The sequence below is a fragment of the Phytopseudomonas punonensis genome, from assembly GCF_900142655.1.
Taxonomy (GTDB): Bacteria; Pseudomonadota; Gammaproteobacteria; order Pseudomonadales; family Pseudomonadaceae; genus Aquipseudomonas; species Aquipseudomonas punonensis.
Map to the genome: position 1 here is coordinate 53,572 of NZ_FRBQ01000008.1, position 114,030 is coordinate 167,601.

The 114,030-nt window shown below is 61.3% G+C and carries 107 protein-coding genes (2 of these 107 cut by a window edge); 35 read left to right on the top strand and 72 right to left on the bottom strand.

Annotated features, from left to right (window positions below; all coding sequences use genetic code 11):
• Positions 1-1,224: the 3' portion of an ABC-F family ATPase gene (locus BUC40_RS17725; RefSeq protein WP_073267502.1), read on the top strand. The gene continues 363 nt to the left of window position 1, outside the view; the window shows 1,224 of its 1,587 coding nt (coding positions 364-1,587); its start codon lies beyond the left edge, outside the window; the stop codon is at positions 1,222-1,224.
• Positions 1,225-1,527: 303 nt separating this feature from the next.
• Here the strand turns inward: BUC40_RS17725 and htpG are convergent, their stop codons facing one another.
• The 3 genes from htpG to BUC40_RS22785 form a co-directional block, all read right to left on the bottom strand.
• Complete coding sequence (htpG, locus tag BUC40_RS17730; RefSeq protein WP_073267627.1) at positions 1,528-3,432, bottom strand: molecular chaperone HtpG; 1,905 nt, start codon at positions 3,430-3,432, stop codon at positions 1,528-1,530.
• Positions 3,433-3,513: 81 nt separating this feature from the next.
• Positions 3,514-4,758, bottom strand: coding sequence for an MFS transporter (locus tag BUC40_RS17735; RefSeq protein ID WP_073267503.1), 1,245 nt, complete (start codon positions 4,756-4,758; stop codon positions 3,514-3,516).
• 14 nt (positions 4,759-4,772) lie between these two features.
• Positions 4,773-5,009 (bottom strand): hypothetical protein, encoded by a 237-nt coding sequence (locus BUC40_RS22785; RefSeq protein ID WP_139272207.1) that lies wholly within the window; start codon positions 5,007-5,009, stop codon positions 4,773-4,775.
• Between the two features lie 15 nt (positions 5,010-5,024).
• Here BUC40_RS22785 and BUC40_RS17740 point away from each other — a divergent pair, with 15 nt between their 5' ends.
• Positions 5,025-5,318: a hypothetical protein gene (locus tag BUC40_RS17740; protein WP_073267504.1), complete on the top strand. Its 294-nt coding sequence runs from the start codon at positions 5,025-5,027 to the stop codon at positions 5,316-5,318.
• Between the two features lie 60 nt (positions 5,319-5,378).
• Here the strand turns inward: BUC40_RS17740 and BUC40_RS17745 are convergent, their stop codons facing one another.
• The 12 genes from BUC40_RS17745 to sdhC form a co-directional block, all read right to left on the bottom strand.
• The gene (locus BUC40_RS17745; protein WP_073267505.1) at positions 5,379-5,771 is read right to left on the bottom strand and encodes an MAPEG family protein; all 393 of its coding nucleotides are present in this window, start codon (positions 5,769-5,771) and stop codon (positions 5,379-5,381) included.
• Positions 5,768-6,502, bottom strand: a complete 735-nt coding sequence (locus tag BUC40_RS17750; protein ID WP_073267506.1) for a DUF599 domain-containing protein — start codon at positions 6,500-6,502, stop codon at positions 5,768-5,770. The genes BUC40_RS17745 and BUC40_RS17750 overlap by 4 nt, the downstream gene beginning before the upstream one ends.
• A 90-nt stretch (positions 6,503-6,592) precedes the next feature.
• Positions 6,593-7,906, bottom strand: a complete 1,314-nt coding sequence (brnQ, locus tag BUC40_RS17755; RefSeq protein ID WP_073267507.1) for a branched-chain amino acid transport system II carrier protein — start codon at positions 7,904-7,906, stop codon at positions 6,593-6,595.
• Between the two features lie 262 nt (positions 7,907-8,168).
• A complete protein-coding gene (gene sucD / locus BUC40_RS17760) occupies positions 8,169-9,056 on the bottom strand; it encodes a succinate--CoA ligase subunit alpha (protein ID WP_073267508.1) in 888 nt (295 codons plus the stop codon).
• Entirely contained in the window at positions 9,056-10,222 is a 1,167-nt protein-coding gene (gene sucC, locus BUC40_RS17765) for an ADP-forming succinate--CoA ligase subunit beta (protein ID WP_073267509.1), read from the bottom strand. Before sucC ends, sucD begins: the two co-directional genes overlap by 1 nt.
• Positions 10,223-10,421: 199 nt before the next feature.
• Positions 10,422-11,858 carry a dihydrolipoyl dehydrogenase gene (lpdA, locus tag BUC40_RS17770; protein ID WP_073267510.1) on the bottom strand — a complete coding sequence of 479 codons (1,437 nt, stop codon included), beginning with the start codon at positions 11,856-11,858 and terminating at the stop codon, positions 10,422-10,424.
• Between the two features lie 85 nt (positions 11,859-11,943).
• Positions 11,944-13,176 (bottom strand): 2-oxoglutarate dehydrogenase complex dihydrolipoyllysine-residue succinyltransferase, encoded by a 1,233-nt coding sequence (gene odhB / locus BUC40_RS17775; protein WP_073267511.1) that lies wholly within the window; start codon positions 13,174-13,176, stop codon positions 11,944-11,946.
• 68 nt (positions 13,177-13,244) lie between these two features.
• The gene (locus tag BUC40_RS17780) at positions 13,245-16,076 is read right to left on the bottom strand and encodes a 2-oxoglutarate dehydrogenase E1 component (protein WP_073267512.1); all 2,832 of its coding nucleotides are present in this window, start codon (positions 16,074-16,076) and stop codon (positions 13,245-13,247) included.
• 249 nt (positions 16,077-16,325) lie between these two features.
• Positions 16,326-17,045: a succinate dehydrogenase iron-sulfur subunit gene (locus tag BUC40_RS17785; RefSeq protein ID WP_073267513.1), complete on the bottom strand. Its 720-nt coding sequence runs from the start codon at positions 17,043-17,045 to the stop codon at positions 16,326-16,328.
• An 11-nt stretch (positions 17,046-17,056) separates the two neighbouring features.
• Entirely contained in the window at positions 17,057-18,829 is a 1,773-nt protein-coding gene (sdhA, locus tag BUC40_RS17790) for a succinate dehydrogenase flavoprotein subunit (RefSeq protein WP_073267514.1), read from the bottom strand.
• A 3-nt stretch (positions 18,830-18,832) separates the two neighbouring features.
• Positions 18,833-19,201: a succinate dehydrogenase, hydrophobic membrane anchor protein gene (gene sdhD / locus BUC40_RS17795; protein ID WP_073267515.1), complete on the bottom strand. Its 369-nt coding sequence runs from the start codon at positions 19,199-19,201 to the stop codon at positions 18,833-18,835.
• A complete protein-coding gene (sdhC, locus tag BUC40_RS17800; RefSeq protein ID WP_070883123.1) occupies positions 19,195-19,569 on the bottom strand; it encodes a succinate dehydrogenase, cytochrome b556 subunit in 375 nt (124 codons plus the stop codon). Before sdhC ends, sdhD begins: the two co-directional genes overlap by 7 nt.
• A 363-nt stretch (positions 19,570-19,932) precedes the next feature.
• On the opposite strand from sdhC, the gene gltA reads away from it, so the two are divergent.
• The 7 genes from gltA (at position 19,933) to BUC40_RS17835 (ending at position 24,768) form a co-directional block, all read left to right on the top strand.
• The gene (gltA, locus tag BUC40_RS17805) at positions 19,933-21,204 is read left to right on the top strand and encodes a citrate synthase (protein WP_073267516.1); all 1,272 of its coding nucleotides are present in this window, start codon (positions 19,933-19,935) and stop codon (positions 21,202-21,204) included.
• 120 nt (positions 21,205-21,324) lie between these two features.
• Positions 21,325-21,717 (top strand): sulfurtransferase complex subunit TusD, encoded by a 393-nt coding sequence (gene tusD / locus BUC40_RS17810; RefSeq protein ID WP_073267517.1) that lies wholly within the window; start codon positions 21,325-21,327, stop codon positions 21,715-21,717.
• A gap of 1 nt (position 21,718) precedes the next feature.
• Positions 21,719-22,072 carry a sulfurtransferase complex subunit TusC gene (gene tusC, locus BUC40_RS17815; RefSeq protein ID WP_073267518.1) on the top strand — a complete coding sequence of 118 codons (354 nt, stop codon included), beginning with the start codon at positions 21,719-21,721 and terminating at the stop codon, positions 22,070-22,072.
• A complete protein-coding gene (gene tusB, locus BUC40_RS17820) occupies positions 22,072-22,368 on the top strand; it encodes a sulfurtransferase complex subunit TusB (RefSeq protein WP_073267519.1) in 297 nt (98 codons plus the stop codon). The genes tusC and tusB overlap by 1 nt, the downstream gene beginning before the upstream one ends.
• Positions 22,365-22,700, top strand: coding sequence for a TusE/DsrC/DsvC family sulfur relay protein (locus BUC40_RS17825; protein WP_073267520.1), 336 nt, complete (start codon positions 22,365-22,367; stop codon positions 22,698-22,700). The genes tusB and BUC40_RS17825 overlap by 4 nt, the downstream gene beginning before the upstream one ends.
• On the top strand, positions 22,697-23,692 hold the full coding sequence (locus tag BUC40_RS17830; protein WP_073267521.1) for a glycosyl transferase family protein: 996 nt from the start codon (positions 22,697-22,699) through the stop codon (positions 23,690-23,692). Before BUC40_RS17825 ends, BUC40_RS17830 begins: the two co-directional genes overlap by 4 nt.
• Positions 23,693-23,766: 74 nt before the next feature.
• Complete coding sequence (locus BUC40_RS17835) at positions 23,767-24,768, top strand: glutathione S-transferase family protein (RefSeq protein WP_073267522.1); 1,002 nt, start codon at positions 23,767-23,769, stop codon at positions 24,766-24,768.
• Positions 24,769-25,065: 297 nt separating this feature from the next.
• On the opposite strand, the gene BUC40_RS17840 is transcribed toward BUC40_RS17835, so the two are convergent.
• The 11 genes from BUC40_RS17840 to chvE form a co-directional block, all read right to left on the bottom strand.
• Positions 25,066-26,535, bottom strand: a complete 1,470-nt coding sequence (locus BUC40_RS17840) for an efflux transporter outer membrane subunit (protein WP_073267523.1) — start codon at positions 26,533-26,535, stop codon at positions 25,066-25,068.
• Entirely contained in the window at positions 26,532-29,633 is a 3,102-nt protein-coding gene (locus BUC40_RS17845; RefSeq protein ID WP_073267524.1) for an efflux RND transporter permease subunit, read from the bottom strand. Before BUC40_RS17845 ends, BUC40_RS17840 begins: the two co-directional genes overlap by 4 nt.
• Complete coding sequence (locus tag BUC40_RS17850) at positions 29,630-32,725, bottom strand: MdtB/MuxB family multidrug efflux RND transporter permease subunit (RefSeq protein ID WP_073267525.1); 3,096 nt, start codon at positions 32,723-32,725, stop codon at positions 29,630-29,632. The genes BUC40_RS17845 and BUC40_RS17850 overlap by 4 nt, the downstream gene beginning before the upstream one ends.
• On the bottom strand, positions 32,722-33,936 hold the full coding sequence (locus BUC40_RS17855) for an MdtA/MuxA family multidrug efflux RND transporter periplasmic adaptor subunit (protein WP_073267526.1): 1,215 nt from the start codon (positions 33,934-33,936) through the stop codon (positions 32,722-32,724). The genes BUC40_RS17850 and BUC40_RS17855 overlap by 4 nt, the downstream gene beginning before the upstream one ends.
• 414 nt (positions 33,937-34,350) lie before the next feature.
• Positions 34,351-35,238 (bottom strand): SMP-30/gluconolactonase/LRE family protein, encoded by an 888-nt coding sequence (locus tag BUC40_RS17860; protein ID WP_073267527.1) that lies wholly within the window; start codon positions 35,236-35,238, stop codon positions 34,351-34,353.
• A gap of 2 nt (positions 35,239-35,240) precedes the next feature.
• Positions 35,241-36,146 (bottom strand): 2-dehydro-3-deoxygalactonokinase, encoded by a 906-nt coding sequence (locus BUC40_RS17865; protein ID WP_073267528.1) that lies wholly within the window; start codon positions 36,144-36,146, stop codon positions 35,241-35,243.
• A gap of 19 nt (positions 36,147-36,165) precedes the next feature.
• Positions 36,166-37,911: an L-arabinonate dehydratase gene (araD, locus tag BUC40_RS17870; RefSeq protein ID WP_073267529.1), complete on the bottom strand. Its 1,746-nt coding sequence runs from the start codon at positions 37,909-37,911 to the stop codon at positions 36,166-36,168.
• On the bottom strand, positions 37,908-38,690 hold the full coding sequence (locus BUC40_RS17875; RefSeq protein ID WP_073267530.1) for an SDR family NAD(P)-dependent oxidoreductase: 783 nt from the start codon (positions 38,688-38,690) through the stop codon (positions 37,908-37,910). The genes araD and BUC40_RS17875 overlap by 4 nt, the downstream gene beginning before the upstream one ends.
• An 82-nt stretch (positions 38,691-38,772) precedes the next feature.
• Positions 38,773-39,978, bottom strand: coding sequence for a multiple monosaccharide ABC transporter permease (mmsB, locus tag BUC40_RS17880; protein ID WP_073267531.1), 1,206 nt, complete (start codon positions 39,976-39,978; stop codon positions 38,773-38,775).
• Between the two features lie 14 nt (positions 39,979-39,992).
• Positions 39,993-41,519, bottom strand: coding sequence for a multiple monosaccharide ABC transporter ATP-binding protein (gene mmsA, locus BUC40_RS17885; protein WP_073267628.1), 1,527 nt, complete (start codon positions 41,517-41,519; stop codon positions 39,993-39,995).
• Positions 41,520-41,625: 106 nt separating this feature from the next.
• Positions 41,626-42,690, bottom strand: coding sequence for a multiple monosaccharide ABC transporter substrate-binding protein (chvE, locus tag BUC40_RS17890; protein WP_073267532.1), 1,065 nt, complete (start codon positions 42,688-42,690; stop codon positions 41,626-41,628).
• 224 nt (positions 42,691-42,914) lie between these two features.
• Between chvE and BUC40_RS17895 the strand changes: the two genes are divergently transcribed.
• Entirely contained in the window at positions 42,915-43,850 is a 936-nt protein-coding gene (locus BUC40_RS17895; protein ID WP_073267533.1) for a LysR family transcriptional regulator, read from the top strand.
• Positions 43,851-43,869: 19 nt separating this feature from the next.
• Here BUC40_RS17895 and BUC40_RS17900 read toward each other — a convergent pair whose 3' ends face one another.
• Positions 43,870-44,781, bottom strand: a complete 912-nt coding sequence (locus BUC40_RS17900) for a LysR family transcriptional regulator (protein ID WP_073267534.1) — start codon at positions 44,779-44,781, stop codon at positions 43,870-43,872.
• A gap of 106 nt (positions 44,782-44,887) precedes the next feature.
• Here BUC40_RS17900 and BUC40_RS17905 point away from each other — a divergent pair, with 106 nt between their 5' ends.
• Positions 44,888-45,883: an aldo/keto reductase gene (locus tag BUC40_RS17905; RefSeq protein WP_073267535.1), complete on the top strand. Its 996-nt coding sequence runs from the start codon at positions 44,888-44,890 to the stop codon at positions 45,881-45,883.
• Positions 45,884-45,932: 49 nt separating this feature from the next.
• On the opposite strand, the gene tpx is transcribed toward BUC40_RS17905, so the two are convergent.
• The 4 genes from tpx to BUC40_RS17925 all read right to left on the bottom strand — a co-directional run bounded on the left by tpx (position 45,933) and on the right by BUC40_RS17925 (position 52,414).
• Entirely contained in the window at positions 45,933-46,433 is a 501-nt protein-coding gene (gene tpx / locus BUC40_RS17910) for a thiol peroxidase (RefSeq protein WP_073267536.1), read from the bottom strand.
• A gap of 248 nt (positions 46,434-46,681) precedes the next feature.
• On the bottom strand, positions 46,682-46,915 hold the full coding sequence (locus tag BUC40_RS17915) for a hypothetical protein (RefSeq protein ID WP_073267537.1): 234 nt from the start codon (positions 46,913-46,915) through the stop codon (positions 46,682-46,684).
• A 97-nt stretch (positions 46,916-47,012) separates the two neighbouring features.
• Positions 47,013-50,684, bottom strand: a complete 3,672-nt coding sequence (locus BUC40_RS17920; protein ID WP_073267538.1) for a translocation/assembly module TamB domain-containing protein — start codon at positions 50,682-50,684, stop codon at positions 47,013-47,015.
• The gene (locus BUC40_RS17925) at positions 50,681-52,414 is read right to left on the bottom strand and encodes a BamA/TamA family outer membrane protein (RefSeq protein ID WP_083593614.1); all 1,734 of its coding nucleotides are present in this window, start codon (positions 52,412-52,414) and stop codon (positions 50,681-50,683) included. Before BUC40_RS17925 ends, BUC40_RS17920 begins: the two co-directional genes overlap by 4 nt.
• 137 nt (positions 52,415-52,551) lie before the next feature.
• On the opposite strand from BUC40_RS17925, the gene xthA reads away from it, so the two are divergent.
• From xthA to BUC40_RS17945, 4 genes are all read left to right on the top strand, one after another.
• Complete coding sequence (xthA, locus tag BUC40_RS17930) at positions 52,552-53,364, top strand: exodeoxyribonuclease III (RefSeq protein WP_073267540.1); 813 nt, start codon at positions 52,552-52,554, stop codon at positions 53,362-53,364.
• A 76-nt stretch (positions 53,365-53,440) separates the two neighbouring features.
• Positions 53,441-54,820, top strand: a complete 1,380-nt coding sequence (locus BUC40_RS17935) for a substrate-binding domain-containing protein (RefSeq protein WP_073267541.1) — start codon at positions 53,441-53,443, stop codon at positions 54,818-54,820.
• A gap of 155 nt (positions 54,821-54,975) precedes the next feature.
• On the top strand, positions 54,976-55,968 hold the full coding sequence (locus tag BUC40_RS17940; protein WP_073267542.1) for a TerC family protein: 993 nt from the start codon (positions 54,976-54,978) through the stop codon (positions 55,966-55,968).
• Positions 55,965-56,159 carry a hypothetical protein gene (locus BUC40_RS17945; protein WP_073267543.1) on the top strand — a complete coding sequence of 65 codons (195 nt, stop codon included), beginning with the start codon at positions 55,965-55,967 and terminating at the stop codon, positions 56,157-56,159. Before BUC40_RS17940 ends, BUC40_RS17945 begins: the two co-directional genes overlap by 4 nt.
• Before the next feature lie 7 nt (positions 56,160-56,166).
• On the opposite strand, the gene BUC40_RS17950 is transcribed toward BUC40_RS17945, so the two are convergent.
• Positions 56,167-57,372, bottom strand: coding sequence for an acyl-CoA dehydrogenase (locus BUC40_RS17950; protein WP_073267544.1), 1,206 nt, complete (start codon positions 57,370-57,372; stop codon positions 56,167-56,169).
• A gap of 142 nt (positions 57,373-57,514) precedes the next feature.
• Here BUC40_RS17950 and BUC40_RS17955 point away from each other — a divergent pair, with 142 nt between their 5' ends.
• Positions 57,515-58,444 (top strand): LysR family transcriptional regulator, encoded by a 930-nt coding sequence (locus BUC40_RS17955; RefSeq protein ID WP_073267545.1) that lies wholly within the window; start codon positions 57,515-57,517, stop codon positions 58,442-58,444.
• A gap of 11 nt (positions 58,445-58,455) precedes the next feature.
• Here BUC40_RS17955 and BUC40_RS17960 read toward each other — a convergent pair whose 3' ends face one another.
• Entirely contained in the window at positions 58,456-58,848 is a 393-nt protein-coding gene (locus BUC40_RS17960; RefSeq protein ID WP_073267546.1) for a hypothetical protein, read from the bottom strand.
• 195 nt (positions 58,849-59,043) lie between these two features.
• On the opposite strand from BUC40_RS17960, the gene BUC40_RS17965 reads away from it, so the two are divergent.
• Positions 59,044-59,358: a transcriptional regulator gene (locus BUC40_RS17965; RefSeq protein ID WP_073267547.1), complete on the top strand. Its 315-nt coding sequence runs from the start codon at positions 59,044-59,046 to the stop codon at positions 59,356-59,358.
• Positions 59,359-59,649: 291 nt separating this feature from the next.
• Here the strand turns inward: BUC40_RS17965 and BUC40_RS17970 are convergent, their stop codons facing one another.
• From BUC40_RS17970 to ppsA, 8 genes are all read right to left on the bottom strand, one after another.
• Positions 59,650-60,630 (bottom strand): OmpA family protein, encoded by a 981-nt coding sequence (locus BUC40_RS17970; protein ID WP_073267548.1) that lies wholly within the window; start codon positions 60,628-60,630, stop codon positions 59,650-59,652.
• A gap of 105 nt (positions 60,631-60,735) precedes the next feature.
• On the bottom strand, positions 60,736-61,326 hold the full coding sequence (gene sigX, locus BUC40_RS17975; RefSeq protein WP_073267549.1) for an RNA polymerase sigma factor SigX: 591 nt from the start codon (positions 61,324-61,326) through the stop codon (positions 60,736-60,738).
• Positions 61,327-61,415: 89 nt separating this feature from the next.
• Positions 61,416-62,240, bottom strand: coding sequence for a mechanosensitive ion channel family protein (locus tag BUC40_RS17980; RefSeq protein ID WP_073267550.1), 825 nt, complete (start codon positions 62,238-62,240; stop codon positions 61,416-61,418).
• A gap of 1 nt (position 62,241) precedes the next feature.
• Positions 62,242-62,487 carry a CrfX protein gene (locus BUC40_RS17985; RefSeq protein WP_073267551.1) on the bottom strand — a complete coding sequence of 82 codons (246 nt, stop codon included), beginning with the start codon at positions 62,485-62,487 and terminating at the stop codon, positions 62,242-62,244.
• A 54-nt stretch (positions 62,488-62,541) separates the two neighbouring features.
• Entirely contained in the window at positions 62,542-63,537 is a 996-nt protein-coding gene (locus BUC40_RS17990) for a CorA family divalent cation transporter (RefSeq protein WP_073267552.1), read from the bottom strand.
• A gap of 40 nt (positions 63,538-63,577) precedes the next feature.
• Positions 63,578-64,063: a ribonuclease E activity regulator RraA gene (rraA, locus tag BUC40_RS17995; protein WP_073267553.1), complete on the bottom strand. Its 486-nt coding sequence runs from the start codon at positions 64,061-64,063 to the stop codon at positions 63,578-63,580.
• A 103-nt stretch (positions 64,064-64,166) separates the two neighbouring features.
• Entirely contained in the window at positions 64,167-65,171 is a 1,005-nt protein-coding gene (locus BUC40_RS18000; protein ID WP_073267554.1) for an alpha/beta fold hydrolase, read from the bottom strand.
• 220 nt (positions 65,172-65,391) lie between these two features.
• A complete protein-coding gene (gene ppsA / locus BUC40_RS18005; RefSeq protein ID WP_073267555.1) occupies positions 65,392-67,764 on the bottom strand; it encodes a phosphoenolpyruvate synthase in 2,373 nt (790 codons plus the stop codon).
• Between the two features lie 178 nt (positions 67,765-67,942).
• On the opposite strand from ppsA, the gene ppsR reads away from it, so the two are divergent.
• The gene (gene ppsR, locus BUC40_RS18010) at positions 67,943-68,761 is read left to right on the top strand and encodes a posphoenolpyruvate synthetase regulatory kinase/phosphorylase PpsR (protein WP_073267556.1); all 819 of its coding nucleotides are present in this window, start codon (positions 67,943-67,945) and stop codon (positions 68,759-68,761) included.
• Positions 68,762-68,782: 21 nt separating this feature from the next.
• The gene (locus BUC40_RS18015; protein ID WP_073267557.1) at positions 68,783-69,421 is read left to right on the top strand and encodes a LysE family translocator; all 639 of its coding nucleotides are present in this window, start codon (positions 68,783-68,785) and stop codon (positions 69,419-69,421) included.
• 2 nt (positions 69,422-69,423) lie between these two features.
• On the opposite strand, the gene prpF is transcribed toward BUC40_RS18015, so the two are convergent.
• The 5 genes from prpF to BUC40_RS18040 all read right to left on the bottom strand — a co-directional run bounded on the left by prpF (position 69,424) and on the right by BUC40_RS18040 (position 76,238).
• Complete coding sequence (prpF, locus tag BUC40_RS18020; protein WP_139272208.1) at positions 69,424-70,602, bottom strand: 2-methylaconitate cis-trans isomerase PrpF; 1,179 nt, start codon at positions 70,600-70,602, stop codon at positions 69,424-69,426.
• 164 nt (positions 70,603-70,766) lie between these two features.
• Complete coding sequence (acnD, locus tag BUC40_RS18025) at positions 70,767-73,376, bottom strand: Fe/S-dependent 2-methylisocitrate dehydratase AcnD (RefSeq protein ID WP_167369178.1); 2,610 nt, start codon at positions 73,374-73,376, stop codon at positions 70,767-70,769.
• Between the two features lie 30 nt (positions 73,377-73,406).
• Positions 73,407-74,567 carry a bifunctional 2-methylcitrate synthase/citrate synthase gene (prpC, locus tag BUC40_RS18030; protein ID WP_073267560.1) on the bottom strand — a complete coding sequence of 387 codons (1,161 nt, stop codon included), beginning with the start codon at positions 74,565-74,567 and terminating at the stop codon, positions 73,407-73,409.
• 70 nt (positions 74,568-74,637) lie between these two features.
• Positions 74,638-75,522 carry a methylisocitrate lyase gene (gene prpB / locus BUC40_RS18035; protein WP_073267561.1) on the bottom strand — a complete coding sequence of 295 codons (885 nt, stop codon included), beginning with the start codon at positions 75,520-75,522 and terminating at the stop codon, positions 74,638-74,640.
• Complete coding sequence (locus tag BUC40_RS18040) at positions 75,519-76,238, bottom strand: GntR family transcriptional regulator (RefSeq protein ID WP_073267562.1); 720 nt, start codon at positions 76,236-76,238, stop codon at positions 75,519-75,521. Before BUC40_RS18040 ends, prpB begins: the two co-directional genes overlap by 4 nt.
• 421 nt (positions 76,239-76,659) lie before the next feature.
• Here BUC40_RS18040 and rloA point away from each other — a divergent pair, with 421 nt between their 5' ends.
• The 4 genes from rloA (at position 76,660) to BUC40_RS18060 (ending at position 80,483) form a co-directional block, all read left to right on the top strand.
• Positions 76,660-77,190 carry a retropepsin-like aspartic peptidase RloA gene (rloA, locus tag BUC40_RS18045; protein WP_073267563.1) on the top strand — a complete coding sequence of 177 codons (531 nt, stop codon included), beginning with the start codon at positions 76,660-76,662 and terminating at the stop codon, positions 77,188-77,190.
• A 5-nt stretch (positions 77,191-77,195) separates the two neighbouring features.
• Positions 77,196-78,722 carry an osmotic stress tolerance membrane protein RloB gene (rloB, locus tag BUC40_RS18050; protein ID WP_073267564.1) on the top strand — a complete coding sequence of 509 codons (1,527 nt, stop codon included), beginning with the start codon at positions 77,196-77,198 and terminating at the stop codon, positions 78,720-78,722.
• Positions 78,723-78,726: 4 nt separating this feature from the next.
• Entirely contained in the window at positions 78,727-79,713 is a 987-nt protein-coding gene (locus tag BUC40_RS18055) for an alpha-L-glutamate ligase-like protein (RefSeq protein WP_073267565.1), read from the top strand.
• Positions 79,714-79,862: 149 nt separating this feature from the next.
• Positions 79,863-80,483: a phosphoadenosine phosphosulfate reductase domain-containing protein gene (locus tag BUC40_RS18060; RefSeq protein WP_073267566.1), complete on the top strand. Its 621-nt coding sequence runs from the start codon at positions 79,863-79,865 to the stop codon at positions 80,481-80,483.
• Positions 80,484-80,540: 57 nt separating this feature from the next.
• On the opposite strand, the gene cysB is transcribed toward BUC40_RS18060, so the two are convergent.
• The 3 genes from cysB to BUC40_RS18075 all read right to left on the bottom strand — a co-directional run bounded on the left by cysB (position 80,541) and on the right by BUC40_RS18075 (position 82,649).
• A complete protein-coding gene (gene cysB, locus BUC40_RS18065) occupies positions 80,541-81,515 on the bottom strand; it encodes an HTH-type transcriptional regulator CysB (protein WP_073267567.1) in 975 nt (324 codons plus the stop codon).
• A 107-nt stretch (positions 81,516-81,622) separates the two neighbouring features.
• On the bottom strand, positions 81,623-82,120 hold the full coding sequence (locus BUC40_RS18070; RefSeq protein WP_073267568.1) for a universal stress protein: 498 nt from the start codon (positions 82,118-82,120) through the stop codon (positions 81,623-81,625).
• A gap of 142 nt (positions 82,121-82,262) precedes the next feature.
• The gene (locus BUC40_RS18075) at positions 82,263-82,649 is read right to left on the bottom strand and encodes a YbbN family protein (protein WP_073267569.1); all 387 of its coding nucleotides are present in this window, start codon (positions 82,647-82,649) and stop codon (positions 82,263-82,265) included.
• On the opposite strand from BUC40_RS18075, the gene BUC40_RS18080 reads away from it, so the two are divergent.
• Together BUC40_RS18080 and BUC40_RS18085 are read left to right on the top strand one after the other, a co-directional pair.
• The gene (locus BUC40_RS18080; protein ID WP_073267570.1) at positions 82,648-83,064 is read left to right on the top strand and encodes a PilZ domain-containing protein; all 417 of its coding nucleotides are present in this window, start codon (positions 82,648-82,650) and stop codon (positions 83,062-83,064) included. The two genes, BUC40_RS18075 and BUC40_RS18080, sit on opposite strands and share 2 nt — an antisense overlap.
• A gap of 133 nt (positions 83,065-83,197) precedes the next feature.
• Positions 83,198-84,274 (top strand): 3-deoxy-7-phosphoheptulonate synthase, encoded by a 1,077-nt coding sequence (locus BUC40_RS18085; protein ID WP_073267629.1) that lies wholly within the window; start codon positions 83,198-83,200, stop codon positions 84,272-84,274.
• A 58-nt stretch (positions 84,275-84,332) separates the two neighbouring features.
• On the opposite strand, the gene BUC40_RS18090 is transcribed toward BUC40_RS18085, so the two are convergent.
• On the bottom strand, positions 84,333-84,614 hold the full coding sequence (locus BUC40_RS18090; protein WP_073267571.1) for a GNAT family N-acetyltransferase: 282 nt from the start codon (positions 84,612-84,614) through the stop codon (positions 84,333-84,335).
• Positions 84,615-84,972: 358 nt separating this feature from the next.
• On the opposite strand from BUC40_RS18090, the gene oprI reads away from it, so the two are divergent.
• A complete protein-coding gene (gene oprI / locus BUC40_RS18095) occupies positions 84,973-85,224 on the top strand; it encodes an outer membrane lipoprotei OprI (RefSeq protein ID WP_073267572.1) in 252 nt (83 codons plus the stop codon).
• A gap of 120 nt (positions 85,225-85,344) precedes the next feature.
• On the opposite strand, the gene BUC40_RS18100 is transcribed toward oprI, so the two are convergent.
• Genes BUC40_RS18100 through BUC40_RS18110 form a run of 3 tightly spaced genes read right to left on the bottom strand, consistent with a single transcriptional unit; the run spans position 85,345 to position 87,301 of the window.
• Positions 85,345-86,298 carry a L,D-transpeptidase family protein gene (locus BUC40_RS18100; RefSeq protein WP_073267573.1) on the bottom strand — a complete coding sequence of 318 codons (954 nt, stop codon included), beginning with the start codon at positions 86,296-86,298 and terminating at the stop codon, positions 85,345-85,347.
• A gap of 57 nt (positions 86,299-86,355) precedes the next feature.
• Entirely contained in the window at positions 86,356-86,637 is a 282-nt protein-coding gene (locus BUC40_RS18105) for a hypothetical protein (RefSeq protein ID WP_073267574.1), read from the bottom strand.
• Positions 86,638-86,695: 58 nt separating this feature from the next.
• On the bottom strand, positions 86,696-87,301 hold the full coding sequence (locus BUC40_RS18110) for an arylesterase (protein ID WP_073267575.1): 606 nt from the start codon (positions 87,299-87,301) through the stop codon (positions 86,696-86,698).
• Positions 87,302-87,311: 10 nt separating this feature from the next.
• Between BUC40_RS18110 and BUC40_RS18115 the strand changes: the two genes are divergently transcribed.
• Genes BUC40_RS18115 through greB form a run of 3 tightly spaced genes read left to right on the top strand, consistent with a single transcriptional unit; the run spans position 87,312 to position 91,030 of the window.
• Positions 87,312-87,995: an ABC transporter ATP-binding protein gene (locus BUC40_RS18115; protein WP_073267576.1), complete on the top strand. Its 684-nt coding sequence runs from the start codon at positions 87,312-87,314 to the stop codon at positions 87,993-87,995.
• Positions 87,995-90,499 (top strand): ABC transporter permease, encoded by a 2,505-nt coding sequence (locus tag BUC40_RS18120; RefSeq protein ID WP_073267577.1) that lies wholly within the window; start codon positions 87,995-87,997, stop codon positions 90,497-90,499. The genes BUC40_RS18115 and BUC40_RS18120 overlap by 1 nt, the downstream gene beginning before the upstream one ends.
• A gap of 33 nt (positions 90,500-90,532) precedes the next feature.
• Positions 90,533-91,030 carry a transcription elongation factor GreB gene (greB, locus tag BUC40_RS18125; RefSeq protein ID WP_073267578.1) on the top strand — a complete coding sequence of 166 codons (498 nt, stop codon included), beginning with the start codon at positions 90,533-90,535 and terminating at the stop codon, positions 91,028-91,030.
• A gap of 7 nt (positions 91,031-91,037) precedes the next feature.
• On the opposite strand, the gene BUC40_RS18130 is transcribed toward greB, so the two are convergent.
• The 3 genes from BUC40_RS18130 to BUC40_RS18140 form a co-directional block, all read right to left on the bottom strand.
• Positions 91,038-91,337 (bottom strand): hypothetical protein, encoded by a 300-nt coding sequence (locus BUC40_RS18130; protein ID WP_073267579.1) that lies wholly within the window; start codon positions 91,335-91,337, stop codon positions 91,038-91,040.
• A 214-nt stretch (positions 91,338-91,551) separates the two neighbouring features.
• Positions 91,552-91,986 (bottom strand): DoxX family protein, encoded by a 435-nt coding sequence (locus BUC40_RS18135; RefSeq protein WP_073267580.1) that lies wholly within the window; start codon positions 91,984-91,986, stop codon positions 91,552-91,554.
• 100 nt (positions 91,987-92,086) lie between these two features.
• Positions 92,087-93,499: an MltF family protein gene (locus BUC40_RS18140; RefSeq protein ID WP_073267581.1), complete on the bottom strand. Its 1,413-nt coding sequence runs from the start codon at positions 93,497-93,499 to the stop codon at positions 92,087-92,089.
• 206 nt (positions 93,500-93,705) lie between these two features.
• On the opposite strand from BUC40_RS18140, the gene BUC40_RS18145 reads away from it, so the two are divergent.
• From BUC40_RS18145 to BUC40_RS18155, 3 genes are all read left to right on the top strand, one after another.
• Positions 93,706-94,557 carry a TatD family hydrolase gene (locus BUC40_RS18145; RefSeq protein WP_073267582.1) on the top strand — a complete coding sequence of 284 codons (852 nt, stop codon included), beginning with the start codon at positions 93,706-93,708 and terminating at the stop codon, positions 94,555-94,557.
• Positions 94,558-94,708: 151 nt separating this feature from the next.
• Positions 94,709-96,193, top strand: coding sequence for a methyl-accepting chemotaxis protein (locus BUC40_RS18150; protein WP_073267583.1), 1,485 nt, complete (start codon positions 94,709-94,711; stop codon positions 96,191-96,193).
• 112 nt (positions 96,194-96,305) lie between these two features.
• Positions 96,306-96,524 carry a hypothetical protein gene (locus BUC40_RS18155; protein WP_139272209.1) on the top strand — a complete coding sequence of 73 codons (219 nt, stop codon included), beginning with the start codon at positions 96,306-96,308 and terminating at the stop codon, positions 96,522-96,524.
• Here BUC40_RS18155 and BUC40_RS18160 read toward each other — a convergent pair.
• The 6 genes from BUC40_RS18160 to BUC40_RS18185 all read right to left on the bottom strand — a co-directional run bounded on the left by BUC40_RS18160 (position 96,500) and on the right by BUC40_RS18185 (position 104,149).
• Positions 96,500-97,297 carry an acyl-CoA thioesterase gene (locus BUC40_RS18160; RefSeq protein ID WP_073267585.1) on the bottom strand — a complete coding sequence of 266 codons (798 nt, stop codon included), beginning with the start codon at positions 97,295-97,297 and terminating at the stop codon, positions 96,500-96,502. The genes BUC40_RS18155 and BUC40_RS18160 overlap by 25 nt on opposite strands.
• Before the next feature lie 110 nt (positions 97,298-97,407).
• Positions 97,408-98,169 carry a CHAD domain-containing protein gene (locus BUC40_RS18165; protein WP_073267586.1) on the bottom strand — a complete coding sequence of 254 codons (762 nt, stop codon included), beginning with the start codon at positions 98,167-98,169 and terminating at the stop codon, positions 97,408-97,410.
• Positions 98,170-98,191: 22 nt separating this feature from the next.
• Positions 98,192-100,186, bottom strand: a complete 1,995-nt coding sequence (locus tag BUC40_RS18170; protein WP_073267587.1) for a transglutaminase TgpA family protein — start codon at positions 100,184-100,186, stop codon at positions 98,192-98,194.
• Positions 100,183-101,139, bottom strand: coding sequence for a DUF58 domain-containing protein (locus BUC40_RS18175; protein ID WP_073267588.1), 957 nt, complete (start codon positions 101,137-101,139; stop codon positions 100,183-100,185). The genes BUC40_RS18170 and BUC40_RS18175 overlap by 4 nt, the downstream gene beginning before the upstream one ends.
• Positions 101,136-102,053: an AAA family ATPase gene (locus BUC40_RS18180; RefSeq protein WP_073267589.1), complete on the bottom strand. Its 918-nt coding sequence runs from the start codon at positions 102,051-102,053 to the stop codon at positions 101,136-101,138. The genes BUC40_RS18175 and BUC40_RS18180 overlap by 4 nt, the downstream gene beginning before the upstream one ends.
• A 137-nt stretch (positions 102,054-102,190) precedes the next feature.
• Positions 102,191-104,149, bottom strand: a complete 1,959-nt coding sequence (locus tag BUC40_RS18185; RefSeq protein WP_073267590.1) for a methyl-accepting chemotaxis protein — start codon at positions 104,147-104,149, stop codon at positions 102,191-102,193.
• A gap of 239 nt (positions 104,150-104,388) precedes the next feature.
• On the opposite strand from BUC40_RS18185, the gene BUC40_RS18190 reads away from it, so the two are divergent.
• Positions 104,389-104,694, top strand: coding sequence for a hypothetical protein (locus tag BUC40_RS18190; RefSeq protein WP_073267591.1), 306 nt, complete (start codon positions 104,389-104,391; stop codon positions 104,692-104,694).
• Between the two features lie 6 nt (positions 104,695-104,700).
• On the opposite strand, the gene BUC40_RS18195 is transcribed toward BUC40_RS18190, so the two are convergent.
• Together BUC40_RS18195 and BUC40_RS18200 are read right to left on the bottom strand one after the other, a co-directional pair.
• Positions 104,701-105,309 carry a flavin reductase family protein gene (locus BUC40_RS18195; RefSeq protein ID WP_073267592.1) on the bottom strand — a complete coding sequence of 203 codons (609 nt, stop codon included), beginning with the start codon at positions 105,307-105,309 and terminating at the stop codon, positions 104,701-104,703.
• Between the two features lie 47 nt (positions 105,310-105,356).
• A complete protein-coding gene (locus tag BUC40_RS18200; protein ID WP_073267593.1) occupies positions 105,357-105,629 on the bottom strand; it encodes a hypothetical protein in 273 nt (90 codons plus the stop codon).
• Positions 105,630-105,768: 139 nt separating this feature from the next.
• Between BUC40_RS18200 and BUC40_RS18205 the strand changes: the two genes are divergently transcribed.
• On the top strand, positions 105,769-106,812 hold the full coding sequence (locus BUC40_RS18205; protein WP_073267594.1) for a patatin-like phospholipase family protein: 1,044 nt from the start codon (positions 105,769-105,771) through the stop codon (positions 106,810-106,812).
• A gap of 13 nt (positions 106,813-106,825) precedes the next feature.
• Here the strand turns inward: BUC40_RS18205 and BUC40_RS18210 are convergent, their stop codons facing one another.
• From BUC40_RS18210 to BUC40_RS18245, 8 genes are all read right to left on the bottom strand, one after another.
• Positions 106,826-107,899 (bottom strand): AI-2E family transporter, encoded by a 1,074-nt coding sequence (locus BUC40_RS18210; RefSeq protein ID WP_073267595.1) that lies wholly within the window; start codon positions 107,897-107,899, stop codon positions 106,826-106,828.
• Between the two features lie 48 nt (positions 107,900-107,947).
• Positions 107,948-108,748 (bottom strand): DUF4892 domain-containing protein, encoded by an 801-nt coding sequence (locus tag BUC40_RS18215; RefSeq protein WP_073267596.1) that lies wholly within the window; start codon positions 108,746-108,748, stop codon positions 107,948-107,950.
• Between the two features lie 160 nt (positions 108,749-108,908).
• The gene (locus BUC40_RS18220; RefSeq protein ID WP_073267597.1) at positions 108,909-109,772 is read right to left on the bottom strand and encodes an alpha/beta hydrolase; all 864 of its coding nucleotides are present in this window, start codon (positions 109,770-109,772) and stop codon (positions 108,909-108,911) included.
• Positions 109,769-110,572: an alpha/beta fold hydrolase gene (locus BUC40_RS18225; RefSeq protein ID WP_073267630.1), complete on the bottom strand. Its 804-nt coding sequence runs from the start codon at positions 110,570-110,572 to the stop codon at positions 109,769-109,771. The genes BUC40_RS18220 and BUC40_RS18225 overlap by 4 nt, the downstream gene beginning before the upstream one ends.
• Positions 110,573-110,700: 128 nt before the next feature.
• Entirely contained in the window at positions 110,701-111,144 is a 444-nt protein-coding gene (locus BUC40_RS18230) for a hotdog fold thioesterase (RefSeq protein WP_073267598.1), read from the bottom strand.
• Between the two features lie 81 nt (positions 111,145-111,225).
• Positions 111,226-111,690: a phosphohistidine phosphatase SixA gene (sixA, locus tag BUC40_RS18235; protein ID WP_073267599.1), complete on the bottom strand. Its 465-nt coding sequence runs from the start codon at positions 111,688-111,690 to the stop codon at positions 111,226-111,228.
• A 10-nt stretch (positions 111,691-111,700) separates the two neighbouring features.
• On the bottom strand, positions 111,701-112,039 hold the full coding sequence (locus BUC40_RS18240; protein WP_073267600.1) for a DUF4389 domain-containing protein: 339 nt from the start codon (positions 112,037-112,039) through the stop codon (positions 111,701-111,703).
• Between the two features lie 11 nt (positions 112,040-112,050).
• The gene (locus BUC40_RS18245; protein WP_073267601.1) at positions 112,051-113,073 is read right to left on the bottom strand and encodes an NAD(P)H-dependent glycerol-3-phosphate dehydrogenase; all 1,023 of its coding nucleotides are present in this window, start codon (positions 113,071-113,073) and stop codon (positions 112,051-112,053) included.
• Positions 113,074-113,350: 277 nt separating this feature from the next.
• Between BUC40_RS18245 and BUC40_RS18250 the strand changes: the two genes are divergently transcribed.
• On the top strand, positions 113,351-114,030 hold the 5' portion of the coding sequence (locus tag BUC40_RS18250) for an ABC transporter substrate-binding protein (protein WP_073267602.1). The gene runs 244 nt beyond the window's last position; only the first 680 of its 924 coding nucleotides appear in the window; it begins with the start codon at positions 113,351-113,353; its stop codon lies off the right edge, out of view.

Here is a 114,030-nt window from a genome sequence, read left to right on the forward strand (position 1 = left end):
GAGTTCGCCGAGATGGACGGCTACACCGCTGAGTCCCGCGCCGGCGAGCTGCTGCTCGGCCTGGGCATTCCGTTGGAGCAGCATTTCGGCCCCATGAGCGAAGTCGCTCCAGGCTGGAAACTGCGCGTGTTGCTGGCACAGGCACTGTTCTCCGATCCAGATGTGCTACTGCTCGACGAGCCAACCAACCACCTGGACATCAACACCATCCGCTGGCTGGAAACGATCCTCACGGCGCGTAACAGCACCATGATCATCATTTCCCACGACCGTCACTTCCTGAACTCGGTCTGCACCCACATGGCTGACCTGGATTACGGCGAGCTGCGCCTGTTCCCGGGCAACTACGACGAGTACATGACTGCCGCGACCCAGTCGCGCGAGCAGCTGCTGGCCGACAACGCCAAGAAGAAAGCGCAGATCTCCGAGCTGCAGAGCTTCGTCAGCCGCTTCTCGGCCAACGCCTCGAAAGCCAAGCAGGCCACTAGCCGCGCCAAGCAGATCGACAAGATCCAGCTGGCCGAGGTCAAGCCGTCGAGCCGCGTGAGCCCGTTCATTCGCTTCGAGCAGACCAAGAAGCTGCATCGCCAGGCCGTGACCATCGAGAAGCTCAGCAAGGCGTTCGATGACAAGGTGCTGTTCAAGAACTTCAGTTTCACCGTCGAAGCCGGCGAGCGCGTAGCGATCATCGGCCCCAACGGTATCGGCAAGACCACCCTGCTGCGCACCCTGGTCGGCGAACTGCAGCCCGATGCCGGCGCAGTGAAATGGACCGAGAGCGCCGAAGTCGGTTACTACGCCCAGGACCACGCCCACGATTTCGAAGACGACGTGACCCTGTTCGACTGGATGGGACAGTGGACCACCGGTGAGCAAGTGATTCGCGGCACCCTGGGCCGCATGCTGTTCTCCAACGACGAGATCCTCAAGTCGGTCAAGGTGATCTCCGGTGGTGAGCAAGGCCGCATGCTGTTCGGCAAGCTGATCCTGCAAAAGCCCAACGTGCTGGTGATGGACGAACCGACCAACCACCTGGACATGGAATCCATCGAAGCGCTCAACCTGGCGCTGGAGAACTACCCGGGCACGCTGATCTTCGTCAGCCATGACCGCGAGTTCGTCGGCTCCCTGGCCACGCGCATCATCGAGCTGTCGGACAACGGCGTGACCGACTTCAGCGGCACCTACGACGATTACCTGCGCAGCCAGGGCATCATCGTTTGATCGACTGAGCCGACATGAGCCAAAGCCCCGTCATCCGCTGGATGACGGGGCTTTTTTGTCAGCGGACTTTCAAAGTACTGTGGGAACGGGCCATGCCCGTGATTTCGCGCCCATGGCGCGCCCACATCGAGCGGCTGAGAGGGGTTTTGTAGGGTGGATGGCGCGTTTTCATCCACCATGGGGTCACAGAGCGGTGGACGGGTGAAACGTCGTCCACCCTACGGACTACGCAATCGGAAAAGTCAGGCTACAGATACAAAAACGCCGCTCGATCGAGCGGCGTTTTGCGTAGCGGCTAGCGGATCAAGCGGACAGCTCGACTAGCAGCTTGTTCAGACGCTGCACGTAAGCGGCCGGGTCTTTCAGGCTATCGCCGGCAGCCAATGCGGCCTGGTCGAAGAGGATGTGCGACAGGTCGCCAAAGCGATCTTCGTCCGGCTCGGCATCCAGCTTCTCGATCAGCGGATGGTTCGGATTGAATTCGAAGATCGGCTTCGAATCCGGCACCTTCTGCCCACTTGCTTCGAGGATCTGGCGCATCTGCAGGCCCAGGTCCTGTTCGCCGATGGCCAGGATCGCTGGCGAATCGGTCAGGCGATGGGATACGCGAACTTCCGCGACCTGCTCGCCCAGCGCGGTTTTCAGGCGCTCGACCAGACCTTCCTTGCTCTTGGCGACTTCTTCCTGGGCTTTCTTGTCCTCTTCCGAGTCCAGCGAGCCCAGGTCCAGATCACCACGGGCTACGTCGATGAACGACTTGCCGTCAAACTCAGTCAGGTAGCTCATCAGCCACTCATCAATGCGGTCGGTCAGCAGCAGCACTTCGATGCCTTTCTTGCGGAAGACTTCCAGGTGCGGGCTGTTCTTGACCTGCGCGTAGGATTCGCCGGTGAGGAAGTAGATCTTGTCTTGGCCTTCCTTCAGGCGGCTGACGTAGTCGCCCAGGGAAACCACCTGCTCGCCCTCGCCTTCAGCGGTCGAGGCGAAGCGCAGCAGGCCAGCGATCTTTTCCTTATTGGCGAAGTCTTCTGCCGGGCCTTCCTTGAGCACCTGGCCGAAGTTCTTCCAGAACGCCTTGTACTGCTCGGGTTCGTTCTTCGCCAGCTTTTCCAGCATGTCGAGCACGCGCTTGGTCAGCGCCGACTTCATCGAGTCGATCACCGGATCCTTCTGCAGGATCTCGCGCGAGACGTTCAGCGACAGGTCGTTGGAATCGACCACCCCCTTGATGAAGCGCAGGTACAGCGGCAGGAACTCGTCGGCCTGGTCCATGATGAACACGCGCTGCACGTACAGCTTCAGGCCGCGCGGTGCTTCACGCTGATACAGGTCGAACGGCGCACGGCCGGGAACGTACAGCAGCGAGGTGTATTCCAGCTTGCCTTCGACCTTGTTGTGGCTCCAGCTCAGCGGATTGTCGTAATCGTGGGAAACGTGTTTATAGAATTCCTGGTACTGCTCGTCGGTGACCTCGGTGCGCGGGCGTGTCCACAGCGCACTGGCGCGGTTGACCACTTCCCACTCGGGCTCGGCGGGCTTGTCCTTCTCTTCACCGTGGAATTCTTTCGGCAGCTCGATCGGCAGACCGATATGGTCGGAGTATTTCTTGATGACGTTGCGCAGACGCCAGCCATCAGCGAACTCTTCTTCGCCGCTTTTCAGGTGTAGGACGATGCGAGTACCGCGCTCGGCCTTCTCGACGGTCGCGATCTCGAAGTCGCCCTCGCCTTTGGACGCCCAGTGCACGCCTTCGCCAGCCGACAGACCGGCGCGACGGGTGAACACTTCTACCTTGTCGGCGACGATGAACGCCGAATAGAAGCCCACTCCAAACTGACCGATCAGGCTCGAGTCCTTCTTCTGGTCGCCGGAGAGGTTCTTCAAGAAGTCAGCAGTGCCGGACTTGGCGATGGTGCCCAGGTGCGCGATGGTTTCTTCGCGGCTCATGCCGATGCCGTTGTCTTCGAGGGTGACGGTCTTGGCGTCTTTGTCGAAGCTCACACGGATCTTCAGCTCGGAGCCGCCCTCGAGCAGCTCAGGCTTGGCCAGCGCCTCGAAACGCAGCTTGTCGACGGCGTCGGAGGCGTTGGAGATCAACTCGCGCAGGAAGATTTCCTTGTTGGAATACAGCGAGTGAATCATGAGGTGCAGCAGCTGCTTTACCTCGGTCTGGAAGCCCAGGGTTTCTTTTTGAGTTTCCACACTCATGGTCATCTAACTCCACATTGATGGCTAAGCCGCGGTACGGCGGATGACCATCAGGTGGGGGCGGCGGGGAAAAACTTCAAGTCATTGATCAACCAGTTCGGCATGCACCACATCGGCGGGCGCCATGCTGAAGCGTGCTTCGCCCGAACCATTCAGGCGTTGACGCAGCACCAGGTGGCCTTGCTCATCGATGCCAGCAAACTGCCCCTGTACCGACGTGCCCTTTTCACTGAACAGACGCATCGACTGATTCACGTAGCGCTGCGGCTCGGCGAGCAGGCGTGCGAGGCTGAAATCGGCACGCGCCGGCTGGCCAGCTTCCGGCTGACTGTTCGCTGCAGCAGGCGCAGCGGTCGTTGCAGGTTTCGCCTCCGCGGCCGCCGGGACGGCTGGGAAGCGATCGTCCTCGACCCGCCAGCCGAGCTGTGGCTGCTTGCTCAGACGCACCGGCAAACGCTGCTCATGCCCATTGATGCGCGCCGCTACGTCGAGTGCCAGGCTGCTGGTGGTCACCGAATGCAAAGGCAGCGGCAGGAGCTGCACATCGCGGGTAGCGAAGCGGCGCTGCAGGTAGTCGGTGATTACGTAGCTCAGAGTGTCGGGTGAGTCGATCATGCGGTCGACACTGCCTTGCTCATAGCGCAGCCCGTTGCGGAACAGCTCGACCTTGCCGCTCAGGGTGGTCTGGAACTGCGCTGGCAACACCAGATGGAATTCGCCCACCAGACGATTAGGCTCTTGCGGGCGCAAATCCAGATGCAGCGTATAGCCGCCCTTCACCTGGCGAGCTTCGGGCAGATCCTGATCGGGCAGTAGCCAGCTGAGCTCGATTTCCGGCAACTGACCCGGATCATCCGGCAGTACATCAAGCCGCAGGCCATCGGCGGCGACCGGAAGACCACGGATGCTGAGCTCACGGCGCGCGAAGAAATCCTGGCCTTCGCGCAAGCTGAGCACGCCATCGACAAGGTCGCCCTCCTGCGGTGCGAAAGGCTCGCCGTTGAGCTGACCGTGCAGCTGGATATTCAGCTCGCCAGGCGCAGCTTGCTGGGGCTGCAGCCACTGCAAACCGATGATCGCTTCCAGTCGTTGCGGGTCCTGCCCGGCCATCACCGCAAAGCCGACTACCAGGGGAATCATGCCCAATGCGCAGCAGGCCAGTGCCTGTTTGGCGCGGCGCCAGTGGCACACGATGAACAGCAGCATGAACGGCGGCAGCAAACACGCCCAGCCCCACAACAGACCAGTGGCGAAACCACGCAGTACCAGCATCACCAGGCCGACGAGGATCAACAGCAGCCCGCCCAGGATCAACAGCGCGTCCATTCGATTTCCTTAGATCAATAGCCAGAGCCGGCAGCCGCGATGACGCAGGCTGCCAGCAGCAAAAAAGCAGCGCCACGATAGTCATCACGCGACATGCGTTCCATCGACGCGTCGAGGATTTTGATGATTGGTGACGGCCCCGGATTGGTGCTTTCAACGCCAACTGATGACGCAAAAAAGGGCAATAAGGCAAAGTCAGTGAACTTATTTCGCCTCGGATGCCTCGAAAAACGGTAATGGTCTTTACCCAAAGGAGAAACACCACCATGCAAAAATCAGTCGCTTACGCCTTCATGCTGGCTGCCACGCTGGGCCTTGCGGCCTGTGACAAGCCGTCCGAAAACAAAGCTCAAGATGCTCAGGAAGCACGTACTGAAGCTCAAGAGTCGATGAACGACGCTGCTAAAGAAAGCAACGAAGCTGCACAGAAAGAAGCAGAGGCTGCTCAAGAAGCTGCCAAAGAGCAACAGGAAGAAGCTCAAACCCCACCAGCCACTGCCCCGGCCGAGCCTGCAGCCCCTGCAGATCCAGCCGCGCCTGCTGCACCGAAGCAGCAGTAAGCTGACCTCTTCACGTTACCCGCAGCCTGCTGCGGGTAACGCCTCCCCCCCTTTCCCGTCTCAACGCATCGCTGGTGTCAGCATCAGCAACAGCGTGCATCCCATACCAACGATCCATACCAGGCTGCGCTGCCAGTGCAGGTCGGCCCAGTAGAAAACCAGATACAGCACCCGCGCAATTACGAAGATCACAGCTAGCCAATCGACCAGCCAACCGCTGCTCTGGGTGACGTGAGCCATCAGCACGCCCACGGCAAACAGCGGGAACGCTTCGAAGCTGTTTTGATGAGCCGCTAGGGCGCGTGCGCCAAAGCCGGTCAAACGTGCTTGCTGTGCGCGTGGATGATGATTGTCGTATTGCCCACCCTCCTGCTTCATGGCCTTGGCAACCGGTGCCTTGGCGATAAAGATCAGCAGCGCGCTGATGAAGATGCACCAGAATGGAATGCTCACTCGTTCTTCTCCTTGGCCGGCTCGAACGCCGGCGTTTGTGTGTACACCATTACCTCGAGTACATCCGAGTGAAATTCGCGGCGGTACAACACCACGACCACGCCAGTGCTCACCAGCATGAAGAACCACGGGTTGATGAACCACGCCAGGGTCGCCATACCGAAATAATAGGCGCGCAGGCCGTAGTTGAACTGGTTGGCGGCCATCGAGATGACCCGCGCGGTACGTTCGGCGAACGCCTTGCGCTCCTGCTCGGTGACATGCCGCTCACCGATCATCGGTGCCGAACCCACCAGCACGGCAGCGAAATTGTACTGGCGCATGCACCAGCTGAAGGTGAAGAAGGCGTAGACGAATACCACGCCCAGGCCCAGCAGCTTGACCTCCGACATCCCGCGGCTGGCCGACTGCACGAACGGCAGGTCGGCGAGCAGCGATACCGCGCGCTCTGAAGCACCGAGCACGGTAAGAATACCGGCCAGGATAATCAACGTACTGGAGGCGAAGAACGAGGCGTTACGCTCCAGGTTGCCGATCACGTTGGCGTCGGCAATCCGGTTCTCGCGCAGCAGCATGCGGCGCATCCAATCCTCGCGGTAAAGGTGCAGAACGCTCGCCAGGCAAGGTGTGGTCTTTCCCTTGGCATGGGCGTAACGGGTGTAGCCCGCCCAGCACAGGACGAACCAACAGGCGGCGATCAGGTGGTGTAGATAGTCTTCGCTGAGGGACATGCAGGCTCCTTGTAGGCTGTAGCGATTATAGCCGCGGCAGGCAATAAAAAGCCGCTCCTGGGAGCGGCTCTTGTGCAGCAGAAATGGCAGTCAGGCGCTGACCTGACGCTTCGCTGCGCAAACACGGTCAAGCACAAGGCTGATCGCCAGGGTGACCAGTACCGGAACCAGCCAACCCAGGCTCTGGGCGGCCAGCGGCAGCTTGGTCAACGCCTGGGGTACGTAGGCGCCCCACCCTGCAGCGGCCATTCCGTCTGCCACGCCGAAGATCAGCGTCACGGCCATGACCGGGATGAATACCCGCGGCTGCGACACCCACAGGCGGTTCATCAGGCTCAACGCCACCAGCACGATAGCCAGTGGATAGAGGCCGACCAGCACGGGCACCGACACGCTGATCAGCTGCGTCAGCCCCTGGTTGGAGACTGCTAGGCTGAACAGCGCTAGCAAGATGACCACGGCGCGATAAGGCACCTTGAGCAAATCACCGAAGAACTCGCCGCATGCGGTCAGCAGGCCGACGCCGGTGGTCAGGCAGGCCAGAATGATCACCACGGCCAGCAGCAGGGAACCGGCGGAGCCGAAGGTCTGGTTCACGTAAGTGGTGAGGATCTGCCCACCGTTCTCCGCCCCGGCCGCCAGCTCGTGGCTGGTGGCGCCGAGGTAGAATAGCGACAGATACACCAGCGACAACGCCAGCGCAGCAATCACACCCGCTATCACGCAGTAACGGGTGATCAATCCACTGTCGGTGATGCCGCGAGCACGCACGGCGTTGGCGATCACGATACCGAACACCAAGGCGCCCAGCGCATCCATGGTCAAGTAGCCCTGCAGGAAGCCCTGCACCAGTGGCTCGCTACGATAGGCACCCGTGGCCTCGCCTACTTCGCCGGCCGGGGCGAAAACCGCCGCACCGCCGAGGATCACCAACGCGATGATCAGCACAGGGGTGATGAACTTGCCGACCCGGTCGACCAGGCGCCCTGGCGTCAGCGACAGGAATAGCACCACGGCGAAGTACACCAGCGTATAGACGAACAGCGCCGTTGCGCTGTTGCCCACGAAGGGTTGCATACCGATCTCGAACGACGCCACGGCGGTACGTGGCGTGGCGAACAACGGGCCAATCGCCAGGTACACCGCCACCGCCAGGGCAACGCCTGCCCAACGGCCAATCGGCGTAGTCAGGGTGGGCAGACCACCGCCCACGCGAGCCAGTGCCACCACGGTGAGTAGCGGCAGACCTACGCCGGTAAGCAGAAAACCCACGGCAGCCGCACCGATGTTTTCACCGGCAGACAGGCCTGCACTGGGTGGGAAGATGATGTTGCCCGCGCCCAGAAAAAGCGCGAACGTCATGAAACCGAGAGCCAGGATGTCGAGGCTTTTCAAGCGAGTCATAGAGGGAAATACCACAGGCAGAAGATCAAAATGTTCCGGAGGGTTTCCATCGAGGGTCAGGGAAACGTCGCCCGGGCTCGTGGGCCAGGCCAATGGAGGTACAGGCATCTGCTTGTGGCAGCGCGTGCGCCGGGGCGGCAATGGTAACGAAAAACCGCCAGCATCTCGAAATTGCCGGCTGTAGTGTCGACTGACTGAACGTCTGCGTCGCCTCAACGAAAAAGGCCACCCGAAGGTGGCCTTTTTCTTAGATCAGAATGGCTTACGCCTTCTTCACTTCCCAACCAGTCAGCTCGGCCAGGGCCTTGCCGATGTCAGCCAGGGAACGCACGGTTTTCACGCCAGCGTCTTGCAGAGCAGCGAATTTCTCGTCTGCAGTGCCTTTGCCGCCGGAGATGATGGCGCCAGCATGGCCCATACGCTTGCCGGGAGGAGCGGTAACGCCAGCGATGTAGGAAACTACAGGCTTGGTTACGTTTGCCTTGATGTAGGCCGCCGCTTCTTCTTCAGCCGAACCGCCGATCTCACCGATCATGACGATCGCTTCGGTCTTCGGGTCTTCCTGGAACAGCTTCAGGATGTCGATGAAGTTCGAACCCGGAATCGGGTCACCACCGATGCCCACGCAAGTGGACTGGCCGAAGCCGGCGTCAGTGGTCTGCTTGACGGCTTCATAGGTCAGGGTGCCGGAACGCGACACGATGCCTACTTTGCCTGGCAGGTGGATGTGACCTGGCATGATGCCGATCTTGCACTCGCCCGGAGTGATAACGCCTGGGCAGTTCGGGCCGATCAGGGTAACACCCAGTTCGTCGCACTTGACCTTGGCATCGAGCATGTCGAGGGTAGGAATACCTTCGGTGATGCAGACGATCAGTTTGATGCCGGCGAAGGCAGCTTCCAGGATCGAGTCTTTGCAGAACGGAGCCGGAACGTAGATGACCGAAGCGTCAGCGCCAGTTGCAGCAACAGCTTCAGCAACGGTGTTGAACACTGGCAGGTTCAGGTGGGTAGTACCGCCTTTGCCTGGAGTCACGCCGCCAACCATCTTGGTGCCGTAGGCGATGGCTTGTTCGGAGTGGAAGGTACCTTGCGAGCCAGTGAAACCCTGGCAGATAACCTTGGTGTCTTTATTGATCAGGACGCTCATTACTTGCCCTCCGCAGCTTTGACGACTTGCTGAGCAGCGTCGGTCAGGCTGGTTGCCGCGATGATGTTCAGGCCGCTTTCGGCCAGGACTTTGGCACCCAGTTCAGCGTTGTTGCCTTCCAGACGGACGACAACCGGAACCTTCACGCCAACTTCTTTCACTGCACCAATGATGCCTTCGGCAATCATGTCGCAACGAACGATACCGCCGAAGATGTTCACCAGAACGGCAGCAACGTTGCTGTCGGACAGGATGATCTTGAAGGCTTCGGTTACGCGCTCTTTGGTTGCACCGCCACCTACGTCGAGGAAGTTGGCTGGCTTGCCGCCGTGCAGGTTGACGATGTCCATGGTACCCATGGCCAGGCCAGCACCGTTGACCATGCAGCCGATGTTGCCTTCGAGGGCAACGTAGTTCAGTTCGAACTTGGCAGCATGAGCTTCACGAGCGTCGTCTTGCGACGGGTCGTGGAAGGTCTTCAGCTTAGGCTGACGGTACATGGCGTTAGCGTCGATGTTGATCTTCGCGTCCAGGCAGTGCAGATCGCCGTCGGCCTTGATGACCAGCGGGTTGACTTCCAGCAGAGCCAGGTCGTGGTCTTTGAACAGCTTGGCCAGACCTACGAAGATCTTGGCGAACTGAGCGACTTGCTTGCCTTCCAGACCCAGCTGGAAAGCCAGATCGCGGCCCTGGAACGGCTGAGCGCCGACCAGCGGATCGATGGTCGCTTTGAGGATCTTCTCAGGGGTTTCGTGAGCGATCTTCTCGATGTCTACGCCACCTTCAGTGGAAGCCATGAACACGATGCGACGGCTGGAGCGGTCAACTACCGCGCCCAGGTACAGTTCCTTGGCGATGTCGGTGCAGGACTCGACCAGGATCTTGGTGACAGGCTGGCCATTGGCATCAGTCTGATAGGTCACCAGGCGCTTGCCCAGCCAGTTGGCAGCGAAAGCCTTGGCGTCTTCCTTGCTCTTGACCAGTTTCACACCGCCCGCTTTACCGCGGCCACCAGCGTGTACCTGAGCCTTGACGACCCACTCGGTCCCGCCGATTTTTTCGCAGGCCGCTGCGGCCTCTTCCGGGGTGTCTACGGCGAAGCCCTTGGATACGGGCAGGCCGTACTCAGCGAACAGCTGCTTACCCTGATACTCGTGAAGATTCATGCTTGTCTACCGTCTTCGTTTAGGTATTGCGCATCGGTGCTGCACTTACGTGCCGCACCACCTGTGGCTGCCTCAAGGCAGCCCGGCGCACATTCCGCGTTAGGCCTGGGCCTCGCACGGGCAATGCACCGTGGTTCTGCTTCGCGAAAAACCGTCCGCACGCTACCAGCTCGAGAGCTGGCAGCGCACTGACAATTTCTTAGCGTTTCTTGCGGTTGGCGATGTGAATCGCGCCACCGTTAACTGCGAGCGCTGCTTCGTGCAGGGCTTCGGACAGAGTCGGGTGCGAGAAGACCATCATGCCCAGGTCTTCAGCGCTGGTGCCGAACTCCATGCCGATCGCGCCTTGCTGTACCAGCTCGGCCGCGCTTGGGCCGATCACGTGTACACCCAATACGCGGTCGGTGTTGGCGTCAGCGATAACCTTGACGAAACCGCCGGTGTCGTTAGCTGCCATGGCACGGCCGCTGGCGGCGAACGGGAAGGTACCGACGTTGACGGCAACGCCTTCGCTCTTGAGCTGCTGCTCGGTTTTACCAACCCATGCGATTTCCGGGTGGGTATAGATGACCGATGGGATCAGGTCATAGTTCATCTGCGCCTTGTGACCGGCGATACGCTCGGCAACCATCACGCCCTCTTCCGAGGCCTTGTGAGCGAGCATCATGCCGCGCACCACGTCACCGATGGCGTAAACGCCCGGAACGCTGGTGGCGCACTGGTCGTCGACGAAGATGTAGCCACGCTCGTCCAGATCCACGCCGCTGTCCGAAGCCAGCAGATCGGTGGTTACCGGGCGACGGCCAACAGCAACGATCAGCTTGTCGAACACGATTTTCTGTTCGCCGGCCGAGTCGGTGTAGTTGACGGTAACTTGCTTCTTCTTGACTTCAGAACCGGTCACGCGAGCGCCCAGCTTGATGTCCAGACCTTGCTTGGTGAGGGTCTTGAAGGCTTCTTTGGAGACGGCTTCGTCAGCAGCTGGCAGGAACTTGTCCAGTGCTTCCAGAACGGTCACTTCAGCGCCCAGACGAGCCCATACTGAACCCAGTTCCAGACCGATGACGCCAGCGCCGATGACGCCCAGCTTCTTCGGTACCGATTGGAATTCCAGAGCGCCAGTGGAGTCGACGATAACGTCCTGGTCGACCGGAGCCGGCGGGATGTCGATCGGGCGCGAGCCGGATGCCAGGATCACGTTCTCGGCTTCGACGACTGAAGTCTTGCCGTCTTTGTCGGTCACTTCGACTTTCTTGCCAGCCAGCAGCTTGCCGTGGCCTTCGAGCAGCGTCACACCGTTGGCCTTGAACAGGCCGGCAACGCCGCCGGTCAGGTTCTTGATGATGGCGTTCTTGCGACCGACCATGGCCGGCACGTCAATGCTCACGCCTTTGGCGCTGATGCCGTGAACGGCGAAACCGTCCTGAGCTTCATGGAATTTCCAGGAGCTGTCCAGCAGCGCCTTGGACGGAATGCAACCGACGTTCAGGCAGGTACCGCCCAGAGCGATCTTGCCGTCCTTGTCCTGGTACTTCTCGATGCACGCAGTCTTGAGACCAAGCTGGGCGGCTTTGATGGCGGCAACATAGCCGCCAGGGCCGGCACCAATGACTACTACGTCGAATTTCTGGCTCATAACAGATTCCTTTTAGCTTGAAGCTTCGAGCTCAGGCGCAGACGCGAGCCCTGTAGGACTCGCCATCTGCTACCCGCAGCTGCGTTTAGATGTCCAGCAGAAGACGAGCTGGGTCTTCCAGCAGGTTCTTGATGGTCACCAGGAAGGTCACGGCTTCTTTGCCGTCGATCAGGCGGTGATCGTAGGACAGTGCCAGGTACATCATCGGGCGAATGACCACTTGGCCATTCACAGCGACAGGACGCTGGATGATGTTGTGCATGCCCAGAATCGCAGCCTGCGGCGGGTTGACGATCGGGGTCGACATCATCGAACCGAAGGTACCGCCGTTGGTGATCGTGAAGGTACCGCCAGTCATCTCTTCGATGGACAGCTTGCCGTCACGGGCTTTCTTGCCGTAGGCAGCGATGCCGGCTTCGATGTCGGCCAGGCCCATCAGCTCGGCGTTACGCAGAACCGGAACCACCAGACCACGGTCGCTGGAAACGGCTACGCCGATGTCCTGGTAGCCATGGTAGACGATGTCGTTGCCATCAATCGAGGCGTTGACTGCCGGCAGACGCTTCAGCGCCTCGGTAGCAGCCTTGACGAAGAAGGACATAAAGCCAAGACGAGTGCCGTTGTGGGCTTTCTCGAACTGATCCTTGTACTTCGAACGCAGTGCCATGATCTCGGACATGTCGACTTCGTTGAAGGTGGTCAGCATGGCCATGTTCGACTGTGCTTCGACCAGACGGCGAGCAACGGTGGCACGCACGCGAGTCATCGGTACGCGCTTCTCGGTGCGGTCGCCAGCAGCGGCAACGACCGGAGCAGCGGCAGCTGCAGCCGGTTTGGCAGCAGGAGCAGCCGGAGCATTTTTCTTGGCTTCAACGGCAGCAACCACATCTTCCTTGGTCACACGGCCGCCTTTGCCCGAACCGCTGATGCTGTTCGGGTCGATGCCGTTTTCTTCAGCCAGCTTGCGGGCAGCCGGCGACAGGATCTGGTCGTCGCCAGCAGCGGCAGCAGGTGCAGCAGCTTGAGCCGGAGCGGAAGCGGCTTGCGCAGGAGCAGCGGCCGGTGCGGCGGCAGCAGCGCCACCTTCGGTGAGCTTGCCCAGCACCTCGTTGGAGAGGACGGTATCGCCTTCATTCTTGATGATTTCAGCCACTACACCGTCGGCCTCGGCCAGAACTTCGATCACCACCTTGTCGGTTTCGATGTCGACGATCAGCTCATCGCGCTTGACCGCTTCGCCCGGCTTCTTGTGCCAGGTAGCCACGGTGCCGTCGGCGACCGATTCGGGGAATGTAGGGGCTTTGATCTCGATAGCCATTGTGCTCTTTTCCTTAAATTCGGTTGTTTCGAGGAGGCAGCCTCAGGGCCGCCTCCTTCGCGATGGCATTAAACGGTGAAGGCATCCTGCAGCAGTTTTTCCTGCTGCTCGGCGTGCATGGACGCATAACCACAGGCTGGAGCGGCCGAAGCATCACGACCGGCATACTCGAGCACCAGCGACTTCTTGTGCGCCGCAGCGGCACGACGCATATGATGCTGGCTGCAATACCAGGCGCCCTGGTTCATCGGCTCTTCCTGACACCAGACGATGTGCTTGAGGTTCTTGTACGGTGCAAGAATCTCGGCCAGGTCGTCTTCCGGGAACGGATACAGCTGCTCGATCCGCACGATGGCGATATCTTCGCGGCCTTCGGCGCGGCGTTTTTCCAGCAGGTCGTAGTAGACCTTGCCGCTGCACAGCACCAGACGCTCGACCTTTTTCGGCTCGATGGCGTCGATTTCCGGGATCACGGTCTGGAACGAGCCTTCGGCCAGGTCTTCCAGGGTCGAGACGGCCAGCTTGTGGCGCAGCAGCGACTTCGGCGTCAGCACCACCAGCGGCTTGCGCAGCGGGCGGATGACCTGACGACGCAGCAGGTGGTAGATCTGCGCCGGCGTGGTCGGTACCGCAACCTGGATGTTCTGCTCGGCGCACAGCTGCAGGTAACGCTCCAGGCGTGCCGAGGAGTGCTCCGGGCCCTGCCCTTCATAACCGTGCGGCAGCAGCATGGTCAGGCCGCAAAGACGACCCCACTTGGTTTCGCCGCTGGAGATGAACTGGTCGAACACCACCTGGGCACCGTTGGCGAAGTCGCCGAACTGGGCTTCCCAGATCACCAGCGCGTTCGGCGTGGTGGTGGCGTAACCGTATTCGAAGGCCAGCACGGCTTCTTCCGACAGGAAGGAGTCGTACAGGTCGAAGCGCGGCTGACCTTCGTACAGGTTCTGCAGTGGCAGATAGGCCGAACCATCCTTCTGGTTGTGCAGTTGCGCGTGACGGTGCGAGAAGGTACCGCGGCCCACGTCCTGACCGGTGATACGGATCGGGTGACCTTCGACCAGCAGGGTCGCGTAGGCCATGGTCTCGGCGTAGCCCCAGTTCAGCGGCAAGCCACCGGCGCCCATCTTGGCGCGGTCTTCGTAGATCTTGCCGACCTGACGCTGAACCACGAAACCGTCCGGCGTCTCCAGCAATTTGCTGGACAGCTCCTGCAGGGTCTTGAGGTCGAAGCGCGTGTCGTGACGTGCGGTCCAGGCATGGCCCAGGTACGGACGCCAATCGACGAACAGCTCCTTGTTCGGCTCCTTGACCAGGCTCTTGACCACGTGCTGACCGTTGTCGAGCGCCGTGCGGTACTCGTCGACCGGCGCCTGCACCGCGTCGGCAGTCAGGCGACCACCGGTGGTCAGGGCTTCGGCGTACAGCTCACGGGTGGTGCGCTGCTTGGCGATCTGCTGGTACATCAGCGGCTGAGTGCCGCTCGGCTCGTCGGCCTCGTTGTGGCCGCGGCGGCGGTAGCAGACCAGGTCGATGACCACGTCACGCTTGTACTGCATGCGGTAATCGACGGCCAGCTGGGTCACGAACAGTACGGCTTCCGGATCATCGCCATTCACATGGAAGATAGGCGCCTGGATCATCTTGGCGACGTCGGTGGCGTACTCGGTGGAGCGTGCGTCGTCGGCCCGGTTGGTGGTGAAGCCAACCTGGTTGTTGATCACGATGTGGATGGTGCCGCCCGTCTTGTAGGCACGGGTCTGCGACATCTGGAAGGTTTCCATGACCACGCCCTGACCGGCGAACGCCGCGTCACCGTGGATGGAGATCGGCAATACCTTGTCGCCAACGGCGTCGCTACGCCGATCCTGACGCGCACGTACCGAACCTTCGACCACCGGAGAGACGATTTCCAGGTGAGACGGGTTGAACGCCAGTGCCAGGTGAACTTCGCCGCCCGGGGTCATCACGTTCGACGAGAAGCCTTGGTGATATTTGACGTCGCCGGAGCTCAAGCCTTCGACTTTCTTGCCTTCGAACTCGTCGAACAGGTCGCGCGGGTTCTTGCCGAAAGTGTTGACCAATACGTTCAGACGGCCGCGGTGAGCCATGCCGATGACGATTTCCTTGGTACCGTAGGAACCGCTGCGCTGGATGATCTCATCGAGCAGCGGGATCAGGCTCTCGCCACCTTCCAGACCAAAGCGCTTGGTGCCCGGGTACTTGGTGCCCAGGTACTTTTCCAGGCCTTCGGCAGCGGTCAGACGCTCAAGCAGATGGCTCTGCGCTTCAGCAGAAATCTGCGGGCGACCACGTACGCTTTCCAGGCGCTGCTGGAACCAGCTGCGCTGATCGGAATCGACGATGTGGGTGAATTCGGAGCCGATGGTGCGACAATATGTCTGATGCAAAGCGTCGCGGATTTCCCGCAAAGTCGCTTCTTCCTTGCCGATTGCCAGACCACCTGTGCGGAAGGTGGTGTCTAGATCCGCGTCGGTAAGGCTGTAATGGCTGATCGACAGATCAGCAGGAACAGGGCGCTGCCACAGCCCAAGCGGATCGAGCTGAGCCGCTTGGTGGCCACGCATGCGGAATGCCTGAATCAACCGCAACACTTCGACCTGCTTCTTTTCGTGCTCACTGCTCACGGTACCGGCTGAAGCCGGCTGAGCGCGACGCTGGTTTTTGGCCAGCAACACGAAATGATCACGAATCGTCGAGTGCGATACGTCATTGGCGGTGCTGCCTTCAGACGGCAGCTTATCGAAATAAGTGCGCCATTCTTCCGGCACGGCGTTGGGATCGTGCAGGTAGAGCTCATAGAGCTCTTCCACGTAGGCAGCGTTACCACCGGATAGGTGGGCACTGTCCCACATGCGCTGCATCACGCTTTCTTGCATGCTTGGTCACCCTCGGTAAGGGGACACCACCGGCGAGAATACCGATTGGCTTTTCGAAGTCATGTTACAGCGACTTCAAAAGCCACCAAGAATCTCGCAGATAGTCCGGGCACCAGCCCGAATGCCCCTGCTGGTCGTCATATTTTTCGTATAAGGACGTTGGCGGCTAGGCCAACGTCCTGGCGATACTGCAACACCGACATTACGTCGGTGCGGCAGGTGTAGCGGGTCAAGCTAAAGAGCAGTGAATCAGGTACCGCTTTGCAGCAACATGTTGCGTACGTGACCGATTGCCTTGGTAGGGTTCAGGCCCTTAGGGCAAACGTTCACGCAGTTCATGATGCCGCGGCAGCGGAACACACTGAATGGATCGTCCAGCGATGCCAAACGTTCCGCAGTCTTGGTATCACGGCTGTCGGCCAGGAAGCGATAAGCCTGCAGCAGTGCAGCTGGACCCAGGAACTTGTCCGGGTTCCACCAGAACGACGGGCAGCTGGTCGAGCAGCATGCGCATAGAATGCACTCGTACAAGCCGTCGAGCTTTTCGCGCTCTTCCGGAGTCTGCAGGCGCTCGATGGCCGGAGCCGGCGTATCGTTCTGCAGGAACGGCTGCACCTTCTCGTACTGTTTGTAGAAGATGCTCATATCCACTACGAGGTCACGAATTACCGGCAGACCAGGCAGCGGGCGAATCACCAGTTTGTTGCCAGTGACAACAGAGGAGATCGGCGTGATGCAAGCCAAGCCGTTCTTGCCGCTGATGTTCATGCCGTCAGACCCGCAAACGCCTTCACGGCAGGAGCGACGATACGAGAAGCCCTCGTCCTGCTCTTTGATCAGGGCCAGGATATCGAGCACCATCAAGTCCTTGCCGTCGATGGTGACGTCGAATTCCTGCATGAACGGTGCTTTGTCCGCTTCCGGGTTGTAGCGATAAACGCTGACTTTCAAGCTTTTGCCAAGAGACATGGTAGCCACCCTTAATAAGTACGAACTTTGGGTTCAAACGCCGGAACTGTCTTCGGCGAGAAGTTGACATCGCGCTTGGCGACACGTTTCTCACCTGGGAAGTACAGGCTGTGGCACAACCAGTTGGTGTCGTCGCGGTCTTCATAGTCTTCACGGGCGTGAGCGCCGCGGGACTCGGTACGGGTGTCAGCTGCGATGGCAGTGGCTTCGGCGACTTCCAACAGGTTCTGCAGCTCAAGAGCCTCGATACGCGCGGTGTTGAACGCCTGGCTCTTGTCAGTGATCTTGACCTTGGCAATACGCTCGCGCAGGTCAGCAAGCTGAGAGATGCCCTTCTTCATGTATTCGCCAGTACGGAATACACCGAAGTAGTTCTGCATGCACTGCTGCAGCTCTTTACGCAGCGGAGCAACTTCCTCACCAGCGCTACGCTCGTTGACGCCGGACAGACGCGCAAGCGACTGCTCGATATCGGTTTCGCTGGCACCACGGACGTCCACGCCTTCTTTCAGCGCTTTTTCCAGGTGCAGACCAGCTGCACGACCGAACACCACCAGGTCGAGCAGCGAGTTGCCGCCCAGACGGTTGGCACCATGTACCGATACGCAGGCAACTTCACCGACCGCGAACAGACCTTCGATGATGCGGTCTTTGCCGTTGGCGTCCTGGGTAATGGCCTGGCCATGAATGTTGGTGGCAACGCCGCCCATCATGTAGTGGCAGGTCGGAATGACCGGAACAGGCGCAACAACCGGGTCAACGTGTGCGAAGGTCTTGGACAGTTCGCAAATGCCTGGCAGGCGGCTGTGCAGGACTTCTTCGCCCAGGTGATCAAGCTTAAGCAGTACGTGGTCCTTGTCAGGGCCACAGCCGTTACCGGCGATGACCTCCTTGACCATGGAACGGGCCACAACGTCGCGACCGGCAAGGTCTTTGGCGTTGGGCGCATAACGCTCCATGAAACGCTCGCCATGGGCGTTGATCAGGTAACCACCTTCACCACGGCAGCCTTCGGTAACCAGTACACCAGCGCCGGCGATACCGGTCGGGTGGAACTGCCACATTTCGATGTCCTGTACCGGCACACCAGCACGCAGCGCCATGCCTACACCGTCACCGGTATTGATCAGGGCGTTGGTGGTAGAAGCGTAGATACGGCCAGCACCGCCAGTCGCCAGAACCACGGCTTTGGAGCGGATGTAGACGGTTTCGCCAGTTTCGATGCAGATGGCGATCACGCCAACGATGGCGCCGTCCTGGTTCTTGACCAGATCGACCGCGTACCACTCGTTGAGGAACGAGGTACCGGCTTTCAGGTTGGCCTGATACAGGGTGTGCAGCAGCGCGTGACCGGTACGGTCAGCAGCGGCGCAAGTACGGGCAGCCTGAGTTGGGTTATCCGGGCCTTTGGACTGGCCACCGAACGGACGCTGATAAATGCGGCCTTGTTCGGTACGGGAGAACGGCAGCCCCATGTGCTCGAGTTCGAACACGGCTTCCGGGCCGACGGAACACATGTACTCGATCGCATCCTGGTCACCGATATAGTCGGAGCCCTTGACGGTGTCGTACATGTGCCAGCGCCAGTCATCGTTCGGATCGTTCGAAGCGATGGCGCAGGTGATGCCGCCCTGTGCGGAAACGGTATGGGAACGGGTCGGGAAAACCTTGGTTACCACGGCAGTCTTGTGGCCGCCCTGCGCCAGCTGCAGTGCAGCGCGCATGCCGGCACCACCACCACCAACGATGATGGCGTCATAGGAGAGAGTACGAATGCTAGTCATGAATCAGAAACCCCAAAGAATCTGCACGCCCCAGACAAAGAACACGAACATGGCAATGCCACACGTGGCCTGGAACAGAAAACGCACAACGGTGGCCCACTTGCCCAGCGCGGTTGGCGTCAGGTAGTCAGTGGAAATCGTCCACATGCCGACCCAGGCGTGAACGCCCAGCGCGACAAGCGTCAGCAAGCTGAAGATGCGCATTGCATTATTGGAGAACAGACCATGCCATTCGGCGTAGCCCATGCCTGGATTGAGGACGATATAGCCCAGCAAAAACAGGACGTAAGCCGCGAGAACGACTGCAGAAACGCGCTGTGCCATCCAGTCATAGAGGCCCGAACGCGAGAAATTCGTGACATTAGTTACCATATCCACACCCCCAGCAGCACGATCACGATCGCCGATACGACGAGTACGATTTTGGAACCCAGCTTGCCGCCTTCCAGCGTCTCACCGACTCCAGCATCCATGATCAAGTGGCGCACACCGGCCACCAGGTGGTACAGCAGAGCGGACAAAAGTCCCCAGATCACGAACTTGGCCAGCGGACTGGTCAAGCATTCTTTCACCTGGGCGAAACCCTCTTCCGATGACAGCGACTTGTCGAGCCCGAACAGCAGCACGGCAATGCCGAGGAAAAGGATCACGCCAGATATACGGTGAAGAATGGACGTGTAAGCAGTGACTGGGAGTTTTATCGTCCGAAGGTCTAAGTTTACAGGTCGTTGGCTATTCACGGCTTTATTATCACACTGAGAGCCCCAGCTATCAGGGCTGAGTTGTCGGGAAGCGCACTGGTCAGGTACCCATCACCCAAGGAGTGACAACCACCAGAAACCGGGCTCAAGGCCCATGGCAGTCGGGCGCAGAGTATAGACAGTTAGGTCGCTAATGACAACGCACGTACCTCGACCTAAAGGCGATTGCGTCAAGCCCGAAAATGGCGTAATAAGGCGCGCCTTTTTGTCGCAGGCAGGCCACTCAAACCCTTCTATTGCCTGGGTTTTCGCAAATTGACTTTCAGATTCATAACACTATAGTGATGCGGGCCCTGCGTGGGGGGCCGACTGATGATTCCAAGCATAACTAGGAGGCCACACATGGCTGACAAAAAAGCGCAGTTGATCATCGAGGGCGCAGCCCCCGTCGAGCTGCCCGTTTTATCCGGCACCGTTGGCCCAGATGTGATCGACGTGCGGAGCCTGACTGCCACGGGCAACTTCACTTTTGACCCCGGTTTCATGTCGACCGCATCGTGCGAGTCGAAGATCACCTATATTGATGGTGACAAGGGCGTACTGCTGCACCGCGGTTACCCCATCGAACAGCTGGCTGAAAAAGCCGACTATCTGGATACCTGCTACCTGCTGCTCAACGGCGAACTGCCGAACGAAGATCAGAAAGCCCAGTTCGTTAGCACCATCAAGAACCACACCATGGTTCACGAGCAATTGAAGACCTTCTTCAACGGTTTCCGTCGTGACGCCCATCCGATGGCCGTCATGTGTGGCGTGGTTGGCGCCCTCTCCGCCTTCTACCACGATTCCCTGGACATCAAGAACCCGCAGCACCGCGACATTTCCGCGATGCGCCTGGTCGCCAAGATGCCGACCATCGCTGCCATGGTGTACAAGTACTCCAAGGGCGAGCCGATGATGTACCCGCGTAACGATCTGAACTACGCGGAAAATTTCCTGCACATGATGTTCAACACCCCGTGCGAGACCAAGCCGATCAGCCCGGTGCTGGCCAAGGCGATGGACCGCATCTTCATCCTGCACGCCGACCACGAGCAGAACGCCTCTACCTCTACCGTGCGCCTGGCCGGCTCTTCGGGTGCCAACCCGTTCGCCTGTATCGCCGCTGGTATCGCCGCGCTCTGGGGCCCTGCCCACGGTGGCGCGAACGAAGCCGTACTGGCCATGCTGGATGAAATCGGTGATGTCTCAAACATCGACAAATTCATCGCCAAGGCCAAAGACAAGGACGACCCGTTCAAGCTCATGGGCTTCGGTCACCGCGTCTATAAGAACTTCGACCCACGCGCCCAGGTCATGAAACAGACCTGCGACGAAGTACTGGCCGAGCTGGGCATCAATGACCCGCAGCTGGAACTGGCGATGAAGCTCGACGAGATCGCCCGTAACGATCCTTACTTCAAGGAACGCAACCTGTACCCGAACGTCGACTTCTACTCGGGCATCATCCTCAAGGCGATCGGCATTCCGACCAGCATGTTCACCGTGATCTTTGCCCTGGCGCGCACCGTCGGCTGGATCTCGCACTGGAAAGAAATGCTCTCCGGCCCGTACAAGATCGGCCGTCCGCGCCAGCTGTACACAGGCCCGACCCAGCGCGACATCAAGAAATAAGCTTCTTGCGCTGACGCCACTGTGACAAGAAAGCCCATATCCACGGATATGGGCTTTTTCGTTTCTGTCCCCATCGCTCAGGCTTTATCATGGCGCCCTATTTTCACAACCGGGCCGCTCATGAAATTCGCTATCGCCCTGTTTTCTCCACCTTCGGCACCCTCCTCCCGCCGCGCGCTGCGCTTTGCTGAGGCCGCACTACAGGGCGGCCACGAGATCGTGCGCCTGTTCTTCTATGCCGATGGCGTGCACAGCGCTTCCGGCAATATCGTCAGCCCTCAGGATGAAACCGATATCGCGCGCCAGTGGCGCGAGTTCATCGAAGCGCAGCAGCTCGACGGCGTGGTGTGCATCGCTGCTGCGCTGCGGCGTGGCGTGCTCGACGAGCAGGAAGCGCGCCGCTACGAGCGCCAGGCGGCCAACCTGCCCGCTCCCTGGGTGCTTTCCGGCTTGGGCCAGTTGCATGAAGCAGCGCAACTGGCTGATCGCCTGATCTGTTTTGGAGGCGATTGAGATGAGCAAATCTCTGTTGATCATCAGCCGCCAGGCGCCCTGGAATGGCCCGGGTGCCCGCGAAGCACTGGATATCGCCCTGGCCGGCGGCGCTTTCGACCTGCCTATCGGCATGCTGTTTCTCGACGACGGCGTGTTGCAGCTCGCTGGCGCACAACAGTCTCAAGCCGTGCAGCAAAAAGACCTGACCGCAAACCTACAGGCGCTGCCGATGTTCGGCGTTGAATCCCTATATGCCTGCACCCAGAGCCTCGCACTGCGCGGTATGAGGGATACTTCGCTGGAAGTCGAGCGCCTGGATAGCGACGGACTGCGCGCCCTTATCGACCGCTACGACCAGGTGATTACGCTGTGATGAAGACCCTGCACGTTATCTCCAGCTCGCCGTTCAGCGACGACCGCCTGAGTAGTTGCCTGCGCCTACTCGGCAGCGACGACGGCCTTTTGCTGTGCGGCGATGCCACCTACGCCACTCAGCCTGGCAGTAGCCACGCAGAAGCCTTGGCAGCGCTGCAAGGCGTCTCGCTGTACGCCCTCGACGAAGATATTCAGGCCCGCGGCCTTAAACCTGCCGTAGCCATCGAGCGGATCGACTACCCGAGGTTCGTCGCCCTCGCCTGCGAATTCAGCAAGGTGAACACCTGGTTATGAGCAATCTGATCATCAACGACCGCGCCATCGAACTCGACAAGGATGGCTACCTGCTCGATCTGCAGGACTGGTCAGCCGAAATCGCCACCGCCCTGGCCACGCGCGAAGAGCTGGAACTGAGCGCCGAACACTGGGAAATCCTCGAGCTGCTGCGCGCCTTCTACGCCGAATTCCAGCTGTCGCCGGCCAATCGCCCGCTGATCAAATACGTCGCCCTCAAGCTGGGGCCGGACAAGGGCAACAGCCTGCACCTCAATCGCCTGTTCAATGGCACTCCCGCCAAACTCGCCGCCAAACTGGCGGGCCTGCCCAAGCCCACGAACTGTCTATGAACCTGATCACTCCAGCTGAACACCCCTTTGCGCCCTTCGTACGCATTCTCGGCAAGGGCAAGCGCGGTGCGCGCAACCTGACCCGCGAGGAAGCCCGCGAAGCCATGGGCATGATCCTCGACAACCAAGTCGAAGATGCCCAGCTTGGCGCCTTTCTGATGCTGCTGCGCCACAAGGAAGAAAGCGCCGAGGAAATGGCCGGCTTTACCGAAGCGGTTCGCGCACGGCTGGCTGCACCAACTATCGCGGTCGACTTCGACTGGCCAACCTACGCCGGCAAGAAGCGTCACCTGCCCTGGTTCCTGCTGGCCGCCAAAGCCCTGGCGAACAGCGGCCTGCGCATATTCATGCATGGCGGCGGCGCGCACACCGCCGGGCGCTTGTACAGCGAGCAGTTACTTGGCGAGCTGGATATCCCGCTGTGTCGCAGCTGGAATGAGGTTTCGCAAAACCTGGACAACGGCAAGCTGGCCTTTATGCCGCTGGGCGATTGGATGCCCGCGCTGCAACGCATGATCGATTTGCGTAACGTGCTTGGCCTGCGCTCGCCGATCCACTCCCTGGCGCGGATCCTCAACCCACTGGCGGCGCGTTGCGGCCTGCAAAGCATTTTCCACCCCGGCTATCAGGCCGTGCATCGTGAAGCCAGCGGGTTGCTGGGCGACCACGCCATCGTCGTCAAGGGTGACGGCGGCGAGATCGAGCTGAATCCGGATGCCCTCAGCCACCTGTATGGCACCGAGAACGGCGAGAACTGGGATGAAGACTGGCCGATGCTCTCCGAGCGCCGCCACGTCAAACCCGAGCACCTGGACCCGGCTCACCTGCAAGCCGTGTGGCGCGGTGATGGCGAAGATGCCTACGGTCAATTGGCGATCATTTCCACCATGGCGCTGGCATTGCGTGGGCTCGGCCTGTCGCGTGAAGCGGCCTTCACTGAGGCTGAAAAACGCTGGCAGGCACGCCATCTATCGATTCAGCCGATTCGTTGAACCCGGTTTTTAAGGCCTGTGTCGATAACTGACTGGTTAGACTCCAGGCATCGACTGAAACGGGAGAAAACGACATGGGCTTGCTGATCGAAGGCCAATGGCACGACCAATGGTACGACACCGGCGCGGGCGGCCGCTTCAAGCGCGAAGACGCCCAGCGCCGCAACTGGATCACTGCCGACGGCTCGCCCGGGCCATCTGGCGAAGGTGGCTTTGCCGCCGAAGCCGGTCGCTATCACCTCTATGTGTCGCTGGCCTGCCCTTGGGCGCACCGCACCCTGATTCTGCGCACGCTCAAGGGCTTGGAGCCTTTGATCGACGTGTCAGTAGTCAGCTGGCTGATGCGCGAGAACGGCTGGACCTTCGACGTCGAGCACGGCTCCAGCGGCGACGCCCTGGACGGTTTCGCCTTTTTGCATCAGCGCTACACCCGCGATGATCCGGACTACACCGGCCGGGTAACCGTGCCGCTGCTGTGGGACAAGAAGCAACAACGCATCGTCAGCAACGAATCGGCGGAGATCATCCGCATGTTCAACTCGGCGTTCAACGGGCTGACCGACAACCATCTGGATTTCTACCCCGAAGCCTTGCGCGGGCAGATCGACGCGCTCAATGAACGTATCTACCCGGCAGTCAACAACGGCGTCTACCGCGCTGGCTTCGCCACCACCCAGGCGGCGTACGAAGAAGCCTTCGATGAAGTATTCGATGAGCTGACGGTACTAGAGACGCGCCTTGGGCAATCACGCTACCTGGCCGGCGAATACCTGACCGAGGCCGACTGGCGGCTGTTCACCACCTTGGTGCGTTTCGACGCGGTGTACCACGGCCACTTCAAGTGCAACCTGCGGCGCATCGCCGATTACCCGAACCTCAGCAACTGGCTGCGCGAGCTCTACCAATGGCCGGGCGTGGCGGCGACCGTGGACATGTGGCATATCCAGCACCACTACTACGCCAGCCACCAGACCATCAACCCGACCGGCATCGTACCCAAGGGGCCGGCGCTGGACTTCGAAGCGCCCCACGACCGTGAGCGACTGCCGGCCAAAGGCGTATACCGCCCCGGATAAGCAAAGCCTGCCGCTCGGGTCGAGCGAAGCAAAACCCGCGCACTTTCTCAGAGCCTGCTCACGACCTCTATGGCCTGAAGCGGCAGGTACGAGGCAGAAACAGCCTTTCACTTGTGGGAGAGGCTTTAGCCTCGATTGTGACTGACTAGGCTTAAAGAGCTCGCGGCTAAAGCCGCTCCTACAAGGTAACGACCGGCCGATCTCGCCGCTTAGTTGCCAAAATCAACGAGCCGTAATGAAAGATCATGAACAGGCTCTCACAACGCACCAACGGTGCCCGAGTTACGCCTGCGACTTTCACTCTGACTCCTCGCCTTCTTCGAGCTGCTGCACATCCCAGCCACCGCCCAGGGCGGCGATCAGCTGTACGCTGGCGGTCAGGCGGCTGCCCAGTAGCGTCAGCGCGTTGCGCTCGTTGCTCAGGGCCGTGGCCTGCACGTTGACCACGCTGTTGTAGTCCACGGTGCCGGCGCGGTACTGGTTGTCGATCAGGCGCAGCGACTCGCGGGCTGCGTCCAGCGCCTGGGCCTGCACCTCGGCTTCGCGGCCCAGCACGCGCTGCTGCACCAGGTAATCCTCGACCTCGCGGAAACTATCGAGCACCGCTTGACGATACTGGGCGACGGTCTGGTCATAAACCGCCTCCACCCGCTCGCTTTCAGCGCTGCGCCGGCCCCCGTCGAAAAGGGTCAGGGCCAGTTGCGGGCCCACCGACCAGAAGCGATTGGGCAGGTTGATCCAGTCGGCGAAGCTGCTGCCGCGGTAACCGCCCGTGGCGGAAATGGTCAGGTCGGGAAACCAGGCCGCCTTGGCTACACCGATCTCGGCGTTGGCGGAGATCACCCGGCGCTCGGCCGCTGCTACGTCCGGGCGACGCTCCAGCAGCGCAGATGGCACGCTGGCCGGCACCTCTGGTAGAGTCGGCAGGCTTTCGCGGCGGGCGATACTGACTTCGCTCGGTGGCACGCCGATCAATACGGCAATCGCATGTTCGAGCTGCGCACGCTGCCATTGCAGGTCGATGGCCTGGGCTTCGGTGCTGTGCAGTTGAGTGAGCGCCTGGGCAACGTCCGAGCGCGGCACGATGCCGGCGCGGTACTGGTTCTCGGTCAGGCGCAGGGAGCGCTGGTAAGCGGCTACCGTGGCGTCGAGCAGGCGCTGCTGCTCATCCAGCACGCGCAATTGCAGATAGCTCTGCACCAGCTCGGACTGCAGGCTCAGGCGCACCGCGGCCAGGTCGGCCGCGCTGGCTTCGAAAGCAGCGCGGTTGGATTCCAGGCCACGGCGCAGCTTGCCCCACACATCCAGCTCCCAGCTGGCATTGAGGCTCAGGTCGTAACTCTTGGAGATGCTCGACGAGTTGCCACCACCGATGGCGATGCCATCCGAGGTGCGCAGTGTACTATCGCCACCGCCCTGCCCGGCCCGGGTCATGCCAGCGCTGGTCGACAGGGTCGGAAAGAACGCCGCGCGGCCGCCGCGCAACAAGGCGCGGGCCTGGCGGTATTGAGCTTCGGAAGCGGCCAGATTCTGGTTGGAAACGTTGAGGCGACCGACCAAGGCATTGAGCTCACCATCACCGTACAGTTCCCACCAGGCGCCACGTTCCAGCGCATCGGCTGGCACCGCGGCCTTCCAGCCCTCGGCCTGTTTGAAGGCTGCGGGCGTGCTGATTTCCGGGCGCTGGTAATCGGGCCCGATGGCGCAGCCGGCCAGGGCAACACTGAGCGCCAGCAGGCCAAAGGTTCGACGGGAAGCAAAAGTCATAGAGGCGTTTCCAGAGCAGCATCGGTACGCACGCCGCGCCAGCGGTTGACGCGGTGACGCAGGCGGTCGAGATAGAGGTAGACCACAGGCGTGGTATAAAGCGTGAGGATCTGGCTGAGAATCAGGCCACCGACGATGGTGATACCCAGCGGCTGGCGCATTTCAGAGCCTTCAGCGCTACCAAGCATCAACGGCAAGGCGCCAAGCAGCGCCGCCAGGGTAGTCATCATGATCGGCCGGAAGCGCAGCAGGCAGGCACGGCGAATCGACTCGGCCGGGCTCAGGTGTTCATGGCGCTCAAGCTGCAGCGCCAAGTCGATCATCAGAATGGCGTTCTTCTTCACCACGCCGATCAGCAGGAACAGCCCCAACAGCGAGATCAGGCTGAACTCGGTATTGAGCAACTGCAGCGCCAACAGCGCACCGACGCCTGCCGAGGGCAGCGTGGAGAGAATGGTCAGCGGGTGCACGTAACTCTCGTAGAGCACGCCGAGCACGATGTACACCACCACCAGCGACATCAGAATCATCCACGGTTGGTTCTTCTGCGTCTGCTGGAACGCGCCGCCCGTGCCACCCAGCATGCCCTGCACTTCGGTTGGCAGCGCGATCAGCGCCACGGCGCGATTGATGGCGCGGGTCGCCTGGTCGAGGCTGACGCCTTCAGCCAGGGAAAAGCCGATGTTCTCCACCGCGAACTGGCCCTGGTGACTGATGCGGTCATCCTCCAGGCTGTTTTCCCAGTGGGCGATGGCCGATAACGGAACCCGCGCACCGTCCGCGGTGATCAGCTGTATCTGCGCCAGAGACTCGGGGCTCTGGGCATAGCGCGGGTTGATCTCCATCACCACGCTGTACTGGTTGAGGGCGTCGTAGATGGTGGATATCTGCCGCTGGCTGAAGGCGTTGTTGAGCACGCCGGTGACAAGACTCATATCCACGCCCAGGCGCTTGGCCTCGTCGCGGTCGACCACCAGGCGAATCTGCGGCGCGCCGCCGTCTTCGGTGGCGTCGATATCGGTCAGCTCGGGTAGCGCACGTAACGCTTCGCGCACCTTGGGCAGCCACTCGCGCAGTGCATCCAGATCGCCGGACATCAGCATGTACTCGTTTTCTGAGCTGCGCCCCTGGCGCCCACCAAATTGCAGATCCTGATCTGGCATCAGGAACATCCGCCCGCCGGGAATCTTCGGCACCTCCTTGCGCAGGCGGTCGATCACCTGTTGGGCCGATATGTCGCGCTCGGCGATCGGCTTGAGGCGCACGATGACGATTGCGTTGTTGATGCCGCTGCTACCGCCGATAAAGCCCGCCACGCTCTCCACCGCTGGGTCGGCGAGGATGGCACGCCGGTAAGCCTCCATCTTCGGCTGCATGACCTGGAACGACAGGCCGTTGTCACCGCGAATAAAGCCCATCAGCTGGCCGGTGTCCTGCTGCGGCATGAAGGTCTTCGGGACGCTGACGAACAGGAACAGGTTCAAGGCGATGGTGGCGAACAGGCTGATCAGCATCAGCAGCGAGTGGCGCAGCGCCCAGTCGAGGCTGCGCGCGTAGCCGCGCACGATACGCGCGCCGATACGCTCCAGCAGCCCCGGCTCGCGAGCTTCCCGCTCTGGCTCCGGCTTGAGCCAACGAGCGCAGAGCATCGGCGTGAGCGTCAGCGACACCAAGAGGGAAATGACGATAGACACAGCCAGCGTGATGGAGAACTCACGGAACAAGCGCTCCACCAACCCGCCCATAAACAGGATCGACAAGAACACCGCAACCAGCGAGACGTTCATCGACAACAGCGTGAAGCCCACTTCACGGGCGCCCTTGAACGCGGCAGCCATGGGCGTTTCGCCGACTTCAATATGTCGATTGATGTTCTCCAGCACGACGATGGCGTCGTCCACCACCAGGCCGGTAGCGATGATTAGCGCCATCAGCGACAGGTTGTTCAGCGAGAAGCCCAACAGGTACATGGCCGCGAACGAGCCGACCAGTGACACCGGCACCGCCAGTGCGGGAATCAGCGCTGCGCGCCAGCGGCGCAGGAAGGCGAACACCACCAGAATCACGAGAACCACGGCGATCAGCAGGGTGTGTTCGGCCTCCTTGAGCGTGGCGCGGATCACCGGCGAGCGGTCCATGGCCACTTCCAGATCGGCGCTGGCCGGAATCACGCTGCGCAGCTCCGGCAGCAAGGCGCGGATACCGGCGACGGTCTCGATGATGTTCGCCCCGCTCTGACGGTTCACCACCACCAGCACGGCCTGTTTATCGTTGTAGAAGCCGCTGTTGTAACGGTCCTGCACGCCATCGGTGACCTGGGCAACATCGCCTAGGCGGATTGCGGCGCCATCCTTGTAACGGATGATCATCGGCACGTAGTCGGCGGCGCGCTCGAGCTGGTCGCTGGCCTGCACCTGCCAGTGCCGCTGTGCATCCTCTATGGCGCCCTTGGGGCGCTTGGCGTTGGCGGCGGCGATGGTCGAGCGCACATCGTCCAGCGCCACCCCGTACTGATCGAGCAAACGCGGCTCCAGCGCCACGCGCACGGCCGGTAGCGAACTGCCGCCAATCTGCACTTCACCGACGCCGGTGACCTGGGAAAGTTTCTGGCCGACGATGGTCGAGGCCACGTCGTAGAGCTGGCCCTTGTCGAGCACCGTCGAGGTCAGCGACAGCACCATGATCGGCGCCTGGGACGGGTTGATCTTGCGGTACGTCGGCATGCTACGCATACCGCTGGGCAACAGCTCGCGCGAGGCGTTGATGGCGGCCTGCACCTCGCGGGCCGCAGCGTTGATGTCACGGTCCAGATCGAACTCGATCATGATCCGCGTATTGCCCTGGCTGCTGTTGCTATTCATCTGGCTAACGCCAGCGATGGCGCCCAGCGAACGCTCCAGCGGCGTGGCCACCGTGGCGGCCATTACCTGAGGGCTGGCACCGGGCAGGCTGGCCTGCACGGTGATCACCGGGAAGTCCATGTTCGGCAGTGGCGCCACCGGCAACAGGCCGAAGCTGACGCCACCGAGCAGCATGATCGCCAGGCTCAGCAGCATGGTGGCCACCGGGCGGCGGATAAAGGGTGCCGAGAGGTTCATGCGCTCGGTACACCCGCCGCGCTGCGGCCGCTGACGCGCCGCGCGAGGCGGTCGAAGTACAGGTAGATCACCGGCGTGGTGAACAGCGTGAGGATCTGGCTGACCAGCAGGCCGCCAACCATCACCAGGCCCAACGGCTGACGCAGCTCGGCGCCGGAGCCCGAGGCGAGCATCAGCGGGATGGCGCCAAACAGCGCCGCCAATGTAGTCATCAGGATCGGCCTAAAGCGCAGCAACGCCGCCTGGTAGATCGCATCATGGGGCGTCATGCCCTGGTGGCGCTCCGCGTCGAGTGCGAAGTCGATCATCATGATGGCGTTCTTCTTGACGATGCCGATCAGCAGGATGATGCCGATGATCGCGATCAGCCCCAGATCGTTGCCGGTCAGCAGCAGCGCCAGCAAGGCGCCAACGCCCGCCGACGGCAACGTCGAGAGGATGGTGATCGGGTGGATGTAGCTCTCGTAGAGCACGCCGAGCACGATGTACATGGTCACGATGGCAGCCAGGATCAGCAGCAGCGTCGACGACAGCGAAGCGCGGAACGCCTCGGCAGCGCCCTGGAAGTTGACCTGCACGCTGACCGGCATGGCGATTTCCTGCTGCACGCGCTCGATAACCGCCACCGCCTCACCCAGCGACACACCGGCGCTGAGGTTGAACGACAACGTAGCCGCCGGAAACTGGCCGATATGGTTGATCAGCAGGCTCGCCGCGCGCTCGTCGACCTGCGCCAGCGACGACAGCGGCACCTGCTTGCCGTCGCCGGTGGCCACGTGAATCTGACGCAGTGCGTCCGGGCCGATGCTGCCGCCGTTGGCGCTTTCCAGCACCACACGGTATTGACTGGCCTGGGTGTAGATGGTGGAGATCTGCCGCTGGCCGAAGGCGTCGTACAGCGCGTCGTCGATATTGGCGACGCTCACGCCCAGGCGCCCGGCCATATCGCGGTCGATGTTCAGGTACACCTGCAGGCCGCGGCTCTGCAGATCGCTGGTCACGTCGCTGAGCTCAGGCTGCTGGCGCAGCGCCTCGACCATTTTCGTCGACCAGGTTTCCAGCAGGGCTGGATCCGGCGATTCCAGGCTGAACTGGAACTGGGTACGGCTGACCCGATCCTCGATGGACAGATCCTGCACCGGCTGCATGAACAGCTCGATGCCGGCGAGCTTGGCCAGCTCCGGGCGCAACCGCTCGATTACCTGGGCGGCGCTGACGTCACGCTCGGCGTGGGGCTTGAGGTTGATCAGCATGCGCCCACTGTTCAGCGTCGGGTTATCGCCATCGACACCGATATAGGACGACAGGCTGGCCACCGCCGGGTCCTTGAGGATCACGTCGGCCAGGCGCTGCTGGCGCTCGCTCATGGCGCTGAAGGAAATCGGCTGCGGCGCCTCGGAAATGCCCTGGATAACGCCGGTGTCCTGCACCGGAAAGAAGCCCTTGGGCACAGCCAGGTAGAGCACCACGGTCAAGGCCATGGTGCCGATGGCTACCAGCAGGGTCAGTGGCTGATGACGAAGCACCCAGCGCAGGCCAACCGAATAGCGCTCGATCATGCGGTCGATGACTGCGCCAGCACTACGGTAGAAACGCCCCTGCTCGGCTTCCGGCTCGCGCCTGAGCAGGCGCGCGCACATCATCGGCGTCAGGGTTAGGGAAATGACCAGGGAAATCAGGATCGCCACCGCCAGGGTGATGGCGAATTCGCGGAACAGTCGCCCCACAACATCGGCCATGAACAGCAGCGGAATCAACACGGCGATTAGCGACAGGGTCAGCGATACCAGGGTGAAGCCAATCTGCTTGGCGCCCTTGAGCGCGGCGTTGAGCGGCGTTTCCCCATCTTCCAGGTGGCGGGCGATGTTCTCCAGCATGACGATGGCGTCATCGACCACGAAGCCGGTGGCGATGGTCAGCGCCATCAGCGTCAGGTTGTTGACCGTGAAACCGGCCAAATACATCACACCGAAGGTGCCAATCAGCGACAGCGGCACCACAACTGACGGAATCAGCGTGGCCGAGACCTTGCGCAGGAACAGGAAGGTGACCAACACCACCAGAGCGATGGCCAGCATCAGCTCGTGCTGCACGTCGCGCACCGCGGTGCGGATCGTTTGCGTGCGGTCGGTGAGCACTGTCACTTCGACGCTGGCCGGCAGGCCCTGGGTCAGATTGGGCAGCAGGGTCTGAATGCGGTCGACCACATCGATGACGTTGGCGCCCGGCTGGCGCTGCACGTTGACCAGCACCGCGCTGTTCTGGTTGGCCCAAGCGGCCAGACGCTGATTCTCGGCGCCGTCGACGATATCCGCCACATCACGCAGGCGCAGCGCCGCGCCATTGGCGTAGGTGAGGATCAGGTCGCCGTATTCCTCGGCCGAGCGCAGCTGGTCGTTGGCGTCGAGCTGGGCCACCCGTGTCGGACCGTCGAAGTTGCCCTTGGGCTGGTTGACGTTGCTGGCGTTGATCAGGCTGCGCACGTTCGATAGGTTCAGGCCATAAGCCGCCAAGGCCTCCGGGTTGACTCGAATACGCACCGCCGGGCGTTGACCGCCGGCCAGTGATACAAGGCCGACGCCGGTGGTTTGCGCGAGCTTTTGCGCCAGGCGCGTGTCGACCAGGTCATTGACCTGGGGCAGCGGCAATTCCTTGGAGGTCACGGCCAGGGTCAGCACTGGCGTGTCGGCCGGATTGACCTTGTTGTACACCGGCGGTGCCGGCAGATCGTTTGGCAACAGGTTGGTCGCGCCATTGATGGCCGCCTGCACTTCCTGCTCGGCGACATCCAGTTGCACTTCCAGGTTGAAACGCAGGGTGATGACCGAAGCGCCACCTGAGCTGGTCGACGACATCTGCTGCAGCCCGGCCATCTGCCCGAACTGGCGCTCCAGCGGCGCTGTCACCGCACTGGTCATCACGTCCGGGCTGGCGCCCGGATACAGAGTCATCACGCGGATGGTCGGGTAGTCCACCTCGGGCAGCGCCGACACCGGCAACAGCCGATAGGCGATCACGCCACTGATGAAAATCGCCAGCATGATCAGCGTGGTGGCGACCGGGCGCAGGATGAACAGGCGTGAGACGTTCATGAAGCGCTACGCACCCGCGGCGTGGCTTCGCCAGTGGCAGGCGGCTCGCTGGTGCCTTCGCCGATCACTTCGACCTTGTTGCCTTCGCGCAGGCGGTCGGTGCCCTCGACCACGACGCGCTCACCCGCGGCGACGCCCTCTTCGATCACCGTGAACTCGCCATCGCTGGGGCCGACCTTGATCGAGCGTACCCGCACCTTGCTCTCGCCATCGATCACGTAAGCGAAGGTGCCGCTGGCGCCGAACTGCACGGCGGCCACTGGCACCAGCAGCGCGTCATTGCGCACCGACACTTGCAGGCGGGCGTTGACGAATTGATTGGGGAACAGCAATTCATCGGCGTTCGCAAAGCGTGCCTTGAGTTTGACCGTGCCGGTAGCGGTATCGATCTGGTTGTCCAGGCTCTCCAGCTCGCCTTCGGCCAGCTGCAGCTTTTCGCCGCGATCCCAGGCCTGCACCACCAGCTTGCGGTTCTCACGCACCTGCTTGACTACGGCAGGCAACTCGCCTTCCGGCAGGGTGAACACCACCGAGATCGGCAGCGTCTGGGTGATCACCACAATCGGGTCGGTATCGCTGGAGTTGACCAGGTTACCCAGGTCGACCTGACGAATGCCCAGACGGCCATCGATGGGCGCACGCACCTTGGTGAAGTCCAGGTTCAGCTTGGCTTCGGCCACGGCGGCCTGATTGTTCTGCAGCGTGCCACGGTACTGGCCGACCAGCGCTTCCTGGGTGTCCAGGGTCTGGCGGGCGATGGAGTCTTCTTTGAACAGGCCGCGGTACAGCGCCAGGTCCTTCTCGGCGGCGCTCAGCTGGGCCTGGTTCTGGGCCAGCGTGCCCTGAGCCTGTTGCAGGGCGATTTCATAAGGACGCGGATCGATCTGTACCAGCACGTCGCCAGCTTTGACCGGCTGGCCGTCCTTGAACAGCACCTTCGTCAGTTGCCCGTTGACGCGGGCGCGCACGTTGGCGGTGTTGTAGGCAGTCACCGTACCCAAGGCTTTGAGCACGATGGGGAAGTCGCGGGATTCGACCTGGGCAATGCGCACCGGCACGTTATCGAACCCCCAACCCGGCATGTCCTTCGGCTCGCTCTTGGCCGGCCAGAACCACCAGATCAGCACGATGACCAGCGCCAGCAAGAGCAGGCCGATGAACCACTGGCGTTTGAAGAATGGGGTGCTGGACGTTGTGTTTACTTCGGACATGAGCCAATCGCTTCCTGTGAGGAGCGTGAACGATAAGCACTCCTCAGCACGAAGCAAAGCCTCTTTACCGGCTATTTACCTCCACACATGAATTTAAGCGGTAAATGCACCGGGCAACGGCCGGTAAAGGCTCTGTTTCGGACTCGTCAGGCGCAACGGATGTATTGCCTGGTGTTGCCCAAAAGCAGCCTGCGCCTAGAGCCTGCTCATGATCTTCCGGCTCGATTTCAGCGCTTTGCCTGCAAAGTGCAGAGAATGGCCGCTCGCGATCTCGTAGGAGGGGCTTTAGCCGCGAGCTCTATTGTTTGCCTTGATAAAAAGCTCGGGGCTAAAGCCCCTCCTACATGATTACCGACCGCTTTCGCCTTGTAGCAGCAACTTTGCATGTCGCCTAAAAAGATCGTGAACAGGCTCTTAAAGCACCACTTGATATTCGGCCTGACCCTGAGCAGGCACGTCAGTAGCGAACAACTTGCCGGCATGGGGTTCAGCATCGAGCCCGTCGTCCTCCAGGCCGTCGCGTGCCGAAGTGGCGAATAGTATGCTCAGATCCGGGCCGCCAAACGCCGGGCAGGATATCTGCGAAGCCGGGAACGCCACCGCCTGCAGGAACTGCCCTTCGCTGTCATAACAGGCGACCCGCGATGCGCCCCACTGCGCGTTCCACAGCCGGCCCTGGTTGTCGATTACCGCGCCGTCGGGATTCAGGCCAGCCACCCGGCCATCGATGAATCGCTGTGGCTCGCCGCTTGGCCAGCCATGCAACTCGTCCAGCGGTTGGCGCCAAATCTGCTGACGGGCGGTGTCGGCGAAATAGGCGAAGCGCCGATCCGGCGAGAAGCAAATGGCATTGGTGATGCTGAGATCGCCGAACAGCCGACGCAGCTCGCCACGGTAGTAGCGATAGATAGCGCCGGCCTGCGGCTGGGCCAGGAGCCCCATGGTGCCAATCCAGAAACCGCCCCACGGGTCCGCGCGGCCATCATTGGAACGGGTAAGCGGGTTGTTCGCCTCCAGCGCGCAAACCTGCTCACGCGAACCATTGCGCAAATCGAAAACTGACAAGGCGGTTTCGCTGGCCATTAGCAGGCGATCGCTGTCAATCCAGCCGGCGGCCGAGGCACGCTCGCCGAGCGCCCATTCCAGCGGCTGGCCATCCTGCTGGCTGAGCAGCCGCTTGCCGAGGATATCGAACCAAAACAGCTGCTCGCGCTGCGGGTGCCAGAACACGCCCTCGCCCAGGGTGCAGGCGCGCGAGTCGGCGATACGCGCGGCGGTGCTGCCGTGGGAGTTCGCAGTCATGTCTAGAAGCCTCCTCGAATGTGCTGATGGGCGGCCGCTAGGCCTGCCAGGGTGACCTGCTCGGCGCCCAGGGTTTGCGCCGAGATGTTCAGGGTCGCCAGTGCGTGACGATAGCGTTCGGCCGCTTGGCCATCGCCGATGACACAGACCGACAGGCCCTGCCAGCGTTCCGGTAATCCCGCCAGCTCCTGGCCGATCAACAACCCGGACAGGCGCGCCCACGCCGCAGCGGGCGCCAGGCCTTCGAGCAGACTTTCGGCGCGTAGGCCAAACAAGGCACCGAGCAGCGGGCGTTCGCTAGCGGCACGTAAGCCCACCTCGAATGCCGGCAAATCGAATGGCTGATCACCGCGCATGCCGTGACGCAGCACCGACTGCCCGCTGAGCAGCGCGAACAGCTCACCGGTCATAAAGGTCTGAAAGCCAATTACCTGACCATCGCGCACTTCGGCCCATTTGCTGTGGGTGCCCGGCAGGCAGACCAGACCGTGATAATCCGGCCATTCAGACAGAAGGCCGGATATCTGGGTTTCCTCGCCGCGCAGCACATCCGCCGGCGTGCGCTGGCAAAGCCCGGGAATGATCGACACGCGCATGCGTGCATCGCTCACCTCCGGGCGGATCATCCGCGCCATGGCCTGGGGCGCACAGGGCACCTCGGCATAGGGGGCTTCACGCCAGCCCTGACGTGCACCGACCATGCCGCAGGCGACCACCTCAGTAACGCGCTCGGCATCCAGCCAGCCGTCGATCAGTTCGAGCAACGCGCCTTCGAACTGATCCACCGCCAGACTGCCCATGCCACGCGCCGAAGCGGCGTGCTGCAGCACCTCACCGCCGGCTGACAGCGCCCAGACACGCAATTGCGTGGTGCCCCAGTCGACGGCGATCCAGCTGACCTCGCTCATGTGCGCCGCCCTCTCCTGCTCAATGACTGTCTTTGGGAATGCCAGCGCCACGGCAACCCTTGAGGAAGTCGAAGTCCGCGCCACTGTCAGCACCCTGCACATGATCGTGGAACAGCTTGATGTAACCACTGGTAGGCGCCTCGACGGTCGGCTTCCACGCGGCCAGACGCTGGCTCAGCTCTTCATCCGAAATATCCAGGTGAATGCGTCGTGCTTCTACGTCGAGCTCGATCATGTCGCCATTGCGCACCACCGCCAGCGGGCCACCAGCGGCCGCTTCCGGCGTGGTGTGCAGCACTACGGTGCCGTAGGCGGTGCCGGACATCCGCGCATCGGAGATACGCACCATGTCGGTGATGCCCTTGCGCAGCACCTTGGGCGGCAGGCCCATGTTGCCCACTTCGGCCATGCCCGGATAACCGCGTGGACCGCAGTTCTTCAACACCATCACGCAGTTTTCGTCGATATCCAGGCTTTCGTCGTTGATCTTCGCCTTGTAGTCGTCGATATCCTCGAACACCACGGCGCGACCACGGTGCTGCATCAGGTGCGGCGAGGCAGCCGACGGCTTGAGCACTGCGCCGCGCGGCGCCAGATTGCCGCGCAGCACGGCGATGCCGCCCTTGGCGGTGAGTGCCTTGTCCACCGGGCGGATGACGTCCTCGTTCCAGTTGCGAACGTTCTTGACCTCCTCCCAGATGGTTTCCCCGGAGACGGTCAGCGCGCCTTTATGCAGCTTGCCGCCCTCGCCGAGCATGCGAATCACCACCGGCAGGCCGCCGGCGTAGAAGAACTCTTCCATCAGGTATTTGCCCGACGGCATCAGGTTGACGATGGTCGGGATGTCCTGGCCGAGACGGTCCCAGTCATCCAGGGTCAGGTCGACGCCGACGCGGCCGGCGATGGCCAGAAGGTGGATCACCGCATTGGTCGAACCGCCGATGCTGCCGTTGACGCGGATGGCGTTCTCGAACGCCTGGCGGGTCATGATGTCGGACGGTTTCAGGTCGTCCTTGACCATCTGCACGATGCGCCGCCCGGTCAGGTGAGCGACCACACGGCGGCGGCTGTCCACCGCTGGAATCGCGGCGTTACCGGACAGCGCCATGCCAAGCGCCTCGGCCATGCTGGCCATGGTGCTGGCGGTGCCCATGGTGTTGCACGAGCCAGGCGAGCGGGACATCGACTGCTCGGCCTCGAGAAAATCCTCGCGGCTCATCTTGCCGGCCTTGATGTCTTCGGACATCTGCCACAGCGCGGTGCCCGAACCAACTCGCTCGCCACGGAACCAGCCATTGAGCATCGGCCCGCCGGAGACCACGATGGCCGGAATGTCGACGCTGGCGGCGCCCATCAGCAGCGCCGGGGTGGTCTTGTCACAACCGGCCAGCAGCACCACTCCGTCCAGCGGATTGGCACGCAGCGCTTCTTCGACGTCCATCGCCGCCATGTTGCGGTACATCATCGCGGTCGGGCGCAGCGAGCTTTCGCCAGCCGAGAACACCGGGAACTCCAGCGGCAGGCCGCCTGCTTCGTAAATACCGTGCTTGACCCGCTCGGCGAGATCACGCAGGTGGGCGTTACATGGCGTGAGCTGCGACCAGGTGTTGCAGATGCCGATCACTGGGCGGCCGTCGAACAGGTCGGCCGGCAGGCCCTGATTCTTCATCCAGCTGCGGTGATAGATGTGGTCACGCGAGTCGCCGCCGAACCATTCGGTGGAACGCAGCTTGCGTGGCCAGACTGCCGGTTTGAAGGTGCTCATACCCAACCTCCATCAACGATGAAATTCTGCGCGGTGCACATCGCCGCCGCGTCGGATGCCAAAAACAGCGCCATGTCGGCGATGTGCTCGGGGAGCAACTGGCCGGGCATGCACTGGTTCTGGCGAATCTGTTCCTTGGCCGCTTCGTCGACCCACATGGCCAACTGCTTGTCGGTCATCACCCAGCCAGGGACCAGGGTGTTGACGCGAATCCGGTCCTTGCCCAGATCGCGCGCCAGGCCACGGGTCAAACCGTGGGTTGCAGCCTTGCTGGCGGCGTACACCGGGTAGCCGGCCGAGGCCATCATCCAGCCCACCGAGCCGAAGTTGATGATCGCGCCGCCGCCGGCCTGGCGCATCATCGGCACAACCGCCTGGGTGGCGAAGGTGGCGTGGCGCAGGTTGACCGCGATCAGCTCGTCGAAGCGCTCGACGCTGATCGAATCCAGGGCGTGGCGCACGTCGTTGGCGGCGTTGTTGAGCAACGCGGTGATCGGCCCGAACTGTTCGGCGATCTTGTGGATAGCGGCCTGGTAAGCCTTGATATCGGTGATGTCGCAGCGCAGGAAAAGCACCTGGTGCCCCGCCTCGCTCAGCTCGCTGGCCAGGGCCTTGCCGTGCTTGTCGTCGATATCGACGAAGGCGGTACGTGCCCCCTGCTTGGCAAACGCCGTGACCAGCGCGCGGCCGATGCCGGTGGAGCCACCGGAAATCAGCACGGTGCGCCCTGCCAAGTCGGCGTATATCGCCTTGCCTGATGGTTGATTGTGGCTATTCATGGCCTGTTACCTCGTGTTCATCCCGCGGCGCCCAGCCTCGCTAGGCGCCTGCGGTACTACGGAATTGGTGGGTAGTGGCGCCTTAGCGCGATTTGCTCTTATTGACGACGTCGAAGATCACCGCGGCCAGCAGCACCAGGCCCTTGATCACCTGCTGCCATTCGATGCCGATGCCGAGGATCGACATGCCGTTGTTCATCACGCCCATGATCAGGGCGCCGATCACCGCACCGATGATCTTGCCGACGCCGCCGGACATAGACGCACCGCCGATGAACACCGCGGCGATCACGTCCAGCTCGAAGGACACCCCGGCCTTTGGCGTGGCAGTGTTGAGCCGCGCAGCGAAGATCAGCCCAGCCAGCGCGGCGAGCATGCCCATGTTGACGAAGGCAAAGAAGGTCAAACGCTCGGTGTTGATGCCCGACAGCTTGGCCGCCTTGACGTTGCCGCCGATGGCGTAGATACGCCGGCCCAGCGTGGTGCGGTTGGTCAGGAAGGTGTAGGCGCTGATCAACATGGCCATGATGATCAACACGTTCGGCAGGCCGCGGTAGGTGGCCAGCAGGTAAGCGATGTAGACGATGGCACCGGCGATCAGCAGGTTCTTGGCGACGAAGAACGGCGCTGGCTCGTCGACGATGCCATAGCGCTTGGCGCGACGACGGGCGCGCACCGCCAGGTAGATGATCAGCCCGGCAGCGAACAGGCCCAGTACGATGGCCGTCACATTGGGTTTGCCAACCCCGAAGATGTCCGGAATGAAGCCGTTGCTCATCAGCTGGAAGCTGCTGGAGAACGGGCCGATCGACTGCCCATCGAGCACGGCCAGGGTCAGACCACGGAACACCAGCATGCCGGCCAGGGTGACGATGAACGACGGGATCTGCCAGTAGGCGATCCAGTAGCCTTGCGCCGCACCGATCAGGCAGCCCATCAGCAGGCAGACGGGCACGACGACTGAAGTCGACCAGCCCCACTGCACCATCATTACCGCCGCAGCCGCGCCGACGAAACCGACCACCGAACCCACCGACAGATCGATGTGCCCGGAGACGATCACCAGCAGCATGCCCAGGGCCATGATGATGATGTAGCTGTTCTGCAGCAGCAGGTTGGTCAGGTTCACCGGGCGCATCAGCGTGCCGTCAGTGAGCACCTCGAACAGCGCCATGATGACCACCAGGGTCAGCAGCATGCCGTAGTCGCGGACGTGGCTCTTCATGTGGCCCAGCAGTGATGGCCGCGCCATCTGCTGGGTTTGGGCTGTTTGGTTGTTGTTATCCATTGTGTTGTCCTCGCTCACGCCTTGACGATCATCGACATGATCTTTTCCTGGCTCGCTTCTTCACGTGCCAGTTCGCCCAGGAAGGCGCCTTCGTTCATTACGTAAATGCGGTCGCACATACCCAGCAGCTCGGGCATCTCCGACGAAATGATGATCACGCCCTTGCCGTCGGCAGCGAGCTGGTTGATCAGGCTGTAGATCTCGAACTTGGCGCCCACATCGATGCCGCGGGTGGGCTCGTCGAGAATTAGCACCTCGGGTTTGGCGAACAGCCATTTGCTGAGCACCACCTTCTGCTGGTTGCCGCCAGACAGGTTGAGCACCTTCTGGAACACCCCGGGCGTACGGATATGCAGCGCCTCGCGGTATTCCTCGGAGATGCGTCGTTCCTCGTGTTCGTCGATCACCCCATGCTTCGATACGCCCGGCAGGTTGGCCAGGGTGGTGTTGCACAGGATGCTTTCGTCGAGCACCAGGCCCAATTCCTTGCGGTCTTCGGTGACGTAAGCGATGCCGTTGTCGACGGCGCGACGCACGGTGGACACGTCGATTTCCTGGCCGCGCAGGTGCACGGAGCCGGAAATGTTGCGCCCGTAGCTCTTGCCGAACACGCTCATCGCCAACTCGGTGCGCCCTGCCCCCATCAGCCCCGCGATACCGACCACTTCACCGGCCGCCACACGCAGGTTGACATTGCGGATCATCTGCCGGGACGCCGACTCGGGGTGCCAGACGTTCCAGTCGCGAATCTCCAGCAGGGTTTCGCCGATCTGCGGCGTGCGCTCCGGGTAGCGGTTTTCCATGTCGCGGCCGACCATGCCGCGAATGATGGTTTCTTCGCTGACTTCTTCGGTGTGGCAATCCATGCTGCTCACCGAGGCGCCATCGCGCAGCACCGTGATGCTGTCGGCGACGCGGCTGACTTCGTTGAGCTTGTGGGAAATCAGGATCGAGGAAATGCCCTGGGCGCGGAATTCCAGCAGCAGGTCGAGCAGCTTCTGGCTGTCGTTCTCCTGCAGCGCCGCAGTGGGTTCGTCGAGAATCAAGAGCTTGACGTGCTTGGCCAGCGCCTTGGCGATTTCCACCAGTTGCTGCTTGCCGACGCCGAGTTTCTCGACGGGCGTGGTAGCCACCTCGTCGAGGCCGACCTTCTTGAGCAGCCCTTCGGTACGCTGATACACCTCGGGCCAGTCGATCACCCCGTTGCTGGCGATCTCGTTGCCAAGAAACAGGTTCTCGGCAATCGACAGCAGCGGCACCAGTGCCAGCTCCTGGTGAATGATGATGATGCCTTCGCGCTCGCTGTCGCGAATACCGCTGCAGGCCAGCGGCTTGCCTTCGTAGATGATCTCGCCTTCGTAGCTGCCGTGGGGGTAAACGCCACTGAGCACCTTCATCAGGGTCGATTTGCCCGCGCCGTTTTCACCGCACAGAGCATGAATTTCACCGCGCCGCACCTTGAGATTGACGTTGTTGAGCGCCTTTACGCCCGGGAACGTCTTGGTGATGCCGCGCATTTCCAGAATGATGTCTTGCTGCATGGCTTTATCCGTCCGCAAGGCACGCGCCAACCGCAGCGGGCGCGCCATGCTCAGGTAAACAAAGAGGTGGAGGGCCGGCAGCGCCTGGCTGCCGGCGGGGCGACGCTTACTGGACCTGGTTCTTCTGGTAGTAACCGCTGTCGATCAACACCTTCTCCCAGTTGCTCTTGTCGACGGTGACAGGTTGCAACAGATAGGCCGGCACGACTTTCTTGCCATTGTCGTAGGTCTTGGTGTCGTTGATCTGCGGCTCGGCACCTTCGAGCAGCGCCTTGACCATGCCGACGGTCACTTCAGCGAGCTGGCGGGTGTCCTTGAAGATCGACGAATACTGCTCGCCAGCCAGGATCGATTTCACCGACGGCACTTCCGAATCCTGGCCGGTGACTATCGGCATCGGCATGTCGCCCGAGCCGTAACCAACACCCTTCAGCGACGACAGCACACCAATGGAGATGCCGTCATAAGGCGACAGCACGCCGTCGAGGCGTTCCTTGGTGTAGTTGGCGGACAGCAGGTTATCCATACGCGCCTGAGCGGTAGCGCCGTCCCAACGCAGGGTGCCAACCTTGCCCATACCGGTTTGCCCGGAAAGGATCTTGATCTCGCCCTTGTCGATCAGCGGCTGCAGCACCGACATGGCGCCGTTGTAGAAGAAGTAGGCGTTGTTGTCGTCCGGCGAGCCACCGAACAGCTCGACGTTGTACGGGCCCTTGCCGCGCGCCTGCATGCCCTTGACCAGGGATTCGGCCTGCAGCACGCCAACCTTGGTGTTGTCGAAGGTAGCGTAGTAGTCGACATACTCGCTGTCGCGGATCAGGCGGTCATAGGCGATCACCTTGATGTCCGCCGCATGGGCGTTTTCCAGCGCGTTGGTCAGCGTGGTGCCGTCGATCGCCGCGATGACCAGGACGTTGACGCCCTTGACCATCATGTTTTCGATTTGCGAGACCTGGGTGGGAATGTCGTCTTCGGCGTACTGCAGGTCGGCCTTGTAGCCGGCTTTCTCCAGCTGCTTGACCATGTTGTTGCCGTCGTCGATCCAACGGGCGGACGACTTGGTCGGCATCGCGATACCCACGAAGCCTTTTTCGGCAGCGCCCACGGATGCAGCACTGACCAGGGTGGCGCCCATGGCCATGGCGGCCACGAGTTTACGGACTGTGTTCATCAGCTTCTCCTGGCGACGCCTGGCGCGCTCAGGGACGCGCGACATCGCGATTTATTGTTGTTGGGGCAACGAAGAGCTCAAAGCAGAGCTGACGATAGAAGCACACCGCATATCAGGCAAATTCATATTTCGCTTAACTGCATACCAATATTGTTATGTAGCTGATCGACAGCACCTGCGTTCGGGCTCACACTCGCGCCATAACCCCAATAACGAGCACCGTCATGGATATCGGAATTGCCCGTCATCTGAAGATTCCCCAGCTGCGCCTGATCGCCGCGATTGCCGAGCACGGCCAGCTCGGGATGGCCGCCGATGATCTGACCGTCACCCAGCCGGCGGCCTCGCGCATGCTCGCCGATATCGAAAACACCCTGGGCGCCCGACTGTTCGAGCGGCATGCCAAGGGCATGGTGCCGACGCTGATCGGCCGCGCCCTCGCCCGCCGTGCACACAACATGCTGGTGGAGCTGCGCGATTTGGCCCAAGACGTCGAGGAGCTCAAGCGCGGCGAAGGGGGCATGACCACGGTCGGCGCCGTCACCGGTGCAGCAGTGGGCTTCGTGATTCCGGCGATTCGCCAGCTCAAGGCGATTTCGCCGCGCGCCGACGTGCACGTCAACGTCGCCGCCAGTGATGAACTGGTGCATGACCTGGCCAGCGGCAAGAACGATTTCGTGCTGGCTCGGCTGCCCCGCGGCGTCAATCCGGCGGATTTCGAGATCTACCCGGCGCGCACCGAAACCCTCAAGCTGATCGTGCGCCAGGATCACCCCCTGGCCAACGTCGAGCAGGTGACGCTGCGCGATCTGTCGAACTACGAATGGGTGATGCAAAGCCATCGGGCGCCGATCCGTGAGGCGATGGAAACGGCTTTCTTGAGTGCCGGCGCAACGCTGCCGACCAACATCACCAACACCACCTCGCTGCTGGCAATGATCGCCATCCTGGTGTCATCATCGGCAATCGCGCCGCTGGCCAGTGAAGTGCCGGACCTGCTGCTTGGCGACCAGGTCGGAGCCAAGCTCAAAGTGCTGCCGCTGAACATGACCATCGAGATGTCGCCCTACTACCTGCTGCTGGTCAAAGGGCGCGAGCTGTCGCCGGTGGCCAACCGCCTGCGCCGGCTGGTCACTGCCGCGTTGAACAAGGCGCATTGAGTCGCGCCTCGACCTGCACTTATTGACGCTGCAGATCCGCCTGCCCGAACAGCTCGACCAGCCAATCAACGAACACCCGCACCCGCCGCGAAAGCTGCCGATGCGGCGGATACAGCGCCGCCAGCGCAATCGGCGCCGGCGGATGCTCGGGCAACACCTCGCAGAGCGTGCGGGCACGCAATTGCTCGCGCACGTGATACAGCGGCGCCTGGATGATGCCCATGCCAGCCTCGCAGGCAGCCACGTAGCCTTCCGAGCTGCTGACGGCGAGATGGCCGGGCAATTCGATCTCCTGGCGCTCACCATCGACCATGAAGTCGAAGGCAAAACGTCGCCCCGTGAGCGGCGAAACATAGTTGACCGCTTGGTGGCCGTTCTGCAGCTCATCCAGGCTCTGCGGCAGGCCGTGAAGCTCGATATAGCGGCTGCTGGCGCAGGTAATCTGCTTCAACTGTGCCAAGGGCCGAGCGACCAGGCTGACGTCATGCACCTCACCGGCGCGCACCACGCAATCCACGCCTTCGCGAATCAGATCGACCGGCCTATCACTGGCAGCCATTTCCAGCTCGATGCGCGGATAGCGTGCGAAAAATGATGGCAGCGCCGGAATCACCACGCGGTGGCTGAGCGAGGCTGGCAGATCGACGCGCAAACGACCTTGCGGGTTGGCGCGGGTGTCAGAGAACAGCGACTCCGCGTCATCGATCTCCGCCAGCACGGCCAGACAGCGCTCGTAGTAGGCGCTGCCATCGAGCGTCGGGCTGACATGCCGGGTGGTGCGCTGCAGCAGCTGCGCCCCCAGATGACGCTCCAGCTGCTTGATCAGCTGGGTCACCGACGCCCTGGGCAGGCCGAGGCTGTCGGCGGCCTTGCCAAAGCCGCCGAGCTCGACGATGCGCGTGAAAACCTGCATGGCAAGCAAGCGATCCATAACGAGATTATTTTCCAAAACTAAATAGTGCATGCACTTTTAGCCGGTTTATCTAGCCAGCCGCAACAACCAAACTCTCGGCTCCACTTTTTGCAGGAGCTTGACGATGAAAACCCGCCAACTTGGCTACAACGGCCCCCAGGTTTCCGCCATTGGCCTGGGGTGCATGGGCATGAGCGACTTCTACACGGCCGGCCGTGACGATCAGGAGTCCATCGCCACCATTCACCACGCCCTTGAGCACGGCCTCAACTTCCTCGACACCGCCGACATGTACGGCCCCTACACCAACGAAGCGCTGCTGGGCCGGGCGCTGGCTGGCCGTCGGCATCAGGCCTTCGTGGCCAGCAAGTTCGGCATCGTTCGCGACGCCAAAGACCCGCACAAGCGTGGCGTCAGCGGCCACCCCGATTACGTGCGCCAATCCATCGAGGGCAGCCTGAAGCGGCTGAATACCGATTATCTGGACCTGTATTACCAGCACCGCATCGACCCGAACGTGCCCATCGAAGACACCATTGGCGCACTCGCCGAGCTGGTGGCACAGGGGAAGATCCGCCATCTCGGCCTCAGCGAGGTGGCGCCCGCCACCCTGCGCCGCGCTCACGCTGTGCATCCCATTGCCGCAGTGCAGACCGAATATTCGCTGTGGACGCGCGACCCCGAAGAAAATGGCGTACTGGCCACCTGCCGGGAACTGGGCATCGCCTTCGTGCCCTACAGCCCACTTGGCCGAGGCTTTTTGACCGGTGCGCTGCAGAGCCCTGACGACTTCGAGGCCGACGACTTCCGCCGCCACAACCCGCGTTTTCAGGGCGAGAACTTCGCCAGGAATCTGCAGCTGGTTGCCAAAGTGCAGAGCATGGCTGCCGACAAAGGCATCAGCGCGGCGCAACTGGCGCTCGCCTGGGTGTTGGCCAAGGGTGACGACATCGTGCCGATCCCCGGCACCAAGCGCCGCCGCTATCTGGATGAAAACCTGGCCGCGCTGGAGATCGAGTTGAGCGTGAGCGAGGTGGCGGCGCTGGACGACATCTTCCCGGCCAAGGCTATCGCGGGTGAACGTTACGCGCCCGACTCGATGCAGACGCTTTACCGGTGAAACGAAAACGGCCTGCGCAAGGCAGGCCGTTTCAGGTACAGCGAGCAGCTTACTTGAGTGCAGCCAGTGCAGCTTCGTAGTTCGGCTCGTCAGCGATTTCGCCAACCAGCTCGCTGTGCAGCACTTTGTCATTCTCGTCCAGTACAACCACAGCGCGGGCAGACACGCCAGCCAGCGGGCCGGAGCTCAGGGCTACGCCGTAGTTCTTGAGGAACTCGGCGCCGCGCATGGTCGACAGGTTCTGGACGTTTTCCAGGCCTTCGGCACCGCAGAAACGCGCCTGGGCGAACGGCAGGTCGGCAGAGATGCACAGCACGGCGGTGTTGGCCAGCTTGCTGGCTTCGGCGTTGAACTTGCGCACTGAGGTGGCGCAGGTCGGGGTGTCGACGCTCGGGAAAATGTTCAGCACTTTGCGCTTGCCGGCCAGGCTGCTCAGGCTGACGTCAGCCAGACCAGCGCCAACCAGGGTGAACGCCGGTGCTTGCTGACCAACTTGCGGCAGTTGGCCGTCGACCTGAACCGGGTTACCACGCAGGGTTACTTGTGCCATGAAAACGATCCTTTCTTTGATGGGAATAAACACGCAAGGACGGCCATCCTACGCCAGGAAAGCGCGCACTAGAAGACGTTGAGAATCATCTCGGGTATGGCGCGGCCATCTGTTTAACGGCTGTAGTCGTGACGCATTTCGACGCTAAATCTGCACGGCGTTGCCTTGGATAAGCATCCGCTAGGCGCTCAACTCCAGCCTGTACAGCCGATGCGCCGGAACCGGTTGTAGTCAGTAGCTACCCCGGCTCAAGCCTTGGACCGACTGATACGACCTGACTTGACCTCGGAGGCATACTTGACCAAGCGCTCTTCGCCGTTGATCAACACGCCGACCATGCGCAGGATCGCCCACGCATCGGCTTCGTGCTCTGAGCCGCGCAAGCGCTCGGCAATCTTCACCAGATCGACCGAGGCCCATTTTAGGTCCTCTGCGATGGTTTTGAGATCGTGCTTGAGTATCTGTGTTTGCCGCTGACCCATGGCGTTCCTGTCTCTCGGTAAGGTGAAAGTTGCAGTGCGCTGAAAGCTTTGGCGCACGCCGACTAAAAATTATGGAGGGCCGCATGAGCTGGCCGCTCTAGAAATCACGTTTGTAGAACAGATCCAGCGAGCTCGCCAAACCACTCGCCGCCTCAAGATACAGGCGACGACTCAGGGCGTAACGCAGTGCCACGGTATTCACCGGCTCGAACACACCAACCCCATAACGCAGGCTCAAGCGCTCGGAAAGATTGCCGCTGGCTACCACGCTAGTGTTGCGGCCACTGCCGTCGGTATCCAGTTGGAAATCCTGGATACCCAGGCTCTGCGCGACCGAGCCGGTCACTCCGGAGCTACCCGCCACACCCAACGCCAGCGCTGCCTGGGCGAGCATGTTGTTGTCTTCGCTACCGGTCGATAGCGGCCGCCCCAGCACCAGATAGGACAACGCCTGCTCCTGGCTCATCGCTGGCTCGGAAAACACCTCGGTGCGCGGCTGGTCGGCGCTGCCGGTCAAGCGCAGGCCGGCGACTACGTCGTCGACCTTGCGAATCGCTTCGATATCTAGGAATGGCTGGTCGATCGGCCCGGCAAACAGCAGGCGCGCACGGCGGATGGTCAGACGCTGGCCATAGCCGCGAAAATTGCCTTTGTTGAGATTCAACTCGCCGCGGGTGTCGAGGTCGTCACCGATGTGAACCCGGCCCGCCAGTTCGGCATTGAGACCGAAACCGCTGAACGTCAGCTTGTCGCTGCCGACGTCCACGTCGATATCCATGCTGATGGCCACCGGCTGCTTCTCCTGATTTTCGGCACCGACGATTACGGCGTCGTCAGACACCTTGACAGTGGATGGCGGCAGCTCGCGCACCACAATCTTGCCGCGTGGAATCGACACCTTGCCGCTGACCGACAACTGATCGTTGGCCAAACGCACCTGCATATCCGGCGCAACCTCAAGGTTCGCGTAAGGCTCGACGTTAACCGGCAAGCTGCTGCCCTTGACGTTCAGGTTGCCGCTCAGCGCGCCACTCCAGGCCAGCGCGCCGTCTAGCGTGCCCTGCCCCTTGTCACCACTGCGCCAGACGCCGTTGAGCTGCAGGCTTTCGCCGGAGATCAACACGCGTACCTGCAAATCTTCGAAGCTGGTGGGTAATTCACCGCCGGAAACTTCCCCATCGCTGAGCGCCAGCTGACCGTTGACCAGCGGTTTGAGCAAGTCGCCAGACAGCGTGCCGCTACCATTGAGCTGCCCACTCAGGCGCTCGACCATCGGCACGAACGGCCGGGCGATAGCCAGATCGAGGCCGCTGAGGCGGAACTGGCCGGACAGCGGCTTGCTTTCCCCTCGCGGATCGAGCTGCGCCTGCACCGACAACTCGCCTATGCGCGGGCCGCGCAGGCTCAGCTCGCTGTCGATGCGCTGCGGCCGCAGCTCGCTGCTCAGGCGCAGGCTGTCATAGGTGAAGTCCACCCACTGGCCGTCATCACGCACGCGCCAGGTGCCGCTGCCGGCATCCACCACCACGCGGCCGTTGGGGCCAGCTGCCGGCAAGTCCAGATGCACGTCGGCATCGAGCGTACCCTGCCAGGCGAAGTCTTTCGGGAACCACGGCGACAGGCTGTCGAGCGGGAAATCGGCAAGCCGATAACGGATCTTTGGCTCCGGCTGCAGGCGCTGGTTTTCGCCACACAGGCTGGCCGCGCCGGAGCGCAGGCAATGGGCGCCGAGATCGATCTCCCCGCTTGCCAGACGCACCAGCGAAGCCGGTGCTTGCAAACGCCAGTCCTGCCCGCCCGCTTGTACTTCGGCGCGGCTCAGGCGGCCGCGCCAGTCGCCCTTATCCAGCGTACCATCGAGAGCCAGGCTCGTTTGCAATTGCGGCCCCTGCAGGCTCAGATCCATCTGCTGCTGGCGTCCATTGCCGCTGCCGTTGACCGCGAGATCACCGATCAGGCTGTCGCCGCTGGCAATTCCCTGGCCACGCAATTGCACCTTGGCCTGCCCATTAACGTCCAGCGTGGCGTTGAGCCCCAGCTGGCGCAGGCGAGTGTCTTCGAACGCCAGCCCCTGGCCGGTCAGGGCGAACGTGCCTTGGGGTGTCTCCAGGTTGCCGGCCAGATCCAGCCGCCCACTGGCCTGGCCCTGCAAGCCCGGCCACAGCTGGCCGAGGCGATTGAGGGCGATGCGCAGCTGGCCCTGCAAACGCTGGTCGAGCTGGCCACTACCATCGATGCGGTTGTCGCCCAGCTGCACATTCAATGCGCTTACGTCCCAACGCTCCCCGGCGCCTGCGACCTTGGCCTGCAGCTGCGCTTGCTGGCCGCGCAGGTGACCTTTCAGGTCGAGGTCGCCGGTAAGCTCCAGGCGGCCATCGAGCAGTTGCCCTTTGCTGCGTACCGGCCCGGCGATTCGCCCGGGCAACTCGGCAACCCAGTAAGCGGGGTCGAAATCGCTGACCTGCAATTGCGCGTCCCAGCGCACGGCGTTGGCGAAACCGACGGTGAGCTGGCCATCGATCTTGCCCTGCCCGGCGCGCACCTGCAGCTGGGGCAGGTGGATCTGCTGCAGGTCGCCGCTGAGCGGCGTCTGTACGTTGAATGCGCCGGCGGGGCCGTCGAGCGCGGCGGACAAGTTGCCCAGATAATTGCCATTGTCGTAGGCGAGGTCGCCGGTGAGTTTTTTGATCGTGACTGGTGGCGCTTGCTCTAGTGGATACAGACGCAGCCAGGGGAAGTCCTGCCAGTCGATATGGGTATCGGCGCTAAAGCCCTCTTGCCAGTCGAGTCGGCCATTGATGGCCAGATACTCGCCCGGACCAGCCGACAGACGCAGCGTTTCGACATCTGCGCCGGCTGCATCGACACGCCCTTGCAGGGCCAGGGCAACCGGGCCCTCCTCGGCTGGCAGGGTGGCGATGCCGTTGATGCGGTAGCCATCCTGCAGGTTACCGGCCGCCTGCAGCGTAACGCCGTTCAAGCGCAGGGTATCAGGCAGCGAGGCTTCAGCCTTGAAGCCGTCAGCGGCAAAGGTCAGTGACGCGGGAATATGTTCGACCAGCGGCTGGACTTCACCACTCAGGCGCCCTGCCAGATAACCGCTGCTGTCGACCACCAGTGCCAGGCTCTCGCGCAGATTGCCCTCGACCTGCAGCTTCAGATCCCAGGCTTTTCCATCAGGCGACGGTAACGCCGCACTGCCCTGCAGCTTTAGCGGCCATTCTCCGCTGGGCTGCAAATGGCCCTGCACATCGACGATCAACTCGTCACGTTGCAGGTGCAGCTTGCTGATATTCAGCCCTTCGCTGGCCCAATCCGCAGCGAGCTCCAAACCCTGCAACTGGTCATCGCCATTGAGCTGCAGGCTGCCAAGCCATACCTCGCCAACTTCCAGGGCCACTGGCAGATCGAGTTGCGGCAGGTTGAAAGGCTCTTCGCTCGGCGCCTCGGTGCTCGGCGCGAAATTTAGCTCGATGCGCTCGCTGCGCAGCGTGTCGATGCACAGCGTCAGGCGCAGCAGACAGGAGGGCGACCAATCGAATTGTGGCTGGCGAACTACCACCTGATCGTCGCCCTGCTGCCAAAGCACCTGCTGGGCCGTCCAGCGGCCACCGAGGCGCCCCTCGAATCCATCGACCTGCAGCCCAGGCACCAGGCTCAGGGCCCAGCGGCTGCCGGCGGACGTCGCCAGCATCCAGATCAGCAACACCACGAGCAGGGCCAGCAAGCCAGCGAAGCTCAGCCCGGCGTACTTGAACGCGCGCCTCACAGCTCTGGCCCCATGGAGAAATGCAGCCGCACGCCGCCCTCTTCATCCAGCGGATGCGCCAGATCGAGACGCAACGGCCCGACTGGCGATACCCAGCGCAAGCCGATGCCGACCGCACTCTTGAGCGATGGTATGTCCAGCGAGTTGAAGGCATTACCGGTGTCGTAGAAGGTCGCCACGCGCCACTTGTCGAGGATGCTGTACTGGTACTCGGCGCTGGCCGCCACCATATAGCGCCCACCGATTTTGTCGCCATCATTGTTCTCTGGCGACAGGCTCTGGTAGTCGTAGCCGCGCACGCTCTGATCGCCACCGGCGAAGAAACGCAACGATGGTGGCACCGAGGAATTGAAGCCCTTGGATTCGGTGCCGCCGAACTGCGCACGGGCGAGAAAGCGGTGATTCTGCCAGAGCGTGGTGAGGCCCTTGACCAGCACGTTACCGTGCAGCACATCGGAGTCGGAAAGCAGCCCCTCTTTGGCCACCGAGGCATCGAACTGCAGGCGATAACCGTTATTAGGGTCGATGCGACTGTCGCTGTGCAGGTAGGAATAACTGATACCTGGCATCAACAGCGTACTGAGGCCCGAATCATCGCCGAGGCGATATTCCTCGCGCTGCCATTTCAAAGAAATCACCCGCTGCCAACCGCTGTCGAGCTTGCTGTGCCATTCGGGGCCAACCGTTAGCAGGCGACTCAGGCTATCGGTGTTGGCAAGCTCCTCGTACTGATAGCCTCCGGCGATACGCAGCTTGTCGGTCATCGGCGGATTGCCGGGAATGTCGTACCACAGACCAACGTTCTGCCGCGGCGCCGACAGCTCCATCTCCGCGCCATAACTGTGGCCCTGCGGGTTGGCCCAGTGCCGCTCCCACTGAGCACGACCCCGCGGGCCGACGTCGGTGGAAAATCCCAGGCCTAGACCCATGGTGCGCGGCAAGCGGGTTTGCAGATGCACCTTGACCGGAATCACCTGTTGCTCGGCCACCGTTGGGCTGGCATCAACCCGCACCGATTCGAAGTAGCCGCTCGCGCGCAGCGCCTCGTACAGCTCGGCAATGCGCTCGGAGTCGTAAGGCGTGTCTGCAGGGAACGGCACCATGCGCTGCAGCAACTCGTCATCGAAGGGCATATCGCCCTCGAATCTGACAGGCCCGAGGATGTAGCGCGGGCCGCTGTCATAGACCAGTTCGATATCGGCCAGACCTGCCTGCGGGTTGATGCGCAGACTCTGCTGGGTGAAACGCCCGTGAAAGAAGCCGTAGCGCGAGGCCTGGTTCTGGATGTGCCGTTTGGCAGCTTCGTAGCGGCCGTGATTGAGGCGCGCACCTTGAGTAAGTTGCGCGCTCTTGGGCAACTGGAAGGCAGGCATTTGCGCAGCGGGGCCGTCGATCCTGACCGTGACGTTACCGAGGCGCACCGGCTCACCGGGCACGACTCGAACGTTCAGGCGCGGCGGCGTCTGTTCGAGCACTTCGGTAGTAACTCGCGCCTGGTAGTAGCCCAGCGCCTGAGCGGCCTTTTCGGCCTGGCCTTCGACCACCCGGCGCAGCCGCTGCAGAGCCTCGGCATCACGCTCGCCAAGGTTGCCGATATAGCCCTCGACATTGCTCTTCAAGGCATTGTTGGCCGGCTGCACGCTGACCACCAAACGGGCATCTTCGGCAAGCAACGTGGCACTGAACAGCATTAGCGCGCAGCCGGCGCCTAGTGTCGAAATAACTCTCATGGCGGCGATGCTATCACGGCAACTACGGCAAACCAGCGCGTGTACGTATCGAAACGATTTCCCGCTGTGCTGGCCGCGCGGCGACGCGATGGGCTAGCATCGCGGCTTTACCGCCAGCTACGCTCAGGATCGCCGACATGAAACTCGTTTCCTTCAACATCAATGGCTTGCGCGCGCGCCCTCACCAACTCGCGGCACTGATCGAGAAGCATCAGCCGGACGTGATCGGTCTGCAGGAAACCAAGGTCAGCGATGAGCAGTTTCCCGAAGCGGAAATCCGCGCCCTGGGCTACCACGTGCATTACCACGGCCAGAAAGGCCATTACGGCGTTGCGCTTTTGTCTCGCCAAGCACCGCTGGAAATATTCAAGGGCTTCCCGGAAGACGGCGAAGAGTCGCAACGGCGCTTCATCTACGGCACCTACGCCGATGCCAACGGTAATCCGGTCACAGTGATGAATGGCTACTTCCCCCAGGGCGAGAGCCGCGACCACCCCACCAAGTTTCCCGCCAAGCAGCGCTTCTACGCCGACCTGCAGGCATTGCTGAGCAGCCGCTTCGCTCACGACCAGCCGCTTATCGTCATGGGCGACATCAACATCTCCCCCGAGGATTGCGACATCGGTATCGGCGAAGTCAACCGCAAGCGCTGGCTGAAGACCGGCAAATGCAGCTTCCTGCCGGAAGAACGCGAATGGTTGGCGACGCTGAAAAGCTGGGGGCTGGTCGACTCCTTCCGTCAGCTGCACCCAGAGGTCGACGACCGCTTCAGCTGGTTCGACTACCGCAGCCGCGGCTTCGAAGACGAGCCCAAGCGCGGCCTGCGCATCGATGTGATCCTCGCCTCGCAAGCCTTGCAGGAGCGTCTGAAGGACGCGGGAATCGACTACGAACTGCGCGGCATGGAGAAGCCCTCCGACCATGCGCCGATCTGGCTGCAATTAAGCTGATCGACCGTCATCGTGTAGTCATTTTTCTGTCTTATCGTCGCAGCACTTCAGCCACCCCTTTCAAGGTGATTGCCGCATGCTGCGCGCCTCGACCCGTTATGACCGCGAGACCTGGAGCCGAACCGCTACCTTTCTGCTGCTCGGCTTCGTCCTTTACCTGAGCCCCTGGACGGCCTTTGCCGCGCTGCCGCTGCCTACCGACGACCGGCCGGTACTGCGCATCCAGGGCTCCAACACCATCGGCGCCAAGCTCGGTCCTGCGCTGGTACGTGGGCTGCTCCAGGAACAAGGCTTCAATGACATCCGCACTACCGCCACCCAGGAAAATGAGCAGGCAGTCAGCGGTCTGAATGCCGCGGGCCGCAAGGTTACCTTGACCATCGCCGCCCACGGCTCGGGCACCGGCTTTACCGCCATTAGCCAGGGCAGCGCCGAGCTGGCTGCATCCTCGCGGCCGATCAAGGACAGTGAAACAGCCAGCTTGTCATCGCTCGGCAATATGAAAAGCGCGGATGCCGAGCAGGTCATCGCCATTGACGGCCTGGCAATCGTGCTGCACCCGAGCAACCCCATCAATACACTGAGCACTCTGCAGCTGGCGCAGATTTTCTCCGGTGAAATCAGCGACTGGGCTCAAGTCGGTGGCCGCCCAGGCACAATCGACTTGTACGCTCGGGACGACAACTCAGGCACCTTCGACACCTTCAAGGAGCTGGTGCTGAGTGCCAACGGCAAGCAGCTGTCGACCAAGGCCAAGCGCTTCGAATCCAGCGAGCAACTCTCCGATTCCGTGGCCCGGGATGCCAACGGCATCGGCTTCATCGGCCTGCCCTACGTACGCAGCGCCAAGGCGGTGGCGATCGCCTCGGGCGGCTCGCAACCGATGGCGCCGAGCGTAACGCTGATCGCCACCGAGGATTACCCGCTGTCACGGCGCCTGTTCCTCTACGGCCCGCAAAATGGCGTCAACCCCTGGGCCAAAGCCCTGCTGCAATTCGCCCAGAGCCCACGTGGCCAGGCCGTCGTGGCGCAGAACGGGTTCATCGCGCAGACCGTCGAAGCGGTGAAGATCACTGCCACGCCGGATATGCCGCAGGCTTATCAGGATCTGGCGCAAAAAGCCGAGCGGCTGTCGGTCAACTTCCGCTTTCAGGAAGGCAGTGCCAGCCTGGACAACAAGGCTCAGCAGGACTTGCGCCGCGTGCTCGACTACCTGCGTCAGCACGACAAACTGCAGCAGAAAGTCGTACTGGTAGGCTTCGGCGACCCCAAGGCGGTCTCCGCCCGCGCAGAGCTGCTGTCCAAATTGCGCGCCATGGCGGTCCGCCGCGAGCTGGTTCGTGAAGGCGTGATACTGCGCGATGTGGCGGGGCTCGGCGATGAGCTTCCGGTAGCTGACAACGAGGGCGACAGCGGCCGTCTCAAGAACCGTCGCGTCGAGGTCTGGGTGTACTGAACACTTCTGACATATGACGGATACTTGCCGCACCACAGGAATCATCCTAGCCTTGTAAACATGTGGCGCCGGGCCCCTCTGGCGATGAGTCCACCTCATCGTGATGTCGGAGTCACTAAGTTGAATCTCAACTTAGGCATTGACAGGGAGGGCCCATGACAGCTCTACATGCCTTTATGCTCACGCCGTTTCTCGGCACCCCGTACTACTTCTGGCTGGCGTTCATCGTCATTGTCATTGCGCTGCTGGTCTTCGACCTCGGCATCCTGCACCGCGACCAACACGAAATCGAAATGCGTGAAAGCCTGCTGCTCTATTCAGGCTACTTCAGCGTTGGCGTCGCCTTTGGCGGCTGGGTCTGGTGGGAGCTTGGCGCCACCAAGGCGCTGGAGTTCTACACCGGCTTTCTAGTCGAACAGTCGCTATCGATGGACAACGTGTTCGTCATGGCGATGATCCTTGGCTTCTTCGGCATCCCACGCAAATACCAGCATCGCGTGCTGTTCTGGGGAATCATCGGCGTGGTCGTGCTGCGCGCGATCATGATCGGCCTGGGAACCGCGCTGGTTCAGAAGTTCGACTGGATCCTCTACGTGTTTGGCGCCTTCCTGCTGTTCACCGGCATCAAAATGCTGTTCAGCAAGGATCACGACGAGCATCCAGACCTGTCGCAGAACAAGCTGCTGATCTTTCTGCGCAAACACATCCGTATGACCGACGACATGCACGGCGGCAAATTTCTGGTGCGCCAGAGGGATGAGGCCAGCGGAAAGATGCTGCTGTTCGCCACGCCGCTGCTGCTGGCACTGGTGCTGATCGAGCTGGCGGACCTGGTGTTCGCGGTGGACAGCGTACCGGCAGTGTTCGCCATCACCCAGGATCCGTTCATCGTCTACACCTCGAACATCTTCGCGATTCTTGGCCTGCGTGCGCTGTACTTCGCACTCGCGGCATTGATGCACCGCTTCGTGTACCTCAAGTACGCGCTGGCCATCGTGTTGATGTTCATCGGCTGCAAGATCTTCCTGCACGGCTTCATCAAGGTTCCCGCTTTGCTCTCGCTCGGCGTTACCATGGGCGTACTGGCCGGCGGCGTTATCCTGTCGCTGCTGAAAACCCGCGATAAGAAGCCTGCAGAGACGACGTGAGCGAAAGAGACGTGCAGCTCGAACGCATAGACAAGGGAGACGGCGTACGCTGGTGCGTACGCCTGGGCAAGCGCACGTTGATGTTCGACGACGAAAGCGCTGCCCGCACCTTTGCCGCCCAACTGCACATGCGCGTGAACGCCGACAAGCTGACGCTGGTAGCTGACACCAGCAAGGCGCCGGACATCTAAACCTGCGTCACGCCTTGTACTTACCCAGCTCAAACTTGCCAATTGCCGCGCGGTGCACTTCATCGGGGCCATCGGCCAGGCGCAAGGTACGCTGCATGGCGTACCAGTAAGCCAACGGAAAATCGCCACTGACCCCTGCCCCGCCATGCATCTGAATGGCGCGATCGATTACCTTCAATGCCACGTTCGGCGCCACTACCTTGATCTGTGCGATCTCGCTGGCGGCGACCTTGTTGCCGACGGTATCCATCATGTAGGCCGCATTAAGCGTCAGCAGTCGCGCCATATTGATCTCCATGCGTGACTCGGCGATCAGGTCGATGTTGCCGCCCAGGCGGGCCAGCGGCTTGCCAAATGCGCTACGCGCCAGGGCTCGTTCGCACATCAACTTGAGCGCACGCTCGGCCATACCGATAGAGCGCATGCAGTGGTGAATACGCCCAGGCCCCAGGCGGCCCTGAGCGATCTCGAAGCCTCGCCCTTCACCGAGCAGAACGTTTGCGTACGGCACGCGGACGTCCTCGAACAGTACTTCGGCGTGGCCATGGGGCGCGTCGTCGTAACCGAAAACCGGCAATGGCCTGAGCACTTTCACGCCGGGCGTATCCATCGGCACCAGAATCATCGAGTGCTGTTGGTGGCGATGCCCTTCGGGGTTGGTGAGCCCCATGAAAATCATTACCTTGCAACGTGGATCACAGGCGCCCGAAGTCCACCACTTCCGGCCATTGATTACCCAGTGATTACCATCACGCACCGCCGTCGCCTGCATATTGGTGGCATCCGACGACGCCACCTCTGGCTCGGTCATGGCGAATGCCGAACGAATCTCACCGCTTAACAGTGGCTCGAGCCATTCAATCTTTTGCTCTTCGCTGCCGTAACGCACCAACACTTCCATATTGCCGGTATCGGGGGCCGCGCAGTTGAACGGCTCTGGGCCAATCAGCGAACTGCCCATGATTTCTGCAAGCGGCGCGTATTCGGTATTGCTTAGCCCGGCGCCGAGGGCCGAGTCCGGCAGAAACAGGTTCCACAGCCCTTCTCCCTTCGCACGGTCTTTCAACAGCTCGATGATCGCCGTCGGCTGCCAGCGATCACCCTCGGCAACTTGCTGCTCAAAGATGGCCTCAGCCGGATAAACATGATCCTGCATAAAAGCGCTGACGCGCTCGCGCAGTTGCTGAACCTTGGGGGAATAGGCGAAATCCACGGCATACCTCGGCTGCATTTCTGTGTGCAAAGGATGCTAGTGGACGCCGAGTCATTAATCGAAGCTATTTTCAGCGTGTATTAACATTCATCACCGATATAAGATCAGCCGACAAAAAAACAGTACGCGGAGTCATTCAGGCATGAACCTGAACAAGGTCGATCTCAATCTTTTCGTTGTCTTCGATGCCATATACACCGAAGCCAACCTTACCCGCGCCGGACAAATCGTCGGCATTACCCAGCCTGCGGTGTCCAATGCCCTGTCTCGCCTGCGCGAAACCTTCAATGACCCACTATTCGTACGCACCGCCCAGGGCATGGTGCCAACGCCCATGGCGCAGAACATCATCACACCGGTGCGTAACGCCCTTCAGCAGCTGCGTATTTCTGTGCAGGAAAGCCGTACCTTCAACCCGGCTCAGGCGACCAAGAGCTTTCGCATCAGCATGACCGACTTGACCGAAGCAGTTGTCCTGCCTCCTCTATTCCAACGTCTGCGTCGACAGGCACCGAGCGTGACCATCGAAAGCATGCTGGTACGCCGCCGTGAAACCACCAAGGAGCTGGCCGCCGGCCGCCTGGACTTTGCCGTGGACGCGCCGCTGAACATCGACCCGCAGGTGCGTCACGTCAAACTAATGGAAGACCGTTATGTCTGCGCCATGCGCCATGGGCATCCGCTGGCCAAGGACAAGCTCAGCCTGGAAGCCTATCTGTCATTGACGCACATCCAGATATCCAGCCGCCGCAGCGGCCTGGGCTATGTCGATCTGGCGCTGGGGAAAATGGGCATTCAACGCCGTATCGCCCTGCGTTCGCAGCATTACCTGATGGCGTGCCGCGTAATGCGCGATACCGATATGGCGATTACCGTGCCGGAGCGATTCGCACGGGATAACGATCTGCATTTCAGCGAGCTGCCGATTGCCGGCATTCCCGCTCTGGAAACCCATCTCTACTGGCACGAAAGCACTGATCAGGATCCAGCTAACCGCTGGATGCGTGAGCAGATCATCGAGATCTGCCAACGCATCACCGCCCTAGAGCGAAAGAACGAAGCGACGAATTAGCGCGCCGCCTCTCAGCTTGAGTAATCCAGCACCGTCCAGACACGGGTCAGCCCATCGCTGATCGCACAGCCTGAAGCGGAAAGCTGGTCATTGCCGTGCAAGGTCATTCGCGTAGTAACCCCGTCGGAAGCATCCTGACGCTCCACCAGCCACTGCACCTTGCCGCAATTGGGTGTATCGATCACATAACTGGCAGCGACAGGTGCATCGTCTCCCGCCAGCTTGATGGCATCCACCACCACACCATGCTCTTCGACACGCTTGCCGTCAGATACCAGCACGGCCCAGGCCTGACTATCCTCGATAACGAGATAACTGGCGTTGACCTTGGGCTGCTCCACCTGCGGTTGTACGCAACCACTCAATGTCGCCAACAGCACAATTGTCATGAGTATCTGGTGCATTGTAGGTAGTCCTCGGCATCAGTCAGCAGCACCCTGCGGGCGCCTGCAGATAGGGAGTGATCAGGTGTAGAGACTCACTATTACCGAATACTGTTTATTTGTACAGTATTTTTGAATTACCCTAGCAGCCGTCACTACATGATCGCAGGCCCGGAAAATTCCAGGTGAGATCAGGCCTATCGCGGGAGCCTAACGATGCTGGACGTATTGCAACTCAAACACACCATCAACCGAATGCCGCTGGACAAGGTGCGGCTGATCGTCGAGGAGCTGCATCTGGAGGGGATCGTTACCGAAGGTAAAACCCCTTTCAATCGGCTGCACTTCAACACCTGCTTTGCAGAAATCGAAGCGTTGCTGCAACGCGCTGGCTATCACCGACAGCTGGATGTGGTCGGCTATCAAGGATTGGCCTATGCGATGTTCGATCCCAATCGCTGGCAAGCAGTGGATGTGCTGCGCTGGCTCAGAGATTATGTAGAGGAAGCCCGCGCCTGCCCCGCCTCATGATCGAACACCCATTCAACGCCGGTGCTCGGTTGTGGTTAGCAGAGCAGTAGACAATCGAGCGTTGGCCTAGGCTCAGAGGCTCTTCCAGCATTTGGCGCGATGCTTGCTTTAATCTATTGAATATCACTTGGCGGCATCATTTTGGGAAGCCAGGTAACGCACACGGCATCTGCCAGATCACCTTCCCCCATCGGGTGGTCTGGTAGATGCCGTTTTTATTTGTGGCCCGTACTTTTTTACAGGCAAAGAAAAACCCGGCCTGAGCCGGGTTTTTCCTGACGCCTGAGCCTATTACTTGGCTTGGGCTTCTACTTCAGCTTCAACGCGACGGTTGATAGCGCGACCATCTTCGGTAGCGTTGTCAGCAACCGGACGGGACTCGCCGTAACCAACGGAGTTGACGCGATCAGCGCCTACGCCGTATTGGTTGACCAGCACTTCACGAACAGCGTTAGCACGACGCTCGGACAGCTTCTGGTTGTAAGCGTCAGTACCGACGGAGTCAGTGTGACCTTCAACAGTGGTGCTGGTTTGCGGGTACTGGTTCATGAAGTCAGCCAGGTTTTTGATGTCGCCATAGCTTTCTTGCTTAACAGCAGCTTTGTCGAAGTCGAATTTCACGTCCAATTCAACGCGAACGACTTGCGGAGCTTCTTCAACGACCGGAGCCGGTGCTGGAACTGGCTCAGGAGCCGGCTCAGTCACTTGAGCAACCTGACGAGTGCTGCCACCGAAGTTCAGACCAACACCAACGCCGGCTTGCCACTCAGTGTCACCTTTGTCGATGTTGTACAGAGCTTCAACGCCTGCACGAGCATAGAGCATTTCGGTGAAGTAGTACTTGGCACCGCCACCGACGATAGCCAGGGTGGAAGTGTCACGGCCGCCTTTGTTGGCGTCGCCGATGCTCTGGTGGCCAACGCCGCCAGAAACGTAAGGACGCAGACCTACACCCGGCTGGCCGAAGTGGTAGAGAGCTTTCAGATCAGTCAGGTTGCCCTTGATGTTCTTGCTGCCAGCAGCGCCTTCGCCACGCAGGTCGTGGTATTCGCCGTAGGACAGTGCCAACTCGACGTCATCGGTCAGGTAGTAACCAACGCTTGCGCCGAACTGGTTGCCTTCGTCGTGAGCGAAATCACGCTGGCTGTCGGTGAAGTAGCGGTTGGCAAAGCCTTCCACCTCGACAGCGCCTTGACCTTGGGCCAGCACGCCCATGGAGGTAGCGGCTACCAAAGAGCCAATGACTACGCCTAAGGTGTTTTTCAGTTTCATCCGTTAAATCCCCATCTATGAGTGATTGATCCGCATGCAGGTAGACATGCGAGTCGTCGGTAAGTTTACTAAAACTCACCTATGCCAGTTAAAGCTTGCACCGAACTAACCTTCAGTAATGCCTGCAAACTTTTCCCGCAATCTGTCTAAAGCTCGTTTGTAACGCATTTTCGTGGCGCTGAGTCCCATGTGCATGATGTCGGCGATCTCCTGAAACTCCAGCTCTGCGACAAAACGCAGCACCAGGATTTCACGGTCAATCGGATTCACGTGCACAAGCCAGCGATCCAAACCACCTCGATCCTCTATCTTCGGCGCCTTGTCTTCAGACGCTTCTTCCAGAGGATCCAAACTCAGCGCATCCGTCAAACGACGCTTGCGACGCTCCTTGCGGTACTGAGTGATGCATTCGTTGTAAGTAATGCTGTAGAGCCAAGTCTTGAACTTCGATTTACCCTCGAAGTTTTTAAGCCCGTACAGCACTTTCAACATCACTTCCTGACAGACATCGTCCGCATCTCGATCGTTCCCTAAATATCGTGCACATACATTGAACAAGGTGCGCTGATAGCGGCGCATGAGTTCTTCGTAAGCCCGCGTGATATGGAACAACTCGTCATGGGCACGTGCCACCAGCTCCTCGTCCGAGAGCTCGCGTGGGTCATAGCGCAGTGACGGTGATTGGGGTGCGTTCAAAACAGGTCGGGCCAACGGTCAGGACGAAAGCAGCCAGCGCCTGTAGGTACAGGCCGCTGAATGGGCGCGTAGGGTAGCAGAAATGCCCCTTAACGGCTGCTTACCTGCTGTTCGAGCAGCACGCGATTAGAAAGCGAGACCAGCTCACCCGAATCGGTCATTACGGTGGTTTTCACCGTACCGATCTCCTCGATCTGACCTTCAACTTCCCCCACTTTGATTTCCTGACCAACCTGGTACAGCTCACGTACATAAATACCGGCCAAGATCTGGCTGGCCAGATCACGACTACCCAAACCAAGCGCCAGCGCGACTGCCAACCCGACGGAGATCAGCACGATGGCGATCACATTATTGAGCAGGTCAGTTTTCACCTCCAACTGGCCGATGGCCACGGAGATGCTGATGATGATTACCAGGCCCTGAGCAAGACGCGCCAGACCATGGGCGTATTCCAGGCCAACACCTTCGGCCGCGCCACGCACCAGGCCGCTGAGTAAATGCGCCAGGAGCACGCCGGCCAGCAATATCAGCGCCGCGCCGAAAACCTTGGGCAGATACAGCGCCAGCACGTCGAGAGTTGCCGAAACCCGCTCCAGTCCCAGCGACTCGGCAGCCGAGACCAGGAATATAAGCAGCACGAACCAGTAGACGATCTTGCCGATCAGCGTGGAGACAGGAACCTGAAATCCCGCACGGCCGAGGATCTTGGTGAGGCCAGTGCCGGCCATCAGACGGTCGAGGCCAACTTTACCGAGCAGCTTGGACAACAAGGTATCGAGCAGTTTGGCGACCACGAAGCCGAGTAGTACCAGCACCAGTGCGACAAACAGATTCGGAATGAAGCTGGCGACTTTCGTCCACAGCGCCGTCATCGCGGCGACCAGGCTATGAGTCCAGGGATCGAGTTCCATTTCATTGCGCCTTATCAGAAGAACGAGCAGCACGGCGGCGTGAAACCGGTGCAACGTGGGAAGAGCCGTTGTTGAGGGCAATCATCAGAGCGCTGGCCCAGTGCCCCATCAGGCCGAACAGATCCCCTGCGCCAACCTGGCGGTTGGCGGTTTTCAGGACGCGGTTCAGGCAGGCATCCTCGTCGCGCGCAGGCGACGAGGATGCTTTCAACAAATCACGCAGAGATTCTTCAAATGGATCGTGCATGGCAGACCTCACAGAACGTCTCCGCTAGACGAAGCGGTTGCGAGGTGAGTCACATCAGACCCAACGCAAGCGCCGGAACAATAGCCACTGCCCAAAGCCGATCAGCACCATAAGCAGGCAGGCAACGAGAAACCCGTAGGGGCTCTCGGCGCCAGGAATGCCGCCGACGTTGATGCCCAGCAGCCCGGTCACGAAGCTCATTGGCAGGAAGATGCAGGTGATGATGCCGAAGCGGAACATGATGTGGTTCATGCGCACATCCAGCCGGCGATTCTCCGTCTCCAGCAGCAGGCCGATGCGCTCGCGCGTCAGTTCCAGCTCTTCGAGGTAACGCAGCAAGCGGTTATTCAGCTCGTTCCAGTACAAGCCATCGTCATGGCTCAGCCATGGCAACTGGCTGCGCGTGAGCTGCGCGTAGATATCGCGCTGCGGCGACAGGAAGCGGCGCAAACCCGCGGCGCGGCGCCGGATATGCAGCAGCAGACTGTGATCGGGCAACATGCGTTCATCGCCATCAACCTTCTCTTCCTGCTCATCCACTAGATCGGATAGCTCGGTGACCAGATCCTCGACCTTGTCGGTCAGGTAATCGCTGAGCTGCAGGATCAGCTCGGAGGGATTTCTCGGCCCCTTGCCAGCCTGCAGCCTGTCGATCAGATCTTCGGTGGCACGCAGTGGCCGTAGGCGCAGCGAAATGACCCGCTGCGCACCGGCCGAGATACGCGCAGAGACCATGTCCTCGGGCTCAGCGCCGGGGTTGAGGTTGACGCCACGCAGAAATAGCAGCAGCTCGTCATCTGGCAACGGCAAGGCGCGCGGCCGCGTGTTTTCCTCAAGCAGCAGGTCGCAGGCGAATTCGCTCAAGCCGCTGTCGCGGCGCAACCAGCTCTGGGTCTGCGGATGACTACGATCCCAATGCAGCCACAGGCTCTGCCCATCTTCGAGCTGCAATTCGTCAAGCTGTTCGCGTGCCACCGCCTGGGCGCCGCCCTTGCCATCCAGCACGAAACCGTGCACCAGGCCCCACTGCGCGTTGTCTTCCTCGTACATCCATACCCCTTGATAGCTGCCAGGCGACTAGCGTGCCTGGTTACTCGGTTTGCAGCGCCTGTGGTGAAACGATGATGCCGTTGTTGTCCGCATACAGGTACTCGCCTGGGCGGAAGGTGACGCCGCCAAAGTTGACCACCACGTTGAGGTCGCCCAGGCCACGCTTCTCGGTCTTCATCGGGTGGCTGCCGAGGGCCTGTACGCCCAGATGGGTTTGCGCCAGCACGTCGACGTCACGCACGCAGCCGTAAATGACCATGCCTTCCCAGCCGTTGCTCGCGGCCTTTTCGGCGATCATGTCGCCCAGCAACGCGCAGCGCAGCGAGGCACCGCCATCGACCACCAGCACCTTGCCGGCACCGGGCTGGTCGGCCTGGGACTTGACCAGCGAGTTATCCTCGAAGCATTTGACGGTGACGATCTGCCCGCCAAACGAGTCGCGACCGCCGAAGTTGCTGAACATCGGCTCCACGACGCTGACCAGTTCCGGGTTGGCGTCACACAGATCGGGCGTGCTGTAGTGCATGGCGAAACTCCTGGCTAGGTATTCGAAGCCTGCAGCATAGCTCTATCAGCCATGCCGCGGGCAATGCGCGACCTGACGTCGCACCAGCCTCATCTTAGCGGCGTCACGACGAGGCCGGAACGACCGCTGCGCCTGGCTCATCCGTCCTGTGCGGCGCAGACTGTCGCTCACCCTCGAGCCAACGGCGCACCAGTGGCCAAACTTCATCCTGCGCCTGTTTACTGACCAGCATCTGCACGTGGTCGTAGTCTTGCGCAAAGCCATTAGCCCGGCCCAGATTGACGAACTGACGATCTGCCGAAGTGAACTGCTCGAGCAAGGCGCGACAGGCATTCGGCGGGCACTGCACATCACCCTCGCCCGCCACTGCGAGCACAGGCACAGCTACCGTGCTCAGGCCCTTCAGCCAGTCGCCCTGTGCATCGCCAAAACGCCCGAACAGGCGATGCCAGCGCAACGTTTCCAGCGCGATGCCAACCGGCTCGTCCTCAGGGCCGCGTTTTAGCCACGCCCCGGACAATACCGGGAAGCGCTTGAGGATCAACCGCGCCAGCCACTCGATAGGCGGCATTTTGAGCGCCCAGTAACGGCGACTGACTTCGGCACCGAACAAACCGACGCCTGCCACTCCCGCCTGAGGCAGATAGCCACCGCCCAACGCCGCAGCCAGCGTCAGCCCACCGAGTGAGTGGCCTAGCCAATGCGCTGGTGCCGGATTCAGTTCGGCGACGAACGCCGCGATCATCGGCAGATCGTAGCGGGCGTAGTCCGCCACGCAGTTGTGCCGATACGCCAGGTTTCGTGGCGACAGGCCATGACCGCGCATCTCAGCGACCCACACATCGAAACCGGCGCGCACCAGATAAGGCGCAAGCCCCATGCATGCAGGTGAATACCAAAAGCGTCGGTTGGAAAAGCTGCCATGCAGCAGAATCACCGGTACGCCGCGAGCCTGCGCCTGCTCCGCCAAACCCAAGCGAGTAACGGCCAGTTCAACGCTGAAATCTGGGCTATTACCCGGTTTGAGGCGGTAGACATCTTCACTCAAATCGCCACGCAGCTCGGCACTCAACAACGCTACGGGAAACAACTCACTACTGCTTTGCATCTTCTTCGCTCTGACACAACAGATAGCTTGCCGCGACGGGTCAACCGGCGGACAGGCACAACATTCAAAATCGGGTGAAGCAGCCAGAACGGTGCTTCACAAAAACGCCTTGAGCGATGGTCACACCACCCTGAACGGCCCGCAGAGTAATCGCCGGGAGCGGCGCTTACAAAAAAGGGCAGGTAGAACCTGCCCTCGGGTCATCCTTCAGACCATTCGATCAGCTGGGCTGAGCTTCGGCCAGGAAGAACCAGGTTTCCAATACTGAATCCGGGTTCAGGGAAACGCTTTCGATGCCCTGATCCATCAACCAACGTGCCAGATCGGGGTGGTCCGACGGGCCCTGACCGCAGATGCCGATGTACTTGCCAGCCTTGTTGCAGGCCTGGATGGCGTTCGACAGCAGCTTCTTGACCGCCGGGTTACGCTCATCGAACAGGTGCGCGACGATCCCGGAATCACGATCCAGCCCCAGGGTCAGCTGAGTCAGGTCGTTGGAGCCAATGGAGAAGCCGTCGAAGTACTCGAGGAACTCGTCAGCCAGAATGGCGTTGGATGGCAGTTCGCACATCATGATGACCTTCAGACCATCTTGACCGCGCGCCAGGCCGTTCTCGGCCAGCAGATCCACGACCTGCTTGGCTTCGCCCAAGGTGCGCACGAACGGTACCATGATCTCGACGTTGGTCAGGCCCATCTCGTTGCGCACTTTCTTCAGCGCACGGCATTCCAGCTCGAAGCAATCACGGAACGACTCGCTGATGTAGCGCGAGGCACCGCGGAAACCCAGCATCGGGTTTTCTTCTTCCGGCTCGTAGAGCTTGCCGCCGATCAGGTTGGCGTATTCATTGGACTTGAAGTCCGACAGACGCACGATGACCTTCTTCGGCCAGAACGCCGCGGCCAGGGTACTGATGCCCTCAACCAGCTTCTCTACATAGAAGCTCACCGGATCAGGATAACCGGCGATGCGCTTCTCGACGCTTTCGCGGATTTCCGGCGGCAGGCCGTCCATGTTCAGCAGCGCCTTGGGGTGCACGCCGATCATGCGGTTGATGATGAATTCCAGGCGCGCCAGGCCGATACCGGCGTTGGGCAGCTGGGCGAAATCGAAAGCGCGATCCGGATTGCCGACGTTCATCATGATCTTGAACGGCAGTTCGGGCATGGCGTCGACCGAGTTCTTGCGAACGTCGAAGCCCAACTCACCTTCGAAAATGAAGCCGGTGTCACCCTCGGCGCAGGAAACCGTCACGCCCTGGCCATCGCGCAGTACGTGAGTGGCATTGCCACAACCGACCACCGCCGGAATACCCAGCTCACGGGCGATGATCGCCGCGTGGCAGGTACGCCCGCCACGGTTGGTGACGATGGCGCTGGCACGTTTCATCACCGGTTCCCAATCCGGGTCGGTCATGTCGGAAACCAGTACGTCGCCGGGCTGGACCTTGTCCATCTCGGACACATCGTTGATCACCCGCACCTTGCCGGCACCGATTTTCTGGCCGATTGCGCGACCTTCCACCAGTACGGTGCCGGTTTCCTTGAGCAGGTAACGCTCCATCACCGTGGCGCTGGCGCGGCTTTTCACGGTTTCCGGGCGGGCCTGAACGATGTACAGCTTGCCGTCATCGCCATCTTTGGCCCACTCGATGTCCATCGGGCGGCCGTAGTGTTTTTCAATGATCATGGCCTGTTTGGCCAGTTCGCTGACCTCGGCATCGCTGAGGCAGAAGCGCGCGCGGTCGGCGCGCTCGACGTCGACCACCTTGACCGACTTGCCGGCCTTGGCTTCATCGCCGTAGATCATCTTGATCGCCTTGCTGCCCAGGTTGCGCCGCAGGATCGCCGGACGACCGGCCTCCAGCGTCTGCTTGTGAACATAGAATTCGTCAGGGTTGACCGCGCCCTGCACCACCGTCTCACCCAGGCCGTAGGCGCCAGTGATAAATACCACATCGCGAAAGCCCGACTCGGTATCGAGGGTGAACATCACGCCGGCGGTGCCGGTTTCCGAGCGCACCATGCGCTGTACGCCGGCAGACAGGGCGACCAGCTTGTGGTCGAAGCCCTGGTGCACGCGGTAGGCGATGGCGCGGTCGTTGAACAGCGAGGCGAAAACTTCCTTGGCGGCGCGGATGACGTTTTCCACGCCGCGGATGTTCAGGAAGGTTTCCTGCTGGCCGGCAAAGGATGCATCGGGCAGGTCTTCAGCGGTGGCCGAGGAGCGCACGGCGACTGCCATATTGTCATTGCCGTTCGCCATGGCAGCGAAGGCGGTGCGAATCTGCTCGTTGAGCTCGGCCGGGAACTCGGCGTCCATCACCCACTGGCGAATCTGCGCGCCGGTCTTGGCCAGGGCGTTGACGTCGTCGACATCCAGGGCGTCCAGCGCTTCGTGGATCTGCGCGTTGAGGCCGCTCTGCTCAAGGAAGTCGCGATAGGCCTGGGCTGTCGTGGCGAAACCACCGGGAACCGAAACGCCAGCGCCCGCCAGGTTGCTGATCATCTCGCCGAGGGAGGCGTTCTTGCCCCCTACATGCTCGACGTCGTGATTGCCGAGCTTATCGAGGGAAACTACGTACTCTGCCAAGGTGATCTCTCCACTTCAGTGTTGGAAAAGCTCATGGGGCTGGAAACGCCGTCGGCATGCGCCGGGTGGACAATGGCCTGGCCCTGGAAAATAAGTAACAATGCAAACCCATCAGGGCCGGCAAAAAACCGACCTATCATAGCCAAGATTCGTTCCCAGCTTATAGGCCATTTGCGCAATGACACGAACCGCGTACTTCATCTCGGACGGCACCGGTATCACCGCCGAAGCATTGGGGCAAAGCCTGCTGGCCCAGTTCGAGACCATCGGCTTCACCAAGCTCACGCGGCCGTACGTCGACAGCGTTGAAAAAGCGCGCGCCATGGTACAACAAATCAATAATGCCGCTGAAAAAGACGGCGCTAACCCGATCATCTTCGCGACCATCGTTGACCAGCAGATCCACGACATCCTGGCCGAGTCGCGCGGCTTCATGATCGATATCTTCTCGACCTTCCTGGCGCCGCTGGAGCAGGAACTCGCCTCGCACTCCTCCTACTCGGTAGGCAAGGCGCACTCGATCAGCGGCAACGCCAACTACATGGAGCGCATCGAAGCGGTCAACTTCGCCCTCGACAACGACGATGGCGCGCGCACCCATTACTACGACAAGGCCGACCTGATCCTGGTCGGGGTGTCGCGTTGCGGCAAAACCCCGACCTGCCTTTATATGGCCATGCAATACGGCATTCGCGCCGCCAACTACCCGCTTACCGAGGACGACATGGAGCGGCTGCAACTGCCGGCCTCCCTGAAGAAATACCGCGAGAAGCTATTCGGCCTGACCATTGACCCGGACCGCCTGGCGGCGATTCGCAACGAGCGCAAGCCCAACAGCCGCTACGCCAGCTACGCTCAGTGCGAGTTCGAGGTGCGCGAGGTGGAAAGCCTGTTCCGCCGCGAATCGATAAACTTCATCGACTCCACGCATTTCTCGGTCGAGGAAATCTCCGCCAAGATCCTGGTGGAAAAAGGCGTCGAACGACGCTTCAAATAACGCTCCGATGAGGGTCTCGCCATGACGCTGTCCGACGCCGTGCTTTTCGCTCCGCTCGCTTTTCTTATCGCGTTGACGCCGGGGCCCAACAACTTCTGCGCGATGAACAACGGCATCCGCCACGGCATCGGCGCAGCGCTGCTGGCCACCACCGGGCGGGTGGCGGCATTCACCATCTTTCTGAGCATTTCCGCCGTCGGGCTCGGCGCCATGCTGCTGGCGTCGGAAACCGCCTTCACGGTGATCAAATGGATCGGCGCGCTGTACCTGCTGTATCTGGGCATCAGTGCCTGGCGTAGCCGTGAGTTCAGTGGCCTGGATCTCGAGGGCGCCGTGCCGGTCGTGCAGCCGCAGCGCCAGCTCGGCAAGCTGATGCTGCAGGAGTTTCTGATCGGCATCAGCAATCCCAAGGCTATTCTGCTGTTCGCGGCGGTGTTCCCGCAGTTCATCAAGCCAGGCGAGCCGGCTACCGAGCAGTTCATCTACCTGGGCGCCACCTACCTGCTGGCCGAATACGCAGCCTCGCTGGTCTACGCCCTGTTCGGCCGGCAGATCCGCCGCTTCATCCGCACGCGGCGAGGCGCGCAGCGCTTGAACCGTACCACCGGCGCCTTCTTCATGGGCGCTGGTGGCCTGTTGCTCAGTACGACGCAGCGTTAAGGCTAGGCCGGCACACGCACCCAGCCCTCCATCAGGATCCGCGCACTGCGGCTCATGATCGCCTTGGTGACCACCCAACTGCCGTCCACCTGACTGGCCTCGGCGCCAACGCGCAAGGTGCCGGACGGGTGGCCGAAGCGCACCGCCTGCAGCTCGCCGCCGCCCGCTGCCTGGTTGACCAGCGTGCCAGGCACCGCCGCCGCCGCGCCGATGGCCACCGCGCAGGTGCCCATCATGGCGTGGTGCAGCTTGCCCATGGATAGCGCCCGCACCAGCAGGTCGACCTCGCCCGCCTCGACCGTCTTGCCACTCGAGGCGGCGTAACTTTTCGGTGGGCTGATGAAGGCGATCTTGGGCGTGTGCTGGCGAGTCAACGCCTCCTCCGGCGTCTTGATCAAGCCCATTCGCAACGCGCCAGCCACGCGTATCCGCTCGAAACGCGCCAACTGCGCCGGGTCCGAGTTGATGTCTTCGCGCAGTTCGGTGCCTTGATAGCCAATATCAGCGGCGTTGACGAAGATCGTCGGAATACCTGCACTGATCATGGTCGCCTTGAAAATACCGACACCCGGTACGTCCAGCTCGTCCACCAGATTACCGGTGGGAAACATCGAACCGCCCTCCTCGCCATCCTCGGACGGGTCGAGGAACTCCAGCACGATCTCCGCCGCCGGGAAGGTCACGCCGTCCAGCTCGAAGTCTCCGGTTTCCTGTACCTGGCCATTGCTGACCGGTACATGGGCGATGATGGTCTTGTGGATGTTGGCCTGCCAGATGCGCACCACGCAGGTGCCGTTGTCGGGAATCCGCGCGGGGTCGAGCAGACCGGCATGGATGGCGAAGGCGCCGGCGGCGGTGGACAGGTTGCCGCAATTGCCGCTCCAGTCGACGAAGGCCTTGTCGATGGACACCTGACCGTAGAGGTAGTCGACATCATGATCCGGCCGGCTGCTTTTCGACAGGATCACGCATTTGGAGGTGCTCGACGTCGCACCGCCCATGCCATCGATATGCGCCGAGTACGGATCGGGGCTGCCGATCACCCGCATGAACAGTCGATCACGGACCTCGCCTGGCGCCTGACAGGGCTCGGGCAGATCTTGCAGCCGGAAGAACACGCCCTTGCTGGTACCGCCACGCATATAGGTGGCGGGGATTTTTACTTGAGGCAGATAAGCCATGGGGGCAGTCCTGATAGAAAATGGTGGTGCTGGTTTTTCCCGAATTACATCCTGGCTATGCGCTAAACAAATCATAGGGTGGATAGGGGCGCGTAGATCACGCCTCATCCATCCACAGTGGAACTCGCCACGGTGGATGGAAAAGCGCCATCCACCCTACGTGATCACGCCACCGCGCCTTCGAGGAAGTCCTTGGCGAAGCGCTGCAGCACACCGCCGGCCTTGTACACGCTGACGTCGGCGGCAGTGTCCAGGCGGCAGGTCACCGGCACGCGCAGCACCTCGCCGTTGCGGCGTTTGACCACCAGGGTAAGGTCGCAGCGCGGCGCGATCTCGCCTTCGACGTCATAGGTCTCGGTGCCGTCCAGGCCCAAGGTCAGGCGCGTGGTGCCTGGTTTGAATTCCACCGGCAGCACGCCCATGCCCACCAGGTTGGTGCGATGGATGCGCTCGAAGCCTTCGGCAACGATCACTTCCACACCCGCCAGACGCACGCCCTTGGCCGCCCAGTCGCGCGACGAGCCTTGGCCGTAGTCGGCGCCGGCGACGATGATCAGGTTCTGCTTGCGCTTCATATAAGTCTCGATCGCCTCCCACATGCGCATCACCTGGCCCTCGGGCTCCACCCGGGCCAGCGAGCCCTTCTTCACCTGCCCGTCGACCACCACCATCTCGTTGACCAACTGCGGGTTGGCGAAGGTGGCACGCTGTGCAGTCAGATGGTCACCCCGGTGAGTGGCGTAGGAATTGAAGTCCTCCTCCGGCAAGCCCATCTTGTGCAGGTATTCGCCCGCCGCCGAGTCCAGCAGGATGGCGTTGGACGGCGACAGGTGATCGGTGGTGATGTTGTCCGGCAGGATTGCCAGCGGCAGCATGTCCTTGAGCGTGCGTTCACCGGCCAGGGCGCCTTCCCAGTACGGCGGGCGACGGATATAGGTGGACATCGGGCGCCAGTCGTACAAAGGGCTCTCGGCCTCCTGCACGCTGCCCAGGTCGAACATAGGGATATAGATCTGCTTGAACTGCTCGGGCTTCACCGAGGCAGCGACGATGGCGTCGATCTCCTCGTCGCTCGGCCACAGATCCTTCAGCGTGATCGGGTTGCCCTGGGCATCGCTGCCCAGCACATCCTGCTCGATATCGAAGCGTACGGTACCGGCGATGGCATAGGCCACCACCAGCGGCGGCGAAGCCAGGAAGGCCTGCTTGGCATAGGGGTGGATACGCCCGTCGAAGTTGCGGTTACCCGAGAGCACGGCCGTGGCGTACAGGTCGCGGTCGATGATCTCTTTCTGGATAAGCGGATCGAGGGCGCCGGACATGCCATTACAGGTGGTGCAAGCGTAAGCGACGATGCCGAAGCCGAGCTGCTCCAATTCCGACAGCAGACCGGCCTCCTCCAGATACAGCTTGGCGACTTTTGAACCCGGCGCGAACGAGGTTTTCACCCAGGGCTTGCGCACAAGGCCCAGCGCGTTGGCCTTCTTCGCCACCAGGCCGGCGGCGATGACGTTGCGCGGGTTGGAGGTGTTGGTGCAACTGGTGATGGCAGCGATGATCACCGCGCCATCGGGCATCAGCCCCTGGGCTTCTTCGCCCTTGCCGGCTTGCAGCTTGGCTTCGTCGGCGATGCCGCGCTCGGCCAGGGCCGAGGTGGGCAGGCGGCGGTGCGGGTTGCTGGGACCTGCCATATTGCGCACCACGCTGCCTAGGTCGAAGCGCAGCACACGCTCGTACTCGGCGGTTTTCAGCGCGTCGCTCCACAGGCCGAGGGTCTTGGCGTAGGTTTCCACCAGCGCCACCTGCTCTGGCTCACGGCCAGTGAGCTTGAGGTAATCGATGGTCTGGCCGTCGATATAGAACATCGAAGCCGTCGCACCATACTCGGGGCACATATTGGAAATGGTCGCGCGGTCGCCGATGGACAGGCTGTCCGCGCCCTCGCCAAAGAACTCGACCCAGGCACCCACTACCCGCTCCTTGCGCAGGAACTCGGTCAGCGCCAGGACGATATCGGTGGCGGTGATACCCGGTTGGCGCTTGCCGGTCAGCTCGACGCCGACGATATCCGGCAGGCGCATCATCGAGGGGTGGCCGAGCATCACCGTCTCGGCCTCCAGGCCGCCGACGCCGATGGCGATCACGCCCAGGGCATCGACGTGCGGGGTGTGCGAGTCGGTGCCGACGCAGGTGTCGGGAAACGCGATGCCGCCGCGCGCCTGGATCACCGGGCTCATCTTCTCCAGGTTGATCTGGTGCATGATGCCGTTGCCGGCCGGGATCACGTCGACGTTCTTGAAGGCGGTTTTGGTCCAGTCGATGAAGTGAAAGCGGTCCTCGTTGCGGCGATCCTCGATGGCGCGGTTCTTCTCGAAGGCGTCCGGGTCGAAACCTGCAGCTTCCACGGCCAGGGAGTGGTCGACGATCAGCTGGGTCGGCACCACCGGGTTGACCTTGGATGGGTCACCACCTTTTTCGGCGATGGCGTCACGCAGGCCGGCCAGGTCGACCAGCGCGGTCTGGCCGAGAATGTCGTGGCAGACTACGCGTGCCGGGTACCAGGGAAAGTCCAGGTCGCGCTTGCGGTAGACCAGTTGCTCCAGCGCGGCGGTCAGATCCTGCGGCTCGCAACGGCGTACCAGTTGCTCGGCAAGCACGCGCGAGGTGTAGGGCAGCTTCGCCCAGGCACCGGCCTGGATCGCATCCACCGCCTCACGGGCATCGAAGTAATCCAGCGCGGTGCCAGGCAGGCGCTTGCGGTATCTGCTATTCACGGTGTCGTTCATGGTGTTTTCCATGATTAGTTATTTGCGGTCCTTGAGCGGCACGAACTTCAGGTCTTCGGGGCCTGTGTAGTTGGCGCTCGGGCGGATGATCTTGCCGTCGATGCGCTGCTCAATGACGTGGGCGGACCAGCCGGCAGTGCGGGCGATGACGAACAGCGGCGTGAACATGGCAGTGGGCACGCCCATCATGTGGTAGCTCACGGCACTGAACCAGTCGAGGTTGGGGAACATCTTCTTGATGTCCCACATGATGGTTTCCAGGCGCTCGGCGATGTCGAACATCTTGTTGTTGCCCTGCTCGGCAGACAGCTCGCGGGCGACTTCCTTGATCACCTTGTTGCGCGGATCACTGACGGTGTAGACCGGGTGGCCGAAGCCGATCACCACCTCTTTCTTCTCCACCCGCGCACGAATATCGGCCTCCGCCTCATCGGGGGTGTCGTAGCGTTTCTGGATCTCGAAAGCCACCTCGTTGGCGCCGCCGTGCTTGGGCCCACGCAATGCGCCGATACCACCGGCGATGGCGGAAAACAAATCAGACCCGGTGCCGGCGATCACCCGCGAAGTGAAGGTCGACGCATTGAATTCGTGCTCGGCATACAGGTTCAGCGAAGTGTGCATGGCGCGCACCCAGGAATCGCCAGGCACTTTGCCGTGCAACAGATGCAGGAAATGCCCACCGATGGAGTCGTCGTCGGTCTCTACGTCGATGCGCTTGCCGTTGTGGCTGAAGTGGTACCAATAGAGCAGCATCGAGCCGAGCGAGGCCATCAGCTTGTCAGCGATATCCCGCGCGCCGGGGTGGTTGTGATCATCCTTCTCCGGCGACAGGCAACCGAGCACCGACACCCCGGTGCGCATCACATCCATCGGGTGGGCCGAAGGCGGCAGCTGCTCCAGCGCGACCTTGAGTGCTGCGGGCAATCCACGCAGCGCCTTGAGCTTGGCCTTGTAGGCGGTCAATTCGGCCACGGTCGGCAGTTTGCCGTGTACCAGCAGGTGAGCGATTTCCTCGAACTCGCAGGTGTTGGCAACATCGAGAATGTCATAACCGCGGTAATGCAGGTCGTTGCCGGTGCGCCCCACGGTGCACAGCGCAGTGTTGCCGGCGGCGGTGCCGCTCAGGGCAACGGATTTCTTCGGTTTGAAGCCCGCAACGGTGGTGTCGGTGGCGCTCATCAGTCTCTCCTTTCATCCGCAGGGGATGTCTTGTTGTTATGCACGGGCTGCAGCGCAGCCCGCCAGGCGATCACTTCTTGGCGGCGAATAGCGCGTCGAGTTTCTGCTCGAAGGCGTGATAACCGATGCGGTCATACAGCTCGGCACGGGTCTGCATCTGTTCGACCACGTCCTGCTGATGACCATTCTGGCGAATCGAGGTGTAAACACTTTCCGCTGCCTTGTTGGCCGCGCGGAACGCCGACAGTGGGTAGAGCTGGATGGCCACGCCCACCAAGGCCAACTCGTCGCGAGTGAACAACGGCGTGGCGCCGAATTCGGTGATATTGGCCAGTATCGGCACGCTCAGTGCCTCGACGAAGCGCTGGTAGGTGGGCAGATCAACGGCGGCTTCGGCGAAGATGCCGTCGGCGCCCGCCTCCACATAACGAAGGCAACGCTCGATGGCGGCGTCCACGCCCTCGGCCTGGATCGCATCGGTGCGGGCGATCAGGAAGAAGTCCGGATCGGTCTTGGCATCGGCGGCCGCCTTGACCCGGTCGACCATTTCCTCGCAGGAAACGATTTCCTTGCCCGGGCGGTGACCGCAACGCTTGGCGCCGACCTGATCCTCGATGTGCGCCGCCGCCGCGCCGGCCTTGATCAGGCTCTTGATGGTGCGCTCGATATTGAAGGCGCTGGGCCCGAAGCCGGTGTCGATATCGACCATAAGCGGCAAATCGCAGACGTCGGTAATGCGGCGTACATCGATCAGCACATCTTCCAGGGTGTTGATGCCCAGGTCCGGCAAACCTAGCGAGCCCGCCGCCACACCGCCGCCGGATAGGTAGATCGCCTTGAAGCCGGCACGCTGGGCCAGCAGCGCATGGTTGGCGTTGATCGCGCCGATCACCTGCAGCGGTTGCTCTTCGGCGAGGGCCTGGCGGAAACGCTGGCCGGCGGAAAGCTGGGTCATGAATTACCTCGAGTCTTGGATGAAGTGGCGAGCGCGTCTTTATAGTGGCGCTCGATATTGCGTTTGGAGGCGCCGATATGACGGCGCATCAGCAGCTCGGCCAGTTCGCCGTCACGGTCGGCAATGGCGTCGAGAATACGGTGGTGTTCGGCGAAGGCCTGGTGCGGCCGATTGGGCGTGGCGGAAAACTGCAGCCGGTACATGCGCACCAGCTGATACAGCTCGTCGCACAGCAACTTGGCCAGGGTACGGTTGCCGCTGCCCTGGATGATCCGGTAGTGGAAGTCGAAGTCGCCTTCCTGCTGGTAGTAGCCGACGCCGGCCTGGAACGCGGCATCCTGCTCGTGCAGCTCCAGCACCCGGCGCAAGTCGTCGATCTCCTCCTGGCTCATGCGCTCGGCCGCCTGACGGCAGGCCATGCCTTCCAGAGATTCGCGAATTTCGTACAGTTCTATCAGCTCGGCGTGACTGAGCGACACCACCCGCGCGCCCACATGGGGCACCCGCACCAAAAGCTTCTGCCCTTCCAGCCGGTGAATCGCCTCACGCAACGGCCCGCGGCTGATACCGTAGGTACGCGCCAGCTCCGGCTCGGAAATCTTCGAGCCCGGGGCAATCTCGCCACGCACGATGGCCAGCTGAATCTGGCGGAAGACGTTTTCGGCCAGCGTGCCGGAGTCATCCCCGTTACTGTGAACCTCAATGGCATCCAGCATATTGTCGACACTCAAAGCGATATCTGCCTAGATAAACCGATAAAATCCGATTTTTCAAGCAACAACTGTCGACAATCTTGAAGGCGGCGTGACGAAGACGCACTGCGATCAATCAGCAAGCCACGTGGCTGCCCCATACAGCCCCCGCTTGGCGTTGAATTACTCGCTGTAGCACTTGTCTATCCAGCCGCGATTGCATGCCGAAACACCGGCGCTGACAACTGCAGCCAAAAGCCTTAGCAAACAGATAGATGCAACTGTGACAAGGCACCAAGGCCGCGCCGCACAAGCGATTGTCAGCGCGTTCGCTGGCCATGCTAGACTTCGCCTCATTTAGCCATCCGACCGCTGCTGCGGCGGCTGTGATGGCCGTCTTCAATGGCGCATGGATCGTCCCATCGCTTCACCGACTCAAGGACCCATGAGACTTCATTTCCTAACTACTCTGCCCTGCTTGCTGGCGCTTTCTTGCCACGCTATTGCAGCGGACAAAACCATCTACGGCCTGAACGAATACGTCAGCCTCGACATCGACGTGCAAGTGGCGGCCAAGCTCGACACTGGCGCCCAGACTGCCTCGCTCAGCGCCCGCGACATCGAACGATTCAAGCGCGACGGTGAACGCTGGGTGCGTTTCTATCTGGCCATCGACGATGCCCATGCGCACCCGATCGAGCGGCCACTGGCCCGCATCAGCAAGATCAAGCGGCGTGCCGGCGATGTCGACGAAGATGACGAGAAGACCTATACCGCACGCCCAGTGATCGAACTCGACGTGTGCATGGGCGGTGCCAAGCGCCAGATCGAAGTGAACCTTACCGATCGCAGCGCGTTTCAATATCCGCTCTTGATCGGCTCCGACGCGCTTAAGCGCTTCGATGCCCTGGTCGACCCAAGCCTAAAATATGCAGCAGGGAAACCTGACTGCTCCAACGCAAAATCCGGCGAGTAATCCCCATGCGCTCTCTTACCCTGCATCTGAAAATCCTGATCACCGTATTGGTGACACTGGGCGTTCTGATTACGGCCTATCAGATTTTCATCCTCGGCATTCCGGTCAGCAGTGACGAAACCGACGACCTCTGGAACATCGACACCCGGGTCGAATTCCAGGCCAATGGTCGCGACCCGATCAAGCTGCAGATGTTCGTACCGCCGCTGAATCAGGATTACGTCAGCCTCAATGAGAGCTTCATCTCCAACAACTATGGGGTGAGCGTCAATCGTGCCGATGGCAACCGTAAGGTGACCTGGTCGGCCCGCCGCGCCAGCGGCAAGCAGACGCTCTACTACCGTCTGGTACTGACCAAGCGCTACAGCGGTGAGCAGGCCAAGCCAAAGGGCCCGATCTTCCGCGACAGCATCCCGGTGGAAGGCCCCGAGAAAATCGCTGCAGAGGCGCTGCTGGCGCCGATTCGCCAGCACTCGGCCGACGTCGAAACGTTCATCAGCGAAACCATCAAACGCGTCAACAACACCAATGACGACAACGCCAAGCTGCTGCTCGGCGGCGATGCCTCGACCCTCAAGAAAGCCCAGGCCGTGGAGCTTTTGCTGTCCATTGCCCACGTGCCGATGGAGCGCGTGCACACCATTCGCCTGGCCGCCGATATTCAGCAAAGCCCGGAACTGTGGCTGCGCAGCTTCAACGGGGACCGCTGGCTGTACTTCAACCCGGAAACCGGCGAGCAGGGCCTGCCGGCTGATCGTCTGGTCTGGTGGACCGGTGACGAATCGTTGGTCACGCTCGATGGCGGCCGCCAGGCGACGACCACATTCACACTGAACAACAGCGAGATGAACGCTATTCGCCTCGCTCAGCTAACCGACGAAAACACCGACGCCGACTTCCTGGAGTACTCGCTGTACGGCCTGCCGCTGCAAACCCAGCAGACCTTCATGATCATGGTGATGATCCCGATCGGCGTGCTGGTGATTCTGATCCTGCGTAACCTCGGCGGCCTGCAGACCCTCGGCACCTTCACCCCGGTACTGATCGCCCTGGCCTTCCGTGAAACCCAGCTGGGCTTCGGGATATTCCTGTTCACGGTGATCACCGCGCTAGGTCTGTCACTGCGCTCCTATCTTGAGCACCTGAAGCTACAGATGCTGCCAAGGCTATCAGTGGTACTGACCTTCGTCGTGGTGCTTATCGCTACCATCAGCCTGTTCAGCCACAAGCTGGGCCTGGAACGCGGCCTGTCCGTTGCCCTGTTCCCGATGGTGATTCTGACCATGACCATCGAACGCCTGTCGATCACCTGGGAAGAGCGCGGCGGCAGCCATGCCTTCAAGGTCGCCATCGGCACCCTGTTCGCAGCAACCATCGCGCATCTGCTGATGACCGTACCGGAGCTGATTTACTTCGTGTTCACCTTCCCAGCGATTCTGCTGATTCTGGTGGGCTTCATGCTGGCGATGGGTCGCTACCGCGGCTACCGCCTGACCGAACTGTTCCGCTTCAAAGCCTTCCTGAAGGATTGAGCCAATGTTAGGTCTCTGGAAAACCTGGAAGGCCCTTGAAGCCAAGGGCATCATGGGCATCAACCGCCGCAACGCGGACTATGTGCTCAAGTACAACAAGCGTCACCTGTATCCGATCGTCGATGACAAGATCATCACCAAGGAGCGGGCCATCGAAGCGGGCATCCACGTGCCGGAAATGTACGGGGTGATCTCCACCGAGAAGGAAATCGACAACCTCGACAAGATCATTGGCGAGCGCAGCGATTTCGTCGTCAAGCCGGCCCAAGGCGCCGGTGGCGACGGCATTCTGGTGATCGCCGACCGCTTCGAGGATCGCTTCAAGACGGTGTCGGGCAAGATCGTCAGCCACTCGGAAATCGAGCAGCAGATCTCCAGCATTCTCTCGGGGCTGTACTCGCTTGGCGGCCACCGCGATCGTGCACTGATCGAGTATCGGGTAACGCCGGACAGCATCTTCAAAAGCATCAGCTACGAAGGCGTGCCGGACATCCGCATCATCGTACTGATGGGCTACCCGGTGATGGCCATGCTGCGCCTGCCAACCCGCCAGTCGGGCGGCAAGGCCAACCTGCACCAGGGCGCCATCGGCGTCGGTGTGGACCTGGCCACTGGCGTGACGCTGCGAGGCACCTGGCTGAACAACAAGATCAGCAAGCACCCGGACACCACCAATGCGGTGGATGGCGTACAGCTGCCGAACTGGGATGGCTTTATGAAACTCGCCGCTGGCTGCTATGAGCTGTGCGGCCTGGGCTATATCGGCGTCGACATGGTGCTGGACCAGGACAAGGGCCCACTGATTCTCGAGCTCAACGCCCGCCCAGGCTTGAACATCCAGATCGCCAACGACTGTGGCCTCACCCATCGCGCCCACGCGGTGGAGGCTCGCCTGGAAGAGCTCAAAGCCAAGGGCATCCAGGAAAACGCCGAAGAACGTACCCGCTTCTCGCAGAAACTGTTTGGGCACATTCCGCCTGCTGAAATCTGATGCAAGCAGCCTGCTGTCGAGCGCTATCGACAGTAGGCTTTCTGCAAACAGAAGCTTCAGACTCAAAGAGTGCGTGTGGCATCAGCGCCCCGAACGTATTGTTGATTTGCTACCATCGCCCTCCTCATCTACATGCCTCGGAGCCCGCAATGGATCTCGATCTGGACAGACTCAACGCAGAATTCGCCAACCAGCCACAAAAGCTGGTCGAGTGGGCAATCGGCCTGGGCAAACCAGCGATCTGCACCACCAACTTCCGCCCGTTCGAAGCGGTGATTCTGCACATGGTCAGCCAGGCCAAAGCCGATATTCCGATTGTGTGGATGGATAGCGGTTACAACACCGAGGCGACCTACAAGTTCGCCGATGAGGTCACCAAGCAGCTCGGCCTCAACCTGATCACCTACCTGCCCAAGCGCAGCCGCGCTCACCGCGAGGCCATAGACGGCCCGACGCCAGGCCTGGACGATCCGCGCCACGCTGCCTTCACCGAAGAAGTGAAACTGGAGCCTTTCGCCCGCGCCCTGCGCGAAACAGCGCCAAGCGTCTGGTTCACAGCTCTGCGGGCTACCGATACCGCCGTTCGCGCACAGATGCAGCCGGTGAGCATCAACCCGGATGGCCTTATCAAGGTCGCCCCGCTGCTGCACTGGTCCTCCAAGGATCTTTATCAGTACCTGACCGCCCACGGCCTGCCGAACAACTTTGACTACTTCGACCCGACCAAGGGCGAAGACAACCGGGAATGCGGCCTGCACCTGAGCCACTGATCCCGAACCAATAAGAATGGCGCCTCTTGGCGCCATTTTTCGTTTCTGCTGCGTCGATCAGTGCAGCGGCAACTTCACATCCTTGAACAACTCTTCGAGCTCGACCTTGTTGTGGCACTGCACGGCCTTGGCCAGCACATCACGGGTCAGGTGCGGAGCGAATGTCTCGATGAAGTCGCACATGAAGCCACGCAAGAAAGTGCCACGGCGGAAGCCGATGCGGGTCACGCTGGACTCGAACAGCTCGCTGGCATCGAGCACCACCAGATCAGGATCCAGCTTCGGATCGACCGCCATCCCCGCAACGATCCCCACGCCCAGACCAAGGCGCACGTAGGTTTTGATCACGTCGGCATCGACGGCGGTGAATACCACCTTGGGCGTCAGCCCGCGATGACTAAAGGCTTCGTCGAGCTTGGAGCGGCCGGTAAAGCCGAAGGTGTAGGTGACGATTTCGTGCTCGGCCAGCGCTTCGAGCGTCAGCTTCGGCAGCTTGCTCAGCGGATGGCCTTGAGGAACGATCACACAGCGATTCCAGCGATAGCACGGCATCATCACTAGGTCGTTATAGAGCTCCAAACCTTCGGTCGCGATGGCGAAGTCGACGGTGCCATCGGCGGCCATCTCGGCGATCTGCGTTGGCGTACCCTGGTGCATGTGCAGCGCGACATCCGGATACTGCTTGATGAAGCTGCTGATCACCGGCGGCAGCGCATAACGCGCCTGGGTATGGGTGGTGGCAATCGACAGCGTGCCCTTCTTCTCGTTGGAGAATTCCTGAGCGATCTGCTTGATGCTTTCGACCTTGCGCAAGATCTCCCCTGCGGTGGTGATGATGCGCTCACCGGCAGGCGTGACGCGGGTCAGGTGCTTGCCGCTACGGGCGAAGACTTCGACGCCCAGCTCATCCTCAAGCAGGCGGATCTGTTTGCTGATACCAGGCTGCGAGGTATAGAGGCTTTGCGCCGTGGCGGAAACGTTGAGGTCATGATGCGCGACTTCCCAGATGTAGCGCAGTTGCTGAAGCTTCATATATATCCCTCAAAGCGTATAGGCCGCCGCCTGATCGTCGATCAGCTATATAACCATATTAATGGTAGAGGCGGTACATATAGATTCTTTATCTGGGTAGAGTCACTTCATTCGTGACGGGATCGATGCTGCAGCATGGGTACCAGATAAACCGGCACATCGCACAGCTGCAGCAATCGAGCGGCGGTGCGACCCATGGGCACTTCAAGCGCTGCACCATGGCTATGACTGCCTACGACCAATAAATCCACCCCGAGTTTCTGGGTCTCCTCGAGAATCGAAATCGGCGGATCACCGCGCAACACGCTGACCGAGCCGATCAGCTCGAGATCCTCACGGTTGTCGCCCAGTTCGTCACGAAACCCCTCGAGCACACGCATTTCAATATTGTTCATCACCGTTTCCAGCCCGGTACTACGCAACTCCTTTAGGCGTACTTCATCAACGTAGGTTTGCAGCACCGACTCGGCAAACAGCCCCATTGGCTCCACCACATGCACCACATGCAAGCGCGCCTTGAAACTGCGCGCCATTGCCAGGGCGTGCTGCAGAACATAAGGCGCATACAAACCAAGATCTGTAGCGTAGAGAATCGAACGAATCATGCGGCCTCCTCAACTGCCGGCGCGGCGGGGCCTGGAATCAGCTTAGCAGCGCCTTTAAAAAGCGGCCGTTTATGATGACTCGCAGATATCGCCAGCAAAACTCGAGAGACTTGTGAGGGCGCGAAAGCCGTACAGGATCAGATCAAGGAAGCTCGTCAGGAACTCTCTCAAACGCTTCGGCCAGTGCTTCCTGAAGCTCTAATGCAGTGAGACGGCTATGCAGCGCACCGAGAAACTCGCCATCGTGCACCACAAAGAAGGCCGGCAACCGCAAGACTTCATAGCGCTGCACCAGGCCATAGTTGTCGCCAGCATCGATCCACGCCAATCGCTCGATTGGCAACGCCATATGCGCCAGCTGCTTGCGCGCGTAGCGGCACGCAGCGCAACCCTGGCTGGTAAAGATCACCAGCGAGGTGCCACGCAGACTCATCAATTGCCGATCGGCATCAAAATCTGTCAATTCCAATTGCGTCGTTATACTCGGCAAGGCAATATCAATCTGATGGCAACTGGAGTGGTCGTTCATGCGTCGCTTTCTTCGTCATAGCAGTAATCTGCCCGTGGAGTTGAGGCTACGTCGCCATCTGCCCAGCGCCAGCCAACGCCTCGACAATATCAGTCTCGGCGGTGCTGCGTGCCATTCAAATCACCCGCTGCCGCAAGGCACGCCCGTTGTGCTGCATATCCCGGTACTCGGTGAGCAGATAGCCTGCCACGGGCAAGTCGCCTGGTGCGCTCAGCAATCTGAAAGCTATCTGCTCGGCGTCACCTTCAGTGAACAAACGCCCGAGCTGCGCGCCCATATGGTCGAGCAAGTCTGCAATCTCGAACACTATCGCAGGCATCGCGAGCTACAGGCCGGCCAAGCACTGCCGCTTGAGCTCGTTGCTAAGGAATGGCGTGAGCAGCGACTGGCCATCTTTAGTCCATCGCGACCTTAAATATCATTGTCTAGGCGGGCGCTAACGCGCTAAGGTTCGGCTTCCCCGCTGTGCCCATACTGCTGTGCCCGCTGCACGGGGATCGCTGGCGGCCGGCTCCCGTGACCCGATGACCCACCTGATGAAAAGCACGATAGCTGAATTACCGATCAACGACCTGAACGTCGCCTCCAATGAAACGCTGATCACCCCCGAACAGATCAAGCTCGAGATCCCGCTGACCGAGAGCGCGCAGCGCACCGTAGCAGCAGGCCGCCAGGTGGTGCGCGACATCCTCGACGGCAAGGATCACCGCCTGTTCGTCGTCGTTGGTCCCTGTTCCATCCATGACATCAAAGCTGCCCACGAATACGCCGAACGCCTGAAAGTGCTGGCGGCGGAAGTGTCTGACACGCTTTATCTGGTCATGCGCGTGTACTTCGAGAAGCCGCGCACCACCGTGGGCTGGAAAGGCCTGATCAACGATCCGTACCTGGATGACTCCTTCAAGATCCAGGACGGCCTGCACATCGGTCGCAAGCTCTTGCTCGATCTCGCGGAAATGGGCCTGCCCACCGCTACCGAAGCGCTGGACCCGATTTCGCCGCAGTACCTGCAGGACCTGATCAGCTGGTCCGCAATCGGCGCGCGCACCACCGAATCGCAGACTCACCGGGAAATGGCCTCGGGCCTCTCCTCCGCTGTTGGCTTCAAGAACGGTACCGATGGCGGCCTAACGGTAGCCATCAATGCCCTGCAGTCGGTTTCCAGCCCGCATCGCTTCCTCGGTATCAATCAGCAAGGCGGCGTGTCGATCGTGACAACCAAGGGCAACGCCTACGGTCACGTGGTACTGCGCGGCGGCAACGGCAAGCCGAACTACGATTCGGTTAGCGTGGCGATTTGTGAGCAGGAACTGAAAAAGGCCGCGATCAAGCCAAATATCATGGTCGATTGCAGCCATGCCAACTCCAACAAGGATCCGGCGCTGCAGCCTCTGGTCATGGAAAACGTCGCCAATCAGATTCTCGAAGGCAACCAGTCGATCGTCGGCCTGATGGTCGAGAGTCATCTGGGCTGGGGTAGCCAGTCGATCCCCAAAGACCTCTCTCAGCTCAAGTACGGGGTATCGATCACCGATGCATGCATCGACTGGGAAAGCACCGAGAAGACCCTGCGCGGCATGCACGCCAAGCTCAAGAATGTGCTGCCCAAGCGCCAGCGCGGCTAAGGTAACTGCCATAAAAAACGCCGAGCATATGCTCGGCGTTTTTGGTGCGGCTAACACACTATTCCTGGTCAGGGGCCCCTTCAGTGCGCTCCATGTAACGCTCTACATAGGAGCAGGAAGCGATCACGGTGTAGCCCATGCGGTCAGCGTAATCGAGTGCGGTTTTAGTCAGCGCTGCTGCGATGCCGCGACCACGCAGCGAGTTAGGCACGAAGGTGCGATAGATATCCAGCGTCTGCTTGCCCAGATCCATGTAGGAGAGATAAGCGCGATCACCATCCACTGTGGTCTCGAACTGGTGACCGGCAAGGTCATGATGAATGGACAGTGGCTCGCTCATTACTACTCCTCTCGATTGGGCCAGACACGACATCCCTCGGCAGGGCCTGCGTACATCCGGTAACAATAGGATATAAAGCCATTGTGCACGGCAAAGGGCAAGGCAAAATCCCTATGCTTGGAAATTGAACATCGCTTCACGAGAAAGTCATTTCTCGAATCAACGAATCATCCGGCTTTCATCGGTCAATGCACACGAAGATTCGGTAGTAGAGCGTTAATTTTTAGAGAAAAAAATCGGAACCCTTGCCTGCTGTCCGTTTACTTACTAAAAGTTACAGGTAGTATGTACGCCGGTCATTTTCCGGGTTCGGGAAAGGGCTTCATTAAAAGCAAAAACTTACCCTAAGGGGAACACGATGAACAACGTTCTGAAATTCTCTGCTCTGGCTCTGGCCGCAGTTCTGGCTACCGGTTGCAGCAGCGTCACCAAAGAAACTGAAGCTCGTCTGACTGCTACCGAAGACGCAGCTGCTCGTGCTCAAGCCCGTGCCGACGAAGCCTATCGCAAGGCTGACGAAGCAATGGCTGCTGCTCAGAAGGCTCAGCAAACTGCTGACGAAGCCAACGAGCGCGCTCTGCGTATGCTGGAAAAAGCCAGCCGCAAGTAATAGCGACTGTTGGAAAAGCCGGCTCTTGAGCCGGCTTTTTTTATGCCTGCAGGTTTATGACTGCGCAAAAAACACGACGCCTTTACAGACGTCGTTCACCCTACTCTCACAACGCTGGTTTCAAAGCGTGGGAGATTGCGCCTGGATGACTGCATCACGCGGCGAGGCAATCTCCACTGGCAGACCATCGTGTGCTGCAACCACCTCACGCACCACATCCCAGTCGAGCGTATCTGCACTCAGATCGCTGCGCTTGATGAGTGCATTGACGACTTCGGTGTGATGATCAACGGCTGGAGCATCTTCCTCGCCAAGCGGCGTATGCGCTTCCAGGTAAACCTTGCCGCCACTCACGCCAAATTTGTAGGGCTCATTGACGATGCGTACCGGCGTACCGACCGGCACCTTGTCGGCCAGCTCAAGTACGTTGTTGTTGAGCATGCGGAAGCAACCATGGCTGACCCGCATGCCGATGCCGAACTTCTTGTTCGAGCCATGAATCAGGTAACCCGGCACCGACAACGACATTTTGTAGGGGCCAAGCGGATTATCCGGGCCTGGCGGCACGTAACTCGGCAGCGGATCCCCGTCGGCGGCGTGCTCTTCACGAATCGACTGCGGTGGGTACCAGCCCGGATTTGGCGTCTTGGCGGTGATGCGCGCTTCGGTTACCGGCGAGCTCCAGCCTTCGCGGCCGATACCCAGCGGATAGGTGTAGACGACGTTCTGGCCCTTCGGGAAGTAGTAAAGACGATACTCGGCCAGGTTGATCACGATGCCTTCGCGCGGGCCTGACGGCAGGATGTATCGAGTCGGCAGCACGATGTCGGTGCCTGCCCCCGGCAGCCACGCATCGACGCCTGGGTTGGCCGCGACCATTTCAAGATAGCCCAGATCGTTTGCGGTGCCGATATCGGCGAAGGTGTCTTCGTAACGCGCCTTGATCACCTTGATCTCGCCGACGATATCCTCACCGGGAGGCGGCAGTGGCAACTCCAGTGCAGCAGCGGAACCTGCCACACAAGCAACACACAACGACAGACAGCGGACAAGAGCTGAAACGCGCGGCGACATGCAGAAAACCTTCAAGGTGTTATGAGGATAGGGATTGATTGTATACCGTGGCGCATGTCAACGCCCCGGCCACGCAGGGCGCTCACCGCGCCGCTGGGCATCGAGCGTTGCCAGGCAGGCACGGCATAGCCGTCGATCCTGCAGTATAGGCCGCTCCAGATCACGCCAGAGCGGCTGCGCAGGCAGCAGGCCGCCACATAAGGTGCGGTCAGCATAGCCACCAAGCTCCAGCTGACGAGCGACCAGATGCACCTTCACCTCACGACAGGCGAACAGATCCAGCTGCTCGTCCGGTTCGATCAGTTGGTAAGCGTACAGAGACCAGCCGGGTCGCAACATTGAGGGCTCCAGAGCGGGGGCGCCACATTAGCCGAAACACCGTCAGCGGAAAAGCCCGTCACAGTAATGGTTTGAGCGTTGGCCAGACATTCTCGAGCAGCAGCGGCTGGGCCTCTACAGCGGGATGCACGCCATCGTCCTGCATCAGCTTATCGACACCACCCACGCCCTCCAGCAGGAAGGGAACCAGCGGCACATTCTTGTCCGCAGCTAGCTCGTCATAGACCCTGGCAAAAGCCGTGGTGTAGCGCTCGCCATAATTAGGCGGAATGCGCATGCCCAGCAGCAGCACCTTGGCTCCGGCGCTGCGCGACGCGTCGATCATGGCGGCAAGATTCTGTTGCAATTGGCTGGGCGGCAGGCCGCGCAGGCCATCATTGCCACCGAGCTCGACAATCACCAGATCCGGCTGGTGCTCGGAGAGCAGCGCAGGCAGGCGCGCGGCCCCGCCGGCACTGGTGTCGCCACTGATCGAGGCGTTGACTACCTGATGCTCAAAGCCTTCATCTCGCAGGCGCTCATCGAGCAGCTGAACCCAACCCTGGCGGGTATCCATGCCAAAAGCCGCGCTGATACTATCGCCGACGACCAACACGGTCCCCGCCTGCGCCATCTGCCCTACCAGCAGCAGGCCGAGCACGGCCCCTTTCCATATCGCACGCATCGGATTCCTCATGAGCTCTAGCATTCTGTCTGCGCAGAACCTTAACAAAGTGGTCTCCAGCGCGGAAGGCGAGTTGATCATCCTTCATGACCTGTCGCTGGAGTTGGAGAAAGGCGGCAGCCTGGCCATTGTTGGCAGCTCGGGCTCCGGTAAATCCACCCTGCTCGGCTTGCTCGCCGGGCTTGATCTACCGAGCAACGGCCGCATTCTGCTGGCGGGTAATGACCTGGGTAGCCTGGATGAAGACGCGCGCGCCCGGGTGCGCGCCGAGCATGTGGGTTTCGTGTTCCAGTCATTCCAACTGCTCGACAGCCTCAATGCCTTGGAAAACGTCATGCTTCCCCTCGAGCTTGAAGGCCGCAGCGATGCCCGCCAGCGTGCCACCGAGCTGCTCGAACGCGTTGGCCTTGGCGCCCGCCTGACCCACACCCCACGCCAGCTCTCCGGCGGCGAGCAACAGCGGGTCGCCATCGCAAGGGCGTTCGCCGCTGAGCCTGACGTGTTATTCGCCGATGAACCAACCGGCAATCTGGACACCCACACCGGCGAGCGCATCAGCGATCTGCTGTTCGAGCTCAATGAGGAGCGAGGCGCGACCTTGGTATTGGTCACCCATGACGAGCGCCTGGCCGCTCGCTGCCAGCGCATCATCCGTCTGGAGGCTGGCCACCTTGTGCCATCGGTGAACGCCTGATGAGAAACCTGTCCTTTTTCAGCCTGCTGTCACTCGCGGGCCGGCAACTGCTGCGCGACGCGCGCTCCGGCGAGCTGCGCGTGCTGTTCTTCGCCCTATTGATCGCGGTCGCCTCCAGCACCGCCATCGGCTATTTCGGCGCTCGACTCAATGAAGGCATGAGCCTGCGCGCCACCGAGTTTCTCGGTGCCGACCTGATTCTCAGGGGCAGCGCGCCCGCCAGCGCCGAGCAGATCGATGCCGGCACCGAGCGCGGGCTGGAACACGCGCAAGTCGTCGAATTCTCCAGCGTGATCGCCACCGACGCTGGCATTCAGCTGGCCAGTGTCAAAGCGGCCGGTAACGGCTATCCATTGCGCGGCCAACTCAAGAGCGCCAGCGAGCCCTACGCAGAGGAGGCCGTCAGCGCCGGGCCACAGCCAGGCGAAGTATGGGCCGAGGCCCGCCTGCTGGTGGCGCTGGATTTGAAAACCGGCGACCAGATCGAAGTCGGCGCCAAGAAGCTGCGTCTTACGAGGGTGCTGACCTACCTGCCGGATGAAGCCGGCGATTTCTACAGCCTCACACCCCATGTGTTGATGCACCTCGATGACCTGCCGGCAACCCGCGTGGTGCAGCCGGGCAGCCGTGTGCGCTACATCGAGCAATGGAACGGGCCGAGCGATACCTTGGCCAGTTACCGGCAAGCCATCGAACCGGGCCTTGCGGCCAATCAACGCTTCGATGACGCCCGCGATGGCAGCCGCCGTGTAGGTGGCGCTCTAGATCGCGCCGAGCGCTACCTCAACCTGGCAAGTCTCGCCGCCGTGCTGCTGGCCGGTGTAGCCGTGGCGTTGTCGGCAGCGCGGTTTGCCAGCCGGCGCTTCGATGCCAGTGCCCTGCTACGCTGCCTCGGCCTGTCTCGCCGGCAAGCTTTGAGCCTGTTTAGCCTGCAATTGGCGATTCTTGGCCTGCTCGCCAGTTTTGCCGGGGCCATGCTCGGCTGGCTCGCTCAACAGACGCTGTTTTATCTGCTGCAAGGCTTGTTACCAACCCAGATTCCCGCCGGCGGCCTGTGGCCCGCGCTGGCGGGCATCGCTACCGGGCTGGTAGCGCTAGCGGGTTTTGCATTGCCACCGCTGGCGGCACTGGGCCGTGTTCCGCCACTGCGTGTACTGCGCCGCGACATGCTGCCAGTCCCGGCCAGCTCCTGGCTGGTATACGGCGCGGCGTTGCTTGCGCTGGGGCTGATCATGTGGCGCCTGAGCCTGGACCTGGCATTGACACTGGCCTTGCTCGGCGGCGGCCTGATCACCGCCCTGCTGCTCGGCGGCCTGTTATTGCTCGGCCTGCAGAGCCTGCGTCGGTTGTTGGCACGCGCTTCGTTGCCGTGGCGGCTCGGCCTTGGCCAACTCCTGCGTAGGCCCCTCGCGGCCGCTGGGCAGTCCCTGGCATTTGGCTTGATTCTGCTGGCAATGGCGCTTATCGCGCTGCTACGCGGCGAGCTGCTGGATAACTGGCAGGAGCAGCTCCCGGCCGATGCGCCCAATCATTTCGCCCTGAACATCCTGCCAGCCGAGCGCGATGCGTTCGCCGAACGCCTGGCACAGCTTTCCCCACACCCGGCGCCGCTCTATCCGGTAGTGCCGGGGCGCCTGACCCAGGTCAACGGTGATCCGGTTGCTCAGTACGTCAGCGAGGACTCGCGCGGCGAGCGCGCGGTACGTCGCGACCTGAGCCTGACTTGGAGCGCCGACCTGCCCGACGGCAACACGCTTACTGCAGGCCAATGGTGGACAGGCGGGCAAACCGGGCAATTGCCTGGCGTATCGATAGAAGACGAGCTGGCGAAGAGTCTGCATCTCAAGCTCGGCGACCGGCTGACCTTCAATGTCGGCGGCGTCGATCGGGAAGCGGTGGTAAGCAATCTGCGCAAGGTGGACTGGAACAACTTCCAACCCAACTTCTTCATGATTTTCGAGCCAGGCACCCTCAAGGATCTGCCGGTCACCTACCTGACCAGTTTCTACCTGCCGCCGCAGCACGAGCGGCAGCTGGTGGAGCTGTCGCGGGCGTTCCCGTCGGTCTCCCTGCTCCAGGTTGAGGCGCTGCTCAATCAACTGCGCAGCATTCTTGCCCAGGTCACCATCGCTATCGAGTTCGTCCTGCTGTTCGTGCTCGCGGCCGGCCTTGCGGTGTTATTCGCCGGGTTGCAATCAACCCTGGATGAGCGCATCCACCAGGGCGCCTTGCTGCGCGCACTGGGCGCCGAACGCAAACTACTCGTTAGCGCTAGGCGCGCCGAATTCGGCCTACTGGGCGCCGCCAGCGGCCTGCTGGCGGCGCTGGGCTGCGAGCTGGTGAGCTTCCTGATCTACCGCTACGCCTTCCAGCTAGATTGGCAACCGCACCCCTGGCTGCTTGTGCTGCCACTGATCGGTGCGTTGCTGGTCGGCATCGCCGGCGTATTCGGCACCCGACGCGCTCTGAACGCCAGCCCACTCACCGTACTGCGCGAGGGTTGATAAACTGCGCACCCGCAATAGACCGAGCCCAGCATGAGCCGATACCGCCCTCCCCGCGCCGCGGGCACGCCCCTGATCACCCCGCAAGGCGAGGCGCGCTTGCGCGCTGAATTGCACGAGCTCTGGCACGTGCGCCGGCCCGAGGTGACCCGCTCGGTCAGCGAAGCTGCAGCCCAGGGTGATCGCTCAGAGAATGCGGAGTACACCTATGGCAAGAAAATGCTGCGCGAAATCGACAGTCGCGTGCGGTTTCTGACCAAGCGCCTGGAAAAGCTCAAGGTGGTCGACACGCGGCCGAGCGACCCGGAAAAAGTGTATTTCGGCGCCTGGGTCACCGTGGAGGACGAAGACGGCAATGAAGCACGCTACCGCATCGTCGGCCCCGACGAGCTCGACCTCAAACTGAACCTGATCAGCATCGATTCACCCTTGGCGCGAGCGCTGATCGGCAAGGGCCTGGACGCAGAAGTACGGGTACAGACGCCGACCGGCGACAAGTACTGGTACATCATCGCCATCGACTACCCATAAGCACCGCTCAGCGCAGGGTGATCAGCCCTTGCCGGGCAATGCGCGTCAGCTGGCCGAGTGCCTCTGCGCTTGGGCGCTGCAGAACCGCGAAATCGAAACTGTCATTGGCGAAGCGCTTTAGCAACTCACCTTCCTCGGCAAACTGCACGAGAAAAGCGCGCTGGCCTTCGCGACGGCCGGGCCAGCCATCGAGATAACGTAGCAGCGTCGGCTGATGAGTACCACACAGCAAAATGCGCGGATTGCGCCGAGCTAGCCGGGTGGTGATAGGAACGATACGAATTTGCGCAGCCTGGGAACAGGTCATGGTGCTTGTCTCCGCCTCGGAAATCCCGCTGGGCAGCGGTGAGAGGCAACACCGAACCAGCGCTTTAGCGGAATTTCGAGATTCGTTAAGAACCCCTGAGGCGCCCCGCAAGTAGCTGTCTAAATCGGCGCAAGCGGCAATCCTAGAGAGTTGCGGATCGTCCTGTCAATAACGAAAAAGCCCGCATTAGCGGGCTTTTTGCTACGTGCGGCGGTTAGCCGGCAATGCGTTTATCCAGAGACAGACGGCCTGCACCATCGACCAACAGCGCCAGCGTGGCAGCCATCAAAGCCAGCGCGAACTCGTAACCGTTGTTGCTCATAAAGAAGCCATTGCCGATGTGCACGGAGAAGATCGCTACCACCAACGTGAAGGTCAGCACTGCCGCTGCCGGGCGCACCAGCAAGCCAATGATCAGCGCCAGGCCACCAAAGAACTCGGCGCTACCGGCCAGCAATGCCATCAGGTAACCCGGCGCTAGGCCGATGCTTTCCATCCACTGCGCCACACCCGCCAGACCATAACCGCCGAACCAGCCGAACAGCTTTTGCGAGCCATGGGCTGCGAACGTGATGCCAACCAGCACCCGCAGGATTGTCAGGCCGTAGCCCGCACGAGTGGTTGCCAGAGATTTAATGAGAGCGATCATGGGGCGAGTCCTTTGCTGCGTGAGTGAGATGGCGCCATATTAATTTATTAATTAAATATGAATACCGAATAAAGCCGCTCAAACAAATCAGATTTATCGATTATTTGCGCATACTCACTTTTTGCTGTGAAGGCTCTAGGGAATAGCGTTCACGCGCGTAGGCCAGGTAGTACTTATTGACAGCGTTGACGTAACTGACAACGCCCATCCCCAGCTCTTCCATGGCCACGCGCTCTACCTGAAAGAACCACTGATCCGGGTTGAGGCCGCGCCGCCGCGCTTCGGCGCGCAGGCTTTGTACGCGTTGCGGCCCCAGATTGTAGCCGGCAAGCACGAACGCCATGCGCTCGCGCTCGTTGAGCCGCGGGCTGTTGAAGAAGCCGCGCCGAATCTTGGCCAGGTACTTGGCGCTGGCCTGGACGTTGTTCTCGACCCGGGAAATATCACTGATTCCAACGCTGCGCGCCGCTGCCGGGGTAATCTGCATCAGCCCGGTCGCTCCACTGCTGCCACGTGCCGCTGGGTTGAGCGTTGACTCCTTGAATGCCAGAGCGGCCAGCGCCAGCCAGTCGAAATCATTCTGCTCGGCATAGCGCTGCAGTACCGGGCGCACGCGCTCCAGGCGCTGGCGCTCGGCGCGCCCCATGGGCGAATGCACCTTATAGAGGCGCCGGTAGACACGCTGGAAAGCCGCGTCCTGATCGTCCGGCACCCGGTAGCCTTCCAGGAAACGGTCGACACTGGCACTGAGCATCGGCGCGTCGCGGCGCATGTACCAACGCATGTCGCCCTGATCATCGAGCACCAGATGCCGGTCGATACGCAACTTGGGCATCACCTTCGCCCAACGCTCGGCGATATGCAGCTCGACAGCGGTGAAATCGAAAATGCCGGCCTGGACCATTTCCAGCACGTCTTCGACTGCCAGGGTTGGGTCCACCCACTCGACCACGATAGGTTTCAGCTTGCGCGCTTCGAGCTTGCTGTTAATGTCGTGCAGCGCGTCCTTGGCGATGCTGCCGACTGGCAGCGACAGGCTGCGCCCGGCCAACTGCTCCAGGCGCTGATAACGTCGATTGCCCTGGCGCGCGACAATCACTACCGGTACATCGCGGCGGATCGCCTCACTGGCGAGTACGTTGCCGCCACCCTGGCTGCTGAGCAGCTCACCAGGCGCGACCAAGTCACCTTCACCACGCTGCAAGGCCGCGAGCAATTGGTCTTTGGCTTTAGGGATGACTTTAAGGCGCACACTGCGGCCATCACGGCCATTGCGATTGAGGTACTGCTCAAGTGCACGCAAGCGCTGGTATTCGACACCGATGCTCTGCCCTTTGACCTCACCCGAGCTATTGCGGCTCTGGTTGACCAACACCCGCAGCTCACCGCTCTTGCGAATACCCGGCAGATCCCGTGCTGCCGCCGGGTTGATGACCTCCACCGGGCCGGCGATACGCGCCACTGCCGGCAACGGCAGCGAGAGCAGCAGGCACAGGATAAAGAGGACGCGCAATGTCGATGCTCCGGTAGCGGAAACAGGCTGATAGCCGGGACGGGTGAAGCAAGAGTGGGCGCGGAGAGTCGCACGCTCGCCGACCTCACGCCAACAGTTGTTTATTTACTTCACGATTCGGCCACAAGTTTTTGTAATTGTTGGCTTTTTATTAGCAATAAGAAGCTCTGTTATGCTGCGCCTCTTCAGTTCCACAGGGTCACACCATGCAACTCATCGACATCGGCGTCAATCTGACCCACGCGAGCTTCGACGAACAGCGCCCGGCATTGCTCGAGCGCGCGTTCAAGGCGGGCGTATGCCAACTGGTGCTGACTGGCACCAGCCTGGCCGAAAGCGATCATGCGCTGAGCCTGTGCCGGCAGTTGGACAAGCACGGTGATCGGCTGTTCAGCACCGCCGGCGTGCACCCTCATGACGCCCGAAACTGGAATAGCGACGACAGCAAACGCCTGCGGGCAATCCTCGCCGAGCCCCAGGTGAAGGCAGTGGGAGAATGTGGCCTGGATTTCAATCGCGACTTTTCACCGCGCCCGCTGCAAGAGAAAGCGCTGGAGGAGCAGTTGAGCCTGGCGGCTGATTTGCAGATGCCGGTGTTTCTGCATGAACGCGATGCTCACCCACGCTTCGTGCAGATAGTGCGCGATTACCGTGATCGTCTACCAGCTGCCGTGGTGCATTGCTTCACTGGCGAAAAGCGTGCGCTGTTCGACTACCTGGACTTGGATCTGCACATCGGTATCACCGGCTGGATCTGCGATGAGCGTCGCGGTGCTCATCTGCACCCTTTGGTCAGGGAAATCCCCGTCGGCCGCCTGATGCTGGAAAGTGACGCGCCCTACCTGCTGCCGCGCAGCCTGCGGCCAAAACCGAAGAGCGGGCGCAATGAACCGGCATTTCTGCCTGAAGTTCTGCGTGAAGTGGCCCTGCACCGTCAGGAGTCGGTGAGCGAAGTGGCCAACCACACCACCGCCTGCGCCCGTGCTTTCTTCGGGCTACCCGTTGTAGTCGAACAGGCCAGTGACGAAGAACGTGAAAACGAGCGCAAGTCAGACTGATCGCTGCCGCTAACGGGGCGCGCCCACGGCTTCCAGACCGCTGGTGGCCGTGGAATCGGTCGCCGTTGACGCAGATCAAGCGATGTTTTTTTGCTCATGAAAAAATGATGGCGCCTTGCTAGCATTCCATTCATGTCGAGAGCAAAAAAACATGCCCGTCTGGATTCGCGATATTCCCCTGAAACACAAGTTCTGGGCGGTCAACGCCGTCGCCTTCTTCACCACCCTGCTCCTGGTTCTGTTCGCCATGCTTCAGGAACAGGACACCTTCGCCAGAGCGGCACAAGCAGACGCACAGAAGCGGGCGCAACTGGTTGCAGCCTGGCCGGCAGCGCAGCCTGTGCCGAACGCAGCGGGGCTGATCACCTTCAAGGCTGATGAAGCACCACGCCTGCCTGGCGGAATCAATGCTAAGTCACTGGGCAATGGCCGTGGCTGGATCGCCCTCGATCACGACGCTGTGTTCGGCAGCGATCCCCTGCTCGGCGTGCAAATCGTCGAGCGTAACGGCGAGCAGCGCGTCGCCATACCGGCTTACGGTCGAAGCCTGGCGCAGGTATTTGGCGAGCGGGCCGGCAGCTACGCCCTGGCAGTTGCGGTGCTGATGCTTGCACTGCTGGCAGCTTCGCAATTGCTCATCCGCTTTCTGCTTACCCACCTCAACACCCTGAAAGACGTGATGCTGCATGTCGAAAAGAACGGCGACCTGTCGGCACGCGTGCCCTTGCAGAGCCGCGACGAAGTCGGGCAGATGGCCGGCGCCTTCAATGCCATGCAGGAGGGTTATCAACGGGTGGTCGGCGCAGTTATCCAAGCCGCCTCGCAGCTCGATGACGGCACCGCACGCCTGGCGCAAAGCATGAAGGATGTGCGCAAAGGCATGCTCGGCCAGCAGAGTGAAACCGATCAGGCCGCTACCGCCATTAACGAGATGTCGACCACCGTTCACCACATCGCCGAACATGCGGCTACTACCCGCGACCAATCGCAGGCGGCTGATCAGCTCGCCGGCGCTGGCCAGGCCGTGGTGAGCCGCGTGGTCTATTCGATCACCGGGCTTTCCACTGGTGTTCAGCAAACGGCGACCATGATCGAACAGGTGGCAGCCGACAGCCAGAAGATCAGCAGCGTGGTGAACGTGATTCACGGCATCGCCGAGCAGACCAACCTGTTGGCGCTCAATGCAGCCATCGAAGCGGCGCGCGCCGGCGAAATGGGTCGTGGCTTCGCGGTAGTGGCCGATGAGGTGCGTAATCTGGCCAAACGAGTGCAGGACTCCACCGACGAGATCACCAGCATGATCGGTACGCTGCAGGCAGGCACCCGCGATGCCGTTGAGTTCATGCAGGAGAGCACGCTCAAAGCCGATGATTGTGTGCGTGCAGCCAATGAGGCCGGCGAGGCACTGGTCGCCATCACCGGCGCGGTGGCGCTGATGCGCGAGAGCAACACGCAGATCGCCGTGGCGGCTGAACAGCAGAGCCTGGTGGCTGAAGAAATGACCCGCTCGGTAATCGGCATCCGCGACGTCACCGAGCGGACTGTGCAGCAAACGCTGGAGTCAGCCACCACCAGCAGCCAACTGGCCGAGCTGGCAGGCGAGCTGTCCACGGCCATTCGCCAGCTCAAGTCCTGACCGTTATGAGCGGTGGCAGATAGCAGAAAAGCTATCTGCCATATAGCAGGGATCAATTCGCGGCCCCGCACCGGGCGCCATAGACTGGCTCCATCTGATGCAGGAGCTGACCATGAATACGCAAACCGCCCCACTCGCCCCCACCGCCGACTCGCTCGACATGCCGATGCTGGCTATCGCCCTTCCCTTGCTGCTGGTTTCCCTCGCTCTGGCAGGCAGCGGAGCTGGTCCGCTGGCGCTGACGTTGTCGGGCCTCGGCGCAATTGCTTCCTACGCGCTGGCGCGCCAGGCACTAATGGCGGGCGGTCAGTCGAAAACCGTCACCGTCTGACGGCTGATAGCGAGTAACTCCCCACCTGCACTCCACAACGTCGCCGCGATATGCCCGTAGCCGTCACGGGCATGTTCGATTTCGGCGCGATACAGGCACCACTGATCAGAAGTGACCGCGCTCAGCGGCTGGATGAATTCGATGGTCCAGGTCAATGAGCTGCCGGGCGCAGGCTTCTTGAGCAATGACAGTACTGCCGGTGGCCAGGCATCGACCAAACCCAGCAAATGAGCTTCGTCGATGGTTTTGACTCGCTCCTGCTGGCGCAAGCGCACCCAGCCGCCCATCTCGCGGGACTGACTGCTACTGAATGGCAAGCCGCCCAGCCCCCAGCGCATCGCCAGGTGCCGGGTAAACTCCGGCGTGACCTGAGAGATGTAAGGCAACTCCTGACTGTCTCCCACTGCCTTGAGCACGGGTGTGGGCTGCGCCTGAACCACGACCGAAGAAGCGCGTGGCGCACCGAAGCTGCCCTGCACGAGGGTCAACACCTGGCCATTTTGCAGCGCCCGACCGAGCACCTGGCTGACCGCCGAGCCCTCGCGCAACACCTCGGCCTCGAAGCAGATCGGCACGCCAGGCGTGACCGGCGCGACGAAGGTGATCGACAGAGACCGTGGCAGACGTTGCGCCGCCACCTTACTGCGCATCACGGCATAGACCAACGCGACGACAAGACCACCAAAAACCGTACGCCCCTGACCCCAATCCGGGGCAATCGTCAACGCCTCAGGCGTGCGCTCCACCTGCTCCAGCAACTCGAAGAAATCCATGCCCATCTCCATAAAGGTTGGCCTATGGCCAGATGCTAAGAGACTCGCTGCGCCACCGCGAGTATTTAGCAGGCGTCATTTCGGTCATTGCTGAGCAGAATACAAATAGATCACTCAAGCGCCGCCAGCAGGCGTGCCTGAATCATTTCCGCCGACTGCTCGGCGTCCTGCATGGACTGGCGCCAAGCAGGAACGAACTTTCGCAGATCAGACTCGTGCTCGGCCGTTGCCAGCCACTGCAAGTGGTCGTGCCAATCACCGAGGGCAGATTGGCCTTTTTTCAGTAGGCGCAACTGGTCGGCCTTGAAGGGTGACAAGTGCGGATAAGCCTCGGCGGTATAGCGCACGCGCTTGATCAGCAAGCGCACCTGATGACGGTCATGTTGCGGGTCGCGCAAGGCGTCGACCAACTTGCCACGCTGCTTGCGCAAATAGCGCCGCACGTTGCTTTCCAGATCATCCAGCTCACCGCTGGCTTGCTGTACCGCTAGCTCGTATGGCCACTCGTCCAGCGCCTGAAACAACGCCGGCAGCGCTCTGCTCGACAACACCAGCGAGTCGCCCTTGCGGCGCTGCACGGTGCGCCTGTCGGCGGCTGCGTGTTCACCCTGCTTGCGCAGCAGCTCGATCAATACTTCCAGATCTCGCAGCGGGCCGCTCAGGCGCCCGAGCTCGGCAGCACGCTGTTGCAACGAATCACTGCTGGCAGCGCCCTTGAGCGGCTTGAGCAGGCTGCGCAACCGGCGCAGACAAACACGCAGATCATGCAGCGCCTCACCATCGGTTTGCGCCTGCAGGCGCTCTCGACAGGCATAAAGTGCGACCTGCAAACGCAGCACTTCGCTGCGCAACTTGCCGACGAAACCACTCAATGCAGCACTCCTGGAAAACTGGTCATGGGGATCGACTCCAACGCCATGGCAGCCCGCGGCGCAGCGTCTTCAGCTGTTGGTGCAAAAGCCGCGGGGAAACGTTCTGCCCAGCATAACGCTGCGCTTCGAAAATCTGCACGAAGGTGTTGATGGCGTCGGCCTGCGCGGGCAGAACCTGACCTGCGCGCGCCGCAAAGGCACGCGGTCCTTCGCCAGCCTGGCGCGACACGCCGTGCTGAGCCAACAATTGCTCGAACCGCTGGAATACACGCAGCAACGGGTCACGCTCAACGCGCCAGGGCTTGAACAGCCACAACGATAGCAGGCCCAGCAAAAAACCACCGCCGCCGACCAGTGCGAGGATAAGACGGCTGGCATCAACCTGGCCAAACCAGCGCTGCAGCAGCTCGAACTGTTGCGCGCCCTGGTAGCCCAGCACCCAGCGCTGCCAGCCGTAATTGAGGTCATCCCAGGCCAGACGCAGCTCGTTGAGCCAGGTCAGATTGCGATAGCGCAACGGTGAAAAGGGCGAGTCAGCGAGAAAGCTCTGCTCACCTGCCAGTGCCTGTTCGAGGCCTTGTTCGATACGCTCGGGAGCGACCTGAAAGGTCGGGTCTACACTCGTCCAGCCCTTGCCCGGCTGCCAGTATTCGACCCAGGCGTGGGCGTCGAACTGGCGTACCTGCACGTAATTGCCATTGCTGCTCAGCTCACCGCCCTGGTAACCGGCCACCACTCGGCTGGGAATGCCGGCGGCGCGTAACACGAAGGTCATCGCGCCAGCGTAATGGGCACAGAAGCCGCTGCGCGTATCGAACAGAAAGCCATCGATGGAATCAGCGCCCAAAGGCGTTGGCGTCAGGGTATACACGTAGGGTTGGCGGTTGAAATGGCTGAGCAAGGCCTGGATCAGCTGTTCATCTTGCGGGTATTGGCTGCGCAGCTCAGCGGCCCAGGCACGGCTGCGTGGATCGCCCTGCTGCGGCAGACGCAGCCAGGTCTTCAGGCGCGCATCGGGCACTTGCGGCTCGCGTAAAGCCTGAGGCCAAGAGCTGACGCTGTAGAGCAGCGGCCGATCAATTGGCCGAATGCGCTGCAAGCGAAAATCACCCATCTGCCGCGTGCCCTGCAAATCGGTCTGCGCAACGTCAAGGGCGAACAACCAGGGTCGCGTGGTCGGCTGCATGACAATGCTGTAACGCTTCGCCTCGCCACGCGCTTGCCACTCGGGTGCTGGCGAAAATTGCGCAGCGGATGATTGCGACCAACGCCGGCCATCGAAGTCGTCGAGTGTCAGCGCACGCCAATAAAGCTCGTTACGCGGCGGCACCTCGCCCTCGAAACTGGCGCGGAAGGCCAGCTCGCTGGAGCGCGTCAGCTCGGCGATATCACCCGGCGCCATGCTATCGGCAAGCCCGGTGACCGCGCCGCGATCGTTTGGCACCGGCAGCGACCACAGAGGCCCCAGGCGCGGAAAGAACAGGAACAGCAGGAGCATCAGCGGCAGCGCCTGCAGCAGCAAGCTGGCCGACAGACGCAGCGTGCGCCAAGGGCGAGTCGCCGTGCCACTCTGCTGCAAGCCGATCAACGCGGCCAGCAGGGCACAAACCGGCAGCAGGCTGAAGAGCGCGACGAGGATGCTGTCATCGAATAGATACGCGGTAATCACCACGAAAAAGCCGAGGAAAATCACCACCAGCGCATCACGTCGAGTGCGCATCTCTAACAGTTTGAGCGTGAACGCGGCCACCAGCAGCACCACGCCGCCGTCCAGCCCGACCAGGGTGCCGCGGGACAGGAACACGCCGGCTGCCGCCAGGATGATCAGGCAGACTCGCACGAGGCGGCTGGGGTAGCCGGCGCGCATGCGAAATATCTGTATACGCCACAGCGCGCACGCCAGCCACAGGCCGATGGCCCACACCGGCAGATGGAACGCGTGTGGCAGGATGGCCAGCCCCTGGGCCACCAACAGCCACGTCAGACTGATACGCGGAATGCCCGACACGCTGCTCATACCTGAGCCCCGCACAACGCCAACGCACGCAGGCACTCTTCACGATGTCGCTCACCGATGGCGACCGGCAACACCTCATTCGGTAGCTGCAGGCCGAACGGTTGCTGACGCTCGCAAAGCACCAGCACCCAGTGACACAGCAACGACAGGCGACTTTCCAAATCACCACTGAGCACATCGAAATCCAGCAGCAAATCGCGGCCGCTTTGGGCAGCAAAGTCCTTGACCAGCAAACCATGGCCGCGCGAGTAAGCCTTCCAGTGCAAGCGCTTGCGAGAATCTCCCGGCTGGTAGGTGCGCAGTCCCTGAAAATCATCGCTGCCCTGCCCCTGGCTCAGTTGCCCGGCCTGCTCGTCATCCTCGCGGCCACCAGCCGCCAACGGCAATTCGCCTTCCAGCGGGCGCGGGTACACCAGCACCGCCTGGTCAAGGTCGACATGGCTCCAGGCTACCAGCAGGCCCAATGGAAAGCGGCTTTCGACCCGCAACCTGCCGGGGCGCAGCCAACCACGGCGCTGCGTTTGCTGACCCAGCTCGCACTCTGCCGAGCCCTGCGCAGCCACATCCAGCTGCTGCAACTCGGCAGGCGGCCAGCCCAGTGCGATAGCTTCATGGGCGCGGCCACGGCTCTCCAGGCGCACACGCAGGCGCGCCGACTCGCCGGCGAACACCGGCCCAGCACCGCCAGCGTGCAGCACCAACCCCGCCAGATTGCGGTAGGTGTGCAGGATGGTGACGATGAAAACCGAACCGAGCAGAAAGGTCAGCCCGTACGCCAGGCTGCTTTGATAATTGATGGCGGCCAGCAGCATGACCAACAGGGCAAAGAGGAAGGCTACGCCGACCCGGCTCGGCAGGATGAAGATCCGCCGTTGGTTGAGCTGAACACTGGCAGCGGCCGGAATGCGCTTGGCTAGCCAGCGGTTCCAGCGCTTATTGAACGCAGTCGTCAAAGCGCAGGCACTTCGCGCAGCAGCCACTGCACCAGGGCGCCACCGCCGTGCCCGGCGGGGTCTGCCTGATCACGCAAGCGGTGCCCGGCTACTGACGGCAGGACGGCCTGCACGTCCTCGGGAATCACATAATCACGTTCGGCCAACAGCGCCCAGGCCCGCGCAGCAGCCAACAGCGCCAGGCTAGCGCGTGGCGACAAGCCCCAGGCGAACTGCGGCTGGCTGCGTGTGGCCTCGACCAGACGCAGCACGTAATCGACCAGCGCATCACTGACACGCACCTTCGGTACTTCGGCCTGCAGCTTGGCCAGCTCGACATGATTGAGTACCGCATCGAGCGTCGGCAGCACCGAACGCCGCGGCTCGCCCAGCAGTAGGGCTTTTTCCGCAGCACGGGCCGGATAGCCCAGCGACAGACGCATCAGAAAGCGATCCAGCTGAGATTCGGGCAACGCGAATGTGCCGCTCTGGCTGATCGGGTTCTGGGTGGCGATAACGAAGAACGGATCGGGCAGTGGCCGGGTCGCACCTTCGATAGTGACCTGCCCCTCCTCCATGGCTTCCAGCAACGCACTCTGGCTTTTCGGCGTGGCGCGGTTGATCTCGTCTGCCAGCACCAGTTCGGCGAAGATCGGCCCGGGATGAAACAGAAACTGCCCGCTGTCCTTGTCAAACACCGAGGTGCCGAGAATATCGCCGGGCAGCAGATCGGAGGTGAACTGAATACGCTGAAAACTCAAGCCCAGCACCTTGGCCAAGGCGTGGCTAAGGGTGGTTTTGCCCATGCCGGGCAAGTCCTCGATCAGCAGGTGGCCGCGCGCCAAAAGACAGGTCAGAGCGAGGCGCACCTGCGCCTCCTTGCCGAGCAGTACCTGGTTTACGGTATCCAGGCAGGCGTCCAGTTTCGTGTGCATCGTCCACTCCTCATGCAAGTGGCTCGATGCTACTGACCTGATGGCAGCGGGCAAAGCGTTACGTAATGTTTGCTGACGAAACTGTGCGCACGCCCGTGCTTGAGCGGACAAGTTGCGACCTGGTCGTCAACTTCGACTCACAGACGAAAGTGCCCGGCCATGCCCTGCAGCTCGCGCCCAAGGGCGGCCAATTGCTGGCTGGAGCCGGCATTCTCTTCCATGGCTGCAGCGGACTGTTCACTGATGTCGCGAATCGACGTCACGCTGCGGTTGATATCTTCGGCCACTGCCGTTTGCTCCTCGGCCGCTGCAGCGATCTGCTGATTCATGCCGTGAATCACCGCAACGGCCTCAGCGATGCTGCTCAGCGCTTGCTGGGTATGCTCGGCGTCATGCACCACCTGCTCGACCAGCTCATCGCTCTGGCGCATATCCGCCACCGAACGGCCAGCTCCCGCGCGCAACACACCGAGCAGGCCGTCAATTTCCTCGGTGGATTGCTGCGTGCGCTTGGCCAGCGCGCGCACCTCATCGGCGACTACCGCGAATCCACGTCCCTGCTCTCCTGCACGCGCGGCCTCGATCGCTGCATTGAGAGCCAACAGATTAGTCTGCTGAGCCACACTCTTGATCACTTCAAGCACCGCATCGATGTGCCGCGTGTCCTGGCTCAGCTGCTCAATGCCCTGACGCGTCACCGCCATGGCGGCGACCAATTGTTCGATGCGCTGCAAGGTTTCGCGCACTACCTCGCGGCCCACGCCGACCCGCGAATCGGCCAGTGCCGTAGACGCTGCGGCCTGTTCGGCGTTTTGCGCCACCTCATGAACCGTCGCTGCCATCTGGTTGATCGCAGTTGCCACCAAATCGGTTTCTTCCTTCTGCCCATTGACGCCCTGACGGGCCTGTTCGGTAACTGATGAAAGCGTTTGTGCCGACGTGGAGAGCTGGGTAACGCCCTCCTGCAGGCGGCCAACCATGGTACGCAGGTCTCGCGACATACCCTGCATGGCCAGCAGCAGCTGGCCAATCTCATCGGTGCGCGTCACCTCGATCTCGGCGCCTAGGTCGCCGGCGGCAATACGTTGAGCAACGGCTGTCACCTGCTTAAGCGGCCGCACGATCACCCGGGTAATAATTAAGGTTGCCAGCAAGCCAACCAGCAACGCGGCGCCGGCGGCGCATAGGATCAACAGCGCGCTGGCGCGCACCAGCTTGTGCACCGCATCTTTCTGCTCGGCATAGGTATGGCCGACCAGCTCAACCACCTGACCTGCACGCTCGACCAGCTTGGCATGCTCCTGTTGTTGCTGTTTCAGCAGGTCGGTGTATTCCTTCAGACGCTCATTGAACGAGTCAATATTGCCCACCACTTCAGCGAGCACAGAGCGATACCCCGGATCACGCAGCGCGTCGCGCAGTTGCGCGGCCTGGGCCTGGGCATCGAGTGCTTCCTGGATTTTCGTATCGGGCACCTCCCCGCTGGTGCGGCTGCTTTCCAGTAGTACCCGCGCTTGCTCCAGGGCCTGCAGAAGTAGCACATGCACCTTGCCGATCTGCCCTGCCTGCGTAACGGCATCGCCGCCTTCAGTGCCCTGGCTGTCCTTAAGGGAATAAACACCGTCTTCGGCCAACCCTTCCTTGAGCAGATCAAGGCTGTTGGCAGCGCCCACTACCAGCCATTTCGCCGCATCCAGCGACAGACGCATGTTATCGCTCTGCTCCACATAGCGATCAAAGACCTCAACGTACCCGGCAACGCCTTCATCGACCTGCTGCAGCGCAACGCGCTCATCCCCGGAAACCTGCTCAAGCAGCTGCTTGACCTGTTCGCGAATGGCTTGCGCCTGCTCATGAAGACGCTGGGTTTGTGCCGCGTCGCCGCTGATGATGAAGCTCTGCTCCGTGCTGCGCATCTGCGCGACCCGATCATTGATATCGCTGAAATGTTCGAGCAGCGAGAACCTCGCGCCTACATCACGCAGAGCAAAAAAACCGGCGGCGGCCACCACCAGAGTGAGTACCAAGACGACCCCGAACCCCAACGACAATTTGACCGCGGTAGCAAGACTGGCCAGTGAGCGTAGAGAAACCATTGTCGACACTCCCGAGCTGGGCGTATGCCCTTCAGGCATCAACAGTGAAACACCTGACTGATGGCGACAAGCCAGTAATTGATCTGGAGGTATTTTTAGCTAAAGCAGCGTCGTTTTCAGATCACTGTCGGTTGTCGGAACACACCCTCCACACGAGATAGCACTTCGCTATCAAGCACGGCTCGTTGGTAGAATCGAATCGCCTACTGGCTGAAGATCACGTCGGCAGGATTCTCGACATGCCCACACCTTCTCTCAGCATTCCTCGCCTTGCCCTGGTTCTGGTCGGCCTGTTGGCAAGCGCTCAGAGTTACGCCGAGATGGCAGGCGGAGAAGTAGGCATTCGCCTGACTGTGCACAGCGCCTGTCAGGTCGACAGCAGCACTGAGCAGCAGAGCTTGCTGCTGACCAATCACGATTGCCGAGACGGCTATCGCATTCGCTACCAGAATGCCGACCTGCGAGTTGACCGCGGAGCCCTTGCGCAAGCCAGTACACGTGTGGACGAGCGCTCCCCGCGCTCGCGCATAGAGCTGTATTGGTAGGACCGTTTAAAGCGGGCGCTGCAGGTCGAAAGTATCACGCGTGCGGCTATAGGCCGTGCCGCCCAAACGCCCGACCAGATCGAGCCGCTGCGGGTCGATTCGGCCTTTCTCGTTGAGCACGTCGTCGCTGATATGCGCCAGCAGCACTTCGGCGAAAATCATGTGATGGTTCGGCTGCCCTTCGGGATAGCCCATGATCTGTGCAACCCGGCACTCGAACGCCACCGCGGCGCCCCTGACGCGAGGAGGTGCAACGCGGGTACTGGCCATCGAGTCGATCCCACAATGCACGAATTCACTGGTGCTGCGCGGTAATAACGCAGCACTGGCGTTCATTGCCTCGGAGTGCGCAAAGGACACTAGATGGATGACCAACTCGCCGGTTTCCTGGGCATTGCGCAGGGTATCTTTCAGCGCGCCGTCATCTCGAGTGCCGACGTTGACCAGCAAGGTCGCCGGCTCATCACTGATTATCTGAAAGAAGCTGAAGGGCGCGAGATTGGTCACGCCCTGCGCTGAAATGCTCGACACCCAGGCAATGGGCCTGGGTGTCACGGTTGAAGCGAGCCAGCGGTAACGATCGAGTGGGGTCAGGTCAGCGAAATCGAGCAGCATTGCAATCTCCGGGATTCAGGCTGCCCTCAGCTTAACCCAGCGCGCCCTCAACGGCCCGCTCGGGACTCACGGATATAGAAGCGAGCCTTTTCCGATTTGTTGGTGCAACCTCGATAGGCTTCAAACTGCTGCTGGGTTTTTGCCGCAGTCATCAGTGATGCTGCCTTGGAATAGCTGACGGTGCCTGCGAAGCCTTCGGCTTTGGCCAGGTCGAGTTCCTGCCAGGCAGCATCGAGTTGGGACGCACAGCTATCGCGGTAAGACGTGGTCGCTGAGCAGCCCGCCAACAGCGCAATCGGTAAGAGAATCCAGGCTTTCATGTCGCATACTCCAGAAGTTGGCCGGCAATCAGGTAACCGGTGTTGATTAAGACGATAGCCTAGAGAAAAAGTGCCACTATCGACGTGCTGCAGAACGCAAAATACCTTCTGCCAGGCACTGCGTATCGAGGAGAGTTGGATGAGCAAGAAAGTAGCCCTGGTGCTGGGGTCCGGTGGCGCGCGCGGTTATGCGCACATCGGCGTGATAGAAGAGCTGGAAGCTCGCGGCTACAAGATAGGTTGCATCGCCGGTTGCTCGATGGGCGCGGTGGTCGGCGGCATCTATGCCGCAGGCAAGCTCAAGGACTACAGCGACTGGACGCAAAGCCTCGATTACCTCGATGTACTGCGCCTGCTGGATGTCAGCTTTCGCCTGGGAGCCATACGTGGAGAAAAGGTTTTCGGGCGGATTCGCGATATCGTCGGCGAGATCAACATCGAGTCGTTGAACATTCCCTTCACGGCGGTGGCGACCGACCTCACCAACCAGCAGGAAATCTGGTTTCAGGAAGGTTGCCTACATCAGGCGATGCGCGCGTCGGCAGCGATTCCCAGCCTGTTCACGCCGGTGATCCAGGGCAAGCGCATGCTTGTCGATGGCGGTCTGCTCAATCCGCTGCCGATCGTGCCTGTGGTATCCAGCCACTGCGACCTGATCATCGCAGTCAACCTCAACTCGGCGCATCAACAGCATTACCAGTTGCCCGTCATCGAGCGTCCGGCCGCCATGAAAGGTCGTTTCGATCAGATCATGACGTCGCTCGGCTCGCACCTGCCATCACTGCGCCGAAGGGGCGGCGAGGACGATCCGCTGCTGCTGGAAGTAACCGAACCGGCAGTGCCGCGACAACCCGATCTGTGGCTGCAGGAACCGGTAGATCCCCATGGCCAGCAACCGGCGGCTGCGCCTCAGGGTGACAGCGCGCCAAAATCGGCAAGCGGCTCGCGAGTCGCGCATATGACCGGGCCTGCGTCGCTGCTGGAGTTAATCAACCAGAGTTTCGAGGTGATGCAGACTTCGCTCTCGCAATACAAGATTGCCGGCTACCCGCCGGACATCCTGATCAACGTGCCAAAGCGGGTGTGCCGCTTCTTCGAGTTCTACAAGGCGCCGGAGCTGATCATGCTGGGCCGGCAGATAGCCAGCGATACGCTCGACAAATACGAACGCGGCGACCGCTGAGGTCGCCGCGGCGTCACAACGGTGGCGAGCGCTCTTCGCGCGGTGGCAGCCCGGCTGGCGCCTTGTGCGCGACCCAGTCGCTGAGCAGGCTGTAGGCCACTGCCAGCAAGGTTGGGCCAAGGAACAGGCCCATGAAGCCAAAGGCCAGAATGCCGCCAAACACCCCAAGCAGCACCACCACCAGCGGCAGGTTGCCGCCGCGGCTGATCAGGTACGGTTTTAGGATGTTGTCCACGCCGCTGATGATGAAGAAGCCCCAGATGCCCAGGAAGATCGCCATGCCGATCTCGCCCTGCCAGATCAGCCAGCCCACCGCCGGGCCCCAGACCAGCGGCGGCACCATAATCAGGCTACAGGCAAAGGTCAGCAGCCCCAGCAGCAACGCGCCCGGAATGCCGGCGATCATGAATCCGATATAGGCCAGCAGCGCCTGCGCTACTGCCGTGCCGATCACACCATTGACCACCCGCTGCACGGTACCTGCTACCAGCTCCAGATAGTGCTGCGCTCGATCGCCGATCAGTCGCTCCAGCAAGCTCTCGACGAACGCGGCCAAGCGTGGGCCGTCGCGATAGAAGAAAAACACCAGAATCAGGCTAAGCGCCAACTCGAGAAAGCCGCCGCCGATCTTGGCACTACGCACCAGTAGGAAGTTGCCGACCTGACCGAGATAAGGTTGCACCGTGGCGAACAGCGCCGAACCTTGCTGATCCAGGGTTTCCCAGATGCTCACCAGGCGCCCGCCAACCAGCGGCACTGATGCCAGCCAGCTTGGCGGCGGCGGCAGGCCTTCGACCTGAAAGCCCTTGATCAACGCCGTGGCATCACGGATATGGTCGGCAAGGTTGAAACCGAGCACCACCAGCGGCACTGCCACCAGGATGATCCAAACGCCGGTCAGCAACCCTGCGGCAACGGACTGCCGACCCTTGAGCACGCGCGTCAGCCAGCGCATCACCGGCCAGCTAGCGAAAGACAAGACGGCAGCCCAAAACAGCGCGGACCAGAACGGGGCCAGCACCCAAAGGCTGGCACCCAAGAGCCCCAGTAGCAGGATCTGCACCAGCAAACGGTCGTTATTAGGCATTTTTTAGTGTTTCCAGAAAACCAGACAGAGCCGCTACAACAGGCGCGCTCAACGTAGCACGTCGATACGCAAACCGTCGCCCGTGCTTTCTCCGACTTCGAGGCGAGCTGCCCTCACCTGCTCATTAATCAATGCCTCGCGCCAGGCTTCGGCATTGGCGCCCGAGAGGCTGACCCGCAAGGTGCTATCGAGGTTGAGGCTACGCGCCAGCAACTCCGTCCACTCGGGCTGAGGCTCATCCTGCCGGGGCAAACGCAGTTCGCCAGTGCTCTTGAGCTGTCGCGACAGCGTGGCAGGCGTTGGCAGCACTTTGGCCAATGGCTGATCAGCCTTCAGCAGCTCTGCGTGCAGATAGGCGCGGCGATTGCCGCGGGTGATGCTGTAGATAGCCACGAGACTATCGTGGCGAGGTTCAGCCAGGCGCAGCAGCGCATAAGCCTGCTGATTATCGGAGCCGTACAGCGTGGAATTGCCGAACACCGAATTGGCCCACAGGCTGCTGGAGCCGCACTCACGGCCCTGGCACCAGTAGAGCAACTGGGCGTCCTGGTTCTGCAGTGCCTCGCGTGCTGCAGCGAACACTTCGTCGGCGGTATGCGTTGCAGGCAACTCGTAAGTGACGGATGTCAGCGCACCCTGCACCAGCACTTCGCGCTCATAGCGCAGGCGCCCGCTGATACGGCGGATGGTGCCTTGCGGGTAAAGCCGCTCCTGATCGGCCTGCTCCTTGAAGTTGACGATTTCGCTGCCAGGAAAACGTGGCAGTACATCGAGATCATGACTGCCGGCCACATCGGCACTGGCGAAGGGGCTGATAAACATCAGTACAAGCAGATAACTCAGACGCATGCAGCCCCTCTTACACAAGCGGGGAAAGGTATAAGTGAGTAGGCAGGCTGGGCGTGGGCGGCGGTGCTGGCAGGCAGCGCGTCCAGCGCCGTGATAAACAGGTCGGTCATGCAAATCTCCATGGCAGTGCCCGACACCTTTCCCCAGTTGCAAGGGGCCGTCAAGGCGCACTCAGGAAAGGATTGAAACAGTCTGCTACGAGTTGCGCGCCCTCCTCGTCGTCCAGATGCAGATGATGCCCACCTGGCAGCCGCTCGACGCTGATCGACGTCGCAGCCAGCAACTGATCCAGGCCGTCGCGATGCGCCAGCAGGCCCTGCTCAGCCAACACCAAATTGGTGGGACAGTTCAGCGCACCGACGAAAGCATTGACGTGGGCCTGGGTCAGGCGCAACGGCGTTGCCAGCGTGAGGCGACTGTCGGTGCGCCAGGTGAAACCTCCCTCGACTGACATCAGCCCGCGCTGCGCCAGCAATTGGGCAGCCTCGAAGCTCACATGACCGACGCCACGCTGGCGTACCAGGGCAGCCCGCTCGACACTCGGGTAAACCGGTTTGCGCTTGGCTGACAGCGCCAGCCGCCCCTGCAGCGCCTCGGCGAGCGTCGCGACGGCGCCATCGGCTTCGGTGGTTGGCGGAATCAGCCCATCGACCAGCGCCAGGCGCCGCACCTTTTCCGGGAAGGTTGCTGCCAACAGCAACGCTACGATAGCGCCCATGGAATGCCCGAGCAGACTGAAGCGCTGCCAGCCGAGCTGCTCGGCCACCAGCAGGATGTCATGCACGTAGTCCCACAAGGCATAGCCGCCTCCAGGCGGGCGATGGTCCGAGTGGCCGTGGCCGGCGAAATCCACCGCGATGATGCGCATCCCGTTCAGTTTCGGCGCTAGCCGGGCGAAGGTGGCGGCGTTGTCGAGCCAGCCATGCAAAGCGATCACCGGAGCGCCCTGCGCTGGACCATACGCCTGAGCAGCAAGTTCGATATGCGGCAAGCGCAAGCGCAGCTCTTCGGCATCACAGGTCATTGAATAGCCTCGGCAGGTTGCTGCCAGCGCGCGAACAGACTGCGAAGCAGTTGCGCGGTGGCATCAGGGTGTTCGAGTGGGAACATGTGCCCGCCAGGTAGGGTCAGGAACTCGCCGCGTGGCGCACGACGCGCCATGCGTCCGTGATGCGCGAGTACCACACGGCTTTGCGCGCCCTTCACCAGCGCCAGCGGCACCTGCAACTGCTGGGGTCGCCCTGGACTGGTATGCGGCACGCTGCGATAGATGCCGATCTCCGTGGCCGGGTCAAAGCGCAGGCGCAGACCATCATCATCAGGGTGCAAGCCGTGTTCGACATAGGCATCCAGGCAGTCGGGGTCGAAACGGCTGAACAGCCGGCGTTCGGCGAAGTAGCGACGCGCTTCCAGGCTGTCGACAAAACGCTCACGACGCCCCAGCGTGCGACCGGCTGGCGTCAGGCGGTCGATCAGGCCGAAGCGTTTGGCTGCGTGAATCACCAACTGGTCGACACGGCTCAAGACCGGAGAGTCAAGCATCACCAGGCCGTGATAAAGATCGGGTCGGCGCAGCGCAGCATGGTAGTGCAACAAGCCGCCCAGCGAATGGCCGACGCCCCACACCGGGCCAGCACACTGCTCCAAGTGGAACAACAGCTCATCGACGAGATTGCTCCAGCTGTCGTTCACCGGGAATCGCGGGTCGTGAGCATGCTGCGTCAGGTGCTGCACCTGAAACTCAGGCGCCAGCGCAGCGAACAGCTTGCCGTACGTGGCCGAAGGGAAACCATTGGCGTGGGCGAAGAAAATGAGCTGAGACATGGCAGTCGCGCTGATGGCCGGCAATGCTGGGATTTTCAGCCCGAGCGCTGCGGGCGGCAACGCCCGTAACGGTCAGGAAAGACGACGCTCCGGCCAAGTACCGTGCGCCACTCGAGTAAAAGCATCGACTACGGCTGCGGCGGCTGGCTGCCGAGCGGCACGATGGCCATGGTCAGGCGCGAAATACAGCTGGTCTTGCCGTCATCACCGCAAAGGCGGATATCCCACACATGGGTGGTGCGGCCCAGGTGCACAGCCCGGGCGACCGCCGTAACGCGCCCGGAGCGCAGGCCACGCAGATGGTTGGCGTTGACCTCAAGCCCCACGCAGTAGAACTTTTGCGTGTCGATGCACAAGTAGCTGGCAGTAGAACCCAGGCTTTCCGCCAGTACCACCGAAGCGCCGCCGTGCAGTAGTCCGTAGGGCTGATGCGTACGGGCGTCCACAACCATGCTGGCAGTGATGGACTCGTCATCGAACGCTTCAAAACGGATATCCAGCAGCTCACCAATGGTATTGCGCTGCGCAGCATTCAGGTCATCGAGGTTTGGTGTCTGGCGCCAGAGGCTCATGGTCAAATCCTTGTTGTTATGGGTGTTTGCAGGTACTAGCTAGGCTGATCGTGCCACGCATACCGGCGTGCCGCTGCCAGATCAACGCACGTCAGGATGCGCCAACAGCTGCAAATTCATCAGCCCGGCAAGCAGTTCTTCGCCGTCCAGCAGCGCCAGACTAGCGGTATGCATGGCGAGTGGTTGCTGCCGATGGCCATGCACTAGCAAACCGCCCAGTGCGCCGATAAAAGGCTGGTGAGAAACCAGCAGCACGTTATGGCCCGCTAGGCGCTGCAGCTTTGCCAGGCTCTCCCGGGGATCGCTATCCGGTGTCAGCCAGGGCACAGTCTGTAGCGGGCATTGCAAGGCGAGCCCCTCAACGACCAGTACAGCTGTCTGCTGCGCGCGTATGTAGGGGCTGACGAAGATCGCGTCGAGCGAGCAACCACGCAGATGTTCGAGCGACTGCAACACCTCCTCGCGGCCATAAGGCGTCAATTCGCGCTGCGCATCGGTACGCGCCTCGGCCTGAGCGTGCCCGTGTCGCAGCAACCAGAGCTTCATGCTGGGTTGCTCATAACTTCGGTTCCTCATCGCGCACGGGATGAGGTGCTGGCGGCACGCTGTGCGCCGCCTCGCCCTGCGATGGACGCGGGGCCGGCCAGTCAGCGAATGGCCAAGGCTTGGCTTCAGTGTTGAAGGTGCCAAAGCGGCCGATCTCGGCCAGGTATTGGCTAAGGCTGTCACCAAAACTCAACAAGCCTGCATTCGGTGCACCGTAGAAGAGTCGATAAATCACTTGCAGCAAGACCACGCCGGCCAGCAGCAATTCGGCCAGCTGCCAGACGAACAGAAACAACACCATCCAGACGATGCGCAGCCCGATGGGCTCGCCGTTGGAGTGCTCACTCATAATGGATTTCCTCAGAAGCCAGTGGCTGGAATGAAGTCGACATCGGTCTTCGGCTCGGCGCGCATCAGCGCTTCGATAACTTGGTCAAGCGTGCGCCCTTCGAACAGGATCGCGTGCAGCCCAGCGACCAGCGGCATATATACCTGCAGCTCTTCGGCCTTGGCCTTAAGCACCTTGATGGTATTGACGCCCTCGGCGACCTCACCCAAACGCTCGACAGCCTCCTGTAGGCTCAACCCCTCCCCCAGCGCGAAACCCACCTGATAGTTGCGGCTCTTCGGTGACGAGCAGGTCACGATCAAGTCGCCTACACCGGCAAGGCCCAAGAAAGTCATGGGGTTGGCGCCCAAGTGCACGGCGAAACGAGTCATTTCTGCCAGCGCACGGGTTATCAGCATGCTCTTGGTGTTTTCGCCCATGCCCAGCGCCGCCGCCATACCGGCGATGATGGCGTAAACATTCTTCAGCGCCCCGCCAAGCTCGACCCCAAAGCGATCGGCACTCGCGTAGACGCGGAACGTACGCCCGTGCAGCACTTCCTGCACTTCGCGGCACAGGGCTTCATCCTCGCTGGCGACCACGGTCGCAGTCAGCGTGTGAGCTGCGATTTCCTTGGCCAGGTTCGGCCCCGACAGCACGCCGATCCGCGCCTGGGGAGCGACCTCTTCGATAATCTCGCTCATCAGCTTGAACGTCTGCGCCTCGATGCCCTTGGTGGTGCTGACCAGCATCTTGCCCGCCAGCAGCGCGGCCACAGGCTGCAATACCTGGCGCAGCGCACTGGATGGCAAGGCGACGAAGGCCAGCGCGCAGCTGTTCAGCACCGCTGACAGATCGGTGGTTGGCTCCACGCCATCAAGCACCTTGACGCCTTTGAGGTAGCGCGGGTTCTCGCGATGGGTGCGAATGGCCTCAGCCTGCACGGGGTCGCGCATCCAGTGCAAAACACGGTGGCCGTTCTGCGCCAGCAGGTTGGCGATGGCTGTACCGAAACTGCCGCCACCCAGGACTGCGATAGGTTGCTGTTGAGTCATGAGCCGTCCGTTATCAATGCTATGCCGGTGGCGGGCATTATACGGCTCGCGCGTTCTACGGCCAGCCTCACGGGATGTCTCAGACTGTGTGCGGCGTCCGGGCAACTGTCGCAATTTTGACAAAGCATGGCTGGTAATGATTCACCGCTCGGTTAACATGCCTTCACTACGCGAACAGGGCCGTTGCGTGACCCACACCATCTTCCTTTCTCAAACATCTGCACACAGAGCGACGCGCCCTGTGCAGCATCCGCTGCGCCTCAGGTTTGCATCCTAGATGGCCGACAAGTGCAAGCGTGCGCACTCGTATTGCCGCGATTGGATCGGCCGCATACTGCTGGTTATTGGCTTGCTGCAGACACCTGCACACGCCACAGATCTGCTATTGAGCACCGCAGGCGATACCAGCACCTTGCAACATTTCGCCACTGCATTGGCGGCCGCGCGACCAGATGATCAGGTACGCATCGTTGCCCTGAACGAAATGCCGCCTCTTGAACAGATAGACAGTGATACCCGCATGATTCTGTTTGGCCAGGCCGCACTGGCCTGGCGTCTCAACTCGCCAGCGGGCCCACCCACGGTAGTACTGCAAGTCAGCAAGACGCTCGCACACGAAACTTTTGGCGAGCGCCAGCCTGCGAACCTAAGCGTGCTCTGGCAGGACCCTGCCCCGTCGCGCCAGCTGCGCTTACTCAAACGGCTGCTCCCACAGGTCAGGCGTGTTGGTGTGCTGCATGATGTACATAGTGAGTTTCTGATCGATGAACTACGCCAGGCTGCGGGCGCCCTGAATCTCGAGATCGTCGCGCAGAAGTGGTCAGACACCCGTGACAACCAGACCTTGACGCGCCTGCTGAGCGCCAGCGATGTGCTGCTCGCAGTTGCTGATGATCACCTCTACAACCCGCTGACGGCCAAAACACTGCTACTGACCAGTTACAGCCAACAGCATGC

Coding starts and splice junctions, on each gene's coding strand:
- BUC40_RS17835 (WP_073267522.1), top strand. CDS start 23,767: ATGGGCTTGCTGATCGAAGGCCAATGGCACGACCAATGGTACGACACC.
- BUC40_RS18170 (WP_073267587.1), bottom strand. CDS start 100,186: ATGAGCAGCGTGTCGGGCATTCCGCGTATCAGTCTGACGTGGCTGTTG.
- BUC40_RS18220 (WP_073267597.1), bottom strand. CDS start 109,772: ATGACCTGTGATGCCGAAGAGCTGCGCTTGCGCTTGCCGCATATCGAA.
- ppsR (WP_073267556.1), top strand. CDS start 67,943: ATGACACGAACCGCGTACTTCATCTCGGACGGCACCGGTATCACCGCC.
- BUC40_RS18195 (WP_073267592.1), bottom strand. CDS start 105,309: ATGCTGCTCGATTTCGCTGACCTGACCCCACTCGATCGTTACCGCTGG.
- BUC40_RS18135 (WP_073267580.1), bottom strand. CDS start 91,986: ATGATCGCTCTCATTAAATCTCTGGCAACCACTCGTGCGGGCTACGGC.
- BUC40_RS17855 (WP_073267526.1), bottom strand. CDS start 33,936: ATGTCCGAAGTAAACACAACGTCCAGCACCCCATTCTTCAAACGCCAG.
- mmsB (WP_073267531.1), bottom strand. CDS start 39,978: ATGGATAACAACAACCAAACAGCCCAAACCCAGCAGATGGCGCGGCCA.
- BUC40_RS18200 (WP_073267593.1), bottom strand. CDS start 105,629: ATGAAAGCCTGGATTCTCTTACCGATTGCGCTGTTGGCGGGCTGCTCA.
- tpx (WP_073267536.1), bottom strand. CDS start 46,433: ATGGCACAAGTAACCCTGCGTGGTAACCCGGTTCAGGTCGACGGCCAA.
- prpF (WP_139272208.1), bottom strand. CDS start 70,602: ATGGCTTATCTGCCTCAAGTAAAAATCCCCGCCACCTATATGCGTGGC.
- BUC40_RS17925 (WP_083593614.1), bottom strand. CDS start 52,414: ATGAGAGTTATTTCGACACTAGGCGCCGGCTGCGCGCTAATGCTGTTC.
- BUC40_RS17860 (WP_073267527.1), bottom strand. CDS start 35,238: ATGACTGCGAACTCCCACGGCAGCACCGCCGCGCGTATCGCCGACTCG.
- BUC40_RS17965 (WP_073267547.1), top strand. CDS start 59,044: ATGCTGGACGTATTGCAACTCAAACACACCATCAACCGAATGCCGCTG.
- chvE (WP_073267532.1), bottom strand. CDS start 42,690: ATGAACACAGTCCGTAAACTCGTGGCCGCCATGGCCATGGGCGCCACC.
- rloA (WP_073267563.1), top strand. CDS start 76,660: ATGAGACTTCATTTCCTAACTACTCTGCCCTGCTTGCTGGCGCTTTCT.
- BUC40_RS18130 (WP_073267579.1), bottom strand. CDS start 91,337: ATGACCTGTTCCCAGGCTGCGCAAATTCGTATCGTTCCTATCACCACC.
- BUC40_RS17985 (WP_073267551.1), bottom strand. CDS start 62,487: ATGCACGATCCATTTGAAGAATCTCTGCGTGATTTGTTGAAAGCATCC.
- BUC40_RS17780 (WP_073267512.1), bottom strand. CDS start 16,076: ATGCAAGAAAGCGTGATGCAGCGCATGTGGGACAGTGCCCACCTATCC.
- BUC40_RS18120 (WP_073267577.1), top strand. CDS start 87,995: ATGAGAAACCTGTCCTTTTTCAGCCTGCTGTCACTCGCGGGCCGGCAA.
- BUC40_RS18215 (WP_073267596.1), bottom strand. CDS start 108,748: ATGCGTCTGAGTTATCTGCTTGTACTGATGTTTATCAGCCCCTTCGCC.
- BUC40_RS18240 (WP_073267600.1), bottom strand. CDS start 112,039: ATGAGTGAGCACTCCAACGGCGAGCCCATCGGGCTGCGCATCGTCTGG.
- prpC (WP_073267560.1), bottom strand. CDS start 74,567: ATGAGCGCCACCGACACCACCGTTGCGGGCTTCAAACCGAAGAAATCC.
- BUC40_RS18090 (WP_073267571.1), bottom strand. CDS start 84,614: ATGAGCGAGCCACTGTCCATTCATCATGACCTTGCCGGTCACCAGTTC.
- BUC40_RS18145 (WP_073267582.1), top strand. CDS start 93,706: ATGCAACTCATCGACATCGGCGTCAATCTGACCCACGCGAGCTTCGAC.
- BUC40_RS17990 (WP_073267552.1), bottom strand. CDS start 63,537: ATGTACGAGGAAGACAACGCGCAGTGGGGCCTGGTGCACGGTTTCGTG.
- BUC40_RS18110 (WP_073267575.1), bottom strand. CDS start 87,301: ATGCGTGCGATATGGAAAGGGGCCGTGCTCGGCCTGCTGCTGGTAGGG.
- BUC40_RS18060 (WP_073267566.1), top strand. CDS start 79,863: ATGGATCTCGATCTGGACAGACTCAACGCAGAATTCGCCAACCAGCCA.
- BUC40_RS17865 (WP_073267528.1), bottom strand. CDS start 36,146: ATGAGCGAGGTCAGCTGGATCGCCGTCGACTGGGGCACCACGCAATTG.
- greB (WP_073267578.1), top strand. CDS start 90,533: ATGAGCCGATACCGCCCTCCCCGCGCCGCGGGCACGCCCCTGATCACC.
- BUC40_RS17740 (WP_073267504.1), top strand. CDS start 5,025: ATGCAAAAATCAGTCGCTTACGCCTTCATGCTGGCTGCCACGCTGGGC.
- sucD (WP_073267508.1), bottom strand. CDS start 9,056: ATGAGCGTCCTGATCAATAAAGACACCAAGGTTATCTGCCAGGGTTTC.
- BUC40_RS17940 (WP_073267542.1), top strand. CDS start 54,976: ATGACAGCTCTACATGCCTTTATGCTCACGCCGTTTCTCGGCACCCCG.
- mmsA (WP_073267628.1), bottom strand. CDS start 41,519: ATGCAGCAAGACATCATTCTGGAAATGCGCGGCATCACCAAGACGTTC.
- brnQ (WP_073267507.1), bottom strand. CDS start 7,906: ATGACTCGCTTGAAAAGCCTCGACATCCTGGCTCTCGGTTTCATGACG.
- tusD (WP_073267517.1), top strand. CDS start 21,325: ATGAAATTCGCTATCGCCCTGTTTTCTCCACCTTCGGCACCCTCCTCC.
- BUC40_RS17845 (WP_073267524.1), bottom strand. CDS start 29,633: ATGAACCTCTCGGCACCCTTTATCCGCCGCCCGGTGGCCACCATGCTG.
- BUC40_RS18150 (WP_073267583.1), top strand. CDS start 94,709: ATGCCCGTCTGGATTCGCGATATTCCCCTGAAACACAAGTTCTGGGCG.
- BUC40_RS17980 (WP_073267550.1), bottom strand. CDS start 62,240: ATGGAACTCGATCCCTGGACTCATAGCCTGGTCGCCGCGATGACGGCG.
- BUC40_RS17875 (WP_073267530.1), bottom strand. CDS start 38,690: ATGAATAGCCACAATCAACCATCAGGCAAGGCGATATACGCCGACTTG.
- BUC40_RS18070 (WP_073267568.1), bottom strand. CDS start 82,120: ATGATTCGTTCGATTCTCTACGCTACAGATCTTGGTTTGTATGCGCCT.
- BUC40_RS18115 (WP_073267576.1), top strand. CDS start 87,312: ATGAGCTCTAGCATTCTGTCTGCGCAGAACCTTAACAAAGTGGTCTCC.
- BUC40_RS18180 (WP_073267589.1), bottom strand. CDS start 102,053: ATGCACACGAAACTGGACGCCTGCCTGGATACCGTAAACCAGGTACTG.
- BUC40_RS18210 (WP_073267595.1), bottom strand. CDS start 107,899: ATGCCTAATAACGACCGTTTGCTGGTGCAGATCCTGCTACTGGGGCTC.
- rloB (WP_073267564.1), top strand. CDS start 77,196: ATGCGCTCTCTTACCCTGCATCTGAAAATCCTGATCACCGTATTGGTG.
- BUC40_RS17960 (WP_073267546.1), bottom strand. CDS start 58,848: ATGCACCAGATACTCATGACAATTGTGCTGTTGGCGACATTGAGTGGT.
- BUC40_RS17895 (WP_073267533.1), top strand. CDS start 42,915: ATGGATATCGGAATTGCCCGTCATCTGAAGATTCCCCAGCTGCGCCTG.
- sucC (WP_073267509.1), bottom strand. CDS start 10,222: ATGAATCTTCACGAGTATCAGGGTAAGCAGCTGTTCGCTGAGTACGGC.
- BUC40_RS18000 (WP_073267554.1), bottom strand. CDS start 65,171: ATGCAAAGCAGTAGTGAGTTGTTTCCCGTAGCGTTGTTGAGTGCCGAG.
- cysB (WP_073267567.1), bottom strand. CDS start 81,515: ATGAAGCTTCAGCAACTGCGCTACATCTGGGAAGTCGCGCATCATGAC.
- BUC40_RS17735 (WP_073267503.1), bottom strand. CDS start 4,758: ATGGACGCGCTGTTGATCCTGGGCGGGCTGCTGTTGATCCTCGTCGGC.
- sdhA (WP_073267514.1), bottom strand. CDS start 18,829: ATGACTAGCATTCGTACTCTCTCCTATGACGCCATCATCGTTGGTGGT.
- BUC40_RS18055 (WP_073267565.1), top strand. CDS start 78,727: ATGTTAGGTCTCTGGAAAACCTGGAAGGCCCTTGAAGCCAAGGGCATC.
- BUC40_RS17970 (WP_073267548.1), bottom strand. CDS start 60,630: ATGAAACTGAAAAACACCTTAGGCGTAGTCATTGGCTCTTTGGTAGCC.
- xthA (WP_073267540.1), top strand. CDS start 52,552: ATGAAACTCGTTTCCTTCAACATCAATGGCTTGCGCGCGCGCCCTCAC.
- gltA (WP_073267516.1), top strand. CDS start 19,933: ATGGCTGACAAAAAAGCGCAGTTGATCATCGAGGGCGCAGCCCCCGTC.
- prpB (WP_073267561.1), bottom strand. CDS start 75,522: ATGACCCAGCTTTCCGCCGGCCAGCGTTTCCGCCAGGCCCTCGCCGAA.
- BUC40_RS18205 (WP_073267594.1), top strand. CDS start 105,769: ATGAGCAAGAAAGTAGCCCTGGTGCTGGGGTCCGGTGGCGCGCGCGGT.
- BUC40_RS17750 (WP_073267506.1), bottom strand. CDS start 6,502: ATGTCCCTCAGCGAAGACTATCTACACCACCTGATCGCCGCCTGTTGG.
- sixA (WP_073267599.1), bottom strand. CDS start 111,690: ATGAAGCTCTGGTTGCTGCGACACGGGCACGCTCAGGCCGAGGCGCGT.
- BUC40_RS17905 (WP_073267535.1), top strand. CDS start 44,888: ATGAAAACCCGCCAACTTGGCTACAACGGCCCCCAGGTTTCCGCCATT.
- BUC40_RS18105 (WP_073267574.1), bottom strand. CDS start 86,637: ATGTTGCGACCCGGCTGGTCTCTGTACGCTTACCAACTGATCGAACCG.
- lpdA (WP_073267510.1), bottom strand. CDS start 11,858: ATGAGCCAGAAATTCGACGTAGTAGTCATTGGTGCCGGCCCTGGCGGC.
- BUC40_RS18040 (WP_073267562.1), bottom strand. CDS start 76,238: ATGCTGGATGCCATTGAGGTTCACAGTAACGGGGATGACTCCGGCACG.
- BUC40_RS17840 (WP_073267523.1), bottom strand. CDS start 26,535: ATGACTTTTGCTTCCCGTCGAACCTTTGGCCTGCTGGCGCTCAGTGTT.
- BUC40_RS18190 (WP_073267591.1), top strand. CDS start 104,389: ATGCCCACACCTTCTCTCAGCATTCCTCGCCTTGCCCTGGTTCTGGTC.
- tusB (WP_073267519.1), top strand. CDS start 22,072: ATGAAGACCCTGCACGTTATCTCCAGCTCGCCGTTCAGCGACGACCGC.
- BUC40_RS18185 (WP_073267590.1), bottom strand. CDS start 104,149: ATGGTTTCTCTACGCTCACTGGCCAGTCTTGCTACCGCGGTCAAATTG.
- BUC40_RS17830 (WP_073267521.1), top strand. CDS start 22,697: ATGAACCTGATCACTCCAGCTGAACACCCCTTTGCGCCCTTCGTACGC.
- BUC40_RS17785 (WP_073267513.1), bottom strand. CDS start 17,045: ATGTCTCTTGGCAAAAGCTTGAAAGTCAGCGTTTATCGCTACAACCCG.
- BUC40_RS17850 (WP_073267525.1), bottom strand. CDS start 32,725: ATGAACGTCTCACGCCTGTTCATCCTGCGCCCGGTCGCCACCACGCTG.
- rraA (WP_073267553.1), bottom strand. CDS start 64,063: ATGCACTACAGCACGCCCGATCTGTGTGACGCCAACCCGGAACTGGTC.
- BUC40_RS18075 (WP_073267569.1), bottom strand. CDS start 82,649: ATGAACGACCACTCCAGTTGCCATCAGATTGATATTGCCTTGCCGAGT.
- BUC40_RS18245 (WP_073267601.1), bottom strand. CDS start 113,073: ATGACTCAACAGCAACCTATCGCAGTCCTGGGTGGCGGCAGTTTCGGT.
- odhB (WP_073267511.1), bottom strand. CDS start 13,176: ATGGCTATCGAGATCAAAGCCCCTACATTCCCCGAATCGGTCGCCGAC.
- BUC40_RS18225 (WP_073267630.1), bottom strand. CDS start 110,572: ATGTCTCAGCTCATTTTCTTCGCCCACGCCAATGGTTTCCCTTCGGCC.
- BUC40_RS17915 (WP_073267537.1), bottom strand. CDS start 46,915: ATGGGTCAGCGGCAAACACAGATACTCAAGCACGATCTCAAAACCATC.
- araD (WP_073267529.1), bottom strand. CDS start 37,911: ATGAGCACCTTCAAACCGGCAGTCTGGCCACGCAAGCTGCGTTCCACC.
- BUC40_RS18100 (WP_073267573.1), bottom strand. CDS start 86,298: ATGTCGCCGCGCGTTTCAGCTCTTGTCCGCTGTCTGTCGTTGTGTGTT.
- BUC40_RS17935 (WP_073267541.1), top strand. CDS start 53,441: ATGCTGCGCGCCTCGACCCGTTATGACCGCGAGACCTGGAGCCGAACC.
- BUC40_RS17900 (WP_073267534.1), bottom strand. CDS start 44,781: ATGGATCGCTTGCTTGCCATGCAGGTTTTCACGCGCATCGTCGAGCTC.
- BUC40_RS18015 (WP_073267557.1), top strand. CDS start 68,783: ATGACGCTGTCCGACGCCGTGCTTTTCGCTCCGCTCGCTTTTCTTATC.
- BUC40_RS18080 (WP_073267570.1), top strand. CDS start 82,648: ATGCGTCGCTTTCTTCGTCATAGCAGTAATCTGCCCGTGGAGTTGAGG.
- BUC40_RS17955 (WP_073267545.1), top strand. CDS start 57,515: ATGAACCTGAACAAGGTCGATCTCAATCTTTTCGTTGTCTTCGATGCC.
- BUC40_RS18155 (WP_139272209.1), top strand. CDS start 96,306: ATGAATACGCAAACCGCCCCACTCGCCCCCACCGCCGACTCGCTCGAC.
- BUC40_RS17825 (WP_073267520.1), top strand. CDS start 22,365: ATGAGCAATCTGATCATCAACGACCGCGCCATCGAACTCGACAAGGAT.
- htpG (WP_073267627.1), bottom strand. CDS start 3,432: ATGAGTGTGGAAACTCAAAAAGAAACCCTGGGCTTCCAGACCGAGGTA.
- oprI (WP_073267572.1), top strand. CDS start 84,973: ATGAACAACGTTCTGAAATTCTCTGCTCTGGCTCTGGCCGCAGTTCTG.
- sdhD (WP_073267515.1), bottom strand. CDS start 19,201: ATGGTAACTAATGTCACGAATTTCTCGCGTTCGGGCCTCTATGACTGG.
- BUC40_RS18160 (WP_073267585.1), bottom strand. CDS start 97,297: ATGGATTTCTTCGAGTTGCTGGAGCAGGTGGAGCGCACGCCTGAGGCG.
- BUC40_RS18230 (WP_073267598.1), bottom strand. CDS start 111,144: ATGAGCCTCTGGCGCCAGACACCAAACCTCGATGACCTGAATGCTGCG.
- tusC (WP_073267518.1), top strand. CDS start 21,719: ATGAGCAAATCTCTGTTGATCATCAGCCGCCAGGCGCCCTGGAATGGC.